Origin of the sequence: Paenibacillus sp. F4, assembly GCF_002894905.1 — a bacterium.
Lineage (GTDB): Bacteria > Bacillota > Bacilli > Paenibacillales > Paenibacillaceae > Paenibacillus > Paenibacillus polymyxa_B.
In genome coordinates this window covers 1-115,343 of record NZ_POVS01000010.1, presented here as the reverse complement: position 1 = coordinate 115,343, position 115,343 = coordinate 1, and the positions used below count along the sequence as shown (strand labels likewise).

97 protein-coding genes and 2 pseudogenes (1 of these 99 running past the window's edge) are annotated in these 115,343 nt (G+C 45.8%); 72 read left to right on the top strand and 27 right to left on the bottom strand.

Annotated elements, in window-relative coordinates; genetic code table 11:
- From C1T21_RS11390 to C1T21_RS11370, 5 genes are all read left to right on the top strand, one after another.
- Window positions 1-436: the 3' portion of a response regulator gene (locus C1T21_RS11390; RefSeq protein WP_025723800.1), read on the top strand. The gene continues 215 nt to the left of window position 1, outside the view; 436 of the gene's 651 nt are visible here — the last part of the coding sequence; the start codon falls outside the window, past its left edge; the stop codon is at window positions 434-436.
- 201 nt (window positions 437-637) lie between these two features.
- The gene (locus C1T21_RS11385) at window positions 638-2,029 is read left to right on the top strand and encodes an efflux RND transporter periplasmic adaptor subunit (protein WP_103048355.1); all 1,392 of its coding nucleotides are present in this window, start codon (window positions 638-640) and stop codon (window positions 2,027-2,029) included.
- On the top strand, window positions 2,026-5,136 hold the full coding sequence (locus C1T21_RS11380; RefSeq protein WP_103048336.1) for an efflux RND transporter permease subunit: 3,111 nt from the start codon (window positions 2,026-2,028) through the stop codon (window positions 5,134-5,136). The genes C1T21_RS11385 and C1T21_RS11380 overlap by 4 nt, the downstream gene beginning before the upstream one ends.
- Window positions 5,137-5,308: 172 nt before the next feature.
- Window positions 5,309-5,770 carry a MarR family winged helix-turn-helix transcriptional regulator gene (locus C1T21_RS11375; protein WP_103048335.1) on the top strand — a complete coding sequence of 154 codons (462 nt, stop codon included), beginning with the start codon at window positions 5,309-5,311 and terminating at the stop codon, window positions 5,768-5,770.
- Window positions 5,757-6,794 (top strand): threonine aldolase family protein, encoded by a 1,038-nt coding sequence (locus tag C1T21_RS11370; protein WP_103048334.1) that lies wholly within the window; start codon window positions 5,757-5,759, stop codon window positions 6,792-6,794. The genes C1T21_RS11375 and C1T21_RS11370 overlap by 14 nt, the downstream gene beginning before the upstream one ends.
- A gap of 222 nt (window positions 6,795-7,016) precedes the next feature.
- Here the strand turns inward: C1T21_RS11370 and C1T21_RS11365 are convergent, their stop codons facing one another.
- Complete coding sequence (locus C1T21_RS11365) at window positions 7,017-7,856, bottom strand: helix-turn-helix transcriptional regulator (protein ID WP_103048333.1); 840 nt, start codon at window positions 7,854-7,856, stop codon at window positions 7,017-7,019.
- 188 nt (window positions 7,857-8,044) lie between these two features.
- On the opposite strand from C1T21_RS11365, the gene C1T21_RS11360 reads away from it, so the two are divergent.
- Both C1T21_RS11360 and C1T21_RS11355 read left to right on the top strand, forming a co-directional pair.
- Window positions 8,045-11,353, top strand: coding sequence for a pectinesterase family protein (locus tag C1T21_RS11360; protein ID WP_103048332.1), 3,309 nt, complete (start codon window positions 8,045-8,047; stop codon window positions 11,351-11,353).
- A gap of 189 nt (window positions 11,354-11,542) precedes the next feature.
- On the top strand, window positions 11,543-12,760 hold the full coding sequence (locus C1T21_RS11355) for a macrolide family glycosyltransferase (RefSeq protein WP_103048331.1): 1,218 nt from the start codon (window positions 11,543-11,545) through the stop codon (window positions 12,758-12,760).
- Window positions 12,761-12,768: 8 nt separating this feature from the next.
- Here the strand turns inward: C1T21_RS11355 and C1T21_RS11350 are convergent, their stop codons facing one another.
- The 4 genes from C1T21_RS11350 to C1T21_RS11335 form a co-directional block, all read right to left on the bottom strand.
- Window positions 12,769-13,995, bottom strand: coding sequence for a sugar efflux transporter (locus C1T21_RS11350; protein WP_103048330.1), 1,227 nt, complete (start codon window positions 13,993-13,995; stop codon window positions 12,769-12,771).
- Window positions 13,996-14,567: 572 nt separating this feature from the next.
- The gene (locus C1T21_RS11345) at window positions 14,568-16,073 is read right to left on the bottom strand and encodes an alpha/beta hydrolase family protein (RefSeq protein ID WP_103048329.1); all 1,506 of its coding nucleotides are present in this window, start codon (window positions 16,071-16,073) and stop codon (window positions 14,568-14,570) included.
- A 297-nt stretch (window positions 16,074-16,370) separates the two neighbouring features.
- Complete coding sequence (locus C1T21_RS11340; RefSeq protein ID WP_103048328.1) at window positions 16,371-17,144, bottom strand: alpha/beta fold hydrolase; 774 nt, start codon at window positions 17,142-17,144, stop codon at window positions 16,371-16,373.
- The gene (locus C1T21_RS11335) at window positions 17,101-17,748 is read right to left on the bottom strand and encodes a class I SAM-dependent methyltransferase (protein ID WP_146032487.1); all 648 of its coding nucleotides are present in this window, start codon (window positions 17,746-17,748) and stop codon (window positions 17,101-17,103) included. Before C1T21_RS11335 ends, C1T21_RS11340 begins: the two co-directional genes overlap by 44 nt.
- Window positions 17,749-17,901: 153 nt before the next feature.
- Between C1T21_RS11335 and C1T21_RS11330 the strand changes: the two genes are divergently transcribed.
- Window positions 17,902-19,491 carry an alkaline phosphatase family protein gene (locus C1T21_RS11330; protein ID WP_103048326.1) on the top strand — a complete coding sequence of 530 codons (1,590 nt, stop codon included), beginning with the start codon at window positions 17,902-17,904 and terminating at the stop codon, window positions 19,489-19,491.
- Window positions 19,492-19,572: 81 nt separating this feature from the next.
- On the opposite strand, the gene C1T21_RS11325 is transcribed toward C1T21_RS11330, so the two are convergent.
- Together C1T21_RS11325 and C1T21_RS11320 are read right to left on the bottom strand one after the other, a co-directional pair.
- On the bottom strand, window positions 19,573-20,382 hold the full coding sequence (locus C1T21_RS11325) for an arsenite methyltransferase (protein WP_103048325.1): 810 nt from the start codon (window positions 20,380-20,382) through the stop codon (window positions 19,573-19,575).
- A 300-nt stretch (window positions 20,383-20,682) separates the two neighbouring features.
- Complete coding sequence (locus C1T21_RS11320; RefSeq protein ID WP_103048324.1) at window positions 20,683-21,132, bottom strand: MarR family winged helix-turn-helix transcriptional regulator; 450 nt, start codon at window positions 21,130-21,132, stop codon at window positions 20,683-20,685.
- Window positions 21,133-21,263: 131 nt separating this feature from the next.
- Here C1T21_RS11320 and C1T21_RS11315 point away from each other — a divergent pair, with 131 nt between their 5' ends.
- From C1T21_RS11315 to arsC, 3 genes are all read left to right on the top strand, one after another.
- Entirely contained in the window at window positions 21,264-21,617 is a 354-nt protein-coding gene (locus C1T21_RS11315; protein ID WP_103048323.1) for an ArsR/SmtB family transcription factor, read from the top strand.
- An 88-nt stretch (window positions 21,618-21,705) separates the two neighbouring features.
- Window positions 21,706-22,995, top strand: a complete 1,290-nt coding sequence (locus C1T21_RS11310; RefSeq protein ID WP_103048322.1) for an arsenic transporter — start codon at window positions 21,706-21,708, stop codon at window positions 22,993-22,995.
- Between the two features lie 25 nt (window positions 22,996-23,020).
- On the top strand, window positions 23,021-23,440 hold the full coding sequence (arsC, locus tag C1T21_RS11305) for an arsenate reductase (thioredoxin) (protein WP_061828947.1): 420 nt from the start codon (window positions 23,021-23,023) through the stop codon (window positions 23,438-23,440).
- A 41-nt stretch (window positions 23,441-23,481) separates the two neighbouring features.
- On the opposite strand, the gene C1T21_RS11300 is transcribed toward arsC, so the two are convergent.
- Complete coding sequence (locus C1T21_RS11300) at window positions 23,482-23,877, bottom strand: winged helix-turn-helix transcriptional regulator (RefSeq protein WP_103048321.1); 396 nt, start codon at window positions 23,875-23,877, stop codon at window positions 23,482-23,484.
- A gap of 161 nt (window positions 23,878-24,038) precedes the next feature.
- On the opposite strand from C1T21_RS11300, the gene C1T21_RS11295 reads away from it, so the two are divergent.
- Window positions 24,039-24,599, top strand: a complete 561-nt coding sequence (locus C1T21_RS11295; protein WP_103048320.1) for an NAD(P)H oxidoreductase — start codon at window positions 24,039-24,041, stop codon at window positions 24,597-24,599.
- A gap of 123 nt (window positions 24,600-24,722) precedes the next feature.
- Here C1T21_RS11295 and C1T21_RS11290 read toward each other — a convergent pair whose 3' ends face one another.
- The 3 genes from C1T21_RS11290 to C1T21_RS11280 form a co-directional block, all read right to left on the bottom strand.
- On the bottom strand, window positions 24,723-25,973 hold the full coding sequence (locus C1T21_RS11290; RefSeq protein ID WP_103048319.1) for an ABC transporter permease: 1,251 nt from the start codon (window positions 25,971-25,973) through the stop codon (window positions 24,723-24,725).
- On the bottom strand, window positions 25,957-27,276 hold the full coding sequence (locus C1T21_RS11285) for an HlyD family secretion protein (protein WP_103048318.1): 1,320 nt from the start codon (window positions 27,274-27,276) through the stop codon (window positions 25,957-25,959). Before C1T21_RS11285 ends, C1T21_RS11290 begins: the two co-directional genes overlap by 17 nt.
- Window positions 27,277-27,410: 134 nt before the next feature.
- On the bottom strand, window positions 27,411-27,944 hold the full coding sequence (locus C1T21_RS11280; protein WP_103048317.1) for a MarR family winged helix-turn-helix transcriptional regulator: 534 nt from the start codon (window positions 27,942-27,944) through the stop codon (window positions 27,411-27,413).
- Window positions 27,945-28,181: 237 nt separating this feature from the next.
- Between C1T21_RS11280 and C1T21_RS11275 the strand changes: the two genes are divergently transcribed.
- The gene (locus C1T21_RS11275) at window positions 28,182-29,357 is read left to right on the top strand and encodes an alanyl-tRNA editing protein (RefSeq protein WP_103048316.1); all 1,176 of its coding nucleotides are present in this window, start codon (window positions 28,182-28,184) and stop codon (window positions 29,355-29,357) included.
- A gap of 12 nt (window positions 29,358-29,369) precedes the next feature.
- Here C1T21_RS11275 and C1T21_RS11270 read toward each other — a convergent pair whose 3' ends face one another.
- Together C1T21_RS11270 and C1T21_RS11265 are read right to left on the bottom strand one after the other, a co-directional pair.
- Window positions 29,370-30,071 (bottom strand): YoaK family protein, encoded by a 702-nt coding sequence (locus C1T21_RS11270; protein WP_039273899.1) that lies wholly within the window; start codon window positions 30,069-30,071, stop codon window positions 29,370-29,372.
- Between the two features lie 196 nt (window positions 30,072-30,267).
- The gene (locus C1T21_RS11265) at window positions 30,268-30,786 is read right to left on the bottom strand and encodes a DJ-1/PfpI family protein (protein ID WP_103048315.1); all 519 of its coding nucleotides are present in this window, start codon (window positions 30,784-30,786) and stop codon (window positions 30,268-30,270) included.
- Window positions 30,787-30,935: 149 nt separating this feature from the next.
- Here C1T21_RS11265 and C1T21_RS11260 point away from each other — a divergent pair, with 149 nt between their 5' ends.
- Window positions 30,936-31,328 (top strand): winged helix-turn-helix transcriptional regulator, encoded by a 393-nt coding sequence (locus C1T21_RS11260; protein ID WP_103048314.1) that lies wholly within the window; start codon window positions 30,936-30,938, stop codon window positions 31,326-31,328.
- Between the two features lie 138 nt (window positions 31,329-31,466).
- Here the strand turns inward: C1T21_RS11260 and C1T21_RS11255 are convergent, their stop codons facing one another.
- The gene (locus C1T21_RS11255; RefSeq protein WP_023990392.1) at window positions 31,467-31,802 is read right to left on the bottom strand and encodes a winged helix-turn-helix transcriptional regulator; all 336 of its coding nucleotides are present in this window, start codon (window positions 31,800-31,802) and stop codon (window positions 31,467-31,469) included.
- A gap of 256 nt (window positions 31,803-32,058) precedes the next feature.
- Between C1T21_RS11255 and C1T21_RS11250 the strand changes: the two genes are divergently transcribed.
- The 7 genes from C1T21_RS11250 to C1T21_RS11220 all read left to right on the top strand — a co-directional run bounded on the left by C1T21_RS11250 (window position 32,059) and on the right by C1T21_RS11220 (window position 40,554).
- The gene (locus tag C1T21_RS11250) at window positions 32,059-33,156 is read left to right on the top strand and encodes an FAD-dependent monooxygenase (RefSeq protein ID WP_103048313.1); all 1,098 of its coding nucleotides are present in this window, start codon (window positions 32,059-32,061) and stop codon (window positions 33,154-33,156) included.
- Between the two features lie 82 nt (window positions 33,157-33,238).
- Window positions 33,239-34,003, top strand: coding sequence for a GTP cyclohydrolase II (locus tag C1T21_RS11245; protein WP_103048312.1), 765 nt, complete (start codon window positions 33,239-33,241; stop codon window positions 34,001-34,003).
- Entirely contained in the window at window positions 34,000-35,100 is a 1,101-nt protein-coding gene (ribD, locus tag C1T21_RS11240) for a bifunctional diaminohydroxyphosphoribosylaminopyrimidine deaminase/5-amino-6-(5-phosphoribosylamino)uracil reductase RibD (protein ID WP_103048311.1), read from the top strand. The genes C1T21_RS11245 and ribD overlap by 4 nt, the downstream gene beginning before the upstream one ends.
- Window positions 35,084-35,374: a hypothetical protein gene (locus C1T21_RS11235; RefSeq protein ID WP_103048310.1), complete on the top strand. Its 291-nt coding sequence runs from the start codon at window positions 35,084-35,086 to the stop codon at window positions 35,372-35,374. Before ribD ends, C1T21_RS11235 begins: the two co-directional genes overlap by 17 nt.
- A 315-nt stretch (window positions 35,375-35,689) precedes the next feature.
- Window positions 35,690-38,608, top strand: coding sequence for a glycosyl hydrolase (locus tag C1T21_RS11230; protein ID WP_103048309.1), 2,919 nt, complete (start codon window positions 35,690-35,692; stop codon window positions 38,606-38,608).
- 344 nt (window positions 38,609-38,952) lie between these two features.
- Window positions 38,953-39,090 (top strand): hypothetical protein, encoded by a 138-nt coding sequence (locus C1T21_RS27315; RefSeq protein ID WP_180984580.1) that lies wholly within the window; start codon window positions 38,953-38,955, stop codon window positions 39,088-39,090.
- 345 nt (window positions 39,091-39,435) lie between these two features.
- Window positions 39,436-40,554 (top strand): slipin family protein, encoded by a 1,119-nt coding sequence (locus C1T21_RS11220; RefSeq protein ID WP_103048308.1) that lies wholly within the window; start codon window positions 39,436-39,438, stop codon window positions 40,552-40,554.
- Window positions 40,555-40,614: 60 nt separating this feature from the next.
- Here the strand turns inward: C1T21_RS11220 and C1T21_RS11215 are convergent, their stop codons facing one another.
- On the bottom strand, window positions 40,615-41,028 hold the full coding sequence (locus C1T21_RS11215) for a chemotaxis protein CheW (RefSeq protein ID WP_039273916.1): 414 nt from the start codon (window positions 41,026-41,028) through the stop codon (window positions 40,615-40,617).
- Window positions 41,029-41,303: 275 nt separating this feature from the next.
- On the opposite strand from C1T21_RS11215, the gene C1T21_RS11210 reads away from it, so the two are divergent.
- The 14 genes from C1T21_RS11210 to C1T21_RS11145 all read left to right on the top strand — a co-directional run bounded on the left by C1T21_RS11210 (window position 41,304) and on the right by C1T21_RS11145 (window position 55,236).
- Window positions 41,304-42,239: a DNA-binding transcriptional repressor DeoR gene (locus C1T21_RS11210; protein ID WP_023990386.1), complete on the top strand. Its 936-nt coding sequence runs from the start codon at window positions 41,304-41,306 to the stop codon at window positions 42,237-42,239.
- Between the two features lie 209 nt (window positions 42,240-42,448).
- On the top strand, window positions 42,449-43,111 hold the full coding sequence (gene deoC / locus C1T21_RS11205) for a deoxyribose-phosphate aldolase (protein WP_076294330.1): 663 nt from the start codon (window positions 42,449-42,451) through the stop codon (window positions 43,109-43,111).
- Window positions 43,112-43,141: 30 nt separating this feature from the next.
- Window positions 43,142-43,537, top strand: coding sequence for a cytidine deaminase (locus tag C1T21_RS11200; protein WP_103048307.1), 396 nt, complete (start codon window positions 43,142-43,144; stop codon window positions 43,535-43,537).
- Window positions 43,538-43,612: 75 nt separating this feature from the next.
- Window positions 43,613-44,791, top strand: coding sequence for a NupC/NupG family nucleoside CNT transporter (locus C1T21_RS11195; RefSeq protein WP_013312038.1), 1,179 nt, complete (start codon window positions 43,613-43,615; stop codon window positions 44,789-44,791).
- Between the two features lie 32 nt (window positions 44,792-44,823).
- Window positions 44,824-46,005: a phosphopentomutase gene (deoB, locus tag C1T21_RS11190; protein WP_039273990.1), complete on the top strand. Its 1,182-nt coding sequence runs from the start codon at window positions 44,824-44,826 to the stop codon at window positions 46,003-46,005.
- 89 nt (window positions 46,006-46,094) lie between these two features.
- Entirely contained in the window at window positions 46,095-46,802 is a 708-nt protein-coding gene (gene deoD, locus C1T21_RS11185; RefSeq protein WP_013312036.1) for a purine-nucleoside phosphorylase, read from the top strand.
- A gap of 32 nt (window positions 46,803-46,834) precedes the next feature.
- Complete coding sequence (locus tag C1T21_RS11180) at window positions 46,835-48,136, top strand: pyrimidine-nucleoside phosphorylase (RefSeq protein WP_039273927.1); 1,302 nt, start codon at window positions 46,835-46,837, stop codon at window positions 48,134-48,136.
- A gap of 134 nt (window positions 48,137-48,270) precedes the next feature.
- Window positions 48,271-49,320 (top strand): leucine-rich repeat domain-containing protein, encoded by a 1,050-nt coding sequence (locus tag C1T21_RS11175; protein ID WP_103048306.1) that lies wholly within the window; start codon window positions 48,271-48,273, stop codon window positions 49,318-49,320.
- 28 nt (window positions 49,321-49,348) lie between these two features.
- Window positions 49,349-49,843 carry a hypothetical protein gene (locus tag C1T21_RS11170; RefSeq protein ID WP_103048305.1) on the top strand — a complete coding sequence of 165 codons (495 nt, stop codon included), beginning with the start codon at window positions 49,349-49,351 and terminating at the stop codon, window positions 49,841-49,843.
- 116 nt (window positions 49,844-49,959) lie between these two features.
- The gene (locus C1T21_RS11165; protein WP_103048304.1) at window positions 49,960-50,643 is read left to right on the top strand and encodes a hypothetical protein; all 684 of its coding nucleotides are present in this window, start codon (window positions 49,960-49,962) and stop codon (window positions 50,641-50,643) included.
- Window positions 50,644-50,997: 354 nt separating this feature from the next.
- Complete coding sequence (locus tag C1T21_RS11160; RefSeq protein ID WP_103048303.1) at window positions 50,998-52,062, top strand: sulfate ABC transporter substrate-binding protein; 1,065 nt, start codon at window positions 50,998-51,000, stop codon at window positions 52,060-52,062.
- A 79-nt stretch (window positions 52,063-52,141) separates the two neighbouring features.
- Entirely contained in the window at window positions 52,142-52,975 is an 834-nt protein-coding gene (gene cysT / locus C1T21_RS11155) for a sulfate ABC transporter permease subunit CysT (RefSeq protein ID WP_103048302.1), read from the top strand.
- 92 nt (window positions 52,976-53,067) lie between these two features.
- Complete coding sequence (gene cysW / locus C1T21_RS11150) at window positions 53,068-53,943, top strand: sulfate ABC transporter permease subunit CysW (RefSeq protein ID WP_069290433.1); 876 nt, start codon at window positions 53,068-53,070, stop codon at window positions 53,941-53,943.
- 162 nt (window positions 53,944-54,105) lie between these two features.
- Window positions 54,106-55,236 (top strand): aminotransferase class V-fold PLP-dependent enzyme, encoded by a 1,131-nt coding sequence (locus tag C1T21_RS11145; RefSeq protein WP_103048301.1) that lies wholly within the window; start codon window positions 54,106-54,108, stop codon window positions 55,234-55,236.
- An 89-nt stretch (window positions 55,237-55,325) separates the two neighbouring features.
- Here C1T21_RS11145 and phnE (C1T21_RS11140) read toward each other — a convergent pair whose 3' ends face one another.
- The 4 genes from phnE (C1T21_RS11140) to C1T21_RS11125 form a co-directional block, all read right to left on the bottom strand.
- Window positions 55,326-56,123: a phosphonate ABC transporter, permease protein PhnE gene (gene phnE, locus C1T21_RS11140; protein ID WP_053326128.1), complete on the bottom strand. Its 798-nt coding sequence runs from the start codon at window positions 56,121-56,123 to the stop codon at window positions 55,326-55,328.
- Window positions 56,120-56,974 (bottom strand): phosphonate ABC transporter, permease protein PhnE, encoded by an 855-nt coding sequence (gene phnE, locus C1T21_RS11135; RefSeq protein WP_103048300.1) that lies wholly within the window; start codon window positions 56,972-56,974, stop codon window positions 56,120-56,122. The genes phnE (C1T21_RS11140) and phnE (C1T21_RS11135) overlap by 4 nt, the downstream gene beginning before the upstream one ends.
- A complete protein-coding gene (phnC, locus tag C1T21_RS11130) occupies window positions 56,971-57,741 on the bottom strand; it encodes a phosphonate ABC transporter ATP-binding protein (protein WP_103048299.1) in 771 nt (256 codons plus the stop codon). Before phnC ends, phnE (C1T21_RS11135) begins: the two co-directional genes overlap by 4 nt.
- Before the next feature lie 133 nt (window positions 57,742-57,874).
- Window positions 57,875-58,843, bottom strand: coding sequence for a phosphate/phosphite/phosphonate ABC transporter substrate-binding protein (locus tag C1T21_RS11125; protein WP_025722520.1), 969 nt, complete (start codon window positions 58,841-58,843; stop codon window positions 57,875-57,877).
- A 252-nt stretch (window positions 58,844-59,095) separates the two neighbouring features.
- Between C1T21_RS11125 and C1T21_RS11120 the strand changes: the two genes are divergently transcribed.
- The 4 genes from C1T21_RS11120 to C1T21_RS11105 all read left to right on the top strand — a co-directional run bounded on the left by C1T21_RS11120 (window position 59,096) and on the right by C1T21_RS11105 (window position 65,602).
- Complete coding sequence (locus tag C1T21_RS11120; protein WP_103048298.1) at window positions 59,096-61,006, top strand: bifunctional 2',3'-cyclic-nucleotide 2'-phosphodiesterase/3'-nucleotidase; 1,911 nt, start codon at window positions 59,096-59,098, stop codon at window positions 61,004-61,006.
- 246 nt (window positions 61,007-61,252) lie between these two features.
- Window positions 61,253-62,659: a DNA-binding protein gene (locus C1T21_RS11115; RefSeq protein ID WP_103048297.1), complete on the top strand. Its 1,407-nt coding sequence runs from the start codon at window positions 61,253-61,255 to the stop codon at window positions 62,657-62,659.
- 197 nt (window positions 62,660-62,856) lie between these two features.
- Window positions 62,857-63,666 (top strand): bifunctional hydroxymethylpyrimidine kinase/phosphomethylpyrimidine kinase, encoded by an 810-nt coding sequence (gene thiD / locus C1T21_RS11110; protein WP_013312022.1) that lies wholly within the window; start codon window positions 62,857-62,859, stop codon window positions 63,664-63,666.
- Window positions 63,667-63,904: 238 nt separating this feature from the next.
- On the top strand, window positions 63,905-65,602 hold the full coding sequence (locus C1T21_RS11105) for a M3 family oligoendopeptidase (protein WP_103048296.1): 1,698 nt from the start codon (window positions 63,905-63,907) through the stop codon (window positions 65,600-65,602).
- Between the two features lie 87 nt (window positions 65,603-65,689).
- Here the strand turns inward: C1T21_RS11105 and C1T21_RS11100 are convergent, their stop codons facing one another.
- Window positions 65,690-66,661, bottom strand: coding sequence for a ring-cleaving dioxygenase (locus tag C1T21_RS11100; protein ID WP_103048295.1), 972 nt, complete (start codon window positions 66,659-66,661; stop codon window positions 65,690-65,692).
- 237 nt (window positions 66,662-66,898) lie between these two features.
- On the opposite strand from C1T21_RS11100, the pseudogene C1T21_RS11095 reads away from it, so the two are divergent.
- Window positions 66,899-67,430, top strand: a pseudogene (locus C1T21_RS11095) (GNAT family N-acetyltransferase).
- Between the two features lie 106 nt (window positions 67,431-67,536).
- On the opposite strand, the gene C1T21_RS11090 reads toward C1T21_RS11095, so the two are convergent.
- The 4 genes from C1T21_RS11090 to C1T21_RS11075 form a co-directional block, all read right to left on the bottom strand.
- Window positions 67,537-70,077 (bottom strand): ABC transporter permease, encoded by a 2,541-nt coding sequence (locus tag C1T21_RS11090; RefSeq protein ID WP_103048294.1) that lies wholly within the window; start codon window positions 70,075-70,077, stop codon window positions 67,537-67,539.
- Window positions 70,074-70,751, bottom strand: coding sequence for an ABC transporter ATP-binding protein (locus tag C1T21_RS11085; RefSeq protein ID WP_103048293.1), 678 nt, complete (start codon window positions 70,749-70,751; stop codon window positions 70,074-70,076). The genes C1T21_RS11090 and C1T21_RS11085 overlap by 4 nt, the downstream gene beginning before the upstream one ends.
- Window positions 70,752-70,859: 108 nt before the next feature.
- Entirely contained in the window at window positions 70,860-71,777 is a 918-nt protein-coding gene (locus C1T21_RS11080) for a sensor histidine kinase (protein WP_103048292.1), read from the bottom strand.
- Window position 71,778: 1 nt separating this feature from the next.
- Window positions 71,779-72,456 (bottom strand): response regulator transcription factor, encoded by a 678-nt coding sequence (locus C1T21_RS11075; RefSeq protein WP_103048291.1) that lies wholly within the window; start codon window positions 72,454-72,456, stop codon window positions 71,779-71,781.
- Between the two features lie 330 nt (window positions 72,457-72,786).
- Here C1T21_RS11075 and C1T21_RS11070 point away from each other — a divergent pair, with 330 nt between their 5' ends.
- From C1T21_RS11070 to C1T21_RS11040, 7 genes are all read left to right on the top strand, one after another.
- The gene (locus C1T21_RS11070) at window positions 72,787-73,740 is read left to right on the top strand and encodes an ABC transporter permease (RefSeq protein WP_103048290.1); all 954 of its coding nucleotides are present in this window, start codon (window positions 72,787-72,789) and stop codon (window positions 73,738-73,740) included.
- A complete protein-coding gene (locus C1T21_RS11065; RefSeq protein ID WP_103048289.1) occupies window positions 73,730-74,680 on the top strand; it encodes an iron chelate uptake ABC transporter family permease subunit in 951 nt (316 codons plus the stop codon). The genes C1T21_RS11070 and C1T21_RS11065 overlap by 11 nt, the downstream gene beginning before the upstream one ends.
- Complete coding sequence (locus C1T21_RS11060) at window positions 74,674-75,432, top strand: iron ABC transporter ATP-binding protein (RefSeq protein ID WP_103048288.1); 759 nt, start codon at window positions 74,674-74,676, stop codon at window positions 75,430-75,432. Before C1T21_RS11065 ends, C1T21_RS11060 begins: the two co-directional genes overlap by 7 nt.
- A gap of 12 nt (window positions 75,433-75,444) precedes the next feature.
- Complete coding sequence (locus tag C1T21_RS11055; RefSeq protein ID WP_103048287.1) at window positions 75,445-76,425, top strand: siderophore ABC transporter substrate-binding protein; 981 nt, start codon at window positions 75,445-75,447, stop codon at window positions 76,423-76,425.
- 33 nt (window positions 76,426-76,458) lie between these two features.
- Window positions 76,459-77,202 carry an alpha/beta hydrolase gene (locus C1T21_RS11050; RefSeq protein ID WP_103048286.1) on the top strand — a complete coding sequence of 248 codons (744 nt, stop codon included), beginning with the start codon at window positions 76,459-76,461 and terminating at the stop codon, window positions 77,200-77,202.
- 157 nt (window positions 77,203-77,359) lie between these two features.
- Window positions 77,360-78,271 carry an aldo/keto reductase gene (locus tag C1T21_RS11045; protein ID WP_103048285.1) on the top strand — a complete coding sequence of 304 codons (912 nt, stop codon included), beginning with the start codon at window positions 77,360-77,362 and terminating at the stop codon, window positions 78,269-78,271.
- A 147-nt stretch (window positions 78,272-78,418) separates the two neighbouring features.
- On the top strand, window positions 78,419-78,745 hold the full coding sequence (locus tag C1T21_RS11040) for a thioredoxin family protein (protein ID WP_025721930.1): 327 nt from the start codon (window positions 78,419-78,421) through the stop codon (window positions 78,743-78,745).
- 134 nt (window positions 78,746-78,879) lie between these two features.
- On the opposite strand, the gene bacA is transcribed toward C1T21_RS11040, so the two are convergent.
- A complete protein-coding gene (bacA, locus tag C1T21_RS11035) occupies window positions 78,880-79,677 on the bottom strand; it encodes an undecaprenyl-diphosphate phosphatase (RefSeq protein WP_103048284.1) in 798 nt (265 codons plus the stop codon).
- A gap of 127 nt (window positions 79,678-79,804) precedes the next feature.
- The gene (locus C1T21_RS11030) at window positions 79,805-81,175 is read right to left on the bottom strand and encodes a hemolysin family protein (RefSeq protein ID WP_039273784.1); all 1,371 of its coding nucleotides are present in this window, start codon (window positions 81,173-81,175) and stop codon (window positions 79,805-79,807) included.
- A gap of 224 nt (window positions 81,176-81,399) precedes the next feature.
- On the opposite strand from C1T21_RS11030, the gene C1T21_RS11025 reads away from it, so the two are divergent.
- The 12 genes from C1T21_RS11025 to cydC all read left to right on the top strand — a co-directional run bounded on the left by C1T21_RS11025 (window position 81,400) and on the right by cydC (window position 97,540).
- Window positions 81,400-82,200, top strand: coding sequence for a DUF1836 domain-containing protein (locus C1T21_RS11025; protein WP_103048283.1), 801 nt, complete (start codon window positions 81,400-81,402; stop codon window positions 82,198-82,200).
- 203 nt (window positions 82,201-82,403) lie between these two features.
- On the top strand, window positions 82,404-83,345 hold the full coding sequence (locus tag C1T21_RS11020; RefSeq protein ID WP_103048282.1) for a glycosyltransferase family 2 protein: 942 nt from the start codon (window positions 82,404-82,406) through the stop codon (window positions 83,343-83,345).
- Window positions 83,346-83,384: 39 nt separating this feature from the next.
- Window positions 83,385-84,335, top strand: a complete 951-nt coding sequence (locus C1T21_RS11015; protein ID WP_103048281.1) for a glycosyltransferase family 2 protein — start codon at window positions 83,385-83,387, stop codon at window positions 84,333-84,335.
- A 72-nt stretch (window positions 84,336-84,407) separates the two neighbouring features.
- The gene (locus tag C1T21_RS11010) at window positions 84,408-85,787 is read left to right on the top strand and encodes a lipopolysaccharide biosynthesis protein (RefSeq protein WP_103048280.1); all 1,380 of its coding nucleotides are present in this window, start codon (window positions 84,408-84,410) and stop codon (window positions 85,785-85,787) included.
- Window positions 85,762-86,736 carry a polysaccharide pyruvyl transferase family protein gene (locus C1T21_RS11005; protein ID WP_103048279.1) on the top strand — a complete coding sequence of 325 codons (975 nt, stop codon included), beginning with the start codon at window positions 85,762-85,764 and terminating at the stop codon, window positions 86,734-86,736. Before C1T21_RS11010 ends, C1T21_RS11005 begins: the two co-directional genes overlap by 26 nt.
- Before the next feature lie 299 nt (window positions 86,737-87,035).
- Window positions 87,036-87,617, top strand: coding sequence for a peptide deformylase (gene def, locus C1T21_RS11000; protein WP_103048278.1), 582 nt, complete (start codon window positions 87,036-87,038; stop codon window positions 87,615-87,617).
- Window positions 87,618-87,779: 162 nt separating this feature from the next.
- A complete protein-coding gene (locus tag C1T21_RS10995; protein WP_103048277.1) occupies window positions 87,780-89,570 on the top strand; it encodes a cache domain-containing sensor histidine kinase in 1,791 nt (596 codons plus the stop codon).
- Window positions 89,563-91,221 (top strand): response regulator transcription factor, encoded by a 1,659-nt coding sequence (locus C1T21_RS10990; protein ID WP_103048276.1) that lies wholly within the window; start codon window positions 89,563-89,565, stop codon window positions 91,219-91,221. The genes C1T21_RS10995 and C1T21_RS10990 overlap by 8 nt, the downstream gene beginning before the upstream one ends.
- A 405-nt stretch (window positions 91,222-91,626) precedes the next feature.
- On the top strand, window positions 91,627-93,033 hold the full coding sequence (locus C1T21_RS10985) for a cytochrome ubiquinol oxidase subunit I (protein WP_103048275.1): 1,407 nt from the start codon (window positions 91,627-91,629) through the stop codon (window positions 93,031-93,033).
- Complete coding sequence (cydB, locus tag C1T21_RS10980; RefSeq protein WP_103048274.1) at window positions 93,020-94,033, top strand: cytochrome d ubiquinol oxidase subunit II; 1,014 nt, start codon at window positions 93,020-93,022, stop codon at window positions 94,031-94,033. Before C1T21_RS10985 ends, cydB begins: the two co-directional genes overlap by 14 nt.
- A complete protein-coding gene (gene cydD, locus C1T21_RS10975) occupies window positions 94,033-95,793 on the top strand; it encodes a thiol reductant ABC exporter subunit CydD (RefSeq protein ID WP_103048273.1) in 1,761 nt (586 codons plus the stop codon). The genes cydB and cydD overlap by 1 nt, the downstream gene beginning before the upstream one ends.
- On the top strand, window positions 95,774-97,540 hold the full coding sequence (cydC, locus tag C1T21_RS10970) for a thiol reductant ABC exporter subunit CydC (protein WP_103048272.1): 1,767 nt from the start codon (window positions 95,774-95,776) through the stop codon (window positions 97,538-97,540). The genes cydD and cydC overlap by 20 nt, the downstream gene beginning before the upstream one ends.
- 75 nt (window positions 97,541-97,615) lie before the next feature.
- Here cydC and C1T21_RS10965 read toward each other — a convergent pair whose 3' ends face one another.
- Window positions 97,616-98,092: a GyrI-like domain-containing protein gene (locus tag C1T21_RS10965; protein WP_103048271.1), complete on the bottom strand. Its 477-nt coding sequence runs from the start codon at window positions 98,090-98,092 to the stop codon at window positions 97,616-97,618.
- Window positions 98,093-98,403: 311 nt separating this feature from the next.
- On the opposite strand from C1T21_RS10965, the gene C1T21_RS10960 reads away from it, so the two are divergent.
- The 13 genes and pseudogenes from C1T21_RS10960 to C1T21_RS10900 all read left to right on the top strand — a co-directional run bounded on the left by C1T21_RS10960 (window position 98,404) and on the right by C1T21_RS10900 (window position 115,248).
- The gene (locus C1T21_RS10960) at window positions 98,404-99,417 is read left to right on the top strand and encodes an ABC transporter permease (RefSeq protein ID WP_103048270.1); all 1,014 of its coding nucleotides are present in this window, start codon (window positions 98,404-98,406) and stop codon (window positions 99,415-99,417) included.
- A 15-nt stretch (window positions 99,418-99,432) separates the two neighbouring features.
- A complete protein-coding gene (locus C1T21_RS10955; protein WP_023990333.1) occupies window positions 99,433-100,335 on the top strand; it encodes a carbohydrate ABC transporter permease in 903 nt (300 codons plus the stop codon).
- Window positions 100,336-100,409: 74 nt separating this feature from the next.
- Complete coding sequence (locus C1T21_RS10950) at window positions 100,410-102,104, top strand: ABC transporter substrate-binding protein (protein WP_103048269.1); 1,695 nt, start codon at window positions 100,410-100,412, stop codon at window positions 102,102-102,104.
- Between the two features lie 106 nt (window positions 102,105-102,210).
- Window positions 102,211-104,691 carry a glycoside hydrolase family 95 protein gene (locus tag C1T21_RS10945; protein ID WP_103048268.1) on the top strand — a complete coding sequence of 827 codons (2,481 nt, stop codon included), beginning with the start codon at window positions 102,211-102,213 and terminating at the stop codon, window positions 104,689-104,691.
- Window positions 104,688-106,032 (top strand): annotated as a pseudogene (locus C1T21_RS10940) (GH1 family beta-glucosidase). The gene C1T21_RS10945 and the pseudogene C1T21_RS10940 overlap by 4 nt, the downstream one beginning before the upstream one ends.
- A gap of 216 nt (window positions 106,033-106,248) precedes the next feature.
- Complete coding sequence (locus tag C1T21_RS10935) at window positions 106,249-106,497, top strand: hypothetical protein (protein WP_103048354.1); 249 nt, start codon at window positions 106,249-106,251, stop codon at window positions 106,495-106,497.
- Between the two features lie 346 nt (window positions 106,498-106,843).
- The gene (cyoA, locus tag C1T21_RS10930; RefSeq protein WP_103048267.1) at window positions 106,844-107,827 is read left to right on the top strand and encodes a ubiquinol oxidase subunit II; all 984 of its coding nucleotides are present in this window, start codon (window positions 106,844-106,846) and stop codon (window positions 107,825-107,827) included.
- A gap of 25 nt (window positions 107,828-107,852) precedes the next feature.
- Window positions 107,853-109,829 carry a cbb3-type cytochrome c oxidase subunit I gene (locus C1T21_RS10925; protein WP_025723659.1) on the top strand — a complete coding sequence of 659 codons (1,977 nt, stop codon included), beginning with the start codon at window positions 107,853-107,855 and terminating at the stop codon, window positions 109,827-109,829.
- The gene (cyoC, locus tag C1T21_RS10920) at window positions 109,829-110,437 is read left to right on the top strand and encodes a cytochrome o ubiquinol oxidase subunit III (RefSeq protein WP_013373104.1); all 609 of its coding nucleotides are present in this window, start codon (window positions 109,829-109,831) and stop codon (window positions 110,435-110,437) included. Before C1T21_RS10925 ends, cyoC begins: the two co-directional genes overlap by 1 nt.
- Window positions 110,438-110,773 carry a cytochrome o ubiquinol oxidase subunit IV gene (gene cyoD, locus C1T21_RS10915; protein ID WP_103048266.1) on the top strand — a complete coding sequence of 112 codons (336 nt, stop codon included), beginning with the start codon at window positions 110,438-110,440 and terminating at the stop codon, window positions 110,771-110,773.
- Between the two features lie 204 nt (window positions 110,774-110,977).
- Entirely contained in the window at window positions 110,978-112,102 is a 1,125-nt protein-coding gene (locus C1T21_RS10910) for an NADH:flavin oxidoreductase (protein ID WP_103048265.1), read from the top strand.
- A 148-nt stretch (window positions 112,103-112,250) separates the two neighbouring features.
- Window positions 112,251-112,619 carry an ArsR/SmtB family transcription factor gene (locus C1T21_RS10905; RefSeq protein WP_007432172.1) on the top strand — a complete coding sequence of 123 codons (369 nt, stop codon included), beginning with the start codon at window positions 112,251-112,253 and terminating at the stop codon, window positions 112,617-112,619.
- 187 nt (window positions 112,620-112,806) lie between these two features.
- Window positions 112,807-115,248, top strand: a complete 2,442-nt coding sequence (locus C1T21_RS10900; protein ID WP_103048264.1) for a heavy metal translocating P-type ATPase — start codon at window positions 112,807-112,809, stop codon at window positions 115,246-115,248.
- Window positions 115,249-115,343: the final 95 nt, after the last annotated feature.

Sequence of the window (115,343 nt, the reverse complement as noted above, 5' to 3'; positions counted from 1 at the left end):
AAAACAAAATGAAACACCAGTCATTATCCTGACGACCTATAACGAAGATGATTTAATGATTAAGGGACTCTCTTTGGGAGCAAAAGGATATTTATTAAAAGATACCAGTCGAGAAAACTTATTTCGCACGATTGAGTCTGCGCTAAGGGGTGAAACGCTGCTTCAGCCAGAAATAACAGCAAGGGTATTCGCTGCAACGAATAAGAGAGAAGCTGAGATAGAGTCACACGAAAGAAACTTAGTTCTGACTGATAAGGAAAAGCACATATTAAAGTCTGTTGCACATGGTTATAAAAGTAAGGAAATTGCGTTTGATATGGGAATTTCCGAGCGTACCGTAAAGGCACATTTAACGAATATTTATAACAAGCTTGGTGTTGATTCCAGATCCGAAGCTGTTGCCGTTTCGTTGGAACGTGGTATTTTACAGCTTTAGAAATAATAACTGAAAATATGTTATTTATTTGCCCAGTCGTACATAAGGTGCTTGCCCCTTTGTACGATTTTTTTGTTTGTTCATTGTTATAACATGAAAAAAGGATGAAAAAGTTTACTTGACCCACGGGTTGCTGATAGCACCTTTAGAAGAGAGAATCAGAGAGGATGACATTAGTTGAAGAGAAAAGAAATCAGGATAATGATTGCAGGGGTTGCATTGGCCTTAGTAGCTTCCGGTTGCTCCAGTGCATCGGAGAACTCTGTGACAGAAGCCAGTCACCCGGTAAAAATTGAGAAACTTGCAATGAAACCATTGGCCAATGATTTTAATTTGGCGGGAACCTTACAGGCAAGTAATGAAGCCAATGTTTCCTTTGAAGCGGATGGACGTATATTGAACACCATGGTCGAGGTTGGGGATTCAGTAGAAAAAGGAAGTGTCCTTGCGAAGTTAGATACATCTGCTTACCAGTTACAGCTGGATCGGGCAAAGGCAACCATGGAAAAGGCAAAGGCTGGTGTTAGCCAAGCGGAGGCTACTGTTCAATCGGCCCAGGCGGGCATTCATAGTTCACAATCCCAGGTCAATGCGGCCCAATCCAAATTGCAGGAATTGAACAATGGCGCCAAAAAGCAGGAGATTGCACAGTCTCAAAATGCGGTTACTGTAGCAACTAATAATTATAACAAGAAGAAAGCGGATGCCGCACGGTCCCAAAGTCTATTCCAGGCAGGTGCAGTATCATTAACGGAAAATGAGAATGCGCAGCTGGAATTAGCAAACGCACAAAAAAGCTTAAGTGATGCGCAAGAGAAATTGTCTCTTTTGCTTGCAGGGGCATCCCAGGAACAGCGTGCCCAAGCCTCGGCTGGGGTAGATCAGGCCAGGGCAGGGCTGGAATCGGCTAGGGCTACTATACAACAAGGGCTAGCCAGCAAAGCTCAGGCGCAGGCTACCTATGAGGATGCATTGGCTGCTTATGAACAGTCAGCCTTGTCACTGAAAAAAGCTACTTTAACTTCCCCGATCACGGGTGTTGTGATTGAAAAAAAGATATCTGATGGTCAACTGGGCTCCAGCGGGAGTGAGGCATTTGTTGTCGGAAATATCAAGACTTTAAAAGTACTCCTCCCCGTACCGGACAGTGAAATCTTATCGTGGAAGAAAAACCAAAAAGTAAATATATCTCTCTATGATGAAATTAGAACAGGGACCGTTACTCAGATCTATCCATCGACTAACTCCAAAACGGGAAGCATCAATGTGGAAGTTAGCATTCCCAATCCCGAACTGAATTGGAAACCTGGTCAAGTCATAAGCGCATCTAAAAGCATGAATCAAAACGAAGCGCTTTTAGTGCCCGTAGAGGCCGTAATTAGTACGGGAAATGATCCTTATGTCTTTAAAGCTGTAAACGGAAAAGCCGTCAAAACACCGATTGAACTGGGAAAGGTGACTAATAATCAGCTCGAAGTGGTCTCTGGGCTACAGGCAGGCGAGCAAATCGTTACGCAAGGAGCAGGAACCTTATTTAATGGTGATTTAATTGGGAATGATGTACTTGGGAAATCGGAGGAGTCGTCCGAATGATTAAATATATCGTTAAAAAGCAGAAAATTACACTCATTTTCTTTGGCATGTGCATTGTGCTAGGGCTCTACAATTTTACATCGTTACCTAAACAAGAGCAGCCCGATGTTATTCCTTTGTCAGCCAGTGTTACAACCATCTATCCGGGCGCCTCACCCGAAAGAATCGAGCAAACCATTACTAAGGTCATGGAACAGAAAATTAAAGCCGTACAAGGTGTCAAAACGATTTCTTCCACTTCATCTAAAGGCCAATCCAGTATAACTGTAGAAGCTTTTGAAGATGCAGACCCGACAAAGGTATGGGCTGATCTTCGTACAAAGGTACAGGATGCCCGGTCTGAGCTTCCAGATGATGCGATGCAGCCGGTTATCAATGATAGCATGACAAGCTCTTTCATTGGTTCATATGCGATTACTTCTGATAAAATTGAGAATTTATACTCGTTGAATGAATTGATGAACAAATGGAAAGATCAATTAAAAACGGTTTCGGGTGTTTCACAAGTTAATATTCAAGGAATACCGGACCAAGAAGTACGAATCAGTTTAGACACGCAAAAGATGCAACAATATAACATCTCCTGGGAGCAGGTTGTTCAAGCAATCAAGAATGAGAATGAAAGAGTTCCTACAGGAAGCATGGATTTCAATGAGCGTACTTATCAACTGACGGTAAATGCCTCTACCGATCCATCCATTCTAAATAACGTCCAGATTTCAAGCAATGACGATGGATTCCCGATATCTCTGAAAGATGTAGGGACAGCCTCACTTGTTTTTAAAAAAGCAGCTAGTTATACGTATGTGAATAACAAGCCTGCTATTTCGATCAGTGTGAGTGGAGATACAGGCACAGACGTGCCAACAGTATCTAAAGCGACTACAGCCAAAATCAATGAACTTGTGAGCAGTTTGCCGAAGAATGTACATTTTGAGCTGCTTTTTGCGCAAAATGATCGAGTAGATGAAATGTTTGGAAACCTGACCAAAGAGATGATCATCGCTATTATATCGGTCATTGTGATATGTACATTAGGTTTAAATTTGCTGACTTCTGCATTTGTGGCCTTAGCCATTCCTGTTTCCATCGCCATCGGCTTTATTTTCTTGCCCACAACAGGAATCACGCTGAATCAAATTTCAGTCATCGGATTAATCATCGTGCTAGGGATATTGGTTGATGATGCCGTCGTGGTCAATGACAATATTGAACGCCGGCGCACTGAATTTGGGGAAGATGCTACGGAGGCAGCCATTAAAGGAACGAAAGAGGTTTCCTTATCAATCATTACAGCTACACTAGCTACGGTTGCAGCATTTGCCCCGCTTTTATTCCTGCCGGGCACCATTGGTGACTTTATTAAACCGATACCTACCGTTATTTCGTTAACGATGCTGGCTTCCATGATTATGTCATTAACGATCATTCCTATTTTCCGTCAATGGTATGATCAACGTCGTAAAGGAAAAGAGAATAGTAGGACAGTTAAGCCACCTGGACTTCTGGGGAATCAAATCCAGTCTCTATCCAATGTGTACTCTAAAAACTGGATGCCAAGAATACTGCGACGCCCACTTTTAACAGCGCTTATTGGTCTTATGATGGGTACAGCAGCTTATGGACTACTTGCTGTTGTTCCCATTGAATTATTTCCGGATTCCGATCAAGCGGATGCCACGATCAGTGTAACAATGCCAGAAGGAACATCGTTGCAGGCAACCAATCAGGTTATTAACGAGATTGGCATGTGGGTCAAAAAACAGCCAGAAACAGAGCGGTTGGCGGCAACGGCAGGTGGAGGAGCGCCTCAGCTGTACAGCGATGTTGCAGGTGGTCACGGCTCTGGGGGAGCGGTAAACGGCCAAATTGCTGTCGTTGGAAAAGAAGGGCTATTTGATCTCAAAAAAACAGTGGATAACTGGACCCATACGCTACAAGCTAAATATCCATCTGCATTAATCAGCATTCGTGTTCCCCAATTAGGTATTCCGGTCGGCAGTGCGGTGTCTATCCGTATAAAAGGAGAAGACATGGATAAGCTGCAAAACATGACAACTAAAGTCAAAGAAATTGTTGCGGGAACCCCCGGAGCTGTAGATGTGACCGATAATATGGGGATGCAAAGCTATAATCTGAATTTCCAAATTAATCAGCAAGCCTTGGATAAATATCAGGTTAGCTATTCCGATTTAACGCGTACCTTGCTATTAATGGGTGACGGTGTAAATGTAACGGATTTTGATACGGGTAAGGAATTGCTTGATATAAATGTATATATGAACAAATCAAACCATGATCCTGAGGTATTGTTCCAACAGTTAAGTGTGAACAATGCGGCAAGGGAACAAATCCCCTTATCCCAATTAGCCACGATGAAACCGGACTTTTCCATCCAACAAATCCACCGCTATGATCTGGAACGGACGGTAACGATCTCAGCCAATGGAAATGGGCGTACGGCTACAGAACTCACTAATGACATCCGTAGCAAACTTACAAATACCCAGTTTGAACCAGGCTACACCTGGGAGATGGGGGGGGAAACATCCGCGCAGTCTGATATGTTTAAGGACTTGGGCAAATTAGCTGTGATTGTTATTTTCCTTATTCTCCTCTTGATCACCATGCAATTTTACTCGGTTTCCACACCGCTCATTATTATGACCACTGTTTATCTGGCAGCGGCAGGGGGAATCCTTGGAAGTTTTATTTCAGGGATGCCAATTGGATTCATGAGTATTATGGGTATCATTTCACTTGCTGGTATCGTCGTGCGTAACGGTATCGTGCTGATAGAGTTTATTGAAGATGCGCGGCGTGAAGGCGCTGATTTAACAGACGCCATTCTAATGGCATGCTCTGCCCGTTTCCGTCCGATCTTGCTTACTTCGCTAACTGCGATTGTGGGTATGATCCCTATTGCCACAATAGGCGAGATCTTGTTCAAACCGTTAGCAACGACCATTATTTTCGGACTGATTTTTTCAACTATTTTAACATTGTTTGTAGTTCCGACGCTGTATATGGTCGTAGCTCATCTGAAGCTGAAACGAAAGCATAAGAAGGAAAAGGCTATAAATAGCGATAGCTCAGTGACCTTGTAGGTAAATATAGAAAAGAATATACTTCATTATTTCCTTATTACTATGAAATCGTGCATTAGACGAGTGTCTTAATGTACGATTTTTTCTTTTGTCGATATTGATTATTTCATTGACATAGTCCACAAAAATCATTACTATAATTGTTGCAAAAGTCCACTAAATTGGGGGAGTTATGATCAATATAGATGCTAATATGATAGCGGATATGAGGCGTTTTAATCGGTTCTATACGAATATACTGGGTGTTTTAGATAGACATGTGCTGGATAGCGGATATTCCTTTACCGAGGCCCGTGTCATTATAGAGATCGGGTTGATCGAGCCATGTATTGCGAATACTCTAGTCGAATCTCTTAAAATTGATCGCAGCTATATGAGTAGGATCATTGCTAAATTTTGCAAAGAGGGCTTTCTTGTTAAGGAAAATTCAACGTTGGATAATAGAACAAATCTGATTCGTTTGACTCCTAAAGGAAAAGCATTCTACAACCAACTGAATGAAAGGTCTGATGAACAAATTCTAAAATTAGTTCAAGGACTTTCAGAAGAAGAGATTAAGGAATTACATGCTTCTATGTTGTTAATTCAGAAGAAATTGGATAATTTGGAGAGGATACAGAATGATACGATTTGAATGCGACTATACCGAAGGTGCTCATGAGCGCATATTAAAGCGACTTTTGGAGACTAATGATGAACAAACCCCAGGTTATGGTGTGGACGATCATTGTGAAAAAGCCAGAGCTTATATTAAAAAGGCATGTGACTCCCCAAATGCAGATGTACACTTTTTGGTTGGAGGTACACAGACCAATACCACCGTCATTTCTTCTATTCTGCGTCCGCATCAAGGCGTCGTTGCGGCAGTTTCTGGACATGTTGCGGTTCATGAAACCGGAGCGATTGAAGCTACTGGACATAAAATACTTACTTTGCCAAGCGGGGATGGGAAGATCCGGGCCGAGCAGGTACAAGATTTGTATGACACTCACTGGAATGATGCCGCTCCTGAGCATAGTGTACAGCCAGGGATGGTTTATATTTCCCAACCTACTGAGAATGGAACGATCTATAGTAAATCAGAGCTGGAAGCATTAAGTAGAGTCTGTCAAGAGTGTGGTTTACCACTGTTTATAGATGGAGCCCGATTAGGCTATGGCTTGGTGGCCGAAGATAGCGATGTATCTTTAGCAGATATAGCGAAGCTATGCGATGTATTTTATATTGGCGGGACCAAAATTGGAGCCTTGATGGGAGAAGCAGTAGTCATTCTAAATGATACATTGAAAAAAGATTTTCGATATATGATCAAGCAAAAAGGAGGACTGCTGGCTAAGGGAAGAATGTTGGGCATTCAATTCGAAACTTTGTTTGAAGACGGTTTATACGTTGAAATTTCCAAACACGCTATAGATATGGCAAAACTGCTTCAAAACGGATTATCTGAGCAAGGTTTTTCTTTTCAATACCGTTCTACAACCAATCAGCAGTTTCCGGTTTTACCAGATCGTATACTAAAGGCATTGAGTGAAAAATATACTTACTCCTTTTGGGAAAAGGTTGATGATGCACATAGTGCTGTTCGATTCTGTACCAGTTGGGCTACAAAGAAAGAAAATGTTAAAATGCTGATTCAGGATATTAAAGCATTGCGATAAAGGTCATAGAAAGAGTAATTTATAATTTTAAAGATGTAGAATGACTATGTAATAGCCATACTTCGTTGCATGCATTGCAGCGAAGTATGGTTTTTTTGTGCATTTTACTTATTCCAAAGCGGCTTGTCTTTAGTTCCATGAAAGAGCAAGTGGATATAAAAATGGAAAAACAAGACAAGAGCGGAGGTATAAAATCGGCGTCTAATTCTTTACACTGAATATCTACCGAACCTGCTTGCGGTACTGAAGAGGGGAAAGCCCAGTTATTTTTTTAAAGATTTTATTAAAGTGGGAAGCATGACCGAACCCGACATCCTCTGCAATATGCTGGATTTTGTCTTTGGTGGTTCGAAGTCTTGTTTGGGCCGCTCTGACCCTCACTACGCGGATGTATTCGCTGAAATGAAAACCAGTCAACTTTAGAAAGATACGGCTTAGGTAAGCTGGACTGATGAAAAAGCACGCGGCCACTTGTTCGAGAGTTAACGGTTCATTGTAATGCTCCTGGATAAAAGAAGAAATTTCCGTGATTTTCTGATGCATGGGATGAGGGGAAACAGGTTCACTACGCTCGATCGCTTCTGATCGGTGCACTAGGATCAGCATTTCCAGCAGTAAATGCTGTACGCAACGGTCATGCAGAGGCTGCTTATTCCTGCATTCGGTATTCATCTGTAGGAATAAGCGTTCAACCTCCACTTGCTCTCTCGCAGGTAAGCGAAGCAACGCGGATTGCTGATACGGAGGCAGGTCAAGAATGTCATGATCCTGCTGTGGGAGAAATGTCGGAGAAAAATGAATCAAAATGCGCTCCGTTTCCTGCAATTGTGTGCTGGCGGTAGAGTGCAAGTCATGAGGAAGGATGAATATTAGATCCCCCTTGCGAGCGGTGTATACCTTGCCATTCATAAAATAGATGCGTTCGCCTCGCAGTAAGAGATACAGCTCATAGTTCTCGTGGACATGAGGCCGGGGCATAACTGTGAAACCGGTACGATAGATGTGATGAATGGAGAATTGTTGTTCTCCAATGACATATTTATCTTCTTTCATTTCATTCATGTGCTTCTTCCTTTGCAAATTAAGATAAGTAAGCGCATTCATATACCAACAGTATATATGACAACCTGCCAATGATAAAAGCAGAAAAGATTGATGAAAGGAGGTGAAGGCGCTTCTGAACGTCTCGGATCGTGTTTTTATAAAAATATGCGCTGATGTGAAAGAAAATCTTAGGGAGGAAACAGAATATGAGCAAGCAGCGTACATGGAAAAAGGTGCTATGTAATGTGGTTGTGGGTTCATTGTTGTTAACCTTGTGCCCACCACTAATCCAAGCGGAGACTGCGGTAGGAACAGAGAACGCAAAAGTGGCAAAAGTGGCGACGGATATTCCGGCGTTTCCGGGGGCTGAGGGTGGCGGTAAATATGTTACCGGAGGACGCGGAGGTGAAGTGTATGAGGTTACCACGCTGGCAGACTACGGCAAAGAGGAACAGATAATACCCGGATCTCTTCGTGCAGCGGTCAGCTCCGATAATCGGACGGTCGTATTCCGGGTGGGTGGAACGATTCATCTCAAGGAGCCACTTAAAATCTTGGGAAACAACCTGACGGTTGCTGGTCAGACAGCTCCTGGCGACGGTATAACTGTAAGCGATTACACCACAGGGATTGATGCAGATAACGTCATTCTCCGTTACCTGCGTTTCCGATTGACCGACCGTTACCCCAGTGAGGATGACGCGTTAGGAGCCAGATACCATAAAAACATAATGATTGATCACTGTTCCTTTAGCTGGTCGGTGGATGAGGTACTGAGCCTGTATGACAACGTCAATACAACGGTACAATGGTCCATTGCGTCCGAAAGTATGCTAATGACCACGCATCAGAAAGGTCGTCACGGCTATGGCGGCATATGGGGCGGACGAAATTCCACCTATCATCATAACTTGTTGGCTCACAATGCAAGCCGTAATCCGCGTTTTCCAACCGATAAAAAACAAATCGACGCTGTGGAAATGACCAATAATGTCATTTATAACTGGGGATTTTTCTCTTCATACGGTGGCGGTGAAGGATCGTATAATGTGCTAAATAACTATTATAAGTATGGCCCCAACACATATGAGGACGTTCGCGGTCAAATTTTTGTAGACGTGGGTAGTAAAAAATATAAAACACGCATCTTTATTGGTGGTAACTACATGTACGGCAATGACTCGGTTACGAAAGACAACTGGCAGCTTGGGACATCCATTGGATCAATTATTGATCCTTCCACCCGTTTGGCAGAGCCGATTGAAGTTAGAGGGGAATACGACAACGGAATTTCACCGGATGCGTATGGTCCATACCAAGCGACAGATGCACAGACCGCATACGCTGAGGTGCTTTCCAGCTCGGGAGCCACGCTGCCAAGAAGAGATGCGGTGGACGCCCGAATTATGAATGATGTGAAGAATGGAACGGGTGCGTTTATTAACTCTCCGCGTGAAGCAGGGTGGATTTACGATGATTATAATGTAACCACGACGGAGCTTTCTGACAGTGATCATGATGGAATGCCGGATGAATGGGAACGTGCCAATGGGCTGGACCCCAATAATGCAGACGACCGTAACAGTCAGGAGCTTGCTGGCACAGGGGCGTATGCTCATTTTACCAAGGGCTATACGAATCTGGAGGTCTATTTAAATGATCTAATCGAGAAGCTGTCGGATGGAAAAGAGGTAGATAATCCGGAGGCCGCCGTTCAGGTGTCTGATGCAAGCGGACGTTCACTGAAGCATAACGATATTTTGGAAGCAGGACATAATGCCAGATTAACAGCAACGGCCAAGGACAAAGATGGTATTGCTCACGTTGAGTTTATTATTGACGGTGAACTTGCTGGTAAAGTAGAGACTGCGCCTTATCATCTCGATTGGAACCATGTAACGGACGGTACCCATTATATTGTTGCACGGGTGACCGATCGCAAAGGGACGGCTACCTTTTCCAATCCTGTTACCATTCACGTCAACACGACCACACCTTCGGGAAGCTGGCTCAGTGAAGAGATTGGCTCTGAGGGCAACGATGGTTATATAAAAGGGCATACTCAGGTCTTAAAAGAAGATGCAAGCGGCAGCAGTATAAGACTGAAGTCAGCGGGAGACGTTGACGGTAAGGCAGATATTTTCCATTATGCTTATCAAAAATGGGAAGGTAACACTGAAATTACAGCCCGTGTGGAACAAATTACTCCGGTGGATGATAATGCCGAAGCGGGTGTAATGATTCGTGAGTCGCTGAAGCCTGGATCAAAAATGGCCTTTATGTCTTTAGCATTTGTTAAATATGGCAAACAGGGTATTCTTATCAGTCGTGATCAAACGGATGGTAAGACGAAACGTGCGTCAATGGAGACGTTTATTGCAACGCCATATTCGGTTCGTCTGGTACGACAAGGACAAAAGGTTACCGGCTGGGTATCCGCAGATGGTGTGACGAACTGGGAGAAGGTTGGTGAAACTGTTATAGATGTGCCGGATAATCAGCCGCTATTGTTCGGGTTGGCCACCGATGCATCCAAACAACAAAACGATGTATGGAATTACAATACGTCGGAATTCAGCAATGTCACCATCCGCAACCTGACAGACTCAGGAGGGACTCATCCCACTAGTGTGGTGGTAGCGACCTATGGCCCTGCTGACTTTACATCTCTCCAGGCAGCGATTGACGCAGTCCCTGACGACAGCAACACAAGGACAGTTATCCATCTCAAAAACGGTACGTATCGTGAAAAAATAAAGGTGAATTCCTCCAAAAAAAATCTGAGCATTATCGGAGAAGATCGCGACAAAACGATCATTGCTTTTGATGATACGGCCAAAACGGTGGTGGACGGAAAAGAATTAGGAACAAGCAACAGCTATACAATGCGTGTGCAAAGTCCCGATTTTGTGTTGGAGAATGTCACGGTTGCCAATACAGAAGGAACCGGGCAGGTGCAGGCTGTAGCGTTATATGCCGAAGGTGATCGTGGTAAGTATCACAATGTCAAAATTACCGGCCTACAGGATACGTTGCTTGTGAACCGTGGCAGACAGTATTTTAAGGACAGCTACATCAGTGGCAGTGTAGATTTTATATTTGGAAATGCACCTGCCGTGTTTGATAATTCGATCATACACAGCCTGCGTGCTGGATATGTGACAGCAGCTTCAACAGAAGAGAACAAGCCGGGCTTTGTATTTATTCAATGTCGTCTGACAACAGAAAGTGGTTTGACAGGCAAGGTGGATCTCGGACGGCCATGGCGCCCTTACGCTCATGTTACTTTTTTGAAGACCTATATGGATGAACATATCAAGCCGGGCGGCTGGAATAATTGGGGCAAGGAATCCAATGAGCAGACCGCAAGATTTGGAGAGTTTGACAACTTTGGGCCAGGTGCAGAAAGTAGCGGGCGTGTACCTTGGGCCAAACAGCTTACCGCCGATGAAGCAAGCCAGTACACCGTTGAAGCTGTTCTGAGCGGGACAGATCATTGGGATTGGCGTCTTTAAATTTGATGTTCAATGGTTAAGCGGGGCAAGCGCTTCTAGCGTTCAGCCTCGCTTATTTCTATAGTTTGAGTAGAGGATACATACTTAATTTTCGGCATTGAAGAAACTTGTTTATATGGTAAATGTTTGCTATGTTAAAAGTGCATTTATTTCAAATTGTAATTTATTATTGATTTGGAGGTGTAAGGTATGGCACGTGTGTTAGTAGTGATCACGCCTGCTGAAGGCCATGTTAATCCGACACTAGGATTAGTGAAAAGGTTGGTAGACAGTGGGGAGGATGTTGACTATGTGTGTACGGAAGAATATCGTACGAGAATTCAACAGACAGGAGCACAGATGATCACCTACCCTTTTGTTGATGATGCTTTTTCTAAAGACTCTGATTTAAAGCCAGCAGAATACAAACATCATTATCAATTTGTGTACATGATGGTAAAAGGTATGATTCTTCCGATTATTCCAGAGGTTTTGAGAGTTATTGAAAACAGAACCTATGATTATTTAATCTATGATTCTTTGATGGGCTGGGGAGGCACGATTATTGCTGAGAAGCTAGGAATCCCTGCTGTGTGCTCTATCGCTTCTTTTGCTTTCGTAGAGCCATTGGGATCGGGGCAAGGCATGAATGACAATGATCCGGAGGTAAAGAAGTTGTACACGGCTACGATGCAAATAACGCATCAACTAGCTAATGAGCTTCAGGTTGAGGCTCCAGCTATAGAAAAGATTGCTCCTCATGGCGGGCGCTTAAGAATCGTTTATACAAGCAGCTATTTTCAACCGCAAGCTGAAAAACTGGATCACAGTTTTATTTTTACAGGTCCTTCTATTGTACCGCGTAAAGATGCTCCATCTTTCCCGTTCGAACAACTTCGTGTTCTGCATCCACAGGCGGTTTACATTTCGATGGGTACTATTTTGAATAAAGACTTGGAATTTTATAAGCTTTGTTTTGCAGCATTTCGCGATTTGCCTGTGCAGTTTGTGCTGTCTTCAGGCAATTATACAGACATGGAGCCATTGGCCCCGTGTATCCCTGACAATTTTATAATCAAGCCTTATATTCCGCAATTGGAAATGCTTCAGCATGTGGATGCTTTTGTTACACATGCGGGGATGAACAGTACAAGTGAAGCCTTATATTACAATGTACCGCAGGTCATGATTCCTTTAACATCGGATCAGCCGATCGTAGCCAGTCGGGTGCAGGAACTGGGAGCGGGTGTTGTTGTGGATAAAAATAAGCTTACACCCGCTAGTTTGAGAGCTGCCTTATTAGAGGTATTGAGTCATCCAACCTATAAAGAAAAGGCTTATGTGATCGGCGAATCATTACGTCAGGCTGGTGGGTATAGACATGCGGCAGATACAATTATGAGTCATTTCTCCACCATAGATAAATAAGGCGCAGTCTATATACTGTGATTCCTTTCTTTTAAAGCAGCAGATTTTTCAAACTCTAATTTCTTTGAAATCGCCAGAAGACCAAGGGAGCAGATGATTAGGGCCAAACATACCCAATAGGTGTTTCGGTAACCAATCCATTGAGCGGTTAATCCGCCCATCAAGCTCCCCACCAGTCTTCCAATGGTTGTCGCATTGGAATATAGCGTCGATGCGTACCCTGGAAGAGAGGGCAACAAATCCTGCATGTAACTAATGCCAATGGCAGAAATCACTGCAACAAAGAAGGCTAGAAGAAGTTGCCCCACGAATAGCTGCCACATCTCCGTAGACATAATAACAAGGATATAATAGACAACTCCTGTTAATGCCCCTAAAAATACAAGCAAACGGTTGGAGTATTTAGCTGCTAGTACGCCTAGCATGAGCATCAATGGGATTTCCAAAATTGCACAAATACTGGATACTAGAGCAACGTCACTCGTGTCACCTTTTAAATTGTGAATGATGAACAAAGAAATATTTAAACTGTTCATCCAGTGAGACGTATAGAGCAGAGTAAGAACTAAAAAGGGGATCAGAATCTCAATATTTTTATGTAATGTAATGGTATGAAGTGAAAGTTGATTCTTATGTTTAAGCTGAGCGGGAGGCTGCTGGATAAAAAAGAATAAAAGAACAGCAATGAGAACAAACATAGAGGTCGTTCCCATAAAGATACCTTTAAAGCCCGTATGTGCAATCAAAAAGGAACCAAAAAGCGGCCCGGTAATAAATCCGAGAGAAAACATAGACCGAAGCGTTGAATTAGCAAAGGCGTGATCCGCAGATTTACTGCGATCTACTGCTTCACGTGCACTGGCAAATAACTGCGGCATCCCAGGAGCACCAATGGCCGTAAAGATCGTCATATAAACAAAAAGTACATAAAAATTTTGGATTACAAGATATCCTGCAAAGGCTATGGCATTAAATAACGTACAAATCACCAAAATTTGTTTACGATCTAATCCGGTATCAGAACGTTTGGCAATCAGAGAGCTTATCCATATGCCACAAATCAAAGTTACCGCTGTAAATACACCAAAGGTTCCCACAGATACGCCAAGTGTACTTGTAAAATATACAGCTAAAAAAGGTGCGCTGATGGATATAGCCATGCCTTGTAATAACATGCAGATCATGAACAATGGGTAGTTAGGGATAACAAAAAGATTCTGAATACGCTTTAGCATTTCATTTTTACACTCCTTCCGAATACATACCTATCCCAACCAAACTATATATGACTTTAGCATAATTTGTATATTTACATGGTGTAAAATATTATATATTATTTTTCACTTTGATGAGCAGGACAATATACAGGCAAAGATACTGTAACAGGCTAAGCGTCAAACTCTCCACACCTTCAACTACTAACCTAGCTATGAGATCATGAGATTAACCTGACTGTTCCGCTGTCTTCCGGTAGTCATGATCGTGGGCAAGACAGTAAAGAACAATGTCTATTCGTTCCTGATGATTAGTAGACCGCCCCTTGCTCATAGCTTTCGCTTCCCCATTCCGTACAACTCATAGCGATGTCGCCATTTCACTAAGGTGGTAACGCTGATGTTATGTTTTTTTTGCTACTTCCACACGGCTGCTCTGTCCTGCTTTTAACTCCTGTATGATGGCTAGTTTCTCAATCGCATTGTATGCGTTCTTCTTAGACAAAGGAAAACTCCCCTTCAAGTAGCGGTTTATTTATTAAACCTGCCTACTTGAAGGGGAGCATATCAAAATCGGTAGCCTGTTCCGTAATTTATAATAGCGAGGTTACGAACTTCACCTCCGGAAAGCGGCTATCCGGTCCTTTCATTAAGATTCCGCCTTGATTTTTCAGATACCTATCGAAGAAATCCAGCATATAGGCATTGATAACGGAGTTCGCTCTTTCGGGCGCAATCTTTCCTGTAATGCCCAGCATTTTGAAAATCGGAGAAATGAACTGTACGTCGGCAAAATTCAAGTGCTCCGTATTTTCGATATAGAGGACTTGTCCCCCTTCGTTGACCGCTTCGCGCATCCGTTCAAGCTCCAACTTTTTATCTTCCGTTACTTGATCCTCCCACTCTCTTGTTGAGCCCATACGGTTAAGCTCTGCATCCGTGTAGACCCGGTTATCCATCACCATTTTTAATTTTTCGAAATAGCTTTCCGAGTTGATGAACAAAAACGGCTTTCGCAGACTCTCTCTGTCACGCAGTCGATAAAGCCCTCCATCAAGGTCTATTCCAACCGCGATTCGCGGATCGTAAGAAGCGTCATAGGCCGTCGCTCCGCCGATGGAATGACCGAACACCCCGACATGACCGAGATCAATCCTCCCTTTTAGATGACTTGTAATCTGCCCCGATTGGATGAGCTCGAATTGGTCCAGCGCAAACGCCACATCGCCGGTTAAAACTTTTCCCAACTTGTCGCGATTTCCTCTACTCGTCTGGTAATCATGGGCGGGCGAGAATAAGTCGTTGGTTGTGCTGGTCGTGATTCGCCCGTCCGGAAACTCGGTTGCAAATGTATTGTAGGTGTGGTCGATCACTGCCACGATATATCCATGACTCGCAAGATTTTCGGCTTGCGACGTGTGGAGGAACCTGGAAGAGCCATTGCCGGGATTCGCAAGGATCAGCGGGTATGAAGTCTGTGCCGAAGAGACTTCGGCCCCCGAATAAGCATGACTGTATACGTACTTCAGGTGTTGAAAAGTAAACCCGGGAAGGCCATAGTCCGCGGCCATATAACGTAAAATCTGGGTATCGGGAATAAAGGGAGCGTACTTGCCGATGCCAGCTTGAGCCGGATACCATACCTGAACCATCAATTCCCTTTTGCCTGTCGCGGTTTTGCCAAATGTCTCCTCCCGGCTTGGATCGATGAAATGAAAGACTTGCGTGCCTACCTTCAACTCGCCGGTTGGCGCCGGAAAGTCGAATACGGGAAACACATAGAGGAAGCACGCCGTTGCGATTAGCCCAATCACGATAAAAAGGCGGCCCAGCACCCTACGGATTCGCGAGGCAGTCCGAACGACTTTCAGCGTTATGAAAACGTCTATAAGCGAGAGCATAAGCATCAGGATCGTAAATCCGTATAAAAATAAAAGCTGAACCCTGTATCCTTCGACAAGCAAATGTATCACTAAAAAAATGGAGCCTGCTCCGCTTGTCAGGAGCAAAGCTGGTCTTCGTATACGTTGATTGATAATGAACAGGAGTGCCAACAAACAAGCACTTGAAAAGAATAGCAGCATTTCAAAAAACCTCACGCCAACTCCCCCTTAAAAATAATCCTATCAATGGATTAGTATAGAGGAGCAGCTAGGTTGATACCATTGATCTAGATGACAATTGCCTAACACTCTTGTAAGGTTGCGCGACGATGGCGCAGAAAACGGCATGTAATGTACTGATTCCTGCCTTTCGGCCGGGGTCCGGAAAGGAATGCCCCATCCGCCGCATGTCATGGCCAACGGATGTTGAACAGGTGGGGGGGGCTATTTGACGCTTAACGTAACAGGAGTGGGATGTAGATATGTATGTGGAATTATCCTGTAGGATTTGCTTTAAAGGCTGAACCGATCTACGAACTGCTTGATCAGTTCATTCAATAATCCGGCGGCTTTCGTAGGAAGGCGATGATCAGCTTTCTTAAGGAAAACCAGTTCACTATTTGGTAGTTGTTGATGCAATATTTTGGCATAGGGATGGAAGTGCTTATCTTCTTCACCATAAACGAGCAGGACAGGAAGATGGATTTCCCCGAGCCGTGAGGTACAGTTATACTTCAAGCTGTAACGGTAATATTGTTCGACGTTCCTCGGATTTCCCTGCTTTGCATCGTTGAATAACTTACAGAACAAAGATAACTGTTTCGTTTGTGACCAAGCATTAGAAAGGGCAATCGTACCGATTGTGCCGATTTTGGAAAGAGCAATGCCCAAAGAAATTTTGTTTCTTAGTCGCCATTCGTTTACTTCTGACATTCCACTGATAACAATGCCTCCCCATGCCCGATCTGGATAAGTCAAGAGGAATTCAAGTACTATCGAGCCTCCGGTAGAATATCCACACAGAAATACTTTATCCAGGCTCATCCGGTCCATCAAATGTTTAATATCCAGGGCGATGAGAGGGTAAGTAACGGTCTGTTTGGAAGGCTGACTCTTACCGTGTCCTCTAATATCAAAAGCAATCGTTCGAAAATGAGGCGATAGCCCTTGGATTTGGTATGTGAAATTTAAGCTTGTGAGTACTGGAGGGTGAATGAATAGGATGGCGAACCCTTTTCCGGAATCAATATAATGCATCGAGTATCCGTTTATGCTTGTGGTAGTCATCGTTATATTCCTCTCCCTTTGAAGAATTTGGTTTTACTGAAAAAAATAACTCGTGATATAAAAAACATTTTCGGAATCGTTTTATGACTCTACAATCATAATTCTGATCTCTAAACAATCGAATATATTCTTTTTCATTACGAATATACTCCCCGTTGTCGTACCATTTCATAAACCAGTTACATAGCGGTTTTTTCTTGGATAAACATGGTTCCATAACGACAATGGTTCCGTTAGGCTTTAGAATTCTTTGAAATTCCTTCATGTAACTTGATATTTCATCCGAAGAAATGTGGTGTAATACAGCGATAATAAGTATGTAGTCGAACGACTCATTATTAAATGGGAGCTTCTTACTATTTAAAACTTGAAATGCATGGTGGCTATATAATCGCTTTGCATAACCAATTCGTTGGGTGTCAGGATCAATCCCAACATAATACAATGGGTGAAACATGGAGCAATTTGCTCCAGTGCCGCAGCCAAAATCCAGTACAGTTTGTCCATCAAAAGAAAAATGGGAATGTACATAATCATGGATATATTTTTTAGTAAACCATTTCGGACGGACAAACCAATGATAAAGTCTAGGTGAGAACGGAATGTTAATGGGAATTCACCATCTTTCTAATTATTCGAGTCACTAGAGATAATTTGGCCTATTAGATCAAAAAAATTCATTTCGGAATAATTTTTTTTAGTGTAAGCAAAAATAAAAAATCAAGGGAAAGTGTTTTTCAAAGAAGGGGATACACAAATGGGAATAAAGTATAAAATCGCGATTGTACTAGTGCTAAGTTTAAGTTTACTACTCGTCGGTTGCAGGGCGGACTCCAGTCAACAGCTAAATCAACAAAGCATCAAGTCCCATATCCCAGTGAATAATAAGGCCAAACCGGTCATATTCATCATGATTGATTCTTTAATGGATAAGCCTTTGCAAGATGCGATTCAAGCAGGCCGTGCTCCGGCAATGCAATATCTCCTTAATCAAGGGCAATATTTCCCGCATGTAGTGAGTTCATTTCCCACGATGTCTGTGACAATCGACAGTACATTATTAACGGGAACGTATGCAGACCAACATCATGTGCCTGGACTCGTTTGGTACAGCGACCAAAAGAAACGCATGATTCTCTACGGCAATGGTGCCAAAGAAGCCTTGAAGATAGATCAAATGCAAGTATTTATGGATGCTATTTATCAGTTAAATCAAGTTCATTTGAACAAAAAAACAAAAACAATTCACGAAGAGCTGGCTGACAAAGGAAAAGAATCGGCATCAATCAACGCTATTGTTTTTAGAGGAAGAACGGAACATGACTTAAAAGTACCTCGCTTTATAACGAGCAGCAATCGTGTGCCAGAACAATTGAGAATAACAGGACCTAAATGGTTTTCTTATGCAACTTTTGCACAACTGGATCCAAAGAATAGCTGGAATACTCCTCCGTGGAAAAAATTCGGGATGAACGACGAGTTTTCCGCAAAAGATACCGCTTTTCTAATCAATCAAAAAAAACTTCCAAGCGTAACTGTCACATATTTTCCAGAAAATGATAGTTCGGTGCATAAAAAAGGCCCGGCTCAGTTGGAAGGAATTGAAAAAGCGGATCAAGCGCTGCAAACCGTGTTGAACGCATACGGTTCGTGGGAACAGGCTGTAAAAAATGCGATATGGATTGTCATGGGTGATAGTGCGCAAAGCGCGGTTTATGATGATCGACAGGTAGCGACTGTTGAGATAAAGCCGCTGTTAAACCATTACCGCATAGCAAAATTAAATCAATCAGTAAAAAAAGAAGATCAAATTGTCATTTCCACGAATGAACGAATGGCTTATGTTTATGCGATTAATGATAACGTCGAGTTATCTGATGTAGTGAAGCGCTTACAAAAAGAGGAAAAGCTCGACATTATCGCTATGAAAGATGGTAAAAACAATATTCATGTTACAAAGGGGAAAAAGGGTAAGCTATTTTCTTATCATCCTGGTGGAAAATACACCGATGAATATGGACAATCATGGACATTGTCGGGCGAAGAAGACCTTGTGGATATTACGATAAATAACAACCGGATCAAATATGGAAAATATCCAGACGTTTTGGCGAGGCTGCACGGGGCAATGTATTCACATGGAGGTAGATATATTGTCGTCACGGTACAACCCGGATATGAACTCGTCGGTGAAAGTTCTCCTACCCACATCGGAGGGGGAGCTCATGGTTCGCTGCATGAAAAAGATTCCCTTGTCCCATTAATTATTTCCGGAACGAATACACGCCCCAAAACACTGCGAATCGTTGATATAAAAGACTGGATTATGCAATTGGTGAATGGATAAGTTTATTTATCTTATTTGGATAGGGGATGATTTTACTGTCATCCCCTACGCAGATGGACAGAAGAATGTATACGGAGTTTTTCAATCTGCCTGTTTAGAGGCTTTCGTAGCTTTTATGACTGCGGAAACAATGTAATCATCCACGTTTGCGCCAGGTACCCAATCTTTGATGAATGATTTGGATTCATCTTTAGGTTCGATACTAATACTCGTAAATCCACTTTGCTGCAGCATGGATTTCACTTCTTCCAATGAAGAGGCGCCGGAAATACAGCCGGAATATAACTCATTTAGGTCATTTTTTATTTCTGAAGGAAGTTTTGCAGTGGTAATGATATCGGAAATTGCTAATCTGCCGCCAGATTGCAGAACACGATAGGCTTCGTTGAAGACCTGCTGTTTATCCGGTGAAAGGTTTATCACGCAGTTGGAAATAATAACGTTTACTGTACCATCCGCTACTGGTAGATGCTCGATTTCACCTAGACGAAAGTTGGTATTTGTGAAATTCCCTTTGACTGCGTTACTGCGGGCGCGGCTGATCATATCCGGAGTCATATCGACCCCGATGACCTTGCCGTTGTCCCCTACTTGGCGAGAAGCCAAAAAGCAATCGAAGCCGCCGCCACTGCCCAGATCGAGGACAACTTCTCCTGCTTTCAGTTCTGCAATAGCTTGCGGGTTACCACAGCCAAGTCCGAGATTTGCTCCTTGAGGGACAGCTGTTAACTCCTCAGTCGAATAACCCATTTGCGATGAGAGGCTATCCGCATCTGACGGAGATCCACAGCAGCTGCCTGCTGGGGGGGGGGGATTGACTTCCTTAACAGCAATCTGTTGGTAATGGTTCCGTACATTTTGGCGAATTTCATCATTCGTAAGTTTATTCATATCAAAACACTCCTTTAATTTGGATGGGGGAGGTGGAATAGAATTTGAATGCTCTTATGTTTTAGTTAGCAGCAAGGCGCGCAGCAGATAGAGGTTTGCACTGGCTTTGGAAGAAAAAAGTCAAAAGACAAACGAACTTTTTTTTGGGGATTTGAATTTGACCATTTCCATACGGACTGAGATCGGTGCTGCTTTTCTAATTCGTGAGCGTTCATCAGGTATTCTGCAACATATATGTTGTCGATCATTTTTACAAACCTCCAGAAGTTAAAATATTGTAAATTGCAAGTATTAAAGGGGTTATCCTCTTACCGGAAAACAACATTTACTGGATTGGGCCATGGCATCGTTAAAGAGTTTCACAGATCGAATCACGGTTTCTTTTTCAAAATCAGATAAAAACGAAAAGACCTCGTTCAAGTACTCGTTCATTTGTGCGTCAATAGTAGTCGCTACATATTTACCTTCCACGGTAAGAGACAGGGTATAGACTCTACGATCGCTAGGGTCCGGCGTTTTCTCAACCAGATTCATCTTGGTCAAGCTCTGAACCTGTCTGCTAAACGTAGTGATATCTGTTCCAAGGGTTTCAGCAATTTGCTGCATGGAAGGTTTATGCTGACGGTCAATTTCATAAAGAATATGACTTTGAACCGGAGAAATGTCATGCCCACCCACGGTACAACAGTTTTTGTTCAGTAAACCTAAACGACGGGTCATGTTTTGAAATAATTCTCGTGTATTTTCCATGTATGTTTCACCTCATGCCTTAGTTATACGTTATTCATTTGCAAATTGCAAGTATTATTCGTTCTTGATATTAAAACCGAACTCCATTAGTATATAAGCATATAGTTATATAAGTGGAAGGGGGTCACATATTGGATCAACTTGGCTACGTAGCCGATCATTTAAAGCTATTGGGCGATAAAACTCGGCTGGCTATGCTTTCCCTGCTAAGAGAGAGAGAATGGTGTGTTTGCGAATTTGTAGATATCTTTGATATGTCGCAGCCAGCAATTAGCCAACATTTGAGAAAATTAAAGTCGCAAGGAATTGTAAAAGAAGAACGACGAAGTCAGTGGGTATACTATTCCTTAAATGTAGACGACAAGCCGCATATTCAAGCCGTTCTTGAGCGTATGCCAGACTCCAAGCAGATTTTAAAATGGCTGAATAAAGAGGAGCCGATAGCATCTTGTGGGCCGGATTCATCAGCTTGCTGCTCATCCTAAAGGCTGCTCCGTTTAACTCCTTGCAGGGATAAAGATGTTTTCAATATAAGTATATGTTTATAAGGTAATGTAATGGAGGTTTAAAACATTGATTTTGTTGGCATGCATTATATTTTTAGCCACTTTAGTGTTGGTGATCTGGCAGCCTAAAAATCTGTCTATCGGCTGGTCTGCCTGCGGCGGTGCCATACTCGCCTTGCTGGTGGGTGTCGTCGATTTGCATGATGTTTGGGAAGTTACTCATATTGTCTGGAATGCGACACTGGCTTTTGTAGCCATTATTCTGATTTCGTTGGTGCTTGATAAAATCGGCTTCTTCGAATGGGCGGCGCTTCACATGGCACGAGCTGCGCGAGGAAGCGGAACCCGGATGTTTGTTTATGTGACCATTCTTGGCGCCGTTGTTGCTGCTTTTTTTGCGAATGACGGTGCGGCCTTAATACTGACACCGATTGTACTGGCGATGGTTCGGGCACTTAAATTGGATGAGAGAATGGTTTTTCCTTTTATCATAGCGAGCGGTTTTATTTCAGACACGACGTCGCTTCCGCTTGTGGTCAGCAACTTAGTCAACATTGTGTCAGCTGATTTCTTTGGGATCACCTTTATGGAATATGCGAGTCGCATGATTGTACCTAATTTATTTTCTTTAGCAGCCAGTATAGGGGTACTGTATCTTTTTTTTCGCAAAAGAATTCCGAAAACGTTTGATGCGGCACAATTAATCACGCCTGCGGAAGCGATTAAAGATCCAAAAATGTTCCGTATGTCCTGGATCGTTCTTGCGGTTTTGTTCGTTGGCTACTTTGCATGCGAATTTTTTAACATTCCCGTTTCGGCGGTGGCTGGTATTATTGCTATCTTTTTCTTATTGATGGCGCGTAGAAGCCCTGCAGTGCCGATGAAAGAAGTCATTAAGGGCGCTCCATGGGCTATCGTATTTTTCTCCATCGGAATGTATGTTGTGGTGTATGGTCTACGTAATGCCGGTTTGACGGATCTGCTGGCCCATGTGATTCAAGCGGCTGCTGATCAAGGTATGTTTGTGGCCACCATGGGCATGGGTTTTATTGCGGCGATTATCTCGTCGGTCATGAATAACATGCCTACGGTCATGATTAATGCGCTTGCCATTGATGCCACCCATGCAACCGGTATGGTCAAAGAGGCGTTGATTTATGCTAACGTGATTGGATCGGATCTGGGGCCGAAAATAACTCCGATCGGTTCATTAGCCACGTTGTTGTGGCTGCATGTGCTCCGTTCGAAAAACGTAAAAATTTCTTGGGGGACTTATTTTAAGACAGGCATTGTCTTAACCATTCCTACACTTTTTATGACCCTATTGGGCTTATACCTGTGGTTAGTCATTTCATAATTGAACATTGAAGGAGACATTAATGATGGAAAAGAAGACAATTTACTTTTTATGCACTGGTAATTCTTGTCGCAGTCAAATGGCAGAAGGCTGGGCCAAAAAATACTTGGGAGACCGTTGGAATGTATACAGTGCGGGCATTGAGGCACACGGCCTTAACCCTAAAGCGGTGCAAGCGATGAATGAAATAGGGATCGATATCTCCGGACAAACTTCAGATATTATAGATCCTGCTTTGCTGAACAGCGCGGATTTGGTTGTGACCTTGTGCGGAGATGCTGCAGATAAATGTCCTATCACACCTCCGCACGTTCGTCGTGAACATTGGGGATTTGATGATCCAGCTAAAGCACAAGGAACAGAAGAAGAGAAATGGAGCGTGTTCCAGCGTGTACGGGATGAAGTCGGGGCTCGTATTCGGAAATTTGCGGAGACTGGTGAATAAACAAGGTACACAGCTATAGTATTTCAAACAAGCACGCCTCCTTAAAGAGGTGGTGCTTGTTTGGCGTTTTTTTCCTTCACAGAATACTCTTCCAGCACCTTTGTTTTATCTCCATAGATCCTATCCAAATGATCTTCTCCCCATAAGCAAAAACGATCAAGCAGATCTTTAAAATCCCATCCATATTCACTAAGCTCGTACTCCACTTTGGGTGGAACCTGGTTATAAATGATGCGGTGGATGATTCCATCCTTTTCAAGCTCTCTAAGCTGTTGGGTAAGCACTTTTTGGGTGATTTTGGGAATGAGTTGACGAAGTTCGTATGTACGTTTTCTGCCGCTGGTTAAATGATGCAGGATGATGCCTTTCCACTTTCCACTGATGACCTCTAAAGTTGCCTCGATCCCGAGCATATAGGTTTTGGCGTTGTCTTCCATAGACTTTCCCCCTCTCCGATCTGTAGTCCTAAAAGCACTAAGGAACCTTAAAGTACCTACAGTACATTAAAGTGCGTACTTCACACTCTAATGTATAACATCCATAATAGCATCTGTAGACAGGGTTCAACAATTATGAGGAGAAAGAAGGTTACGGATACATGAAGGTTCTATTGGTCGTCACGCATCCTAGAGAAGATTCACTTACCCTCGCGGTCATGAATCGTTTTGTAGAGGGATTGAAAGAGAATAAGCACGAGGTAGATATTTTGGACTTGGATCGGGATGGATACAATCCGGTGTACAGCGCTGCAGATGAGCTGGATTGGAATACGACCCATAAACAATATGCTCCTGAAACGCGGAAAGAGATGGATAGAATTGCAGCTGCGGATGCTCTGGTCTTTGTGTTTCCACTATGGTGGTACAGTGTCCCTTCCATGCTAAAAGGGTACCTGGATAAAGTCTGGAACAAAGGTTTACTTCAGGAATTTACGACGAAGCAGGTTTTGTGGATGTGCTTGGCGGGAGGGACGAAAGAACATCTGATCAAGTATGAATATCACGATTTGGTTACTAATTATTTGAATAAAGCCATTGCTGGTTACGCAAGAGTAAGAGAGTCCAAGGTGGAGTTCTTCTATGATACTTTGTCCGAGTCGAAAGAATACATTGAAGGTTTACTGGAGCACGCTTATCAATTAGGTCGGGCATATAAGTGAATTTTATTCTGATAACAATGAGAGTTTAATATTATTGGGGATTTTTGCAAAATCCTGATTATGGAAAAAGGGTTAAGGCTCGTTAGACGGCACTTAACCCTTTTTTATTTTATAGACGAGACTCTATCCTTTTATAGGCTCGTGCATAGGTGTTGATGGTGCCCCTTGCATAGATAACCCGCCGCCAGTTGTGTTTGCTGGAACAACGGGATGTGGTGAGCCCTTTTCAGAAGCAGTGCCCGCAGTCTGCTTGGCTAGCTTCTGTTTCTCCCATAGGGCTCTGGCGATCACCAACATGGAGAGTATACCCACATATAGTAACAGAGAACCGAGTTCGGGAAGCATCTCCTGCAAAGGTGCACCACGCAGACCCATGGTGCGCAGGAATTTGTACATCCATACGAAGGGAAAGAAATCACCGATTTGAATCGCTAAAGGTGGAAACAGTGATCTGGAAAGAACAGCCCCTGATAAAACAAAAGCAGGCATGAGTATCATCACCATTCGGCCAATGGCTATTCCCGGATGTGCAGCGCCCCATGCAACCAGGACATTGATACAAACGGTACCGAATACATACAGGACAACCGGAATCATAAAGAGAATCGGATTGGCCTCGAAACGGCCTCCCCCAAACACTTTGAGCATCCCGAGAGAGAAGATTAGGCCAGCCGTTGAAAACAGCGTATAAGGAAGCATACGCAGCAGGATGTTGAACGGATTTTGCAGCTCAGCAGCCAGCCTCTTGGAAACCCGGAGTCTAGCGACCAGAGGTAAGCTATTTATATTCAGTATCATAAAAGAGAACATACAAGTGAATGCAAGTATCGTCGTATTCTGATAGTCATTGGTTGGATTAAACAGGGAACGCACTTCCAAGGCGATACCATTGAGGGCCCCTTGGGCCTGTTCTGTGTTCATTCCGGTTTTCAACATAGCTGGAACAGACAATTCCATATTCTCAGAAACGCTAATTTCCTGCATAGCTGTACGAATCGAAGTAATAGATTGAACATTGGTATTATCGAGAATGAGACCCACGCGGCTGGAAAGGGAACGATTGTGATTATCCTCTAAACCATGCGGCAAGGAAATAACAGCCAAATATTGCTCGTGATAAAAATACTGTTCTGGGTTGTCCGTATACGAAACAATCTCAGCTACGTTCATATACGGGGAAGCATCTATTTTCTGAATGAACTCACGGCTGTAAGCTGTGTTATCTTGATCCACTACTACCACGTTAGCGTCGTTAATTTGGCTGCTTGGGAGCAACAGTGAATACCCCAGTACGGCAATCAACGGGAAGATAATAGCTATGATCGGATACTTGGAGTGAACCAGATACGACCATTCATCACGAAGAGATTTCATTTGTATTCACCTCAACTGTCATGCCTGGTAGCAAAGCTGCTTCTCTTGTTACATATACACGTACCTGGAATGTAGCGGTATCTGCTTCTCCTTTTTCACGGGACATCTTCACATTAGCGAATTGTGGTGCAGCAGTTACATAGCGTACCGTACCTTTCAGGTCCTTATTGAGACCAGAGATATGAGTTTTAATTTCTTGATTGGCCTTGAATTTCCCCGCTTGTTCTTCATTCACATAGAGATCGTAATATAAATCGTTGGTTTCCAGGGTAATCACAGGAGCCCCTTGCGCCACATTTTCGCCTACTTTGGTACTAATTGAAGTAACCTTGCCATCCTGTGGAGCTTTTAACACCAGGCGTTCTTTTTTGAGCAGCAACGTTTTAAGCTGAACCTCCTGTGCGTCTTTTTGTTGCTTTAAGAGGTCAATAGCCAGCTTCTGATCCGCCAACTGTTGACGACTCTGCTGAATGGTTTCCAGTTGGGTTTTGGAACGATCGACGGACAATTGGGCACCGCGAATTTCTTCCTCGGCTTGTTTTACCGAAACGGCTGCTTGTGTCGTCTGTTCACTGGCCTGCATACGTTCTTCAGAAGTGGCGCCATGAAGTAGCTTTTGAAGAGACTCTTTTTGCTGGCTCAACTGATTTGTCGCTAAAGTCAAAGAGGATTCGGCATCATCCAACGCTGCTTTGGATGCACTTCCTGCATCATAGAGTGCTTTATTACGCTTATAGTTGGTCTGAGCCGTCTGAACGTTTTTGGTGGCTGAGGCTACGGCAATTCGTTGCTGCTGAACATCTTCATCCCGAGCCCCGTTATTGACCTGTTGTTCCGCGGCAGTGGCTTGACGCTCAGCCGCTTGTGCCCGCTGTAATGCCGCCTGACTTTTACGCTCAGTCACTTGAGCTTGCGCGATATCTAGCTGTGCCTGTTTTTCCTGAGTTGCTGCTCGTGTATACCCTAAATTGATGGATTGTTGTTGTTGGCTGATTTGCGTATTGAACTGGGCGATTTGTGTCCGCAGCTGCTCAATTTGCAGATCCACATCTGTGGAATCCAAAGTCATAAGGACAGTTCCTTTTTTCACCTTAGTTTCTTCTGTTACCGGGATGTTCAGGATTTTGCCGCCTACTTGTTCAAACGATACATGAATGCTATCCGCATTTAGTGTTGTGCCTTTAACGGATCGAGAAGCATTGACTTGATCTTGTCCGTTGGTCTGAAGCAGGAACCCCCCGCCGATAAGGCAGGCAATAGAAATGACAGGGATGATGAGGCTGGTGACTTGTGTGCGATTCATGAGTAATACACTCCTTAAATTCCTAAAATGAGTTAAACATAGACTCGAATAAATATCCTGATATGTACATTTTATTTATTCTTTTATTTAATAATTTAAAAGTTAGTTGGCTAACTAAAATACAAAATTAAAACTTATTCTGGTTTTGCTGCTTTATATATCTCTTTTGCTTGAGGGATGCCGCTTTCTATTTTTTGCAGTAATGTCAGGAGCAGCTCTTTTTCATCGGTGGACAGGTGGCTCATCAGTGTGGAAGTGCATGTAAAATGTATAGGCAGCAGTCTTTCCATCATTTCTGTTCCTTGTTCTGTCAGTTTAACAATGCTCATACGGCGGTCGGAAGGATGAACAGATCGAATAATAAGCCCATCGCGTTCCAGACGGTCAACGAGACCGGTAACGGTTGGCTTGCTAACCCCTACTTTTTCCGCAAGCTCTGTAGCCAGCAACCCTGTATGGATGTTGCGATACAGAAGAATTAATATTGAAAATTTCCCATGAGATATACCGAACTTCTCAAAACCCTCAAAACTGACTTTAAAGACGCTGGAAGATACCCGCATAAAAAATAGCATAGCTTCCGTCGCTCTTACATCAATCTCGGGGATACGCATAGAAAATTCTTGCAGAGCCTCACGAGTGGGCAAGTCCCGTAAATCAAAATCCATAAGGTTCTCCTTTCTTCTTACAGTATGTTCCAATCGACAAATTAGTTAGCCGACTAATCTTAATCTATTCAAAAATGAATTTCAAGCTAAATTTTGTTAATCGTCATGCGATTTTTCACCATATGGAGGTTGTTCGTGCAATGGTTCAAGCTTTTCCCTACATTGATATTTACAATGAAGTGCTTGATAATAAGTGGATATCGCACGAGAACAAAAACCTAAAGTGAGGAATCTGGAATGACGACAAAATTATACTACACTGCTCCAAATCTTACGGAGTGGGACACTCATATTACACAGAGCATGGAAAGAGACGGAAAATATTTGGTTATGCTGGAGGAAACGGCATTTTATCCGCATAGTGGAGGCCAGCCTTGTGATACAGGAATAATTCAGGACGTCCGTGTATTAGATGTTGTTCTCGAAGATGGGGACATTTGGCATCAGGTAGATCGTTTGCCGGAGGATCGGAAAGTGACCTGCCGATTGGATTGGGAACGCAGATTTGATCATATGCAGCAGCATAGCGGGCAGCATTTGCTGTCAGCGGTTTGTCTGGAGTTGTTGGGTGCGCGTACTGAAAGCTTTCATCTGGGACAAGAGTATGCCACGATTGATGTGAACTGTTCGGATATAACATCTGCGCAATTATCGGCAATCGAACAGGAAGTAAATCAGCAAATATACAGTAACCGCAGCATAAAAAGTTTTTTTGTAACCAGTGAGCAATTGAAGGATATTCCGCTGGTGAAAACGCCCAAAGTGACGGAAAATATTCGGATTGTCGAGATCGAGGGTATTGAATATAATGCTTGCGGCGGTACACATGTAGCTCAGACCGGGGAAATTGGGATCATTAAATGCTTAAAATGGGAGAAGCAGAAGGGGATGGCAAGAATCCATTTTAAATGTGGCATTCGCGCACTCCAGGACTTTAACGATAGTGTTCAGATATTGGACGTGTTATCTACGAAGTTCAATACCGGGCGAAAAGATATTTTGACCCGATTCGAAAAGTGGGAGCAGGAGCATAAGCAGCTTAAGGCGCAAGTGGAGCTCCTACAAGAGGAAAATGCTTCGTACCAGGCGAAAGAGTTGCTATCTGCTGTGCAGGGGCATGTTCTTGCTCGTGTATTCGAACAAAAATCCCTTCAGGACATGCAGCAATTGGCTACCAAGCTGACAGCTGAGCATGATCTGCTTGTTTTATTTGCCACAACTGCAGAAAACAAAATCATTCTGGCACATAACGGCACCCAGTCTGTTGCCTGCGGAGCATTTTTGAAAGAGAATCTGGGCGCGTTTCACGGTAAGGGGGGCGGTAGCAACCAATCTGCTCAGGCTGCATTCCCGTCCCGCGAAGACCTTTTAAATTTCTTTGAAACGGCCCAGCGGCAGTTCATTCAGGGCTGATGTAATGGAGGATTAGTGACGCAGCGGCAGCTTCCACTTTTCCTTTTCTGTAAATAAAATAAAAGAAAAAATAAGTGCAACAACAGCACCCCAAACGGCTTTATCTCCAATCGTCAAAGTCAGAAATCCCCCCAGCAAAGCCCCTACCAAGAAGGCTGCCAAGATGACACCATAACGCATCGCTCGAATGGCAGCGTTCGTGTCCTTGGTTGTTATGGCGATATACACAGCCTCTATAGCTGATCGGAGGTTGCCGGTGCTGACAGTAGAGGTGTACGGCACATCAATGAGCTTGCGGAAGGAGGTCATTTGTACGGAAGCGACGAACGAGACGATTACCACCACTACCGTATTGGGAACTCCTTGTGGAATCAGTCCCACGATGAAAAAAATTGCAATTTCCAGTAAAATAATTGCGCGGGTCCAGTCCGGAGTTAGACGGTGGGTTGATTTTCGTTTAATCCCTTCAGCAACAAAAACACCCAGTGAAAAGGCGATCAGGGGTGGGATATAGGATAACGCCTGAATCCAGTGCCCCTGAATGACTTTGACAGCCAGCAGCACGATATTGCCTGTCTGTGCGTTGGCGAAAACACCGCCTCTTCCAACAAAGGTATATGTGTCCAAAAAGCCCCCTACTAATGATAGTAAGGCGCCCAGTCGTAACGATTCGGACGTTACCTGATGTAAATGGATTTTGCCTTTCATAATCACGGCATAAGCCTCCTATGCTAAAACGTCGATTCTTTCAAGTTAGCACGTCAATCCAGAACCGCACAATTAAATTAGTCACTTCAGTATGAAAATGGCACAAAGAAGCCGCATCAAGTCCCATGTAAATGAAAAGGACGTGAAGCGGCTTCTTTGGGGATGCTCGTTTTTAGTCCCCACACGGGACTTTAAAGGGTGCTTATCGCAGGGCTTGAACGAGCGCTTCGCCAAATGCCTGTGCGCCATCTGGACCGTCGGCCGTAATAATGTCGCTATGCGCAACGACATGCTGCGCCACATATTCGGCTTGATGCGATTGGAGCTGATCTTTTTGTACATCCACTGGATAGCATGTAGCCGTTCTACCAGAGAGTAGTCCAGTTTGAGCCACGGCTACAGAGCCTGCGCAGATGCCAGCCAATAAAGTCTTTTGCTCATGAGTTTGTTTTAGCAGAGCTTGGAGATCCGCGTTATTCCACAGATGGTCATTCGTACCTGATCCGCCGATCACAGATACTACATCATAATCAGCCAGCACAGCGTCTGTAAAAACAAGATCAGCTATCGCTTTACCGTTGTAGTCACCCGTGATTTCGCCTGTTTTTGTACTAGCTAGCGTCACAGTAACACCTGCTTGCTCCAGTGCTTCCTTTGGTTTAAACAATTCATCCTCATTAAAGCGCTCTGGGGGTATAATAAAAAGAGCTTTTTTACTCATATTGTATTCCTCCTTGAATGTGTAACGTTATCTACTATTGTAGGGTGGACTCGTCAGGCTGTGAAGAATGCACTTTCAAGTACGGAGGTTACCTGCAGGTTACTATTAGAGTGCAAGACCATGATGATTTAAAAGGAGTTAGTTGATATATGACTGATACGCTGAGAGAAGAAATACGGGAGAAAATCGTTAACGGAGACTATAACTGCGAAAAGGAACTAACCTTGTCAGTGTTAAGTGGAAAGTGGAAGGTCGTCATTTTATGGCATCTGGGTGTGGAAGGGGCGCACCGTTTCAGTGACCTGCAAAGGCTGTTTCCGAAGCTGTCGCATAAAGTGCTGACCAATCAGCTGCGGGAGTTGATGGAGGACGGTATTGTGCACAGGGAAGTGTATCCCGAGGTACCTCCAAAGGTGGAGTATTCGATGACCGAGCTGGGAATGACGATTTTACCCATTGTGGAGATGATGTATGACTGGGGGAAAAAACGGGTGCAATCCATTTGTGAGGAAATGCAACGCAGCGGTGAGGGGGACGTTTAAAGTTCCTTCATATGAAAAATAGAACGCCTTGCACTATGAGTACAAATTGCACTTAGAGCAAAGGCGTTCTTTGGCATGTTAGCAGTCTGTGTGTGTTTATCATGTTAGTTTAGGAAAAATAGCTGTAGCCCATATGGATCATTGCTTTTCAAGTGCTGGTAGAACCTCAATCCAACGTGTAGCCCAAGTACCGATATGGTCAAACAAAGGAGCTAAATCGCGTCCCTTATCTGTAAGAGAATATTCAATCCGTACAGGCTTCTCAGGATAAACCATACGTTGTATGATCCCTTCTTCCTCCAGCTCTTTCAAACGGTCGGAAAGGACCTTTCCGCTTAAATTAGGGATTGAATTCTCAATAGCGACGAAACGTTGCGGACCATTGGTTAGTTGAAATACGATCAACACCGTCCAACGCTTACTCAGCAGCTCCATAGCTTTTTCAAACCGTGGGCACATCTGCGGAATGTTCATGTGATCACCTCATGCTCCTATTATTAACGATTCACTGTTAAAAGTAAATGATTTTACTTTACATAAATTTATTACTTGACGAAACGGCATGATATAAATATACTTTGTTACATAAAGTAACTTATTAGCTCTGATACGGATATCCATATATGAATACTTAAAATTTGAACTTATTTTGATATTATTAATAATGTAATTAAATGGACAGGTGCGGACTAATCGTTGAGGTCATGGTTTGGGCGTAGGGGGAAGTCAGATGAAGCTGGAATGTGAAGTGTGCGTAGTTGGAGGAGGACCCGCAGGGACTCTGTTATCCTGCCTACTGGCGGAGCAGGGTGTTTCAACGATATTGGTTGAGCGGCAGAGCGTGCCCGGAAAGGCTTTCCGCGGTGAAATTTTAAATGATGAGGGTCAGGAAGTGATCCAAAAACATAAGCTGCTCGAACAAATTCATGAGGACTATGTTCTCGCCTCCACAAGAATCGAATATTGGGAGCATCAGCAGCAGGTGAAGATGGTCAAGCCAGCATCAGCAGATGGTAATGTGGGGGTTCATATTCCACAGCCTCGATTTTTGGAGGCTTTGCTCAAGCAGGCGTCAACCTACGAGTCCTTCCGTTACCTGGCGTGTACAACGGTGACTGCGTTGGAAGGTAACAGCGAGCAGGGCTACACGGGCTTGATCGCCCGCGATAAGAACGGTCATGAGATCACGATTGACAGTTCGTTGATTGTAGGGGCAGACGGTCGCTATTCGACTGTGCGCAAGCTGGCGCAGATGCCTGTGACGAACATTCGACACGGCTATGATCTGCTATGGGCGAAAATTACGGCACCTGCTGGGTGGGAGCCCGTCACTCGTCTGGCACGGGTCAATGGAGATCAGTTGGCTTTATTCTCTCAGGCTGAGGGCTATATTCAAATTGGCTGGAATGTAGAGGAAGGCAGCTTTCCAACCCTATTTAAGCAATCCTTTGAACCATTTATACAACGGTTTACAGAGGCTTTTCCGGATTTGAAGCATAGTGTGCATGATCATATTCGTTCATGGAAGGACTTCGTACCGTTGGATATTTTCAGCAGCCGCAGTGACACCTGGGCGCAGAACGGACTGGTCCTTATTGGAGATGCGGCGCATACCATGACACCTACCGGAGCTTTTGGCTTGAATGCAGCTTTGAAGGATGCCGATGTGCTAGCCAGTGAGCTTCTTCGTTTACGACAGAAGAGCTATACCGCAGGAGACCTAAAGGCGTTCGAAGACGGACGACGACAAGCTGTCACCGAGCTTCAGGAACGGCAGCTGACGATGGAATCCACGTTTCATGAACATTTCTTACACATAGTTCAATGATTTATACGCTGACAATAACGATTAGCCTTTGAAGAATTAGGCATTTTCTATATAGAGCTCATATAAAGGATGGTGTAGAGTGATGAACCAAAAAGATATAGCTACGCTACTTAACGATAAAATTCAAACCGTTCGCGGAGTGCAATCTTCGACGATTTTGGTAGGACCGATCAAGCTGCCAGTTAATTTGGAAGGAGAAACGGTTGTTTTTCAGTGGTACTGCTGGTTGCCTGTCCGGGATGAGGAAGATCGTCAGGATTTACTGAATGCCACCGCTGAGACGATTGTGAAGCGATTGTCCACACTGGATTTGGCAGAGGGACAACAGTCAAGCGTTTTGGTGTACGGTGATCTTCAACAGTCGGAAAATGCATTAGTTCGCATGCATAGTATTTGCCATACTGGAGATATTTTTGGTAGCAAGCGTTGTGATTGCGGATTTCAACTCCACCAGTCCATGAAAATGATCGTGGAACATGGAACGGGTGCATTGTTCTATCTGGCTAATCATGAAGGCCGCGGAATCGGTTTGTTTAGTAAAGCAATGGCATATATTCTGCAGGAAGAAGGCATGGATACTGTAGAAGCTAATCATCAATTGGGTTTTGAAGATGATACACGCAACTATGCGGATGCCATTAGTGTGCTCCGTCACCTGAGACAAAAACCTGTAACCCTGATTACAAATAATCCTAAAAAAATGGATGCCTTGAAGAAATCGGGTATGAATGTGGCGGGTCGCATGCCGCTCTGGGGTGATGTGTCGCAATATAATGAACGGTATTTGAATACAAAAGTGGAACGATCCGGCCATTTGCGGGATTCCGATCTCAGGGAGGTTCTATGACCACTCACGAAAAATATATGCGCCTGGCACTGGAAAATGCCAGAAGTGCAAAAGGGCAAACAGAACCGAATCCGCTCGTCGGATCAGTCATTGTTAACAACGGTCGTATCGTTGGGATCGGCGCTCATCTGAAGCCCGGCGAGCCACATGCCGAGATTCATGCGTTGCGTATGGCGGGTGAACACGCTCAGGGAGCGACGATTTACGTAACGCTGGAGCCGTGTTCCCATCACGGCCGGACAGGCCCGTGCGCGGAAGCGATTGTGAAGGCTGGCATTCGTCGAGTGGTGATTGCAGCGCTGGACCCGAACCCACTGGTTTCCGGCAGAGGGGTACAGATTTTGAAAGATGCAGGCATTGAGGTCATTGTTGGAGTATGTGAGCAGGAATCCATCCGCATGAATGAAGTGTTCAATCAATATATCGTGAGCAAGCGTCCTTTTATTACGATCAAATCGGCAGTAACGCTGGACGGTAAAATTGCAACCCGGACCTCGGAAAGCAAATGGATTACATCTGAGGCTGCACGGGAGGACGTGCATCGTCTTCGTAACGAGCATGTGGGAATCCTGGTCGGTGTACAGACGGTGATTCACGATAATCCTCAGCTTACGACTCGTCTACCGGAAGGACGGAATCCGATTCGCATCATTCTGGATAGCAAGCTTCGTATTCCATTGGATGCCCGTGTCATTACAGATGGGGAGGCACCTACCTGGATATTCACAGGACGCGTTTATGATGAAGGCAAGCGTAGCCAGTTGGAACAGCTTGGTGTGAGGGTATATCCGACTCAGGATGAAAACAGCGATCGGGTTAACCTGCCGCAAATGCTGGATATTCTAGGTGCAGCGGAGGTGTCATCGGTGTTCGTGGAAGGCGGAGCCGAGGTGAACGCTTCGTTCGTGCAGCAAGGACTGGCAGACAAGCTGGTGCTGTATATTGCGCCTAAGCTGGTTGGAGGACGCGCAGCCCCGGGATTTCTCGGGGGAGAAGGCGTGTCTGCGATGAGCGATGCGGTGGCATTGCATGATTTGAGCGTGACACAGGTTGGTGTAGACTGGAAGATAGAAGGGTATTTTGAGCGGGAAAAATGAGTGCCTATTGTGGGTGGAGAAGGCGCTTCGCGGAGGGGTTGATCTTCTGATCGCTGTTGCAGTGGGATTCTTCGGATTGTATAAGACATTTAAAGGTAAGAATCCCACTGCAAAGGCGAACGCTTACGCTTCTCCAGATTCAACCCCTTCGCTCTGCCACTGCCCGCCGCAAAGTCACTCTTTTTCCGAAAGGGTGTGGAGCATGGGAAGGGCAAAAGGACTTAAATACTCAAAAGCTCCAAAGCTTATATACTTAAAAGAACAGAGAATCTGAAGGGCTAAAAGGCCTGAAGGATTCTTTTTTTATATACTAAACGTTTATTAGGGTGAATGGTTAATGGGATGAATAACTCATAGGGTGAATGTCTAATGGGGTGAATTTGAGATAACATAATTACGCATGCTTGGGTTTTTCGTCCTGGTTTCTTATGTATTTTTAGAGACTTTCGCCTCGTTTAGTTATAATATAGAAATAAAAGGATTGACCTGGAAATTGAGATCGAGCACAATGAAGTTGAATTCAACTTGGAAGAGAAGGGAAAAGCCTTGCAGTGAAAGGGATTATAGAATTCAAAGGAGGATGTAGGTTGTGAAAAAAATGATATTATGCTTGTTAAGTGCCAGTCTGATATTTTTAGCTGCACCGGTTTCTACTAAAGCCTTTTCGGGTGAGGTCACACAAGGCGCTGGCTCATATTCAACCACACTACCTACCGGAGCAGCAACACCGCAAAACGAGATTTACAAAACAGCGAATATAACCAGCCCAATGCCTACCAATGACTGGTGGAGCAGTCTGGCCTGGGTACCGTACTCCGAGGCTCAATATCCGCATCCCCTTGCCTTGAAAAATCAGCAAAACGGTTTACGCATCTTTAACCCGAGTGGGAAAATTACAGTAAATCCTGGATACATCGCAGGCTGGATGGATGATGTGAACGATTTTACCGTCGGTCATTCTGTAAGCGCTTTATTTCCTGATGCCAAGGTGGACGGTTTCAGCGACTGGTTTGTCAAATCATTATTTCAAAGCGGTAGCAATAAAATGAGTGCTACCTATGGACACGGCTCCCCCTATGTTTTTTTTGAGTTTGGCGGTGGCAATCCCAAGCTTTCATTTAATGGGGTGCCAGAGGTATGGTCTGGGTCAGCTAGTTCTCCTGTGCTTGGCATTACGGTTAATGGCTCACACTATGGTCTGTTTGCTCCTTCAGGCAGCACCTGGTCTGGCCTCGGAACGAGTACTCTGATCAATCAATTGAACGGGAAAAACTATTTTACAGTGGCGGCTTTGCCTGACAAAACAAAAGCGACATTGGACAAGTTTCAGCAATACGCTTATTCTTTCGTTACAAACTCCAAAGCGCAGTACAGCTATAACGAAGCCTCTTCCGAGGTAACGACCACCTTTACCGTTGCAACCACAGCGAAGGAAGGCACACAAAGCGGTACTATTTTTGCCTTATACCCACATCAGTGGAAAAATTCCTCACAGCCCCTGCTAGGCTATACGTACAATTCTATACGGGGTCTGATGAAAACAGCAGAGGGTGCTTCTTTTCAAACGAAAATGAAGTTTACAGGGGTTCTGCCTTCTTTGCCCGACTTGGGGTCCTACGATAAAAATACGCTCAACAATTATATAAACGAAGCGAAAGCAGAAGTCTACTCCGGCGATAGAGACACATACTGGACTGGAAAACGTCTGGGCAAGCTGGCAGCACTGGCGCCGATTGCCGACCAGGCTGGCAATACCGCAGCAGCGACTCAGTTCCGCAATGAGATCAAAAGCCGGCTGCAGGACTGGTTTAAGGCCAGTGACAGCTCGGGTAATCTAAAAAGCTCCAGTCTATTTGTGTATAACAACAATTGGGGGACATTGATCGGTTATCCCGACAGCTTTGGCAGTGCGGTAGAGTTAAATGACCATCATTTCCATTATGGATACTTTATCAAGGCCGCAGCCGAAATTGCACGTGTGGACAAGAGTTGGGCATCCGATTCCCAATGGGGACAAATGGTGCAGTTGCTCATTCGCGATATCGCCAATACCGACAGGTCTGATTCAAAGTTTCCATATTTGCGTAATTTTGATCCCTATGCCGGGCATACCTGGGCTTCCGGCCATGCCAAATTTGGTGACGGCAACAACAATGAATCCTCCTCGGAGGCGATGAATGCTTGGGCCGGTCTTATTTTATGGGGCGAGGCGACGGGAAATACTCAAACTCGCGATCTCGGCATCTATCTATACACAACGGAAATGAACGCCATTAACGAATACTGGTTTGATGTGCATGGCACAAACACCCCTACAGGGATGCAAAGCGCGACGGCAAGCATGATCTGGGGCGGTAAAACGGTAGGGAATGCAACATGGTGGACCAATAATGCCGCAGAGGTGCATGGTATCAACTGGCTGCCAATTACCTCGGCCTCCTTGTATCTGACGCAATATTCGGAGTATGCGGCTAAGAACTATAACGATCTGCTGCGAAAAAGCGGTGGGAACTTCAGTCCATGGGAAGATATTGTGTATATGTACAGAGCGATCTCGAACCCGTCCGATGCCAAGGCGAAATTCAGTGCACGTGTAGCGGCCATGACACCGGAAGCGGGGAATTCCAAGGCGAATGCCTACCACTGGATCTACAATTTGGATGCTTTAGGCAACATCGACCGCAGCATCACCGCTAATTCACCTATTTATGCCGTATTTCATAAAAACGGTGTAAAAACTTATGTGGCCTACAATTTTACAAACCAGATCAAAAAGGTAACCTTCTCAGATGGGCACAGTATTACCGTGCAGCCGAATAGCTTTAATACCGGAAATGGAAGCGGCGGTGGCAATCCGCAACCTGATACGGAGGCTCCGTCCATCCCGGCGAATGTTCGAGCTACGACCAAAACGGCTTCGGTAGTCACTCTGGAGTGGGATGCAGCTACAGACAATGTTGGCGTTACGGGTTATATCGTTTATAAGGACGGGGCTCAGGCAGCAGAGATAAGCGGTACTTCCGCTTCAATTACAGGGCTGAGTGCAGCTTCCACTTACAGCTTTACCGTTAAGGCTCGCGATGCAGCTGGTAACCTATCTGCAGCAAGCAATTCCGTAGAGGTAACGACAGAGCCAGCATCTGGTGGTAATGAGGGTGGCGGAGAAACGGAGGATTATAAAGTAGGAGCTCGCTTTGTCAGCGATCGTGAAGCATTGCTTCAATTTACACCCAAAACAGCCGCAGCCTATGTTGACGTGCATTATACTTTAACGGGTGGACAACAGCTTAATTACCGAATGACAAACAACGGCGGTGTCTGGGAGCAACGGGTTACAGACCTCGATATAGGGAAGGCTGTCAGCTATTGGTTTACCTATGAAAAGGCGGGATTGCAATACGAGACCCCTTCATTCAGCTATACACACCAGCAGACTGCTTCTACAACGACAGATGTTCCAGAATTTCCACTACCGAGCGTTGATCCCGTTTTCGAAAAAACATCCTAGTGGATCAGGCCCAAGATACGAACGCGACAGTTAACTATAGAAAGAAAGACACAAGGGAAGCACATACGCTTCTCCTGTGTCTTTTTTTTATAGGGTCGTAATACTTTCGCCATGTTCGTGAGTTCCAGGTTGCGTGATAATGATAAAGGCTGATACAGGAAGATATTACCGAGGCGTGGATTTCCAAAGGTCCCGCAGTGCCTGCCTGATTAGGTTAGGTATCCTGTAAATCTGATGTATCCACCAACATTAGGGTTCAATTCCCAATCGCCTTCCACGCGACTTCTGGTAGAGTATTCGAATGATCGAATAAAAACAATGAAAGACCCGGATGAGAGCATCCCATGTCTGGTCTCGATGACAGATACCGGGGCGATGGCTATGCGGCCAACGGATACCGGAGAGAGCAAGCACCGACAGGGTTCGAGGCTTCGGGGATACAGATTCACAGTCGATGTTGGGCTGATGAATCCCATCCCTAGAACACGGAAACAGGCGGTATCTTCCTTTTTCCTCAAGCTTGACCCCGCCGTCCACACCGGAGGGATGCTCTGCAAGGGTCCTACCCCTACTACAACGAATAAAAATAAAAAATCCTCATTTTAAAAGTGTGTTGATTTTAAGGCGAATAGCAGCGGAGCGGCCCATTTGAATCTGAAGAAGCGAAGCGTTCGCCTTTGCCACTGAATTTTAACCCTTTAACGGGTTCTTCCATTCTAAAAATTCAGTGGCAACAGCGATCGGAAGATCAAATGGACCGCGGAGCCGCCACACATAGAAAGAAGCATACTTTTAAGTGGAGGATTTTAAATACTAGGAGTGATACGATGTTTAAGAAGATAACGATTAAATCTGATGAGCGCGGGCTGCTGTTCAAAAAAGGAAGCTACCACAAGTTGTTGCACCCAGGAACTTACCTATTGAAGACATTTCAGCAGGAAGCAGTTGAAATTTTGAATGTAGCCGAACCATTTTTTGTACCGGATCATGATATTCGTTTGTTTTTGACAGATCCCCTATTGCTTGAACAATTGAATGTCATCGATGTAGAGGACCATGAATATGTATTGCATTATGAGGATAATCGGTTTGTGGAGCTGCTGACGGCTGGGAAATATGCTTTTTGGAACATGCTTAAGGAGCATCGTTTTGTTCGTGCAGATACTCGGCAGCCTGCAATTGATAAAGCATTGGGGCAAGCATTCTTGTCCAAGACACCGGGCTTCTGGAAGGCACTTCAGGTGGCCAGCTATGAAATGGGCTTTTTGTATTACGATAATGTGTTGCAGGGTGAGCTGAAACCGGGCAAATATTATTTCTGGATGTCCACGGTGAATACAGAGATCAAAACGATAGATATGCGACAGCAGCAGTTGGACCTGGTGGGACAGGAAATCATGACAGAGGACAAAATCACGCTGCGCCTCAACTTTGTCTGTCAGTACCGTATCATCGACCCGTTGCGGGCGTTGGAATTCCGAGCATACGAGGAACAAATGTACATTATGCTTCAACTGCTGCTGCGCGAGTACGTTGGCACGATGAAGCTGGATGATTTGCTGAAAATGAAGCAGGAGATTGCGGAATATGTTTTGACTCGACTAAATGAGCAGAGCGGCGAATATGGAGTGACTTTTACGTCAGCAGGGGTGAAGGATATTATTTTGCCAGGGGATATCAAGGATATTCTGAATACCGTGCTGTTGGCAGAGAAGAAGGCACAGGCCAACCTCATCACACGACGTGAAGAGACGGCATCCACTCGTAGTCTGCTCAATACGGCCAAGCTGATGGACGAGAATGCGACCCTCTATCGTCTTAAAGAACTGGAATTCATGGAAAAAATCTGCGAGAAGATTGGTACGATTTCGCTGACTGGCGGGAATACGTTGTTGGAGCAGTTGAACACGCTGGTTCACATGAAAGAGGGGCAGGGACTCCAATAACTGAAAATACTCCCGAACGATGAGTGCAAGCTGCCTCAAGGTTCGGGAGTATTTTGCGTTTTAGTTCGTCTTGGTGGATGCAAGAAAAGCGTCCATATCGATCACCGGAATGAGGGTACCCTGATGCTCCATCACAGTAGGGAACAACTCGCGCTGCCACTCTTCCTCATTGCTTTGTAGCTGACTGTCCTCGGCAGAAGCCGTGTCCTCCACCTGATCGACAAGCAGAGCAATCTTCGCACGGCTGAGCAAAATCATTTTGTCCTCGGAGGAATCGCTTGATGCAGGAAGAAGCAGCTTTTTGCGTAAATTAAGGATTGTAAAGACACCACCGCGAATAGTCACCATTCCTTCATGCCACGCTTCGGAAAAGGGAAGTGGCGTCCCCTTTTTGGCATTCATGACTTCTTCTACTTCCAGAAAGTTTAAAGCGAACTTTTTGTCCGCCAGACTGCACACAATAAATTCAGACATAGCAATTCTCCTTACATATTCAGATAAGCCATCACAGGTTGTGAATGAGCGGTAAAATGGGTTAACTATTGCGTTTTGACAGATGGAACGATAAAGTTGAGGATGCGGTAAAGTAGTTGTAGTTAATCACAGAATATCACAAACGAGCAGTTAAATCTTCCAAAATAACAACCATACGGCCAAGGCGTGGCTTCAAGTTTCCCTTCATATATAATGTTTGGGACTAAAGCAGTGTCCGATGGAACTACATTTTAAGATAAGCGGGTTGAGGTAGAATGGATCATGAAAAGCAGCGATTAAGTATCGAGGCAGCCAGATTATACTATCTAAACGACTACAGTCAGCAAGATATCGCGGTCAGACTCGGGGTTTCGCGTCCTACGGTATCGCGGTTACTTCAGGCTGCCAAGGAACAGGGATACGTGCGGATCAGTATTGTGGACCCGATGGAGGATATGGACGCGCTCGGAGAGCAGGTGAAGAAGAAATACGGACTGGATACCGTGTTAGTCTGTTATTCGCCGTTAAATGAATATCAGGAGATTAAGAAGCATATTAGCAAAAAAGCAGCCGATTATTTGCATGAAACGGTACAGGATGCTGATATTATTGGAGTGACATGGGGAACAACAATGCATGCCGTGGCGCTTCATCTCCAACAAAAGCAGGTCAAGGGTGTCGAAGTGGTTCAGCTCAAAGGAGGCGTGAGCCATTCACATGTCAACACATATGCCGTGGAAACCGTGAATTTGTTCGCAGAAGCCTTTCATACCATAGCACGGTATTTGCCGCTGCCTGTGATTTTCGACAGTCACGCCGTTAAGAAAATGGTCGAGGAGGATCGGCATATCCAGCGTATTATTGAACTTGGCAAGCAGGCGAACATCGCTGTGTTTACAGTGGGTACGGTCAAGGAGGATGCGTTGCTGTTCCGATTGGGTTATTTTAACGGGGAAGAGCAGAAGCTACTGCAAAGAATTGGCAAGGGCGATATTTGCTCGCGCTTTTTTGACGCTGAGGGCAATATATGCAGTCAGGAAATTAACAGCCGTACCGTTGGGATTGATTTGCCTGATTTGCGAAAGAAGGAGAAGTCCATTCTCGTCGCTGGAGGCCAGCGCAAAGTGGAGGCCATTCGGGCATCGTTGCGTGGCAAGTATGCGAATATCTTGGTGACGGATCAGTTTACGGCACAAGCACTTTTACAATAGAGCAAGTCGTTCTCAATCCAGCAAAATACACGGTTATGGCGTTTCCCTACAGGGTAATATGAAATGTAGGTGACGCCTTGCGCATAAGCTTGAACATAATTTCAAAATGTATTTTACATATGTTCAAAGGCGTGTTATGATGGTCTCATCACAGAGAAATAAAGGACTTTTGTCTTTACACTATTTATCTAATGAAGGAGCTTTTAGATATGAACATTGCAGCATTAATCGACCATACATTGTTGCGTGCAGATGCGACGAAGGATGAATTTACGAAATTGACTGCCGAGGCAAAAAAATATCAGTTTGCTTCTGTATGTGTGAACCCGGCGTGGGTAGCTTATGCAGCAGAACAGCTCGCAGGCACAGGCGTAGCCATCTGTACAGTTATCGGTTTCCCGCTGGGAGCGAGCACGTCCGCAACGAAAGCATTTGAAACGAAAGATGCTATTGCTAACGGAGCGACTGAAATTGATATGGTTATTAACATAGGCGCTTTGAAGGAACGTAATGTACAGCTCGTCGAGCAGGACATCCGTGCGGTCGTGGAGGCAGCTGCCGGTACACTGGTAAAAGTGATTATCGAAACATGCCTGCTGACAGACGAAGAGAAGGTACTGGCATGTGAGCTGTCCGTCAAAGCGGGAGCGAATTTTGTGAAAACCTCGACAGGCTTCTCAACAGGTGGAGCTACTGCGGAAGATGTGGCTTTGATGCGCAAAACGGTAGGACCTGAGATTGGTGTCAAGGCTTCAGGCGGTGTACGCAGTCTGGAAGACGTGCAAAAATTAGTAGAAGCTGGCGCAAGTCGGATCGGTGCAAGTTCCGGTGTGAAAATCATCGAGGGCGAGCAGTCTACATCTTCCTACTAAGTTCATTTTAAAGTCATGGAGGGATTCGCAATGAAGGATCAATTGATTCAGAAAGCGCTTGAGGCGCGTAACCAGGCATATGTTCCGTATTCGAATTTTCAAGTGGGTGCTGCGGTTCTCGGAAGCGATGGCACGATTTATCACGGATGTAATGTGGAAAATGCCTCCTACGGCTTATGCAATTGTGCAGAGCGGACAGCGATTTTCAAAATGGTATCCGAAGGCTGCCGGAAAATTGATTCAATTGCGGTTGTAGCTGATACGGAAGGGCCTGTGTCTCCATGTGGGGCCTGTCGTCAGGTCATTTCCGAATTTGCTCATCAAGATACCAAAATTTATCTGACAAACCTTCATGGCAACACGGAAGAGTGGACGGTGGATCAATTACTGCCGGGTGCCTTTCGACCTGCGGATCTGGGGAAATAAAAAAAAGAATGCCTCTTTGGGGCGCGTTCTTTTTATGGGGAATGTAAGCGCTTAATGTAATGAGGGGGAAATTAAATGAAATATGTAATCGCTCTGGTGGGACTGCTCGTTGTTTTTGCACTTACTTACGTTGCCAGCAGTGACAAACGTAAAATCAGGTATCGTCCGCTGGTGGTTATGGTTGTCTTGCAGGCGGCGCTAGCTTTTGTATTGCTCCACACAGGTATTGGCGAATTTTTGGTCAAAGGCTTTGCAGAAGGTTTTAATAGTCTTTTGGCATATGCAACAGAAGGGATTAACTTTGTATTTGGCGGAATTGCGAATGAAGGAGCAGCACCGTTCTTTATCGGTGTACTGCTGCCAATTGTGTTCATATCCGCGCTGATTGGTATTTTGCAATATGTAAAAGTGTTACCTTTTATTATTAAATATATCGGGCTTGTCTTGAGCAAAGTAAACGGAATGGGTAAACTGGAATCCTACAACGCTGTAGCTTCGGCTATCTTGGGTCAATCCGAGGTGTTTATTTCCGTTAAGAAGCAAATTGGTCTGCTGCCAAAACATCGGTTGTATACGCTGTGTGCGTCTGCGATGTCTACGGTGTCCATGTCGATTGTGGGAGCTTACATGCAAATGTTAAACCCCAAATATGTGGTCACAGCTTTGGTATTGAACCTGTTCGGCGGCTTTATTATCGCTTCCATTATTAATCCGTACAAGATTGAGAAGGAAGACGATTTACTGGAGGTTCAGGAGGAAGAGAAGCAGTCCTTCTTCGAAATGCTCGGGGAGTATATTATGGACGGCTTCAAGGTCGCTATTACGGTAGCTGCGATGCTGATCGGTTTTGTAGCGCTGATTGCCATGGTTAACGGGATTTTCTCCTGGTTGTTTGGAATCAGCTTTCAGGCGCTGCTTGGATATGTGTTTGCGCCTTTCGCTTTTGTCATGGGTATTCCGTGGAACGAAGCTGTTCAGGCGGGCAGCATTATGGCTACCAAACTCGTATCCAACGAATTCGTGGCTATGCTGGATCTGACCAAGCAAACAGGCTTGTCGGAGCGCACGGTCGGGATCGTATCGGTATTCCTTGTATCCTTTGCTAACTTCTCATCCATCGGTATCATTTCCGGGGCGGTGAAGGGGTTGCATGAAAAACAGGGAAATGTGGTGGCCCGCTTTGGTCTGAAGCTGTTGTACGGGGCAACGCTGGTTAGCGTGCTGTCGGCAACGATTGCAGGGTTGTTTTTGTAAAAAAAACAGCGAGTCAGGAAAGGATTTTTATAATGTCTAAATTCAAACGGATTCACTTGGTGGTTATGGACTCGGTTGGTATCGGCGAAGCGCCGGATGCTGCCCAGTTTGATGATTACGATGTAGATACGCTCGGTCATATTGCCCGCGAACGCGGTGGTCTGAAGATGCCGAATATGGGTAAGCTCGGTCTGTCCAATATTCGTTCCATAGAAGGAGTGGCAGCGGCCGACAAGCCGCTCGCGTATTACACTAAGATGCAGGAAGCGTCCAATGGTAAGGATACGATGACGGGTCATTGGGAAATCATGGGTTTGAATATTGCAGTTCCTTTCCGTGTATTTCCTGATGGGTTCCCGGATGAGCTGATTCAACGCATTGAGGAGCACACAGGTCGCAAAGTGATTGGCAATAAGCCTGCTAGCGGAACGGAAATCATTGATGAGCTGGGCGAAGAACACGTGAAAACTGGAGCGCTCATCATCTATACCTCGGCGGACTCTGTGCTGCAAATTGCGGCGCATGAGGAAGTTGTACCTTTGAAGGAGCTCTATGAGATTTGCGAGTTCTGCCGTAAAATCACGCTGGAAGATCCGTACATGCTGGGTCGCATTATTGCACGTCCGTTCGTAGGCGAGGCAGGGAACTTCTCCCGTACCTCCAATCGACATGATTATGCGCTCAAGCCGTTTGGTCGCACCACCATGAACGAGCTGAAGGATGCAGGTCTGGATGTGATCGCCTTGGGTAAAATCTCCGACATTTATGACGGTGAGGGTGTGACGAAGGCGGTGCGTACAGTGTCCAATATGGACGGCATGGATAAGCTGGTGGCTACGCTCGATGAGAATTTCACCGGATTAAGCTTTCTGAATTTGGTGGACTTTGACGCTGTATACGGTCACCGTCGTGATCCGCAGGGATATGGTCAAGCTTTGGACGATTACGATGCGCGTTTGCCAGAGGTTTTTGCCAAAATGACCGATGACGATCTGCTGATCATCACTGCAGATCATGGGAATGACCCGACGTATCGGGGAACAGATCACACCCGCGAATATGTACCTTTGCTGGCATATTCCCCGCGTTTTACAGCTGGGGGCAAGGAGCTTGCGGTTCGTAAAACCTTTGCTGATATTGGAGCGACTGTAGCGGATAACTTTGGTGTAAAACTCCCTGAACACGGAACGAGCTTTTTGGCAGAGCTTCAGTAATCAAAGACTAGCAAGAGTACAAGCAAGATTACTAGTAACGATACAAATAACGATACAAGCATGACAAATGGGACGGAGGAATAAAAAACATGAGTGTACACATTGGAGCCAAACCCGGAGAAATTGCAGAAACGATTTTGCTGCCAGGAGACCCGCTACGGGCAAAATTTATTGCTGAAACGTATCTGGAGGACGTGACCTGTTACAACGAGGTTCGCGGAATGCTCGGATTCACGGGTACGTACCAAGGCAAACGCTTATCTGTGCAGGGAACCGGGATGGGGCTGCCCTCCATCAGTATTTATGTCAACGAGCTAATTAGCGAATACGGTGTGAAAAACCTGTTCCGCGTGGGTACATGCGGCGGAATGAAGGAGCATGTGCACGTTCGTGACGTCATTTTAGCACAAGCATCCTGTACGGATTCTGGCATGAACCGCCATATCTTTGGCGGCTACGATTACTCGCCGATTGCCAGCTTCGATCTATTGAAGGGTGCTTATGATCGCGGTGTTGCCAAAGGCTTGAACATGCATGTCGGCAACGTATTCAGCTCAGACAGCTTCTACCGTGATGACAAATCAGTGGTACAAAAGCTGATGGAATACGGCGTGCTGGGTGTAGAGATGGAAACTTCGGCTTTATACACGCTGGCAGCCAAGTTTGGCGTAAACGCACTGACGATTCTGACGGTAAGCGATCATTTGCTGACGGGGGAAGAAACGACCGCAGAAGAACGGCAAACGACCTTTAAAGAAATGATGGAAGTTGCACTGGATACAGCAGTATCTCTGTAAATGATTATACGCACAGTGAGGAGAAATGACATATGAGAATGGTAGACTTGATTGAGAAAAAACGTGACGGAAAAGAACTGAGTACAGAGGAAATTAATTTTATTATCCAAGGCTACACTCAGGGTGAAATTCCTGATTATCAAGTCAGTGCATTGGCGATGTCCATTTTCTTCAAAGATATGACCGAACGGGAACGTGCTGATTTGACAATGGCAATGGTTCATTCAGGGGATACGATTGATCTGTCCGCGATTGAAGGTGTAAAGGTCGATAAGCATTCCACTGGCGGTGTGGGTGATACGACAACGCTGGTACTGGCTCCGCTCGTAGCGGCCTTGGACATTCCGGTAGCCAAAATGTCAGGCCGTGGTCTCGGACATACCGGTGGAACGATCGACAAGCTGGAGGCTATTGCAGGCTTCCACGTCGAGATCAGCAAGGACGAATTCGTGGATTTGGTGAATCGCAGCAAAATTGCGGTCATCGGACAAAGCGGTAACCTGACACCTGCGGACAAAAAGCTATATGCCTTGCGTGACGTTACGGCGACGGTCAACTCGATTCCGCTGATTGCCAGCTCGATTATGAGTAAGAAAATCGCTGCCGGCTCCGATGCCATCGTGCTCGATGTAAAAACAGGTGCAGGCGCATTTATGAAAACCGTAGATGATGCCAAAGCACTGGCACATGCCATGGTGAGCATCGGTAACAATGTAGGTCGCAAAACGATGGCAGTCATTTCCGATATGAGTCAACCGCTGGGTCTGGCCATCGGTAACTCGCTGGAAGTGAAAGAAGCGATTGATACGCTGCGTGGCGAAGGACCGAAAGATCTGGAAGAGCTGTGTATGGCTTTGGGCAGTCAGATGGTATTTTTAGCAGGGAAAGCAGAATCCCTTGAAAACGCCGAAGAGAAGCTCAGAGAAGTCATTCGCAATGGCAAAGCACTGGAGAAATTTAAAGAGTTTATTGCGAATCAGGGCGGTGACGCTTCTGTGGTGGATCATCCTGAACGTTTGCCACAAGCACAGTATCTTATTGAGGTGCCTGCGAAGCAGGATGGTGTGGTGGCTGAAATCGTGGCTGACGAAATCGGTACCGCAGCGATGCTGCTTGGAGCAGGACGTGCGACCAAAGAATCCGAGATTGATCTGGCTGTCGGCTTGATGCTGAACAAAAAGGTCGGGGATGCTGTTCAAAAAGGCGATTCACTGGTTACCATCCATGCGAACCGTGAAGATGTAGCCCAAGTGCTGGAGAAAATCTACGCGAACATCCGTATTGCGGATCACGCGGAAGCGCCAGTACTAATCTATGGAACAGTGACAGAGTAAGCGGTAAGTCCTATTCAAAAAGCCGTATTGGGTGTCTTTGATTAAGTTTGAAAAATATGACAGCTGGACTCATAATAGATATGAGTTCGGCTTTTTTTATTGTAAGGCCGAGGGCAGCACAGAGGGGGAGAGACATGTTCAGATTATACAGCGATGTCCGGGGAGCAGCCTATGAAAGACTGATTGATTATGCTATGGAACGGGCAGACACGTTTATGCTGGGCATACATAAATGGGTGACAGAGGATGAGAATGGAGTGATCGACCAGGATGTCCTGTTCAAGGAATTGTTACAGCAATTGAATCCTTTTTTGCTGTCCACACACTCTTATGAGGAAATTAGGGGCATCCATTCCATTGCCTATACACAAGGAACATTTTACCGATACCAGTGTGCACCCGAGGCGGGGGGACTATTAAAGCAAGCAGCGCCCAGTCTGTTTTCCTGGGTACATCCCCAATTGCCTGAAGATTTGTGCTTCCAGAATGCGGATGGAGAGGATTGGATCATTAACATAGCTCACGAACGAATAGGTAGACTAAACATAGCTACAGAAGAAGCGGATGAATTGGAGAAGCTTATCCCCGGTGTGTTTATTCACAAACCTGAATATCATCAGAATATAGATGTTTTTCTGAACGATGCTATTCGGCATCAACCGGATCGAGTGGAGCTTATGTGGTTTGGCTTGAGGGAGATACCGGAACGGATTAGAGAATTGTATTCCCTGAAGCATCTGACCATTTTCGAGCAGGATATACGAACACTACCGCACGCTTTGTTCGAATTGGAATCGTTGGAGTCACTGACGATACAAGTAGCGGATTTGGAAGAGCTACCGGCTGACATTGCCAAGCTGACCCGGCTCAAAAGCCTGAGGATCAGCTGTGGATGCTATGATCGCCCGGCACCAGATGTCAAAGTGATTCCCAAGGGGGAGCTGGCATTTCGGCATTTGCCTCCTGAAATCGGAGAGCTGCAACAACTGGAGTATCTGGATATCCAGTATAGCGGAATCCGTACGTTGCCTCCTGAAATACAAAACCTGAAAAATCTACGCTCTTTGGACATTGTGAACGGATTCATCGAATCGGCACCCGATTTTATATATAAAATGACTTGGCTTGATCGCTTCCTTATAGAAGATAAGCCGTTCCATCTGTGCAATCACAGTGACGACTGAAGGATAGATAAGAACAGGAGGAAATCAAATGGTGGAGAAATGGGTTTGGATGGGGGTTGCAGGGGCAATTGTGGGTTATGCCACTTTTGCTAATATGAGCGTTCCTACATCAACTATTACAGAAGTAAATCAGAGTCATTCGACTGTTCCGCTTAGTACGCAGAGTAAGCAAGGAAGTGCAGCGAAACGCATTGTACATGACCAGGAGATGCAATTTGGAGGACAAGGACAAACGAGCTTTAGATTTGAAGAGGGGCACAAGTTGTACATCAGTATCAAGAATACAGGCAAGCAACCCGTACAATACAAGCTCAATAGTGCGAATGGATTAGACTTGCAAGGTACAACGAGCGGATTTTCCAGTCGAACGTTGCAGCCAGGAGAACGCCATGATCTGCTGTTTGTAAAGCCAGAAGGGCAGGATGAAGCAGTAAATGACTCCTTGAAAGAGCTGATTTTGAAAGTAAGTACGGACGATGGATCGCAAGGAATCGTTAAAACCTTCGCATATATTACACTGTAAGCTCCTTCCAGAAGGGGTACGACATGCGGTCATTAGTCTACTTATGTTACAATAGAACGGTTGAAGACTTAAAGAACAGAATAGGTCAGAGCAGAAAGCAGAAAGGATGACCCGTTGTGCCCAAAAACCATGAATTCGGTAATCAAAAGATGTCACGGAGGCTGTCACTCACAGCCATTTTACTTACACTTACTTTTGTAGCACTTACTGGCTGTGGTCAGGATAAGAATGCTGAAACCATCGATACTGGAAGCAGTACAAGCGTGATCGAGAACGGAGCCGGTGGTAATCGTAGCGGTTCAGCCCAAAGTGACAAAGCTGCGAAAGAGAGCGAGAGTGCAGAAAACAGCGATACTGATGCACAAAAGTCAACTCCTTCGGCTCCAGCTGCTTCATCGGATACTTCTTCTTCTCCGGCAGCCTCCAATCCATCGCAAAATCCATTTGAGGTAGCAGGTATTCAAGATCCTAAAGCGTTTTTGAACACGTTCAAAGCGCTGCAGAAGGCAGTTGCCGACAATGACAAGGAGAAAGTGGCCAATTATATTTTGTACCCTCTGCGTGTTAATGATAGTGAAAAGTCGCTAACGATTCCGAATAAGAAAGATTTTATGGCCAAGTATGATCAGATTTTTACGGACGCAATTCGCGAGGCGCTGGTGAATCAAAAGACAGATGATTTGTTTGTTAATTATCAGGGAGTCATGGTGGGTTCGGGTGAACTGTGGTTGAGAAGAGCTACGGACAATCCGAAGCTTTTTGGAGTCTTTTCGATTAATCTTGAAACGGTTGCCAACTAAGTTGTACTCCTTGTGTAAATGACCTCTAAACGGTCGGAAACATATATCATGTTTCTGACTGCCCCCCTTTAAAGAAAGAAAAGTACAGACGATACATACCAAAAAAAGGTTTGACATCACTCCTAAACTCTCGTATTATATCCATATAACTCATTAAACAGGTAGGAATTAAAGAATTAAAGTATGATCTCGCCATTTTGGCGGAGAACCTCTAGGAACAGCAGGCAGACACTGTCCACGCGACAGGTTTGACCTAACAGGGCTGCATCAGGGAATTCTCCGCTCTTTTTTTGATTATGTCTGTAAATAACAGGCGTAAATGAATACAAATTACATAGAATTCGGGGTGTCTTGATGAAAAGGCAATGGAAAAGTGGACTTATTCTCGGACTATCTTTGGTTTTAACGATGATGCTAAGCGCTTGCGGGGCAAGCAAGGGAGGGACGCAGGCGGATGGTAGCTCTGCTGCCGGTTCCAAGGACGTGGAATTACTCAATGTTTCTTATGATCCAACCCGTGAGCTGTATGAGGCATATAATAAAGCGTTTGCCGCCCATTGGGAGAAGGAGAAAGGGCAGAAGGTTACGATCAAGCAATCTCACGGAGGATCTGGCAAGCAAAGTCGTTCTGTGCAGGACGGACTGGACGCGGACGTGGTAACTCTGGCCCTGGGCTATGATATTGATGCGCTACAGGAAAAAGGACTCGTTAAAGAGGGGTGGCAAAGTAAATATGAGCATAACAGCGCCCCGTACACTTCAACCATCGTGTTACTGGTACGCAAAGGAAACCCGAAAGGGATTAAGGACTGGGACGATTTAATCCGTGGCGATGTGCAAGTTATTACACCGAATCCTAAAACTTCGGGCGGAGCACGTTGGAACTATCTTGCAGCCTGGGCCTATGCACTCAAGAAGAACAATAACGATGAAGCTAAAGCCCAGCAGTTTGTACAGGACCTGTATAAGCATGTGCCGGTACTGGATAGCGGAGCACGTGGAGCGACAACGACTTTCGTAGAGCGTGGAATTGGCGATGTGCTGATTGCATGGGAAAATGAAGCATTGCTCTCCGTGAAGGAGCTGGGTGCGGATAAATTCGATATCGTATATCCATCGATCAGTATATTGGCTGAACCTCCGGTAGCAGTAGTCGATAAGGTGGTAGATAAAAAAGGTACACGCGAGGTGGCGGACGCGTACCTGAAATATTTGTACAGTGAAGAAGGGCAGACCATTGCTGCCGAAAATTATTATCGCCCAACACTGGAGAGTGTGACGGCAAAGTTCAAGGATCAATTTCCTAACTTGGAGCTCGTAACCTTGAAGGATGTATTCGGGACTTGGAAGGAGACGCAGCAGAAGCATTTCAGCGACAAAGGCATTTTTGACCAGATTTATGTACCCGGCAGTTCATAAAATAGGTGGACTGTGTAGACGATTGGATCGGTAGCCGCGAGTGTCATAGTGAATGGATTCAGAGAGGGATGAACAGAACATGAGTCAAGTGCAAGCCACCCGAAAACGCGTACTTCCCGGGTTCGGGTTAACAATGGGTTATAGTGTGCTGTATCTCAGTCTGGTGGTGCTGGTGCCTTTATCGGCACTGCTTCTGAATTCAACTGGACTGACGTGGGAAAAATTTTGGGACGTGGCGACTGATGTCAGGGTGCTGGCTTCCTACAAGGTAAGCTTTTTGTGTGCCGCGGCTGCGGCGCTGATCGATCTGTTTCTCGGTTTATTGATAGCCTGGGTACTGGTGCGTTATGAGTTTCCGGGGAAACGAATTTTTGATGCGGTGATTGATCTGCCCTTTGCTTTGCCTACTGCCGTAGCGGGGGTTGCTTTGACTGCTCTGTATGCGCAGAACGGCTGGATCGGTTCGTTGTTCGAACCGCTTGGATGGAGGATGGCGTACTCACAGACGGGGATTACGCTAGCATTGATGTTTATTGGTATTCCGTTCGTCGTACGGACAGTGCAGCCGGTGCTGGAGGAGCTGGACAAAGACGAGGAGGAGGTTGCTGCTACGCTGGGAGCTGGCAGATGGCGTATCTTCTGCAGCGTTATTGTGCCGGAGCTGGTACCACCGCTGCTGACGGGTTTTGCGCTCGCCTTTGCCCGTGGCATTGGCGAGTACGGCTCTGTCGTCTTCATTTCTGGCAATATGCCGATGAAGACGGAAATTGCTCCACTGCTCATCATGTCCAAGCTGGAGCAAAATGACTATGCAGGAGCTACGGCGGTAGCATTGATGCTGTTGGTGATTTCATTCGTGCTGCTATTCGTGATTAACAGCATTCAGCGCTGGTCACGGCGCCGTGCAGTTTAACGTAACTGCCTAAACGCAACTGTCTAATGTAATTATCTAACGTTAACATGCAGGGCTGCGCATAATACCCGCGTTTTAAGGAGGGATACACCATGTCACAAGCGATAACTGGGCAGGAGCTTGCTTCTGCACCAGTGCCTTCATCCGCACCGCCCAACAGGGTCACGACCGAGGCCACTTGGGTGAAGTGGACGCTGATTGGTGCTGCTTTTTTAGCTTTGCTCTGGGTACTGGTATTGCCGCTAATCGTCGTGCTTACCGAAGCGCTCAAGCAAGGATGGGGCGTCTACGTCGAAGCGTTACGGGACCCAGATGCCATGTCTGCATTGCGGTTGACGCTGCTGGTGGCAGCAATAACGGTACCGCTGAATACGGTATTTGGTGTAGCTGCCGCTTGGCTGATCACGAAATTTCAATTTCGCGGCAAAGGCTTGCTGGTCACCTTGATTGATTTGCCCTTTGCCATCTCTCCTGTCGTCGGAGGGCTGATGTATGTATTAGTGTTCGGCGCACAAGGCTGGCTTGGACCGTGGTTGGACGAGCATGATATTAAAATTATATTTGCTTTGCCTGGTATTATTTTAGCGACGCTGTTCATCACCTTTCCATTTGTGGCGCGAGAACTCATTCCAATGATGGAAGATCAGGGACAGCAGGAGGAAGAAGCGGCGGTCACGCTAGGCGCGCGCGGCTGGCGCATTTTCTGGAAAGTGACGCTGCCGAACATCAAGTGGGGTCTGCTATATGGCATCATTTTGTGTAATGCGCGAGCCATGGGTGAGTTCGGTGCAGTGTCCGTCGTCTCTGGACATATCCGGGGAGAGACGAATACACTGCCGCTGCATGTAGAAATTTTGTATAACGAATATCAGTTCTCGGCATCTTTTGCGGTGGCCTCGTTGTTATTGTTACTTGCTCTGGCAACCTTGGTGCTTAAAAGCTGGTTTGGACGCAAACGCGTGCATTAATTTATGATTTTGTATATGATCCCTCAGGGCCTCTCTTTGCGTCTATCGTCTGTTAACGGCGAGAAGATGGGAAGAGAGGCCCTTGTTCTAAGGTGGCTTATATGGATAATAAAATGATCATATCAAGGCACGTTGGTGTGCCCAGGAGGAGCGAAGGGAAAAATGAAACATCCGTTTCAGTCCTACCGTCAGCTGTTTCCAGTGCTATCCTCACATATCCATGTAGGGAGCTGTTCCCAGGGGGCCGTATCGAGGCCGGTTTCTGCTGCCATTGAGGAATATCATCGAAGTTTGCTGCAACACGGTCATAACGGCGATCTGTCTATGGCACGTTTGGAGGAGGCCAGAGGGCATTTTGCCAAGCTCATTGGGGCGGAGCCTGACGAAATTGCGGTCCTGTCCTCAGCCTCTGAGGCGATTGCCGGGGTGGCCACAGCCCTTCCTTATGTACCGGGAAAAGAAGGCATTGTGTATGCGGACACCGACTTTCCGACGGTGGGACACATCTGGCAGGCACAGGAGATGTTCCGCGATCACATCTGCTGTATCCCCTCCATCGAAGGAGAAGTAATGATAGAGCAGTATGAGGAGCATATTACGGAGAAAACTGCGCTCGTTATGGTGTCACAAGTGAACTATACCAACGGATTTCAGCAGGATGTAAAATCCATTGCCGATATAGCTCACCGAAAACAGGCGTTGCTGTTTGTGGATGCTTATCAGTCTGTAGGGATCATTCCAGTGGATGTAAAGGCAATGGGCGTAGATATTTTGGTCGCGGGAGCACGCAAATATATGCTGGGAATTCCGGGCGTGGCTTTTCTTTATGTAAGCAAGGATCGAATAGACCGCTTCAAGCCCCGTCTTACTGGCTGGCTTGGGCAAGAGCCCGCTTCTCGGTTTGATATTGCTCACCCGGTTCCAGCGGCGGGAGCCCGACGCTTTGAGACGGGATTGCCTTCTTTCATTAGCATTTTTGCCGCCAATGCGGCCTTAAAGCTGCTGCTGGAGATTGGAGTCACGAATATTCAGGCCTATATGAGTGAGTTGTTGGATTTTTCCGTTGAATATGGACGGCGCAAAGGGTTACACATACGTGTACCTTACAGTGGAGGCGCATTACCAAGCCTGCTCGCTGTTGAAGTAGCCGACGTGTCGGCTGTGGAGAGGAATTTGAGAAGCCAAAATATGATCGTTTCAGCACGAAAGGATGTTATCCGTGTGGCTCCTCATTTTTACAATACGGCTGAGGAAGTCCGACGGGTAATAGATGAATTGGCAGGGAGATGTTGAACGAACGGAAAAAGCCTCTTCCAAGTGAATGGGAGCATGACATGTCCCTTTTTACACAGGAGAGGCTTTTTGGGCGTTTAGAGTTCTAATTATACGATCCGTTTGCGCAGCCAGCCGGAAATCAGATCCGTCAAAATGATCAGGACCACAATGCCGAGCAAAATAACGCCTACACGGTTCCAGTTGCGCATTTGGAGTGCAAATAGTAGCGGAGTACCGATACCACCTGCACCGACCAGACCGAGCGTGGTAGCAGAACGGATATTAATTTCAAAACGGTAAAGCGAATACGAAAGAAATTGTGGAATCACCTGCGGTAGCACGGCGAAGAAAATCACCTGCCAACGATTGGCACCGCACGCGATCAAAGCTTCCTGTGGCCCGTGATCGACACTTTCGATCGTTTCCGAGAAAAGCTTCGCCAGCATGCCGATGGAGTGAATGCCGAGGGCAAGCACACCCGCAAACGAGCCGGGGCCAACGGCTTTGATAAATAGGATGGCGACGATCATTTCGGGAAATACCCGGATGACACTAAGTACAAATTTCCCGCTACCCGATAAGGGACGCAGACGGGTCATATTGCTGGACGCCCAAAAGGCGAACGGAAGGCAGACAAATGCGGACACGAAGGTTCCGAGCACTGAAATGACCAGCGTATCCAGCAACCCGCGCAGCAAATCCTCTCCCTCAGGGATGTAGACGAACGACCAGTCGGGATGAAGGAAGCCATCCAATATAGCGACAGAGACACTTTTGGCCGTTCCCTGTAATCCTTCAAACTGCATCCCGCGAAAAGCCCAAATATAGATGATGATTAGCAGAATAGCCAACGCCCATAAGCGCAGGCGGGAGCCAATAGGTCTGCGAAGCGTAGGATCATTCATAATAATTTCCTCCGTAGCAGGTTACTGCCGTAATCAATCGCAAGGACGATGACGAGGGTCAGTAGAATAATGATGCTTGCCCGATCATATCGGAATAGCCCAAGGGAACGGTCAAGCAACAGACCGATACCGCCAGCGCCGACCAGACCCAGAACGGAAGCCGCCCGCACATTAACCTCAAAGGTATACAGCAAGTACGACACAAAATAAGGAAGAGCCTGCGGAACCACACCAAAGGCGATGACTTGAATGCGGCTCGCGCCAACAGCGGTCATGGCTTCCAGCGGCCCGGGATCAATGGCTTCAATCGCCTCAAAGGTCAGCTTGGCTATGATGCCAAAGGAGAAGAAGAGCAGGGCGAGCATCCCCGCAAACGGCCCGATGCCGAACACCGCCACAAAGATCGAGGCAAACAGCAAATCGGGAATCGTCCGTACTAGATTCAGGATCGTGCGCATCGGCAGCGAAATCAGTTTGCGCGGCATCACATTATAGGCACACAGCAACGCGACAGGGATCGCCAATATGGCTCCCAGTGTCGTGCCAACAATGGCGATCTGGATCGTTTCCAGCATCGGTTTCCAGATGGTAGGCAGATAGCTCCAGTCGGGTGGAAACATTTCCCCCAACAATTTGCCCATCTCCGGCAAGCCGACGATCAACTGGTAAGGTGTGGCATCCGTATGAATGGAGCAGGCTACCAGCACCACGATAAAAATCATCCAGGTGGCATAACGTTTGTAACGTCCTGGCAACGGTGGCCCTGCGGGCGGCTTACTTGGCTGAGGCGGTCCAGCATGCGGTGACGGTTGCATCGAAGAGAGCGGCTGGGCAGTGGAGTCGGGCTTCATGATCCCACTCCCAGCAGCTCATCATGCTTGATGGCCCGGCCGTAGATCTCCGCAAAGGCCTCATCCGTAGCCTCCTCCGGTGTGCCGTCAAAAACCACTTCCCCGGCGCGCAACCCGATGATCCGCGTTGCATATTCGCGCGCGAGATCAATGAAATGCAGATTGACGATGGTCGTAATCTGCATTTCACGGTTGATGCGCTGGAGGTCATCCATGACCTGGCGGGTGGTCAGCGGATCCAGCGATGCGACAGGCTCGTCCGCCAGAATGATTTTAGCCTCCTGCGCCAGAGCGCGGGCGATGGATACGCGCTGCTGTTGGCCACCAGACAGCTCATCTGCCCGGCTGTAGGCTTTTTCGCGGATGTTCACGCGCTCCAGCGCTGTTAGTGCCAGTTCGAAATCTTCCTTCGGAAAGAGGCCGAGAATGGTTCGCAGCGTTGAATGATAGCCGACGCGGCCGGAAAGTACGTTGCGGAGCACCGTCGAACGCTTAACCAGATTGAAGCTTTGAAAGATCATGCCGATATCACGGCGAATGCGCCGCAGCTCGCTGCTTCCAGCAGACGTGACGGACCTGCCACCCACGACAATGTCGCCAGACGTAATGTCATGCAGTCGGTTAATGGAACGCAGCAGGGTAGACTTACCTGCACCGGATAAGCCGACGATGACGACCATTTCTCCCTCCTGAATCGTCAAATTAATATTGTTCAACCCTTTGGTGCCGTTCGGGTATGTTTTCGATACGTTACGGAATTCGATCATATGCTCCCAACTTTCTCCCCTGATGGGGTGGAATGAAAACAACACCGCCATGAATACATGGACGGTGCTGCCCTGTCATTCGTAAAGCCTGTTTCGTAGCTGTTACTTCATTAAAGTACCTTGTTTGCTCCGATTACTTAACCGCTTGGCCAACGGCTTCGGCGTATTCACGCACGGAGTCGAAGTTTTTATCGTCGCCCTTTTCATAACCTACATGGGTGTAAATCTCTTTAATGATCTCGCCGCCTGCAGGATCTTTGGCGATGTCAATAAAGGCTTGGCTGATCTTGTCTCTCCACGCTTGATCCATATCAGAACGTACGCTGACGGTGTCATTTGGAATTTTAGCTGTGTAATGAATGACGCGAGTTTTTTCAAATACATCCGGGATTTCCTTCTTCACCGTGTTACGTGCATCCTGGAAAACAGCTACCGCATCAACTTGACCGTTCAGCAACGCCAGAATAGCAGCATCGTGGCCTTTGATTGTCACACCCTGCACATCCGTGTCCGGGTCCACGCCAGCTTTTTTTAGCTCTGCTGCAGGGTACACGTAGCCTGCGGAGGAGGTTACATTTTGCCAGCCAACCTTCTTGCCTTTCAGATCAGCTAGACTTTGAATCGGAGAATCCTTTTTCACCACGATCATTGCTTTATAAAAGTTTACTTTTTCAGTTGTGTCCTTGCCTGTAGCATCTTCAATTCCGTAGCGTTGAGCTTGCAACAGCAAGTCGGCTGCTTTACGGTTATCGTGGGCCAGTACATAAGCATTCGGCGGAAGGAATCCTACATCTACCTGTTTGGAAGACATGGCTTCCACAATCGTATTGTAGTCAGGAGATACCGTTACTTTCACCGGGATTCCAAGCTTGTCACCGAGTAGATTTTCGAGCGGTTTGGCTTTGGCTTCGAGCGTATCTGCATTTTGAGAAGGAACGAACTGTACCTTTAACTCCTTAGGAACATAGGCTGTGCTTTCGTTTTTAGAGCCATCTGTACCCGGAGTGGACGCGCTGTTGTTATTGCTTGCATTGGAGCCACAAGCGGCTAGACCCGCTGCCAGTGTGAAGGTCATGCACAAGGTCAGTGCTTTTTTGAACAAAATAATTTCCCCCTAAACATAGTAATAACGATAATAAAAAACCTGTAAATGCTGTGACAAACCAAATCTTAACAGCTAGTCCCGTAGCTAGGGTAAAAACCACTCCTGACTTTGGTAAAAATGATGTAAAATTTATCGTATGATTAAAACCATTTTCTGGATTTATGCAAAATGCTTATTTTAACATTCTCTTAACAGTGCTCTGTTAGACTTGTTCAAGCTCTATGACCGAAGCTGAGGGAGAGAATAAGATTGGATATTTTGGATATTAACGAAAAGGCAGACCAGGACAATGTAAGCCTTGTGAGAGTGAAGTTCCGCATTATGGTTACAACCGATTTGCATGTCAGTTTGTGGAATTACGATTATTATACGGATCAGGAAACGCTGCATTACGGTCTGGCGCAAACAGCCAGCTTGATTCAAATAGCCCGGGCGGAGGTACCCAATCACCTGCTGCTGGATAACGGAGATGTGATTCAGGGGAATCCAATGGGAGATTATGCTGTACAGCGAATCCAACAGGACCCAAGCGCAGTGCATCCCGCCTATAAAGCCATGAATCTGCTTGGATATGAGGCAGGCAATATCGGGAATCATGAATTTAACTACGGACTGGAATACTTGCAGACTTGCCTTCGAGGAGCGCAATTTCCTTATGTGAATGCCAACATTTATATAGCGGGAGAACAAGAGCAAAATTACTTTACACCTTATCTATTGCTGGATAAGACGGTAGAGGATGAAGCAGGTGGTAAGCATCTGTTGAAGGTGGGGGTCATCGGCTTTGTCCCTCCGCAAATTATGCAATGGGACAAGGCGTGGCTGGAGGGAAAAATCATTGTCAAAGATATGCTGGAAACGGCAAGACGGTTTATTCCAGAAATGAAGGCAGCGGGAGCCGATCTCATCATTGCTATGCCCCATGCAGGCTTTGAGGATATTCCCGAAACGCTTGATATGGAAAATGCAGTGCTGCATCTGAGCAGGGTGGAAGGGATCGATGCCATTGTGTTTGGTCATGCACATAAAGTATTTCCCGGACCTTCGTTTAAGGGGAAAACAGGTGTTGATATAGAGCGAGGTACCATCCACGATATTCCAGCAGTGGAGCCGGGCTTTTGGGGGGATCATCTGGGGATCATTGATCTGGAGCTGACCTTTAGTGGAGGGAAGTGGCAAGTGGCTACATCTGCTGCCGAGGTACGCCCGGTGTATGATCCGATACGCAAGGAGGCGCTGGTACAACCGGATACTGCCATTCAGCTGGCGGTAGCAGAAGAGCACGCCGGAACATTAGAGTATATTCGTGCACCTGTAGGTCAGACGACGATGGCGGTGAACAGCTTTTTTGCTCAGGTGATGGATGATGCTTCGGTTCAGCTCGTGAATGATGCGCAAATGTGGTATGTGAAGCAGCAGATGCAAGGGAGCGAGTACGAAGGATTGCCCGTTCTGTCGGCAGCAGCTCCTTTTAAAACAGGCGGCAGATATGGCCCGTCGTACTATACCCATATTCCGGCGGGGACGTTGGCGATCAAGCATATCGCCGATCTGTACAATTTTCCGAATACGCTGCATGTCGTTCGACTGACCGGAACGGAAATTCGGGAATGGCTAGAGTGGTCTGCTGGACAATTCCGGCAAATTGATCCTTCAGCAGAACAAGAGCAAGAGCTAATTAATTCTGATTTTCCAAGCTTTAATTTTGATATCATCGACGGCATCAGGTATCAGATTGATGTAACACAGCCAGCCAGATATGATGCTGACGGAGGCCTAAAGGACCCAGATGCACACAGAATCATTCAGATGTCTTTTGATGGCGAACCGATGGATATGCAGCGAAATTATCTGGTTGTTACGAATAACTATCGCGCGTTTTCCTCTGCGCTGGTCAATCCGGGTGGAGAGCGAATTATACTTGCTTCACCGGATGAGAACCGTCATGTGCTGACCGAATACGTGCGGCATATGAAGACGTTGACGCCAAAAGCTGACGGCCATTGGTCCCTCGCCCCATGGTCGGGGCGTCCGCATGTGACGTTCCTGACCTCGCCGCAAGCAAAGGATGCCGCTAATGCCTATTCGGAGTTGCTTTATGAAGGGTTAACGGTAGAGGGATACGCTAAGTTTGCCATCGATTTCGGACGTTCACGGTAGAACTGCTAACTTGTTTTTGTCCTATAAGTCCACAGCATCAAAATAATAGAAATAGACTGTCCCGCAGAGGACGGTCTTTTTTCATAAAACAGTTTTAAAATCGTACAAAATCCGTGATTTTATATGTCCTGAGTCGTGTTTAAAGTTATTGACCTCTCGTATAAATAGACATATACTTTGATTAAACAAATTTTGGTTTAAAAGGTAATGAAAAAGTCACCATCATTCGTTTGAGGGGGTGTCCCTTTGGAAAAAAACACCACGATCCGCGCAGAAATAGAAAAGTATATTCAAAGTGAAGGCATTTCAATGCAATGTTTTGCAGATGCTTCCAAGGTAAATCCGGGTACACTTAGCGGTATACTTAATCGGAACCCACCACGGCCTATCTCAGTCAATCAGCTTGATCTGATTACCGAGGCCATGGGATTGGAAGAAGGATCTTTGTTCGAGATGTATGTGGATGAATGTTTTATTCACTCCTTACCACACTGGAGGAGGTTGCGTCCGTTTCTCCTACGTTGCTCAGAGTTGAACAAGCTGGAGTGTATACGCAGTGTACTTGGCTATTTGATGGACGATTTATCGAACGTTCCTGCTATTTTTGAGACCGCAGAAGCGATGTTTGAGGATGGCAGACATGAAGCCGCCATGCTTCTGTATGATTGTGTCATCGAGAGTGAGAAGTATACCCACTCTGAACGGTTGGCGATCAGCTATTTCCGCATATTCCAGATTCAGATTAAGGATAACCAACGGAACTTGAAGGCTGCTGTACAATTCCATTTGTACCGTAGTCGTCTACCGGAAATTTACGCACTGGAAGGCTTACATATGCTATCTCAAGTGTTTGCTTTAAAAATGCAATGGTCCGAGATGGAAATGTATGCGGACGAGCTAAGAGAGCTGGCGCAGGCATTGTATCGCAATCGGAACCGTTTTGGAGATGAGCACCTGGAGCTGCTTAAGCCGCTCGTTTATTACTATGCTCAGGGGCATCTGCTCAAGGCCAGCTGCTATGAGTTTCAGGGCAGATATGAGGAATCCAAGCAATGGATTGAGGGTTATGCAGATTTGAGCTGGTTTGAGGGTTTAGACGAAGAAGGCTGGAAAGTGGTCAACCTACATCGTGTATATGCACAGGGCAACCGACTTTGTATTGAAATTAAAATGGGCAACACTTCTGCAATCTATGAATATATTACTTACCTGCGTGAGCATCCAGATGAGACACTGGAAGGCTTGAACACCTTGCTCGAATCGGCGAACCGGTTCGGTTATTTCGTGGATGCCGAACTGGGACTGTTTAGTCAGCAACTCAAGGGCTTCTGGGAGCTTGCACCGGAACGATGGGACACTCATTATCGCAAGCACTTTAATGCATTTCGCTTCGCATCCTTTTGTAAGGTGTATGCGGAATATTATTTCCGAAAAGGCGATTACCCCGAGGGAGTGGGACAAACCCTGCATTGCTTGCAACTGTCTGTCGATAATAGCTATACCGAACATATCATTGGTTGTATGGCGTTATTTGAGCAGCACCGGAATTTTGCTACACCGGAACAGCAGCAGTTGTATCAGAGTCTGTGCCTGGGCGTACGTGCAAATGAAAAGAATCATGCCTATGATCACAGTACCGGTGGGTATTTATAATTCCAAATTTCATTCGAATTCTTCATATAACACGTTATTGCGAGGATGTTCCCGTTTCAAAAGGGGATGTTCTCGTTTTTTAGCTGCTGCTGTCGCTTGTGACTTTTAGCATAGAGAGGACCGTTTTGCGCGTTGACAAGTTTCGCAAGCGGGATTAGGATAAATGCAGCACAGAAAGTGAAGGAGAGCATGTACAAATGACGATTCCCAAAACATTAACGATAGCCGGCTCCGACACAAGCGGTGGAGCGGGTATTCAGGCAGACCTGAAAACCTTTCAGGAGCTTGGCGTATATGGCATGACCGTATTGACAACCGTAGTAGCGATGGGTCCTAAAACCTGGGATCATCTTGTATATCCAGTTGCGTTGGATGTGGTAGAAGCGCAGCTGCGTACTGTATTGGAAGGTATCGGTTTTGATGCGATGAAAACCGGTATGCTTGGTTCGGTTGAAATTATCGAGCTGGTAGCCAGCCATTTGAAAAAGCATGATCTGAAACGGATCGTAATTGACCCGGTTATGGTCTGCAAAGGTACGGATGAAGTGCTTCAGCCGGAAAATACAGAGGCGATGCTGGAATTGTTGATTCCTGGCGCTGACCTGGTAACACCGAACTTGTTCGAGGCTTCGCAACTGGCGAAGAATGGACCGATCACGACACTGGAGCAGATGCAGGAAGCGGCTGCGATTATCCATGAGCGTGGAGCTAAGCATGTACTGATCAAGGACCGTGGCAAAATTCGCGCAGGTAAAGCGATGGATCTGCTGTATGACGGAATCACTTTTGACTGGTTTGAAGCCGATGTTGTAAAAACAAACTTTACCCACGGTGCAGGCTGCACCACTTCGGCAGCGGTAACGGCTGGTTTGGCACAAGGGCTGACTGTACGTGAAGCAGTGGATCAGGCCAAGAGATTTATTACACAGGCCATTGAGGGTAGCTTCAAGCTGAATGAATTCGTCGGTCCGACCCTGCATGCGGCACATCGTTTGCAAAATCAATAAAACATAAAGGTCTGCGATCTTAGAAAAACTTATAAATCTCCATCAGGCTGAATATATATTAGATTGTTTTAGATCATGACTTTTTTTGATATATAGAGTTAGATGAGGCTTAAAAGCCGCAATACATAGTATTGCGGCTTTTAAGGTTGTATTTTTTTGGAATTTCAGCTTCCAGTTTGGTCTAATCGTACTGTATAATAGGCATCAGATTTATTACATTTAAGGAGGAACCGAAGCAATGACATTATTCAGCCAAATGGCTTACAGTCGACCAGAGCAACCTGAAATTGAACAGCGGTTTAAAACGCTGTTGCAGCAGTTTCGTGAAGCAGACAGCGTAGAACGTCAAAATGAAGTGATTCATGCGATTAACAAGCTGCGCAGTAATGTGGAAACACAATTGCAATTGGTGGAAGTTCGGCACTCCATTGATACGGAGGATGCCTTTTACAAAGCGGAGCAAGAGTACGCTGATGATTTCATGCCGGTTATCCAGGAGTATGTAACCGATTACTACCGGGCATTGGTGGATTCTCCATTCCGAACCGAGTTGGAGAGTCAATGGGGCAGCCAGCTTTTCAGTATTGCCGAGGTAGCACTCAAATCGTTCCATCCGGATATTATTGAGGATTTACAGCAGGAAAATAAGCTGACCTCGGAATATGCTCAATTGATTGCTTCAGCGAAGATCCCGTTTGAGGGAGAAGAACGCACATTGTCGCAGCTCCTGCCTTTTGAAATGGCTACCAACCGGGAGACGCGCAAACAGGCCTCCGAGGCTAAATATCAATTTATGAGTGAGCATGAGGACGAGCTGGACCGGATTTATGATGAACTGGTGAAGGTACGTACGCGCATGGCACACAAGTTGGGCTATGACAACTTCGTAGAATTGGGCTATGCCCGCTTGGGACGTACAGATTACAATGCCGAAATGGTAGCCAATTTCCGCGAGCAGGTGCTGAAGCATATCGTTCCTCTGGCAACCAAGTTGAAGGAGCGCCAGCGCGAACGGATCGGAGTAGATCAGCTTCGCTATTATGACGAGGGCTTCAACTTCCTGTCAGGCAATCCAACGCCTAAAGGTGACCCGGAGTGGATCATTCGTAATGGAGCACGTATGTATGAGGAACTTTCAGCGGAAACACATGAATTTTTCAGCTTTATGATCGAACGTGGACTGATGGATTTGATCAGCAAAAAGGGCAAGCAAAGCGGAGGCTATTGTACATTTTTGAGTGAATATGGCACACCGTTTATTTTCTCCAATTTCAATGGTACATCCGGTGATATCGACGTATTGACGCATGAAGCAGGTCATGCCTTCCAGGTCTATGAAAGCCGGCATTTTGAAATTCCTGAGTACCATTGGCCAACTATGGAGGCGGCTGAGATCCACTCTATGAGCATGGAGTTTTTCGCATGGCCTTGGATGAATCTGTTCTTCGAGGAAGATACGGACAAATATCACTTTGAACATCTATCCTCATCGTTGCTGTTCGTGCCTTACGGCGTAGCCGTGGACGAATTCCAGCATGCCGTATATGAACATCCAGACTGGACCCCCGCCGAACGTAAAAGCGCATGGCGCTCCATTGAACGTAAGTATAAACCGCATCTGGATTATGAAGGCAACGAGTATCTGGAGCAGGGCGGGTTTTGGCACAAACAGGGTCATATTTTTCAATCCCCGTTCTACTATATTGACTATACACTCGCGCAACTGTGCGCGTTCCAATTTTGGAAACGCATGAGTATCGACCGGACAGCTGCGTGGGAAGATTATTTGAAGCTATGCCGTGCCGGGGGAAGTCGATCTTTTACCGGATTGGTTGAGTTGGCTGGACTAATCTCGCCGTTCCAAGATGGCTGTATCGCCTCTGTAATCGGAGAAATCGAAGCATGGCTGAACAGTGTGGATGATAAAAAGCTGTAAGCATAACTAAAAAGGGCATTTCGCTTACCTGTCAAAGCTAAAAGCTTGCAGATAGCGGAATGCCCTTTTGTGTAAAGGAAACTTCAATTAATGTTTGGTATTAAGCGGTTTGAGATTGGCTTCAATAGAGGCACGGCGTGATTCCAGAAATGGCGGTAACGCCAGCGATTCACCCAGAAACTCCAGTTCTTCATCCGTATCAAAGCCGGGCCCATCGGTGGCCAATTCAAACAGAATGCCGTTCGGCTCGCGGAAATACAATGAACGGAAGTAAAAGCGATCTACAAAGCCTGAGTTGGAAATTTGCAGCTGCCCAATACGGTCTACCCACTGTTTGAGCTCTTCCTCAGTTTCAACACGGAAGGCTACGTGATGCACACTGCCGCGTCCTGGTCGCTCTTGTGGCAGATCGTTGCGCTCTTCCAGATGAACTTCGGTTCCTGTACCGCCTTCACCCGTTTCATAGATAACCACATTCGGTTGTCCAGCAACAGGAGAAGGATAGGAGCCCTTTTTGCGGAAGCCCATAACCTGTTCTAGAATAAGAATGGTATTCTCCGCTTTGGGAATAGTCAGATGAACCGGCCCAAGTCCTACAATGCCGTATTCGGCAGGGACAGGGCTTTTCTCCCAAGGCGTGCCGCCGCGCATTCCGTGATCATGCTCATCTGAAACGAGGAAGAAGCGTTGTCCTTCAAAATCCTCGAACGAAAGTGCCAGGCGTCCCGCTTGATCCGTAATTTCGCCATGTTTTACATCCAGCTGCTCGAAGCGGTTTTTCCAGTAATCCAGTGCCTTGTCATTCGGTACCCGTAGGGAGAGAGCTGAAATGCTGTTATTTCCTGTACGAGTTTGTCCCGCATGTGGAATTTCAAAGAAAGTGACTTCTGTACCCGCAGTTCCACGCTCATCTCCGTAAAAAAGGTGATACACACTAACATCATCTTGGTTTACCGTTTTCTTGATCAGTCGAAGTCCCATTACCTGAGTATAAAAATCAACATTTTTAGCCGCTGCCGCTGTAATCGCCGAAACGTGATGCAATCCTAATAGTTTCATGTCATTATCCTCCTTGGTTTTTATATGATTAGGTTTTTCGAAGCAAAATAAACAGTCGCAAATTTTTCTTTATATTTATTATCTTGATTTTAAGATATATGTTTTTTGATTGTTTGTCAACTCTAATTTGAACTGGCTCCAAAGACGGACAAAATAGAAATTCGAAATAATGCAAAAGCAGATACAATAAAGCCCAATATAGATAGAACGAATTTTATTATAAAAGGAGTGTACTCAATGTATACGGATAAGGATTTAACGATTAGGCCTGTTACAGAAGAAGACCTGCCGGCTCTTTGGACGTTAACTTTTAAGGAAGAAGCACCGGAATGGAAGCAGTGGGATGCACCCTACTATGAACATAAGCCACTTTCTTTTGATGATTATTTAAAAGAGAAGGAAAAGCGAATCGGACAAGATTACTTTTAGATCATTGAAGTGGAAGGGCAAGGTCATTGGATCAGTGAGCTATTATTGGGAGCATCAGCCTTCCCAATGGCTTGAAATGGGGATAGGTATTTATGATTCGCAGTATTGGAGCGGCGGGTATGGTACGAGGGCACTTCGACTATGGATCGACCATTTGTTTAATACATTGCCTTTAGTAAGAGTAGGCTTTACAACCTGGTCAGGAAACCATCGGATGATGAAGGTTGGGGAGAAGCTGGGCATGACCCTAGAAGCCAGGCTTCGAAAGTGTAGATATTATAATGGAGAGTATTATGACTCGATCCGAATGGGGCTTTTACGGGAAGAGTGGGAACTGTAGGCGTTCAGACAAAGATACCTTTCTGAGCATAAAAAGATGACTTCTGAATTGAGCAGAAGTCATCTTTTTATTATTCCCACTGGTATTTTGGACTTTCTCGGTAAATCTATTCTGATTCCCGAAGTCGTTCTACAATACTTTGTTTGTCGTTCATAGAATAGACTGCTACTGGAATAAGTATCCCCAGCAATAACAGTAAAGGCAATGAGGCTAGAAGTGGCCAGATTATAAAGTGATAGCTCAAAAACCACATCATACTGCTTAGGGGTTTCACAATTGAAATAGAAAATATGATCCCTAATAAAATGGAGAATAGGGCGGTCCCGAATACATAATATAGCCCTTCATAGATCAGCATACCCCGCAATTGCTTTTTGGTCATGCCGATACTTTGCAGCATGGCAAACTCCTGACGCCGTGTCAATATACTCGTCAGAATTGCGTTTACAAAGTTGAGGATACCAATTAGGCCGATAATCAGACTGAGCGTGCCACCGATCATCATGATGGTGTTTTGCATACCGGAAAACTCATTCATTGAAGTAAATTTGGATGTGTAGTTCATTACTGGCTCTGTAGTTTCGGTGTAACTTTTTAAAAAGCTCTCCATGGCCTCTTCCTGATCAGGGGATACATTAAAGGCGTAGCTCATCACAGCAGGCTGCTCCGCAAGCGGCTTGTAAATATTCGCCGGAAGATAGAAGTTATACGTACTTGAACGGCGATCAGAATTGGTACTATATTTAATTGCAACATGACCAAGCACTGTGAATGCATGCGTAGTATACTCTCTATCCAGCGGAGCTTCTGCTGCTCCCATATAACTGTGAAGCGTGACCTTTTCACCCACCTTATATAGAGCTTCTTCCATATAGGGGATGTCATGGTCATCTAAATCTACCCCTTCCAATATATACTTACCGGAAGCCAGCTTTTCAAAATCAAGCTCACCGTCTAGTAATCGCAACCGGTGCAGTGGTAAATCTTCCAGCCCATATACTGCCGCAATGAAGTTGCCGCGAGAATCAGTCTCATCGTCCTCATTGGTGTATTTTCCATTCTCGACAGTAAGCACTAATCTGCCGCCGTACAAGCGACCGCCCTCTTCAAAGCCGGGCTGTGTCTGTACAGCCTGAATAAAACTCTCGGAGGTCTCATTTTTAGGGCCGCTAAAATAGGGACGATGAAAATATTCAGCATGAGCAATGAGAAAGTCAGTGTCATTGGATTTGGATACAAACTTATCCATATCAATGCTCTGAGACAGGGTGAACGCCGTGTTAAGAAGTACAAGGCTTAACGAAAGACTGATGACTACCAACACGGTACGCTTTGTATTGCGCCCCAAGTTGGAGCGAGCCATGTGGATCATTTTAGCGCCTTTAGTGGATTTTTTCAGCTTACGGCCACCCTTGGTATTTCCGTCTGTGTATCTTACTGCCTCAACTGGCGAAACAGCTGCCGCAATTCTGCCTGGCTTGAAAGTGCTGATCATTACGGTAATGAGCGCGAACAAAGCCGATCCTATAAAAATCCATGGGTTGGGAGATACCGATACCTCGGTATCGTTATACACAGTCATATTCATAATAAAAGGAACAAACGATTTACCGACAAAAAAACCTGCTATTAATCCAAATGGGATTCCTATCACTGAAAGAACTAACGCCTGTCTGCGAATGATCCGGCGGATCTGCTTGCCGCTTGTGCCGATTGTCTTTAAAAGACCATAAAAACGAATATCTCGCATCACCGATATTTGGAAAATGTTATAGATGATCAAATAGCCGGTAAATACGATCAGTATCAGGGCGGAAGTAAGTGCCATGATTGTTCCCGCATCCATACTAAAATTGGTCGAGATATATGACCAATTTACATTATTCACGATATAGTTTGGTGCATCTTCGTCAAGCGAGTACCCGCTTTCGGTAATCACTTTACTGAGCTTTCCCCGCAAATCAAAGCTATTGTCGAACATCATATATGCACTAATGGTGCCAGCATAGAAGTGATCCTTTTTATAGTTGCTTTGTAATTCCTTGGCATGAGCATCCACATAGGATCTGGAGGCCAATATTTGTCCTGCATTAAACACAGGATCGCTTTTCCACCAGCCGGATAGGATAAAATCACGCTGTACTTCTTTACCCCGTATGTCAAGCTTTAGCCTCAAAGGTGCTCCAACCTCCAGTGGAACACCCAATAGCTGCAACGTCTTGGAGTCTGCAATTACTTCATTTTCCGCTGCAGGCTTACGCCCCTCTTTAAGGTTAATAAAACCAAGCTTCATCCCTACATCGTCGTAATACCAGAACTCCGTATGGCGTTTTAGAAATTTATCGTTCATAACTCGATCGCTTAATATACGGTTATAAGCTATTTCCTTGATCAACGGATGATCCTTGACATGATTAAATTCGTCATCTGTTATATATTTAAGTATGGCATGACCATCTCCACCGGCCTGTCGCATGGTCGCCCGTTGTAAGCTTTCCACAGCGCCAAGCCCCATAGTGAACAGTGTTGTAAATAGCAATGAGGTTAGTGCTATGGCAACAATAGCAATGAGGTTACGGGCTTTGTTTACTTTGAAGCTCTTATCTGCCAGCTTGCGGATTACTTTTTTGTTCTTTACCTTGATCATTTGCCTTCACCGCCAACTATTTTACCGTCCTCAATGCGGATGATACGGTCTGCCATCTGCGCGATTTCTTCATTATGAGTAATCATCACTATCGTTTGGCGGAACTGCTGGCTGGAAACTTTGATCAATCCCATCACATCCAGACTGGTTTTACTGTCCAGGTTTCCAGTGGGTTCATCTGCCAAGATAATGGCGGGCTTGGCTGCCAGTGCTCTGGCAATAGCTACACGTTGCTGTTGTCCACCGGAAAGATTGTTTGGCAGATTATTCATTTTGTGGTGAAGGCCCAAGGTATGTACAATTTTATCTACGTGGGCTTTGTCCGGTTCTTTACCGTCCAGTTCAATAGGAAGCACAATATTTTCGTAGACATTTAAGACAGGCACCAGGTTGTAATTTTGAAACACGAAGCCAATCTTTCGTCTGCGAAAAATAGTCAATTCTTCGTCCTTCAATGTAAAAATATCTTTGCCGTCAATCGTAACGTCTCCACTTGTTGGACGATCAAGTCCACCCAGCATATGCAGAAGGGTAGATTTGCCGCTCCCGGATGTACCGACAATAGCGACAAATTCTCCACTTTCCACCTTCAGATTTACGCCGTCTAAGGCATGAACAGCAGTATCTCCATTACCGTAATGCTTCTTTAATGCCTGAGTTTTCAATAGAGCCATATACGTTCTCCTCCACAAAAAAATGTCTGGATCGTAGTCATCTACAGTACAGACATTAACACACTAATCTTTCCACAATCTTTCTGAAATCTAACAGTGTTGAAAGAATTAAGTATCCATAGAAAGGAAAATAGAGAAGGTAGAGCCACTGCCGTAGCGTGACCGTACTTTGATGTAACCACCCTCCGCAGCGATGATTTCTCTAGCTAAAAACAGTCCAATACCTACACCCTCTTGCGAGTTAACAGTGGGGGAGCGATAGAAGCGGGTAAAGATTTTACCTTGTTCTTCTTCTGCAATACCTATGCCGTTGTCGATAATATCAATTCGGCAAAACAAATCGTATGCCATTACTTTTATATTCATGTTTCCGCCTGTCTCTGTATATTTTATGGCGTTATCCATAATGTTATAGACAGCTTCACTCGTCCACTTTAGGTCAAAATAAGCATGGATAACTGTGTCCTCCATAACAACTGAAATCCCTTTGGTCTCTGCTTTTGGTATAATTTGCTCCAGTGCAGCATCAAGGAGCTTTTGAACAGATTCCCGCCTTGGCGATACCGTGATAATCCCCGTTTCAAGCCTCGAAGTTTTCACTAATGCATGGATCAGGAAGTTAAGCTTTTCGGCCTGTGCAGAGAGAGCTTTCACACAAGTGAATGCATCCTGCGATAATTCGTATTCACTAAGCAGTTGGGAATACAGCAAGATATTAGCAACAGGCGTTTTCGTTTGATGCGAAATATCAGAAATAAGCTCATTTATTTTATTTTTTTCCGCAAGTAAATTTTTGGAGGAAACAGTACAAATGGAAAGAAACCGTGCCAGCTTTGTCTCTACTGCAGATAAAACGGACTCGTCGAAAACATGCTCTGAAAAGTTTCCATTTATTGCAGTATCAATCATTTCCTGAATGGTTTTCATGGTTTTATGTACGTTTTTGCGATATAGAAGAATAGCAGTCCCGAAAGCGAATAAAGCAATAATGGTAATTCCCATACATATGTAATTAAGTGCTGCCAAATTATCTCACCGCCCATGTGTAGCCAATACCATAAACCGTCTTAATGTATCGAGGAGAAGAGGGGAAATCCTCCAATTTATCCCGCAGCCTTTTTACTGTAACCGACAAGGCATTTTCACCTACATATTCAGCTCCATCAGTCCAGATGCTATCTATCAAATGATCGCGCGAAACGGTATTGCCTCGATTATCGACTAGGATACGCAACAGTTTTTGCTCCGTTTTACTTAATTCAATGAGTGTATCATTCTTAAAAAATTCCATTTTGTTAAAAGAAAAAGAAAAGCCATCAAGCTGAAAGGAATCGGCAAGTGGATACCTAGCTCTTTTTAGCTGAACACCAACTCTTGCTCTCAGTACCATAAGACTGAAAGGTTTGGTGATATAGTCGTCAGCACCCAGCTCAAAACCAGTGACGACATCTGTTTCCATATCATTCGCAGTCAGAACAATGACTGGTAAAGCTTTTGTTTTACGTATATGGGTTAAAAGGTCGAGTCCACTTCCATCCGGCAAATTTACATCAAGAATCACTAGGTCAAAGGCAGTAACATTCAATTGTTCTTTTGCAGTAGCTATGTCATGCGTTTGCGTAAATACGTTGTTAGGTTCTTTAAGGGCAAGAACAATACCGTTACTCAAGGCGATATCGTCCTCGATGATTAATATGTGATTCATCATTCTCCTCCTATTTTTTTACTAACCAAAGTCATTGAACTCGATTTCCAGAACTACTCATCATAAACATACAAAAAGGGCTCCCAAACTCTCCATTTCCAGTTTACCGGATTTTACTCTTATTTGCTCCTTGGATTGCCTAGGCGGGATGTCGAGAAAGTTCTCAGCAGCTTTTTTGTCCTACTTTAAAACCTCCTCACATTGACAGATACGAGTTGACTGATATAATTTATGCTAGTTGATTTTTGATAATGATTATCATTCTTAGAGGGGAGGACAGGGCCGAAGCTTGGTACAGGTTGTTGGAGAACAGGCTCCCTTGGTTAGAACATGAAATTGCGTTATTTAATAGTGGCTTTTCTGGTACTGGCCTTCGCCTCGGTTTTTATTGGTGTTCATGATGTAACTCCACTTGATTTGTTCCACTTAACCAACGATCAGGCGCAGGTGCTCCTGATTAGCAGATTCCCACGATTGATCAGTATCATTATCGCAGGGGCGAGTATGAGTATCTGTGGGCTCATTATGCAGCAGCTTACCCGGAACCGATTTGTATCGCCCACCACTGCAGGGACGATGGATGCGGCACGATTGGGTGTGCTGATGGCTATTATGGTGTTTGGAGCAGCAGGATTTTGGACGAAGATGCTGACGGCTTTTGGATTTGCTCTAGGGGGAACACTGATTTTCATGAAAATACTGGATAAAATCCGTTTCAAGGACCCGGTATTTATCCCGCTTGTCGGTTTGATGTTTGGAGGCATTTTAAATTCGGTAACGACCTTTTTTGCTTACAAATACAATCTGATCCAGGGCATTTCTTCGTGGATGCAGGGGGATTTTTCTCTAATCATGAGTGGTCGCTACGAGATGCTATATCTTAGTGTTCCTTTGGTTGCATTGGCGTACATATATGCGAATCGTTTCACAATTGCAGGCATGGGTGAGGATTTTGCGGCCAACTTGGGTGTACATTACAAGCGCACCGTCAATGTCGGTTTGGTGATCGTGGCTTTGGTATCCTCTGTTGTCATCTTAACCGTTGGGACGATTCCCTTTTTAGGGCTGGTTGTACCCAATCTAGTCAGCATGTATATGGGGGATAATCTGAAAAAAAGCCTGGCCCATACAGCGATCTTGGGCGCCGTCTTTGTGCTGTTTTGCGACATTTTGGGACGGGTGATCATTTATCCGTATGAAATTTCTGTAGGGCTTACGGTTGGTGTGATCGGGAGCGCGTTGTTCTTGTATTTGCTGCTGAGGAGAAGGGCTTATGAATCCTAAATTAAAAATCGGAATATTAGCCGCTGTCGCGCTTGTGTTGATTGTTGCTTTCGTGTTTATAGATCTTCCGCATACCTGGCATTACGCGCTGCCACGACGATTAAAAAAGATCGCAGCCTTCATTCTGACAGGTGGCTCCATTGCTTTTGCAACCGTTATTTTCCAGACGGTTACGAATAATAAGATTTTGACTCCGGGTATTATCGGACTGGATTCACTGTACATGCTGATTCAGACGACGATTATTTTTGCATTTGGTTCCGTACCCTTCATTTCGACCAGCAAAGAATTGAACTTTTTGCTGTCAGTGGGGCTGATGGTGCTGTTCGCAGGACTGCTATACAAATTAATTTTCCGCAAAGATGGACGCGGGATTTATGTACTTTTGCTGATTGGTCTGGTATTCGGCACACTATTCAACAGTCTGTCTACCTTTATGGAGGTACTGATTGATCCGAACGAATTTGCGAAAATCCAGGACAAGAGCTTTGCCAGCTTCAGTAATGTAAACACCGAGCTACTGTGGCTTTCTATATTCATTCTTGTGCTCGTATTTGCTTATGCGTGGAGATTCATTAAGTATCTGGACGTGCTGTCGCTCGGACGAGAGCATGCGATTAATTTAGGGCTCCCTTATAGTTTTATCATTAAAAGACTGCTGGTTATCGTAGCCATACTCATTTCCATTTCTACAGCGCTTGTCGGGCCGATTACGTTTCTAGGGTTAATTGTGGCCAATGTGGCTTATCAGGTGATGAAAACCTATCAGCATCGTTATATTATTCCGGCCTCTATCTGCGTCAGTGTCATTGCGTTGGCAGGATGCCAACTGCTGGCAGAAAGAGTATTCGACTTATCGACAACGGTCAGCGTCATTATTAACTTTATCGGGGGGGTGTACTTCCTGTACCTTTTGCTGCGGGAGAATAAATCATGGTAGAAATCAAAAACGTATCCAAACGCTACGGGAATAAAAATGTGGTGGATCAGGTATCCGTCACTGTACCTAAAGGTACGATTACCTCCTTTATTGGACCTAATGGCGCTGGAAAAAGCACCTTGTTGTCGATGATCAGTCGCCTGACTGACAGTGATGAGGGAGAAATCCTCATTGACGGGCAGGCCGTGAGTCTGACGAAAAGTGAGGAGCTAGCCCGGAAGATATCTATTTTAAAACAGACGAACGATGTCAATATCCGCTTAACCGTGAAGGATCTGGTTAGCTTCGGCCGTTTTCCGTATTCCAAGGGCAGATTGAACAGCGAGGATCGCAAAATGGTGGAGCAGTCTATGGCTTACATGGGACTGGAGGATATGAAAGACAAGCATATTGATTTGCTCAGTGGGGGACAGCGACAGCGGGCTTTTATTGCCATGATTTTGGCTCAGGACACAGAATACATCCTGCTGGATGAGCCGCTGAACAATCTGGATATGAAGCATTCGGTTCAGATTATGAAGATGTTGCGCGGTTTGGTGGATGATCTGGGCAAAACGATTCTGGTTGTGCTTCACGATATTAATTTTGCATCCTGTTATTCAGACTATATTGTGGGGATGAAGGATGGCAGGTTGCTAAAACAAGGAACGGCTGACGAGATGATTGATAGTCAGGTATTAAAGGATTTGTACGATATGGATATTCCGATTCAACAGATCGGTGACCATAAAATTTGCGTTTATTTCACTTAGGGGGAATGTTAAATGAAGAAAAATATGATGTTTTTAACGCTAATGCTTGCATTGGTACTGATCGTGTCAGCCTGTGGCAAAGCAGCTCCGGCAACACCGGAAGCGACTGGAAACGGCTCCTCTGCTGCAACAACGGAATCCAAAACTATCTCGGTCAAACACGCACTGGATGAAAACCCGGTCCAAGTCAAAGTTAATCCAAAAAATGTCGTTGTCTTTGATTTTGGTTCATTGGATACGCTGGATAAGCTGGGTGTTGACGTTGCGGCAGTAGCGCAGCAGGATCTTCCTACGTATTTGAGCAAATATAAAGATTCCAAATATGCAAGCGCGGGCACGCTGTTTGAACCGGATTACGAGAAAATCAGTGATTTGTCTCCTGAACTCATCATCATCGGCGGCAGACAAGCTGATGCATATAAAGAGTTGAGCAAAATTGCACCGACCATTTCGATGGCTGTAGACACCAAGGATTATATCAATTCCTTTAAGAAAAACGTTGAAACACTAGGTCAAATCTTCAACAAAGAAGATGCTGCCAAGCAGGAACTGGCTGCGATTGATAGCTCCATCAAGGCCGTACATGACAAGGCTGTAGCGAGCAAAGCTAAAGGACTGATCGTGCTGACGAATGAAGGAAGCCTGAGCGCATATGGCTCACAATCCCGCTTCGGTATCATTCATGATGCTTTTGGCGTAACCCCTGTAGATCCTGGCATTAAAGTATCCACGCATGGACAAAAGGTTTCTTTTGAATATGTACAGCAAAAAAATCCGGATTATATTTTTGTCGTTGACCGTGGAGCTGTGGTGGTCGAAGAAGGCAAGGAACAGGTTACAGGCAAACAAACCATGGAGAATGAACTGGTGAAGAAAACCAAAGCATTTAAAAACGGTCATATTGTATACCTTGATCCTAACTACTGGTACCTGTCAGGTAATGGCCTGGAATCTGTATCTGAAATGATCAAGGAAATGGATGCTGCATTGTAATGAATATATTCACATCATGGAGGACTGTGTAGGATGAAAGGTCATATAGATGAAATTCCATTAGATGGGTACCTTGTACACGTCTATACACCTCCCGTCTCCGTGAATCATAATGAGCTGTATCCTGTGCTGTATGTGCAGGATGGCAGCTCTTTATTTCTAAGCGGGTTGGATGAGCTGGAAAGAGGTTTTTCTACGGGAGAGCTGCCCCGTGTGGTGCTGGTAGGTATTCAGCCCGTAAATCGACTGGATGATTATACGCCTTGGAAGGCAGCTGCTTTAGTAGAAGGAAGACCTGCTTTTGGCGGTGGCGGAGATGCCTATCTGGCGTTTGTGGTTACAAAAGTAATGCCGTACGTCGAGGCAAGATATCCAGTGCATACTGGAACGGAGCATACGGGCATCATCGGCGCCTCATTGGGCGGCTTAATTTCCATGTATGCCGTCTTCAAGTATAAGGATGTCTTCGGACGCATCGGTTCCATCTCAGGCTCGTATTGGTATCCGGGCATGATTGATTATATGCAATCTGCATCTTGTGCAACTGTGAGGGATGGGACACAGCGCTTTTATATATCTGTCGGGACCCGTGAAGGTGAAGGGAAGACGAATGTACAAAAAGATATGGTTCCGCTGACCCTCCAGGCACACGAGGTGCTGCGGACACAGGGACTGGATGCAAAAGATGTGCTTCTTGAGTTGGATCAGGATGCGGCGCATCGTGTGGATTGTTTTCAGCGTCAATTTCCTAAGGCCGTCCAATGGCTGTTCGGATAGCATGAATGGAATACGAATCTCATACAACAACCTCAAGGGATTGGAGAGCGTGGAGTCTCTATGTCTTTGGGGTTGTTTTTTTTGTATATTTTTTTCGTATAATAGAGGAATATTAAAAATTTAAAGTTATACGTTGTTGGAAGTGAGGGAAGCATAAATGAAAAAAAACCGCCTGGGATCATCGGATTTGCTGGTAGGTGAGATTGGTTTGGGATGTATGTCGGTCGGTACGGAGGAGCAGCAAGGTGTTTACTTGATTCATGAAGCGCTAGATAGGGGCGTAAACCTGTTGGATACGGCGGATTTGTACCAGCACGGACGCAATGAAGAAATTGTGGGTGCAGCGATCCGTGGACGGCGGCAGGAGGTCATCCTGGCGACCAAGGTCGGCAATCGGCGTCTACCGGGGCAGGAGGGCTGGGAATGGGACCCATCCAAGAAATATATTCTGTCTGCCGTCAAAGAGAGCCTGCGGCGCCTTGGAACGGACTACATCGACCTGTATCAGCTGCACGGAGGGACAATTGACGATCCGATGGACGAAACTATAGAGGCTTTTGAGCAATTACAGCGGGAGGGCGTCATCCGTTATTATGGTATTTCCTCAATTCGCCCTCATGTCATCCGTGAATATGTCAAACGCTCGAATATCGTTAGTGTTATGAATCAGTATAGTTTACTGGATCGGCGTGCAGAAGAAGAGGTACTGTCTTTGCTTCAGGAGCGGGGAATTAGCGTGATTGCACGTGGGCCTGTGGCCAGTGGTGTATTGACTGACGAAGGGGAAGGAAAGATAGCCAAGGGATATCTGGACTACAATGAAGCAGAACTACTGGACGTACGTAAGCAATTAAAGGCATTTGCAGGGGCGGACCGTCGTATGGGTCAGACAGCTATTCGTTATAGCTTGTCACATCCGACTGTTGCTGCTGTGATCCCGGGTGCAAGCTCTTTGGGACAATTGGAGCATAATATTTCTGCGGCGGATATTGCACCGCTAACCAGGCAAGAGCGGCAGACACTACAGCAAATCAGCCGAGCCAATCGTTATGATGCGCAATACCGCTAATCCGAGCAATAATAGGACAAGTGTCAAACATGTACCCATCCCAGTTGCAATTTATAAAAGAATCATTACAATATAAGAATAAGCTTCGGTTTATAATTCATATGTGAATATGGAGACGTTATAAATACACTCTAGGAGGGATCACGAATGGAACGCATCGAATCTCAGCAGCAATATCAGGATTTAATTAACGGTGACGGTCTGACTGTCGTGAAATTTGATACAACCTGGTGTCCGGATTGCAAGACACTGGATAAATTTATGGACGGCATTATTGAGGAAAACGCGGATAAGCGTTTCTTTGCGCTTGATGCAGAGAAATTCCAGCCGATTGCCGACGAAAATCAAGTGCGCGGCATTCCGAGTCTGCTCGTGTTCCGTAATGGCGAAAAAATTGCTCATTTGCACAGCAAATACGCTAAAACGCCAGCTCAAATTTCGGAATATTTGACTACGCTGGAATCCAAACAATAATCAGAACGCATGATAGGGATCGTTCAGTACGATCTATCCTTTCTGCAAAATAGTAAAAGGGATATCCAAGGCTGATCATTCAGATCCTATGGATATCCCTTTTTAGTTATTGGTTATGGGTACCAAACAATGGCTTATAAAATAATGAAAAAGAACACAGCCGCCAGCACGAAGCGGTAAATGGCGAACGTAGTCAGGCTCAAGCGTTTGAGCAGACCGAGGAATGTTTTGATCGCCAGCATTCCGACGATAAAGGCAGTAATAAAGCCGGCTGCGAACACTGGAAAATCACTCATAGACAGATGATCCATACTTTTGATCATATCAATACCCGATGCACCCAGCATGATCGGAACAGATACGAGGAATGTAAATTCCGCGGCTGCCGTATGGCTTACACGTGCGAATAGGCCCCCAGACATGGTTGAGCCTGAACGGGAGAAGCCTGGCCATAGAGCTAGGACTTGGAACATACCGATGGTAAATGCTTGTTTGTACGTGATCTCATCCAGCGTATGTGATCTAATAGGCGGATGAAATTTCTCAGCCGCGATCATGAGCAGGCCCCCGATCACCAAACTGTACAAAACCGTTTCAGGACCAAACAGGTATTGCTTAATTACATCACGGAACAGTACGCCAATCAGGCCCGCAGGGATCATGGCTAAAATAATATGTAACAGGTTTAGACGTGGCTGGCTCGAGATTTTGCGTCTGAAATCAAACAGGCTCAGGAATCTGCGCCAGTATAATACGACGACTGCCAGCACAGCACCTAATTGCACGATAACCTCAAACGTTTTGACCGTATCATTCTCTGTGTTTAATCCTAGAAGATTAGCCGTGAGGATCATGTGACCCGTCGAAGAGACCGGCAAAAACTCTGTCAGTCCTTCAATAATTCCCATAATAATAGAAGATAAAATATCCACTTTACTAGCTCCTCCTTACACGCGTGCAGGGCAAACGGCCTAAGTCGTTTGCCCTGGAAATATGTCATTTCAGTAGGAGTGAACGCAAGTGTCACAAGTGCAAAGATAAACGCTCAGGTCACACGGTTCACTCCCGGGAAGAAGTGTCCGATTCTGCTTCCAATTCAGATGCGGGGGATGTGTGGTGTAAAATAATCTCCACCCGACGAATACGATTTTTACCCATTTCACGAATGATAAATTTCACATCTTCTTCTATGAATTCCTTGCCCTGTCTAGGTTCCGGAACCCGGCTATACACCCACCCTCCGACAGTATCCACGTCTTCATCGTCCAATGTCAAGCCAGTCAGATCACTCAGATCGGAAAGCATCACTTTACCATCCATCAAATAACTGTTCTCCGTCAGTTTCTCGATTTCCTTCCGTTCATCCTTATCAAATTCGTCCCGAATTTCGCCAACAATCTCCTCCAAAATGTCCTCGATGGTAATGAGGCCGGAGGTTCCACCGTATTCATCGACCAGGAGAGCGATATGAACCTGCTCCTTCTGCATACGTTTTAGCAGCGTGTTGACGGGGATAACTTCTGGAACGGTCAAGATCGGTTGAATCAGGCTGTCGAAAACAAGCTCGGGATTGCGATCATACTCTAGGAAGAGCTGTTTGGTATTAATCATACCAATGATCTGATCCTTGCTATCTGTCGCCACCGGAAAACGGGTATACTGCTCTTCGTGAATAGTCAGCATGTTTTCTTGTAGCGAGCGATTCGTAAACAAGCATACCATATCTGTACGTGGCACCATAATTTCCTTGGCAACGGTCTCGTCAAAAGCAAAGATACGATTTACGTAGCCATATTCGGTGTTATTGATCTTACCACTTTCCACGCTTTCGGACAAAATGATCTGAATTTCTTCCTGAGAGTGCGCTTCTTCATGCTCACTAGCCGGTTGAAGACCAAACAGACGAACCAGACGATTGGCCGAGCCGTTAAGGAGCCAAATAAACGGATACATAATCCGGTTAAACCACACGATGACTGGAGAGGTTAACAGACTGACAGCTTCCGCTTTGCGGATCGCCAATGTTTTGGGAGCCAGTTCACCGATCACCACGTGCAGGTAAGTTACAATGACGAATGAAATAATAAAGGCCAGGATATGTGAAAAATCCCCATTGATGTTGAGCTGTTGAAAGAGAGGCTCCAGCAATTTGACTACGGTCGGTTCACCGAGCCAGCCGAGTCCCAACGCTGTAATCGTAATACCAAGCTGACAGGCGGACAGGTAGCCGTCCAGATTATTGACGACTTTTTGTAGCGCCAGTGCGTTTTTACGGTTCTCCACGACCAGCTGATCGACCCGGCTGGAACGGATTTTAATAATCGCAAACTCGGTAGCCACGAAGAAAGCACTAAATAAAATCAACACCGCAAACAAAAATAGACTGACACCTATACCCATATAATTTTCACTCATCCCTTTTTCGTTCAATTTTTTAAGGAACTCCATTTTAAGTTCACTTGAACTTATTTTAAGAACTTAAAAGGAAATATACAAGGTTCATATGGAATCGTAGCAGGTCACCTACCTCCAATTTACACGGAAAATAAGGCATAATAGAACCCGCACGGCTCATTGCTTCACTTTACAAGCCTAGTTTAAGGGCGTATGATGAGTTCAAATGAACTTGAAATGTAATAAAGGGAGGAAAGCAGATGGAGTCTTTTACCCTTACTCGTCGTGATATGGCCCATTTGCTGCTGGCCATGGAAGGTCGCCGCGAATTGCAGCCTTTGGCCGTTCTGCAGGATGCCTGGAGGCGCACTCATAGCCATCTCGCCCGCTCCGGGAGCACGATGCCGACATTTTTATACACCGACGTGACACCTGTGCTAGATAAAATCATCAAGGGTAAGCACAGCGCAGCCTTTTCGCTGCAGGAGATCGTTTCCCTGGGTCAACTGGTCGAATACAGCCATGTCTCACTGGCATCAATGCAAAATTGGGTTAAACGCGACTTCAAGGAATTTCTTGGCGCTCCGAAGATCGGCAAAAAATACTCGGTCAACCAGGCAGCTATATTGCTCATTGTAGAAGATTTAAAATCATGTCTTGATTTTGAATCCATTCGTCAGCTATTTCATATCCTGTTCCAACAACCCGAAGATGATACGGACGATCTGATTCAGCCGGTCGATTTGTACGCCGCCTATTCAACTTTGTTTGAGGAGCTGGATGCGAATGGAGACCAAATGCTCGATGTTGCTGGAGCAGGCTATGCAAAGGACAACGGAAATTCCATTACAGGACAGCAGCGTCAAGAAGGTGCGACAGAGGAGCTGCTGGTGCAGGCGGCTGATCAATACACCAGTCGTTTACAGCATTTGACCCCTAACCAGTGTGAAGCAGTGCGTAATACTTTGCTGGTGGCAGCAGTTGCGGTGCAAAATAGTTATTTTTTGTCCATGGCACGTCGGTATGTGAATGCGACGTTGTTTCTGGACTTCCAAGGGTAAATCAGGATTGGCACAGAAGCCAATCCTATTTTTTTGCTCTTTTTAGAGGATTGTCTACCCTTTTGGAGACTGAAAAAGTATACAAAAGAGGTATATACACTAAAACGCTGTCAAAGATACAATAAACATATATAATCCAGCAATTGGAAAAACTTTGAATATCTCTTCCAAAGCATCTGGATACACACACAGGAGGTAATGGCATGTCCGATGTCTCCATCATCATTTGTACCCGCAACCGGATCGAAGACCTGACACGCTGTATACAATCTATTGCAGTACAGCAGCAATTGGAGCATACGGCTGTAGAACTGCTGATTGTTGATGACGGCGATATTTCTGACCAACAGATCGAGCAGTACCGTCACATGGTATCCGGATTGCCTCAAAGCGTTTTGAAATATTATAAAAAAAGTCGTCCCGGCGTTTGGTTATCCCGCTATGAGGCCTTGTCCCTTGTGCGGTATGATATTGTGCTGTATTTTGACGATGATGCAGAACTGGACGATAAACTCTATATCCGGCGCTTGCTCGATACCTATGATCAGAATGAAACGATTGTGGGTGTTGGAGGGATTGCAAAGGGATTACATTCGAGCCGGGCAGGAAAGCTGCTGGGCGTTTTGACATTTCAGATGTCTTCATCCCTCGGCAAGCTCTCGCCTAGTAGTCTGGCAGGTTCTTTGCTGCGTTGGGGCGAAGCAACTGAGGTTTTCGATACAGAATTTTTCCATGGCTGCAATATGTCATTTCGGAGGGATGCGCTTCGGGACATGAAGCCGTATCCGTGGATGACCAGTTATGCCGTGGCTGACGATTTGTACATGTGCCAGCTGGCGAGCCGTTACGGCAAATTGGTTATCAATCCTGACTTAACCATCATTCATCATGAATCTCCAAGCTCGCGCGATAAGGCGGGCAAAGTAGCCAAGGCAACAGCGATTAACCACTATTATTTTCTTGCCTTGAAAAAGGCTGGAGTGATTCAGTATGGAGCCCTTTTATGGACCTTATCCTACTTGATGCTCAAAGAAACGCTGCGTCGCAATTTTAATGCCGCAGATGGATACAAGCAGGGGGTGTTGTTCATTCTGAACCCGCGTAAGCAAAAATATAACGAATATTTAGGCCCGGCGGTTCAGTAATCCGTTTTATACACATTGACAGGATAAAGGGGGAGTATGATGTTAAGCTTGTCCATTGCTCTGTGCACCCGAAATCGGGTTGATGATCTGACCCGATGCATCAATTCAATTGCCATTGGGGGAGCACCGGAGGCATGTGAAACCGAGCTATGGATTATTGACGACGGAGAACTGCCGAAGCATGTGCTGGAACGTTATGAGCGTCAGTTGGGCAGAGCGGGAATTACCTACCGATATCATCGTAAGGAGCAGCCGGGATTATGGTTATCTCGTGTAAAGACAGCTGAACTTGCGCAGGGTGACATCATTTTGTTCCTTGACGATGACGTTGAGCTGCCGAGCAACTACTTGAATGAGTTGATGCGTACCTATGAGGCTTACCCGCAGGCCGCTGGTGTCGGCGGTATTGCACAGGGAATGAGTAACAGCTTCATGGGAACGATTCGATGCTTGCTGTCATTTCAGCAGTCTTTGTCCAAAGGGAGGTTGTCCCTCAGCGGTCAGTCCGGCTCGATGTATAACTGGCATAAGGCCAAGAAGACGTTTAGAACCCAGTTTTTCCATGGCTGCAATATGTCATTTCGCCGTGAGGCGATTCGCAGTCTGGAGCCGGTACCTTGGTTGCAAAGCTATAGCGTAGGTGAGGATTTATTACTTTCGCGCATCGCAATGAAAAGCGGTCCGTTATACATTAACCCGGCGCTTACGCTGCTTCATCACGAATCGCCGTCCTCGCGCGACAATATGGAGCAGGTTACTTATATGCGGGTGATGAATCATATTCATTTGCTGCGTGACGAGGGATCTGGGCCTATTGGTTATGCAGCACTATACTGGACGACGTTGTATCAGATTTTGAGAGAAAAGCCCAAGAAAAATCATACTGCCATTCAAGGCTATAGAAGAGCGTTGAAAGCGATCTTTTCAAGTTCAAAGGAGCCTGTTGGCGGGCAGTTGCCTGAACGCAATTCCAAAAAAACGGTAGGCTGATGGAGGTGCGTCATAAGACGCGATTGAGCATAGAGACGAGAGGCTTAATAAGGAACAGGAGTTGGACGTAACATGAGCACATGGACAGCAGCAAGGAAAGTATTCACGGGTGACAGTCTCGCCAAAACGATCATGCGCACGAGCTTTAACAATTTTTTTGTGCTAATCGTCACGACCCTGACTTCCATCCTGACCGCACGTATGCTCGGAGTAGAGGGGAAAGGAGAACTGGCGGCAGTTCTGTTCTGGCCTACGCTGATCGGCAGTGTGTTGAGCTTCGGATTACCAACGTCGTTAATTTATAACATTAAGAAGAAAACAGGCACGACGGAAGAACTGCTGGCGTTGTCGCTCTGGATTCAGTTGCCTGCCAGCTTGTTGGCGGGAGCAGTGGCCTGGATATGCATGCCGCTGTGGCTGAATGGTTATGGTGCGGATATCATCCAGCTGTCCCAGCTTTATTGTGCGGCAGCCGTACCGCTGGCAGTGCTTACAGCGCTGACGACAGCATTGTCGCAAGGGCTGGACCGGTTTAGCGTATATAACGGTCTGTTGTTTTACTACCCGTTACTGAATTTCATCGGTCTGGTGACACTGTGGCTGATGGGCTTACTCAATGTGCAGCTGGCTGGAGCAGTGAATTTTGCCGCAAGTTTCCTTGCACTAGTGTGGGCGTTCCTCCGTTTGCGCAAGTATATGAATTTGCGTACTTTCCGCCCATTTACCAGCCGCCAAGTGCTTCGTCCTTATTATAGCTATGGAGCGAGGGTTTACGGGATGGAGCTGATGGGGACGCTGTCCACACAAACGGACAAAATCGTTATTGTGGCGCTGCTATCACCTAAAGCGTTCGGTCTGTACTCTGTCGTCTACGCCTTGTCTCGTGTGTTCAATGTGGTGCAAAATGCTGTCACTAACGTTACCTTTCCAAAGGTGACGGGGATGGAGCACAGCAAGATTGTCGAAACGGTAGGTCGTGCTTTTCGCATCTCTATGGCTGCGATGCTAATCGTCATTGTGCCTGCTCTCTTCATTGGACGATACATGCTGGGTTTGCTGTACGGCCCCGCTTTCCTGGAAGCATCGCTAACGTTCTACCTGCTGTCACTGGAATGTATCATTGGTGGCGGCTCATGGATTCTGGCTTCGGCCTTTAACGCGCTGGGACGTCCGGGACTGGTATTGTTCCGGCAAATTGTAGCCTATGCGATCACCGTCGGTCTGTTTTTTATTTGTACACCGATCTTCGGTCTGGATGGCATTGCGATTGCTTTGCTTGTAGGCGCTTGTGTTCGGTTGGCGTTCTCACTGTTCTCGTTCCCCATGTTTTTCAATGTTCCGCTATCACGGATCATTTTTGATAAAAGTGATATTACATTCGTCATTCAGACAATACAAAAGAAGCGCAGGAAGGGAGAACTGAAAGATGCCGAATTTGCATCCCATGGCTAAACTGAAAAATAAGCTGAGCGTCATTCTCGACGTAGTCCCCCAAGGTTCGAATATCATTTATGTCGACTATCCCGTCTATAATAACGGTGGGGATGTACTCATCATGAAAGGCACCGAGGCGTTCTTCAAGGATAATGGTATCCGTGTCCGTGCCCGTTATAGCGCTATGGATATTCCCGATCAGCTTCAAATTCCAGGTGACTGGATTATCGTGTGCCACGGCGGCGGCAACTTCGGCGATCTCTATTCAAATCACCAAAATTTGCGAGAACGCATCGTTCGCGATTTCCCTAGCCACCGAATTGTGATTATGCCGCAGACGATCCACTTTCAATCTGAACAGAAGGCTAATGAAGTCGCTGCCTTGTTCAATGCTCATCCGGATCTACATATGTTTGTGCGGGATACACGCTCTTATCAGTGGGCTAAGGACAAGCTGAACCAGTGCAGTATCACACTATGTCCTGATATGGCACACCAGCTCTGGCCATTGAAGCCGACTACGGAAACCGTGAAGGATGTATTGTATTTCCTGCGGACTGATATTGAAACGGTGGGTGGACAAAAGAAGTTCGATGACGAGGCAGATGCTGCTCACCGGCTGGACTGGGATACTTTGTTCACTCCGCTGGAAGTGAAGGGAATTGTCTATTTCCAGAAGTTTTATCGACTGGATAAGAAAATCGGTGGCCCTTTGCCTACGCGTACATTCTGGTACAAGTATACAGACCATCTCATGAACAAAGCGGTTACGCTGTTCAGCTCTTACCGAGAGGTTCGCACTTCACGGCTGCACGGTCACATTCTGGCCTGTCTGCTTGATATGCCGCACGTTGTCATTGACAATTCCTACGGCAAGAACTCGCAATATTATAATACCTGGACACAGCCGAATCCAAAGGCGCAGCTGTTTAGTGAAGCTCCAAGTGCGTTGGAGCAGCCATCTTAATAGTAAGAAAAGATACGTAGATTAATTTCAAAGGTATGATAACGGCAAAAAATCTCCTGACCACTTCATTGGTTAAGGGGGTTTTTCGTTTAAGGATATATAGAGCATCAGTATAATTGTTAATTAGATAAACCATTAAGGCAATGAATATTTAATGGCTTAAATACCGCTTCATTTTGACAATTCATTTCATGAATAGATATAATTTATGGGATAAAACTTGTAGGAATATTGGGAACCCCCTAACTTTTGCAGAATAACATGAAAGTATATTTATTTAAATGAATCGAGGCTGACGAATGAGTAATCAATCGATGGACATGCTTCTCACGAAGGATATCGTGCGTGAAGGTGAGTCTATTTTGCGTACGAAGGTTGAGCCGGTATGCTTGCCACTGTCTGAAGAGGATCTTCAACAGATGCAATGGATGCTGGATTATCTGAAAAATAGCCAAAATGAAGAGCTGGCTACCCGCTATGAACTGCGCCCGGGTGTGGGGTTATCTGCAAACCAGGTAGGTTTGAACAAAAGAATGTGTGCTATTTATTATGAAGATGGGGACAAAACGGTAGAGTATGCATTGTTTAATCCGAAGCTGGTCAGCCACTCCACGTCCATGATTTATTTGGAACAGGGTGAGGGGTGCTTGTCTGTAGATCGGTACGTAGCCGGATATGTACCGCGTTACGAAAAAATTCGTATTAAGGCCACTTTACCAGACGGAACACAGGAGCTATTGACTTTCAAAGGTTATGCAGCGATTGTCGTGCAGCATGAAATGGACCATTTGGATGGCATTATGTTCTATGACCGTATCAACCCGGAAGATCCGCATAAGCTGCCGCAGGGAGTGCATATCGAACCTTTTGTACGTAAATAGTTTAGGAATCGTAAAGTGTGGTGACTCCGTTCGCCACATTTTTAAATTTTGCAAAAATATAGATATAGAGGTTACGAAGCTTTAAACTGGAAACGTGTAGATTGTGATAGAGAATGTGAAAATACATAAAAATGTAAGCGCTTATCTTATGGGAGGGATGGTATGGATCGTGGAGTACGGCTTCTGATGAATAATATGCGTATGCGGAATAAGCTGCTGTTCTCCTACGTACTGATTGTCATGATCCCGGTGCTGGTGGTGGGCGGTTGCGTTACTTTTTATTTGCGAGAGCAGGCATTGAATAGTGCAATTGCCCAGACGGTAAACAATGTGGAAAAGATCAAGAGCCAGACAGCAAATTTACTACGTGTGCCAACGGATATTTCGAATGGGCTCATGTTCGATAAAAGGCTGAGGGAGATGGCGAACCGACGGTATCCGGGTATGGTAGAGCTGATGAATGCGTATCATCAATACAAGGATTTTAATGAGTATACTCAGCAATATAGAGAAGTTGCTACCATCCGGTTCTATTCGTACAATCCGACGCTTGTCAATAATCTGGAGTTTATTCCAGTGGACTCTAACATTGAGCGGCAGCAGTGGTTCCAGACGGCTTTGAAGGGGACGGCGATTAACTGGTTTTACATTCAGGATAAGGAAGATAACCCGGTTAATCGCCTGAGCCTGGTACGGCAAATTCCATTTCCCGAATACAATACCAAGGGAGTTCTGATGATATCGCTGAGCCAGACCGAGTTGAATCATATGCTGAGTAAGGAGCCTTTTGAAACATTGATTGCAGATCGTAACGGGATTGTGGTCGCAGCTACCCGTCCGCAGTCGGTGGGCCAGACGTTGAGCGATTTACATTTGGGCTTTGACGTCCAGCGTGCGGGTAAGGGAATATATGAAGCGAAAATCAACGGAATGCCCTCCAACATCATCGTGGATGAGCTGTTGCCCGCCTCCAGTGTGAGCGGATTTACGATTATTTCAGTGTTTTCGACGGAGCATATTGTACAGGGAGCCAACCGAATCAGCCTGATTGGTGCTTTATGTGTTCTTGCAGTGCTGGTTATGGCACTGATTCTGATCACCATCATTTCCTGGCTGATTACCAAACGACTACAGCGGTTGAGCTATGAGCTGGGTAAGGTAGCCGCGGGCGATTTTCATGTGGTATCGAGTGTGGAGGGAAGGGACGAGATCGGGGATTTATCCCGCCGTTTCAACTATATGGTGAGTAGTATTCGCCAACTCATGGCGCAGGTCTATGAGACGAGTGAGCACAACAACAGGCTGGAATTGGCACAAAAGGATATCAAGCTAAAAATGATGGCCAGCCAAATTAATCCGCACTTTCTGTTTAATGCGTTAGAGTCCATTCGAATGAAAGCACATCTGAATGGGGAAGCGGAAATTGCAACGACGGTGCGTTTGCTTGGCAGGCTGATGCGCCGGAATCTGGAGATTGGCAGTGGTAAAACGACGGTACTACAGGAGCTGGATATGGTGCGATCCTATTTGCAAATTCAGCAGTTCAGATTTGGAAATCGTTTGATCTATGAAGTGAATTTGGAAGAAAGCGCGACGGACATGTCGATTCCTCCCTTAATCATACAACCGCTGGTGGAAAATGCAGTCATTCATGGCCTGGAAAATAAGGAAGAGCCAGTTACCGTGAAGGTAGATATTACAATAGAACAAAGAGAGTTGAAAATTAAAGTAGAAGATGACGGGATCGGCATGGAAGCTGGGCAACTGACCCGTCTGCTAGATCGGATCAGGGGGGCGGATGAGCCGGAAGGGAGCAGTATTGGCTTGCGTAATGTACATCAACGTCTAACATTGATGTACGGCGAACATTATGGACTGCATATTGAAAGCGCATTACAAGTAGGAACAACCGTATACTTTTCCATACCAAGGGAGGAAGAGTCGAATGTATAAAGCAATGATTGTAGATGATGAACCTGCGATTCGTGAAGGATTGTCCTCCATTATTGACTGGGGGAATTGTGGCTTCCGTATTGTCGATACGGCAGGGAACGGGCGCGAGGCTCTGGATAAGTTCGGAGAGCATCGACCGGAGCTGGTCATTGTAGATATTCGTATGCCCGGGATGAGTGGACTGGAGGTCATACGAAGCATACGTGAAAAGAACGGAGAGCCGTTTCATTTTCTCATATTAAGCGGATATGCAGACTTTGATTATGCACGGCAAGCCATGGGCTTCGGGGTGGATGGCTATCTACTGAAGCCAGTTGATGAGGAAGAAATGACGACAGAGTTGAAACGGGTATGGCAAAACATTGAGGACGAGAAAGAAGACGGCAAATGGGGAAGTCCGCCTTCCCATGAGCGTAATTGGATCGAAGCACTATTGTTTCCGGATCATCGAGAGCATGCTCGTAATGCTGTGGAAAGCAGTGATTCTCTTCACAGAGCATCCAAGCAAGCTGAACATCAAAGCGGTAACGGAAAACATGGACAACAGCCCGCGTTACCAGCCTTGGACTGGAGTAGCTATCAGGTTATTCTGCTGGATTTACGTATTCCTGACTGGGATCGGCAAGCTCGGCTGGCGGCAGCAAAGCAGCGGCTAACAGAATTGTGCCATGAGCCGGGCAGAGGTATCGTGTTTGAGGCTGGAATATATATGGGTCTTTTGCTTCCCGCCACGTTAAAAACGGAGAAAGATGCTGTTCAGTTACTGGCTGCTTGGCGACAGGAGCTAAAGCCGTGGGCAAAGGAAATTTATGTGGCTGCCGGTGATCCTGTAGCCATTCTTAACGACATTCCCAGATCTTTTGAGCAGGCACTACGATTGTTAGAACGTACGTTTTTGTTCCGGGCAGAAAGAGCCATGCTTTCCGGAGACCTACACGAATTGGAGACAGTCGAGACTGAAAGGAGTGGAGCGTCTGATAGTGCCACAGATGATCCCCTACGTTATGCAGAAAAGCTGTACTATGCGCTAGATATGGCTAATAGTGAAGCTGCAACCCGTGTCATTAAGGAAATGGAAGGCCAATTTCCACGGATTTATCGCACAGAATCTGCAATCAAGGCGGCGTTCGCCCAAACATTCACACTGGCGTTGAACAAGTATGCAGCCGCACAGGATCACAGCCGAACCGTGCTGGAGGAGCACTCCAGCTTTATAACCGATGTATATGCTTATTCCACATTGGCCGAGCTGGTGGATCACTCGCTGGAGCATGTGTTGCAATGGATTGGCCAGACTGAATCTGGTGGCAAGGGCATCATCATGAAACAAATGATTGACTTTATACATAGTCATTATGATGAAAATTTGCGACTGGAGTTACTGGCAGATATGTTCAATTACAATAGTGGCTATTTGGGCAAACTGTTCAAAAGTCATACGGGCGAGGCCTTTAATGCCTACCTGGATAAGGTGAGGATTGAGCGAGCAAGAGAATTGCTTGCTCAAGGAATTAAGGTGCACCAGGTGGCGGAACGCGTAGGATATGCGAATGCAGATTATTTTCATAGTAAATTTAAAAAGTATGCTGGAATGTCACCTTCCTCCTACCGTAATCGGGTTCAAAAGAACGGAGGAATAGATGGCTGTTGATAGAATCCCTAGGTTTAACGCTATGAAGTCTCTCTTACAGATGTCGGAGGTACGACCTCCGAACGAAGAGAGGCTCTTTTTTATGGTGAAAAAATAGATAGATCAATCGAAAATGTCACATTTATTATGTAGTTTAGGTCGTTTTCATCAAATCGCCACCATTATGACACAGCTTTGACACGATGTTCACATTTTCGATTCTATTTCATTTAATTTTATTCTATATAATGGGGATAATCTGAAGCCGGATCATGACAACCATGGTGAAGGTAGTTGAGTGAGTCATTTTTCTAAAAAATGACCGCTGCATATGTAAGAATGTGAATACTATCACAAGTATAGAGGACTTCAGATTACAGACACTATAAATCATTGTTAAGAGAAGTGAGGGGGAGGAGCAACATCATGGACGTATTGGATTTGGCACGGTTGCAGTTTGCAACCACAACGATTCTTCACTTTGTTTATGTGCCGATCTCCATTGGATTGTCGTTATTGGTGGCAATTATGGAGACTATGTATGTTGTCAAGAAAAATGACTTGTACAAAAAAATGGCTCAATTCTGGGGAACGTTTCTGCTGATTAATTTTGCATTGGGCGTAGTCACCGGGATTTTGCAAGAATTCCAGTTCGGGATGAACTGGTCGGACTTTTCCCGTTTTGTCGGTGATGTATTCGGTACTCCGCTGGCGATTGAAGCGTTGCTTGCATTTTTCCTGGAATCGACCTTTATCGGATTATGGGTATTTGGTTGGGAAAGATTGTCCAAAACGGTCCATTTAATCTGTATGTGGTTGGTATCTATTGGTACGATGTTATCGGCATTGTGGATTCTAGCTGCTAATTCATTCATGCAGCGTCCAGTAGGATATGAGATTCAAAATGGACGTGCAGAAATGAAAGATTTTGCTGCTCTGTTAACGAACGAACAACTGTTATGGGAATTCCCACATACATTGTTTGCTGCTTTTGCAACGGGGGCATTTCTTATCGCGGGTATCAGTGCATGGAAGCTGATGCACAAAAAGAATATGGACTTTTTTAAACCTTCTTTCAAATTGAGCATTATTGTTGCCTTAATCAGTGCCATTGCTATTCCTTTGTTTGGTCATGGTCAGGCTCAATATTTAGTGAAAACACAACCGATGAAGATGGCTGCCAGTGAGGGCTTATGGGAGAACAGCGGTGACCCCGCTCCTTGGACAGTTATCGCATGGATTGATCCTGGGAAAAAGGAAAATACCTTTGAGATTAAAGTTCCTTTTGCTTTGAGTTTCCTATCCTATAGTAAATTTACCGGCTCTGTGCCTGGTATGAATGAGCTGCAAGCCCAATATGAAAAAACCTATGGTCCGGGTGATTATATCCCGCCAGTACGTACCACGTTCTGGAGCTTCCGCATTATGATTGCGGCGGGATGTGGCATGATTGCACTCGCTTTATATGGAGCTTACCTGACGTTCCGTAAAAAGCTGGAAGGTTCACATCGCTGGTTCTTCCGTCTTATGATATGGGGGATATCCCTTCCATTCATTGGGAATACTGCTGGTTGGATCATGACCGAAATAGGTCGCCAACCGTGGACTGTATTTGGTTTGCTTCAAACAAAAGATTCTGTTTCGCCTACGGTTGTGGCAGGAGAAGTGCTGTTCTCGTTCATCTCATTTACCACATTGTATTTAATTTTAACAGGTGTGCTGGCATTTCTGTTTTACCGTACAGCTCGCAAAGGTCCAGATATCGAGCCACATCAGCAAACGGTAATTCATGATCCATTTGCCCAAGGGGGTGACAATAATGACGCTAAATGATTTATGGTTCTTATTGATCGCAGTGTTGTTTACTGGTTTCTTTTTTCTGGAGGGCTTTGATTTTGGCGTGGGGATGGCCACAGGATTGGTACCGCGCAATGACCAACAAAAACGTTTGATGATCAATACGATTGGTCCATTCTGGGATGCCAACGAAGTGTGGCTGATTACAGCAGCAGGTGCGATGTTTGCCGCTTTCCCGCATTTTTATGCAACTATGTTCAGCGGATATTATCTGGTATTTGTCTTTATTTTGCTAGGTTTGATCTTGCGTGGAGTTTCTTTTGAGTTCCGCGGCAAGGCTGAAGGGAAATGGTGGACAGGAACGTGGGATGCCTGCATTCTGATTGGCAGCTTTCTACCGCCGATGCTGTTCGGTATGGCTTTTGCGGCTTTGGTGAAAGGTGTACCTATTCAGCAAAACATGGATTTGAAAGCTGGGTTCTCCGATGTATTCAATGGATACACCGTATGGATTGGACTGACAGTGGTCGGAATGTGTCTAATGCACGGGCTGACGTTTATTTCCCTGCGGACGATTGGAGAAGTACGGGATCGCGCTCGTGTGATCGCGTCCAAGTTTCTTCCGGTATTGGGTATTTTACTCGCGGGCATGGTGGTATGGACTTATTTTGCAACGGATTTATTTGCACGTCGCGGTCCCTTTATGTATGCTGCGGTTGCGGTGGGAATTGTCGCCTATGTGCTGACATGGTACTTCCTGAAACAGCGCCGCGAAGGATGGGCCTTCGGGATGACAGGTGCAGTGATTTTGCTGACCTTCGTTTCGTTATTCGTCGGTTTGTTCCCAAGATTTATGGTGAGCTCGATTAACAGTGCTTTTGATTTAACGATTTATAATGCAAGCTCCAGTCATTACACACTGAAAGCCATGACGATTGTTGCAGCAACGCTTTTACCCTTTGTGTTGGCTTATCAGGCATGGAGCTATTTTGTTTTCCATAAGCGTCTCAGTGAGAAGGATCATTTGGAATACTAATGGATAAGGCATGGTTTGAATTAAAGGGCATTCGGCCAGTGATGCTGCTACTGGCTGCCCTTTCCCTGCTCCAGGGGGCCGCTGTGATTGCGCAAGCAATCTTCTTAGCAAAGGCTGTTACGATTTTATTTGATAAAAATCCGCTGGTGATGGCTTGGCCGTCGCTGGCGTTGTTTTTCGCAGCTTTTGCAATGAGGCATACGGTGATCTGGCTACAACGCCGGACAGCCGGCCGTTTTGCCGAAGCTTCAGGCGCTTCCTTACGGGAGCGTCTGCTTGCACGTTTGTTCGAACGGGGGCCGGGTTTTGCAGCGCAGGAAGGCAGCGGCAAGTTGGTGACGCTAGCGCTGGACGGTATGGATCGTTTTCGCACGTATTTGGAACTGTCTATTCCTCGTATGATTGACATGATGGCTGTAACTATACTTGTGCTTGTGTATGTTTTCACATTGGATGTCATTTCAGGTGTGATTTTGACGACTACGATGCCAATCTTGGTAGGCTTCTTTATTTTGCTCGGCTTGGCGGCGCGGAAGCAGGCAGACAAGCAGTGGCGTTCCTATCGTCTGTTATCTCATCATTTCACGGATTCGCTGCGTGGACTTCAGACACTAAGGTTTTTGGGTCGTAGCCAAGAGCATGGGGAAACGGTTGGGAAGGTCAGCGACCAATACCGCACGGCAACGATGCGCACGCTGCGAGTAGCGTTTCTTTCCTCATTTGCCCTCGATTTTTTTAGTATGCTATCGGTCGCTTTTGTCGCGGTAGGCTTGGGTCTGCGCCTGATTAGTGGCTCGGTGGGTTTGGAGGCAGCACTGGCGGTGCTTATTCTGGCACCAGAATATTTTATGCCTATACGCCAGTTAGGGTTAGACTATCATGCTTCACTGGATGGTAAGGAGGCTTGGGGAGCAATCCGCTCCATTCTCAGTACAGAAGATGATGCGATCGAGCCGAATATACAGGCAGCTAACGATAAAGGATTGGACATCACGGGACAGGATATTCTCGAGCTGTCTGATGTATGCCTCCTTAATGAAGACGGTTCCGCCCGGCTTGAACATGTGTCTGCACATGTTGAACCGCACATGAACATGATTGGCATCGTTGGGGCTAGCGGTGCAGGTAAAACGACGCTGCTTAGTCTGCTTGGCGGCTTTGCTGATCCGACTTCGGGCGAGCTGCTCCTGAATGGATGCGGATTGGCTGGGGATGCCAAAGCCGAATGGCAGCGTCATATTGCCTATATTCCACAGCATCCATACCTGTTTAGCACTTCTTTGGCAGATAATATCCGCTTTTATGAACCGGAGGCATCCAACCAGCAGGTAGAGTGGGCGATTGACGCGGTTGGACTGCGGGAACTGGTAGACGGTCTTCCGGGTGGATTGAATGAACCCATTGGTGAAGTAGGCCGGACACTGAGCGGAGGGCAGGCGCAGCGGATTGCATTGGCGCGGGCATTGCTCAGTAATCGTCCGGTCATTTTATTGGATGAGCCTACGGCGCATCTGGATATTGAGACAGAGTGGGAGCTAAAACAGACGATTTTATCGGTTTTGAAACACAAAAGAGTGTTTCTTGCCACTCACCGGCTTCATTGGATGCCAGATATGGACTGTGTCTGGATGATGAATCAAGGCCGTCTGGAAGAAGTAGGCTCCCATCAACAATTGATTGCCCGTAAGGGGGCATATTACCGATTGCTGACGGGGATATCGGAAGGAGGGAACGGACGATATGAGAGTAACGGACAATAGCAGACAAGGCTGGTTTGTGACGTATCTGAGACAATATTTTTGGGCCTTTCTGGTAGCTGCTCTTTTGGGCGCATTGGCCATTGGATGTGCGGGCGCGTTGCTCTTTACGTCCGGTCATCTGATTACTCGTTCGGCCTTAAAACCGGAAAATATATTAATGGTGTACGTTCCAATTGTGCTTGTGCGAACATTTGGCTTTAGTAAAGCGGTTATTCAGTACCTGGAGCGCTTGGTAGGACATGATGCCGCACTGCGCCTTGTGTCCCGTATGCGGGTGCGCTTATATCGGGCAGTGGAACCTCAGGCGCTGATGATTCGCAGCAAATTCCGTACAGGGGATCTATTGGGATTGCTGGCAGAGGATATTGAGCAGCTTCAAAACATCTATCTGAAGCTAGTTCTGCCTGCGCTATCGGCTTTGCTGATTTATGCAGCAGGCATCTCAGCGCTCGGACGGATGGACGGAACCTTTGCCTTGCTCATGGCGCTATATGGCGGATTTTTGCTTTTTATTGCCCCAGCTATCTCACTATGGACCTCACTCGCCAAACGGCGAGTGTTCAAGCAGGAACGGAGTAAAGCCTATCAGGAGCTAACGGATGCTCTGTTCGGCATGAGTGATCTGGTGCTGAGCGGACGGACTGGGCATTTCCTGAGTACCTTTACACAACGGCACAATAGGGCTGCCGTGATGGAAAATTCACTTCGCCGGAGCGAGTGGCGTTCTCATTGGATCGCACAATGCGTTGTAGGTGGCGGGGTTGTGATTATGACTGTGTGGGCCGGGGGACTGGTAGCACAGAATCGTATAGAAGCCACATGGCTGGCATCCTTTGCTCTTGTGGCTTTTCCATTGCTGGATGCCTTCGTTCGCGCTGGAGAAGCGGTGGTTCATGCGCCGGAGTATCAGGATTCACTTCGACGGTTAAAGGATTCGGAGAAAGACACACCTACACCGGGAGCAGGCGGAACAGCAGACATTCTAGAGGAACAGGCTACCGCTATGCGATTGGGCCACGGAGGAGACCTGCTGCTGAACAACGTAAGCTACCGCTATGCGGCAACGCAGGAATGGAACGTGCGTAATATCTCCCTGCACGTACCGCAGGGGGGCAAGGTTGCATTGCTTGGCCGCAGTGGTGCGGGCAAGTCCACGCTGCTGAACCTGATTCAGGGAGCATTGCAGCCTGATGAAGGGAGCGTCACTGTCGCAGCGATTCCCGTATATACAGGTGGAGCATACTCCAGTTTATTTTCGGTGCTAAACCAGCAGCCGTATTTATTCGATACAACGGTAGCTAACAATATTCGGCTGGGACGACCCGATGCTACGCTGGATGAGGTTCGTGCAGTAACAGAGCAGGTAGGGCTTGGAACTCTAATTGATTCTTTGCCGGAGGGCTACGATACCCGAATGCAGGAGACGGGGCTTCGTTTTTCCGGTGGAGAAAAACAGCGAATTGCACTGGCGCGGATTTTGCTACAAAATCACCCGATTGTTTTACTGGATGAGCCGACGGTGGGGCTTGACCCGCTGACAGAGCATGAGCTCATGCAGACGATGTTTCGTGTGCTGAAGGGCAAAACATTGATCTGGATCACGCATCATCTGACGGGAATGGAGCATATGGACGAGGTGATCTTTATGGAACAGGGCACCATTTCCATGCGGGGCAGTCATGAACAGCTGTGGCAGGAGCAGCCCCGATACCGCAACCTGTATGAGCTGGATCATCCGAGTCTGTGAAATAGGAATAGATTGACCTAAGCAAACTTATAGCCCTCAACACATTTTGTGCTGGGGGCTATTGCTGTGTCTTGCTCATTTCAATGCTATAAATAATTCAATCTCATTGTCTGAACTTTCTGGATTATATTTCTCACCCCAAATCTCAAAATCATAATCCTTCGGTTCATTTCCGGTATCTTCAATCCATTGGCCATATATGTAGTCATACGAATTATTAAGCTCCGATTCAAGCCCCTTATGTGTGAAAGTTACATACTTACTTTCATTTACAGTATGACTTATCATATTTAATGGAACCTCACCTAATTTACTTATTTCATAACAGATTATATTTGTAAACTTATCTACCTGAGGATTAAAATCAGGCTTCATGGGATAAATTTGCATTAAAATTACATTCTCATTTTTCCTGTCCCGAATTTCATCTTTTCTTTCAATTAATGAATGATAGATGCTCTTGCCAAGACCAGACTCAAATTCATTAATATTTGCTTCGATTCTGTAACCTGCAACATGAAAAAGAGGTAATGTTATTACTTTAGTTTCCATAAAGTCTCCTCCATCCAATAAGTTTGTCAAGTTTGATTATAACGAAACCCCAAACCATAACCCTGTTTATAACTGGGGTAGACTGCTTAAAGCTTGTGGGACAGTGTGAAGCAACCATAATATCTTTATTTTTAGTCATATTCCAATATAGCATCGATTTTGTTTGAAATCAGCAAAAAAGTTATGCTTTGAAGGCATAGAGACCCCCTATATATCTAATTTTGAACTGATTTTTCCCCTAATTCGTCGGGTACCCGCTTCCGAGCCAGCAAAGTATGATAATAGTATCTAGAGATGAGGAGGAGCTTGTTATGGAATCTTCAACTGAAACCGCTTCCAAAAATGGTGCTGTGATTCCTGAATCCAACCGGGGAAGACCGCGCAAGGCTGGCGGCCCGAAGCCTGAACGTGGTAGAAAAGGCTTGTGGGACAGTGTGAAGCAGCAAAAGTATCTTTATTTTATGTCCATTCCTTTCGTCATATGGGTGTTTGTTTTCAGCTATCTTCCGCTCTGGGGCTGGACGATGGCGTTTCAAAATTATAAGCCAGCCAAATCTTTTTCGGACCAGAAATGGGTAGGGCTGAATAACTTTATTGAGCTATTTCAGGATGAACGATTTTATCTGGTATTACGCAATACGCTAGCGATGAGCCTGATGGGGATTATATTTGGTTTTGTCGTACCGATCTTCTTTGCAATTCTGTTAAATGAGCTACGTGGTATGCTGTTCAAACGGTTTGTGCAGACAATATCCTACCTCCCGCATTTTGTATCCTGGGTAGTTGTAGCCGGTTTGGTCACCAAGATGCTGTCGATTGACGGAGGCATTGTCAACGATATATTGGTAGCGCTTCATATTGTGGATGAACCAATTCAGTTCATGGCAAAGGGGAGCTGGTTCTGGTACATTGTAACCGCTTCCGACATATGGAAAGAGACAGGTTGGAATACGATTATTTATTTAGCTGCAATCACCGGAATTGATCAAGAACAGTATGAAGCATCGCGCGTGGATGGAGCGAGCCGCTGGAGACAGATGTGGCATATTACACTTCCGGGTATCCGCTCGACGATTGCGGTTCTGTTCATTATGGCGATTGGACATCTGGTGAGCAATGGTTTTGAAAAGCAGTTCTTGCTTGGCAATAGTCTCGTGACGGATTATTCCGAGGTGCTGGATCTGTACGCGCTCAATTACGGGATTAATTTGGGTCGCTTCTCTTATGGGACGGCAATTGGTATTTTCAACTCGCTGGTTAGCATTCTGCTGTTGTTTACGGCGAACGGTATATTTAAAAAACTGACCAAAGAAAGCATCATGTAGGGAGGGAGAAGCGAAATGACGAATAAGGCATTTAATGCTACCCGGTCTGAGAAGCTGTTTGATCTGTTCAACTATATCCTCATGGCTCTGATCGTGGTGTTGACGCTGTACCCGTTTCTGAACGTACTTGCGATTTCCCTTAACAATTCAACGGACACGGTTCGCGGTGGTATTTATATATGGCCCCGCCAATTTACGCTCGAAAATTACAAAACGATTTTCCAGTACGATGGTCTTCTTCAGGGACTTCAAATATCTATTCTTCGTACTTTGGTCGGGACGGTACTCGGATTGATCTGCGCGTCTATGCTTGCTTTTACATTGAGTCGGGTCGAGTTTCGCGCTCGTAAGTTTATTTCTACGTTTTTGGCGTTGACGATGTATTTTTCCGGCGGGATGGTGCCCGTGTTTATTTTGATGCGTGATCTGCATCTGCTGGGTTCGTTTTGGGTGTACATTTTTCCAGGCTTAATTAGCGCATTTAACGTGTTTGTTATTCGTTCCTTTATGGACGGTTTGCCGTATGCGCTGCAGGAGTCTGCCAAACTCGATGGGGCGAATGATTTTACGATTTACTGGAGAATTATTTTGCCGCTGTGCAAACCAGTATTGGCAACGATTGCTCTTTTTCTGGCAGTAGGTCAGTGGAATGCTTGGTTTGATACGTATTTGTATAATGGTGGGGCGCCGCAATGGACGACGCTACAGTATGAGCTGATGAAGATACTGCAAAGTACGCAGCAAGGCGGCTCCAGTATGACGAATAGTAACGATATGGCTAAGCAAATGGCTCAAATTTCACCAGAGTCGATTAAAATGGCAATCACGATTACGGTTACGCTCCCCATCCTGATGGTGTATCCGTTCTTGCAAAAATATTTTGTAGGCGGTATGACGCTGGGGGCAGTGAAATCATAAAAGTCGGGATTCTGGCAGTAAAATAGCAGTTATTTGCAGGAGAAGTCATCATAGGAATATAGGAGGATTTATACATGAAAAAACACTGGTCCAGATTTGCACTGATTCCCTTGCTCGCGGTGTCACTTACCGCACTCGCAGGTTGTGGGGGAAGCGATAAAGCAGCGAAGGAAGGCACATCCAGCGGCACAGAACCGATTACGTTTAGCTTCTTCGGAGCAGATACAAGCCCGCAATGGAACGGAATGAAGGATGAAATAGGCAAGGAAATCACCAAGAAAACAGGTGTAACCTTGAATGCGGAATTTGATGTCAGCGGTGGAGGTGGAGATGACCGAATTGCTTTGATGGCAGCAAGTGGAGAATACCCGGACTTGGTTTCCCCTAAAGCGAATATTAACAAGCTTGTGGATGCGGGGGCCATGATTGATCTGACAGATCTGATCAACGATCATGCACCGAATCTCAAAAAACTATATGGACCCTATATGGATCGTTTGAAATACAGTAATAAAGATCAATCCATCTATGTCCTCCCTACGTATGCAGGTGTGGGACAGGAGAGTTTTGACGCGACGGGGGGATTTGAAATTCAGCATAAGGTGCTCAAGGAGTTAGGATATCCAAAGGTAAGAACGCTACAGGATTATGAAAACGTACTCAAAACCTATGCAGCCAAACATCCGACGATCAATGGCAAAAAAACGATCCCACTCACGTTGGATGCAGACGACTGGAGAATTATGATTACCGTAACAAATCCCGCCTTCCAGACGACTGGAGCGCCGGATGATGGTGAATATTTTATTGATCCCAAAACATTTGAAGCGAAGCTTCATTACAAACGTCCGGAAGAAAAGGAATATTTCCGTTGGTTGAACCACATGTACAATGAAGGACTGCTTGATAAAGATTCGTTTGTGCAGAAAAGTGATCAATACAAATCCAAAATTGCCAGCGGTCGTGTTCTTGGTCTGATCGACCAGGAATGGGGTTATCAGGATGCCGAAAATGCGTTAAAAGCGTCAGGTAAATCCGAATCCAGCTACGCGCATTTTCCAGTTACACTTTCGGAGGAATACAAGGATCGTTCCTTTCAGGATACGGGCTTCACGTCCGGTTATGGAGTAGGTATTACAGAAAATTGCAAGGACCCGGTGCGGGCTATTAAATTCCTTGATTATTTAGCTTCCGATGAAGGACAGGTGCTAGTAAACTGGGGGATCGAAGGCAAGCATTATGAAATTAAAGACGGCAAACGCGTCATTCCTGCTGATGTACTGGAGCAAAAAACGAACAATACAACCAACTTCAATAAATCTACGGGTATAGATTTGTACACGCTCATCAGCGGACACTATGGTGACGGCGTGAAGGACCCTACAGGTAACTACTATACTGCCAAATTCCCGGAACAAATTATCGCGGCTTATTCGAAGCCGGAGAAAGAATCACTTAAAGCGTATGGCGTAAAAACGTGGAAAGATCTGTTCCCGGACAAGAAAGAATTTGATGTAAAACCTTGGGGCGCAGCCTATAATCTGACAACAGACAATGAATCCAGCTATAACGTTACATTCAAAAAAACGACAGACATTATCCGCAAGCGTATACCGGAAGCTATTTTAGCACCAGCTTCCAATTTTGATACGGTATACGACAACATGATTAAAGAACTGGATGCCGCCGGAGCTGTCCAAATGGAACAGCAATACACGCAACTGGTGAAGGACAGAGTGGAGTTATGGAGTGGCAAGGCTTCTAAATAGCTGACTGCTTTTAACGAAATTTTGAATGCCGGAATGACAGAGCGCTTGTCCTTGTGGTCCATACGGGATTAGCGCTCTGTTTGATCTTGATAGGGGAGGGTTTGATGTGACGAAAAGCGAAAGACCACAGTCCCTGCGTTTATGGTATCGCCAGCCTGCTGAGGTATGGGAGGAAGCATTACCAGTCGGTAACGGAAGGCTGGGAGCTATGGTATTTGGCGGAATCAGAGAGGAGCATTTGCAATTAAACGAGGATACGCTCTGGTCCGGATTTCCCAGAGACGGCGTTCAGTATGATGCATTGCGATATTTGCAGCCTGTCAGAAAGCTGATTGCAGATGGAAAATACAAGGAAGCGGAACAACTGATTAATGCGAATATGCTAGGTCGCGATACGGAAGCCTATCAGCCTTTGGGAGATTTGTGGATTACGCAGGAGGGCCTAGGGGAAATTGTGCATTATGAACGGGAACTGGATTTGCTGACCGGAACGGCAGCGGTCACTTTTCAGAGTGATGGAGTTTGCTATACCCGTGAAGTTATCGCCAGTGCGCCAGATGGAGTCATGATGGTGTCACTGACTGCGAATAAGCTTGGGAAGATCCATGCATCCGTGCGCATCACTTCCCTCCATCCTTGTGAAGACGAGATTGGAGAGGATATACATTTTGGTGATTCATCCAAATGGGATAGCGATAAAGAGGACGATCCATCCGAGGAGCCGTCCGGGGACTTTATTACGTTAACTGGACGAGCGCCCAGTCATGTGGAATCTAATTATCACGGCGATCATCCACAGTCTGTCGTTTATGAAAATGATTTGGGGATGGCTTTTGCAGTTCAGGCGAGGGTTATTCCCGAGGGAGGAACCTTGACGAAGGGTGCTGATGGAGCACTGATCATCTCGGGCGCGGATAAAATCACGGTGTATTTGGCAGCAGCTACCGGATTTCGGGGATTTCACGCTATGCCGAATAGTAATGCAACGGAATCAGCAGAAGCCTGTCAAGTCATTTTAGACGAAGCAATTTCGCTGGGAAATGAGCAGGTGCGGCAACGCCATGAACAGGATCACCGAAAGCTGTTTGACCGCGTTGTATTAGAACTGAGAGGTGATACTCTAACCGACGACTCCGTTCTACCGACAGATCTGCGATTAGAACGTTATCAGAAAGGTCAGGCCGACCTGGGGCTGGAGGTGCTGTTATTTCAGTATGGCCGCTATTTGCTCATGGGCAGCTCGCGTCCGGGGAGTCAGCCTGCCAATCTTCAGGGCATCTGGAATGACCGGGTGCAGCCGCCGTGGAACAGTAATTATACAACCAATATCAATGCTCAGATGAACTATTGGCCCGCAGAGGTATGCAATCTTGCCGAGTGCCATGAACCATTGCTGCACATAATTGGAGAAGTCGCTCGCACGGGACGGAGGGTAGCCTCCATCCATTATGGTGCTCAAGGGTGGGCAGCTCATCACAATGTAGATGTGTGGAGATACGCTGGACCTTCAGGGGGCCATGCCAGTTGGGCATTTTGGCCGCTTGGGGGTGTATGGCTAACTGCTCATCTATGGGAGCGCTATCTGTTTACCCTGGATACAGCCTATTTGGCAGAACAAGCTTATCCACTCATGAAGGGGGCGGCAGCCTTTTGCATGGACTGGCTCGTGGAAGGCCCGGAAGGTCGGCTTGTGACATCCCCATCCACATCACCTGAAAATAAATTCAAAACGCCGGATGGCGAGGAATGCAGTATATCTATGGGCTCCACCATGGATATGACGCTGATTCGGGAGCTGTTGGGTAACTGCATTCAAGCTGCGGACCTGCTGGAATTAGACGATGAGTTCCGCAACCGCTGCGAGGAGATACGGGACAGGTTAATGCCCTATCAAATTGGCCGTCACGGTCAGTTACAGGAATGGTTTGTCGATTTTGAGGAAACGGAGCCTGGGCATCGACATGTCTCGCATCTATATGGGTTGTACCCCGGTCGACAAATTCACATCCGTGATACCCCGGAGCTGGCTGAGGCGGCCCGCAAATCGCTGCGTCGACGGCTTGATCACGGTGGTGGGCATACCGGATGGAGCTGTGCCTGGTTGATTAACCTGTACGCTCGGCTGGAAGATGGCGACGCCGCACATCGGTATGTTCGCACGTTGCTGTCGCGATCGACCTATCCTAATTTATTTGACGCTCACCCGCCTTTTCAGATCGACGGTAATTTTGGTGCGACGGCGGGGATCGCAGAAATGCTGCTACAAAGCCGTCCGGGAGAGCTGACGTTACTGCCTGCCCTGCCAACGGCATGGGCGGAGGGACGGGTCAGTGGATTGAAGGCACATGGCGGGATGACGGTCGGCATGGAATGGTCCGGTTCCAGGCTTGTCCGTGCTGAACTGGCCACATCCATCTCAGCAGGAAGCTGCACGATTCGCAGTGCACATCCGTTTAGCACAGATGCTCGTCAGGCTCTGCCTGATCCTGAGCATGGAGGATTCATTTTGTCATGGATTTTTACCAAAGAGCAGGAAATAACGAACAGACATACGATTATAATTAGAGGAGAGGAAGAGACAATATGACCATTTTTCAATTTCCGCAGGACTTTATGTGGGGGACCGCAACGGCAGCTTCAAATCGAGGGAGCTTATGAGGAGGATGGGAGAGGTTTGTCGATCTGGGATACCTTTGCCCATACGCCTGGCAAAGTATTTAATGGTGATAACGGCAATGTAGCTTGTGATAGCTATCATCGCTACGAGGAAGATATCCGCCTAATGAAGGAACTGGGCATTCGTACATACCGCTTTTCAGTGTCCTGGCCGCGTATATTTCCCAATGGTGACGGTGAAGTCAATCAAGAAGGATTGGACTATTATCATCGCGTAGTCGATTTGTTGAACGAAAATGGGATTGAACCGTTTTGTACACTGTACCATTGGGATCTGCCTCAAGCGCTTCAGGATGCTGGAGGGTGGGAGAATCGTCGCACGATTCAAGCATTTGTCCAGTTTGCAGAAACGATGTTCCGCGAGTTCCACGGTAAAATACACCATTGGCTAACATTCAATGAACCGTGGTGCATCGCCTTTTTATCCAATATGCTGGGTGTTCATGCCCCGGGTCTGACAAATCTTCAGACAGCCATTGATGTAGGACATCATCTACTAGTTGCGCATGGTCTTTCTGTGCGCCGTTTCCGCGAGCTGGGCACCAGTGGCCAGATCGGTATCGCTCCGAATGTCTCCTGGGCTGTTCCTTACAGCACATCTGAGGAAGATAAAGCCGCTTGTGCGCGCACCATTTCCCTGCACAGTGACTGGTTTCTTCAACCTATTTATCAAGGCTCGTATCCTCAGTTTTTGGTAGACTGGTTTGCGGAGCAGGGAGCCACCGTGCCTATTCAGGATGGGGATATGGATATTATCGGCGAGCCTATTGATATGATCGGTATCAATTACTATGCTATGTCAGTTAATCGTTTTAATCCTGAAGCCGGGTTTCTTCAATCTGAAGAAATAAATATGGGGCTACCTGTAACGGATATCGGTTGGCCAGTGGAGTCGCGTGGGCTGTACGAGGTACTGCATTATTTGCAAAAATACGGTAACCTCGATATTTATATCACAGAGAATGGGGCTTGCATCAACGATGATGTCGTGAATGGCAAGGTTCAGGATGACCGTCGTATTTCGTATATGCAGCAGCATTTGGTGCAGGTACACCGGGCTATTCATGACGGCCTTCATGTCAAAGGATATATGGCATGGTCACTTATGGACAATTTTGAGTGGGCAGAGGGATATAATATGAGATTTGGCATGATTCATGTCGATTTCCGCACACTGGTCCGCACCCCGAAGGAAAGTTACTATTGGTATCGAAATGTAGTAAGTAATAACTGGTTGGAGACCAGACGTTAAACGAAGAGCGATTTAAAAATATAGCAAAGATAGATCTGTCTTCACTCCCTTTTGTTTGAACACTGGGTCTTCCGGGGTAATAATAGTCAAGATATGCGGAGGGTTGTTTCAGGTATGTAGAGACCAAAGGGAATAAAGAAGCAAGATATGTGCATACTGACAAAAATATCGGACGAGGGCGTTGAAAATTATTTTAGACCGAAGGGAGTGGAGGGTATGGCTGCAAATTTAAGAAAATCAGGATCAACTGACGGGCAAATGAGCCGGACGGTATCTGTTATCGCTTGGATCGCTTGTATTGCAGGTATTATCCTTATTTTGCTTGATATAGGTAATTTAACTGATCGGAATATATATTTAATGACAGGTATTGGCTGCGTTGTTGCCGGGATTTTTATTTTTCTAGTTGGGAAATCATTTGTCATTGCCCGCAAGAAGGAAGACCAGGAAAACGGTCGCAGTTAATACAATTTAAAAATGATTTAAAGCAAATATATACTGAAAACAACAATGTGGGGCTTCGAGCAGTGTAGGATGATAACTGTAAGGAGTCCCGCTTTTTTCTTTAATATAACTTCTTTAAGATACACAAATAACGTTTTTATTATGTCATCTTTGTATTAATAAGAAATTTTGAATTTGCAAGAGAAATTTTATTTTTAGAGATGTTTTTCACAAAAAACGGACAAATAATCGACAATTCTGTTAACAATAAAAAAAGTGGCCACTTTTCTGCTATCTTATATAGGGGCAACATTACAGGAGTTCGTAAAGTTTTGAGTAATTTATTATTTAAGGAGAGGGGAACAACATGAACAAAAAACCAAAAGCGATTATTGCGTTGGTTTTGACCGTGCTCACGGTAGCATTGCTCATTTGGACGTGTTTTTATGCTGGCGGAAAATACGTTGTTTTCGATCCGAAAGGACCCGTTGGGCAAGCACAAAAAGAGCTGATCATTCTTACAACGGCATTGTCTGCGCTAATAATTGTACCGGTCATGATTTTGACTTTCTTCATCATTTGGCGGTATCGTGATACACCGGCAAACAAGGTGAAGTATCAACCCCACTGGGATGACAGCAAAAAGCTGGAGACCACATGGTGGGCTATTCCAATTATCGTTATCTGTATTATTGCGGTCATTACTGCAAGATATACCTACTTGCTGGAGCCTTCCAAGCCGTTGGCAAGTACGCAAAAGCCAGTAACCATTCAAGTGACTTCACTGGACTGGAAATGGCTCTTTATGTACCCAGAGGAAGGTATAGCTACAGTTAACCAAGTTCACATTCCTAAAGGTGTTCCAGTCCGTTTTGAACTGACTGCTGACGCCCCGATGAACTCGTTCTGGATTCCGCAATTGGGCGGACAAATCTACACCATGTCAGGCATGGCTATGAAACTGCATTTGCAGGCCGATCACGAAGGAACTTACTTTGGTTCGGGTGCAAACTTTAGCGGTGAGCATTTTGGACAAATGCGTTTTGATGTAGAGGTCCAGTCGGATGAAGAGTATAAAAACTGGGTCGCTGACATCAAGAAGCAGTCTAAGCCGCTGACGAAGGACGGCTATTTGGCGCTTGCAAAACCAGGTTTGTCCCAGCCTGATGAGTATTCTTCGATTCCAGATGGCTTGTTCAAAGACATTGTTAACAAGTATGTAGTGGAGGGTGCTTCTAACCCACATGCTGGACATGGTGAAGCTACATCCACAGAAGGTTCTTCTCAGTCCGGCACAGAAGATCATGCGGCAATGGACATGAGTCATATGAATATGAGCGGACACAATTAAATGATTATAGGGAAGGAGGCCCCCAATGCTTGACAAAATAAAAGAGTTTGCATCCACTTTCTTCGTTACTGGAGACCCAATGATCTATGGAGCGGACGTCTCCATCGCATTAGCGACGATCGGGATCGTGTTTGTGCTCACTTATTTCAAAAAATGGGGCTGGCTTTGGAAAAACTGGTTGACTACTGTTGACCATAAAAAAGTCGGTATTATGTATATTCTTGCGGCCATCTTGATGTTATTCCGCGGAGGCGTGGATGCATTATTGATGCGTGTTCAACTGGCTACACCGGATGTTACACTTCTGCATCCTGAGCATTACAACCAGATTTTCACAACTCATGGCACGATCATGATCCTGTTTATGGCGATGCCGTTGATGTTTGGTTTGTTTAATATCGCTGTACCCCTTCAAATTGGTGCGCGTGACGTTGCGTTTCCTTTCCTGAACGCATTGAGCTTTTGGCTTTTCTTTATGGGAGCGATGTTGTTCAACCTGTCCTTCGTTATCGGCGGTTCGCCAGATGCAGGTTGGTTGAGTTATCCACCGCTTTCAGAACTGCAATTTAGTCCAGGCGTCGGTCAGAACTTCTATATCTGGGGTATTCAGATTTCGGGTATAGGTTCATTGGCTACGGGGATCAACTTTATTGTGACCATTATTAAAATGCGTGCACCTGGTATGACTTGGATGAAAATGCCTGTCTTTACGTGGTCCGTATTTTCGTCATGTGTTATTATCATTTTCGCATTCCCGATTCTGACGGTTACTTTGGCATTGCTGTTCCTTGACCGCTTCGGAGGAGGACACTTCTTTACGCTTGATTTCGGCGGTAACCCAATGATGTATATCAACTTGATCTGGATGTGGGGTCACCCTGAAGTATACATTGTAGTTTTGCCGGCCTTCGGTATTTATTCCGAGGTCATCAGCGTATTCTCCAAAAAGAAATTGTTTGGATACAAGTCCATGGTTTACGCCATGTTCATGATTGCGATCCTGTCCTTCTTCACCTGGGCGCATCACTTCTTCACGATGGGATCAGGCGCAGATGTTAATGCATTCTTTGCGATTTCGACGATGGTTATCGCTATACCGACAGGGGTTAAAGTATTTAACTGGCTGTTCACGATGTATCGGGGTAAGATTACATTCAAGACCCCTATGATGTGGTCAATTGCTTTTATTCCGAACTTCTTGATTGCTGGTTTGACGGGCGTCATGTTGTCTGTAGCGCCTGCTGACTTCCAGTTCCATAACAGTTACTTCTTGATCGCTCACTTTCACTCCGCTCTGATTGGTGGTGTAGTGTTCGGTTACTTGGCAGGTCTGTACTATTGGTGGCCTAAAATGTTCGGTTTCACATTGCCTGAAACGCCTGGTAAATGGGCTTTCTGGTTCTGGAACATCGGTTTCTATGTATGTTTTATTCCACAATATTCTCTCGGTCTGATGGGTATGACGCGTCGTCTAAGCACTTATGGCTGGGATACCGGCTGGCAGCCCCTTAACCTCGTTTCGACCGTTGGGGCATTCCTGATGGGGATTGGGTTCTTGTTCCAGGTTCTTCAAATTCTTCTGGGCATCAAGAATTACCGCAAGCTGAAGGATACAACAGGCGACCCTTGGGGTGGCCATACGTTGGAATGGTCGATTCCTTCACCTGCACCGGAATACAATTTTGCTACCATTCCACAAGTAGAAGAACGTGATGACTGGTGGGCAGAAAAAGATAAACGTGCAAAAGGTATTTTCAGAAAGCAACCGCCAATTGAAGCGATTCATATGCCGAAAAACTCGGCGATTCCATTCATTATGTCGGTATTCTTTTTCATTGCAGGTTTCGGGTTCGTATTCGGCTGGTCGTTCTTCTATATTCCAGGGCTGATCGGTGTGGCAATTTGTATGATTTGCCGTTCGTTCTTCTCCTATGATGGCGACTACTATATCCCTGCGGATGAAGTAAAACGCACGGAAGCGGCAATAAGGGGGTCTGTATAATGGCACAAGCTGCAGCACATCACAGCCATGATCATGACCACGGGCATCACGATCCGCAAGAGCTGAAGATGCTTGGTTTTTGGATCTTCCTCGTAACGGACGTAATCCTGTTCAGTACCTTGTTCGCAACCTTCGTCGTCCTTCGGAATAACACAGCCGGAGGACCGGGTGGCGCAGAGCTGTTTAACATGACGGGCGTTATTATTGAAACGTTCCTCTTGCTCACGAGCAGCTTCACAAGTGGTCTGGCTGTGTTGGCTATGAACAAAGGAAGCATGAAGGGATTAATCAGCTGGTTAATCGTAACAGCGATCCTGGGTCTTGGTTTTATCGGTTTTGAAGTTTACGAGTTTGTTGAAATGGTACACGAAGGAGCCAATTTTGGAACCAGTGCGTTCTTGTCGGCATTCTTCACTCTAGTCGGAACGCACGGACTTCACGTTTCGTTAGGTCTGGTTTGGATGATTGGACTCATGTTTCAGTTGAAAAAACGCGGGCTTACACCAGAGACGAAGGGGAAAGTTTCGGCATTGAGCTTGTACTGGCACTTTTTGGACGCTGTCTGGATCTTCTTGCTGACAGTCGTCTATTTGATGGGGGTGATGTAGATGGCACAGCATCAATCAGGAGCGGGTTCGCATGGTCATGATGATTCTCACGGTTCAGTGAAATCCTATGTTATCGGGTTTATTCTGTCCATCGTACTGACCATCATTCCTCTCGGTGTGGTGATGAATCATATGTTGAGCCGCACTTCGACCATGGTTGTTATTTTAGCCGCGGCAGTGCTGCAATTTCTGGTTCAGCTTTTCTTCTTCATGCACATCCGTGAAAGCAATGGACCACGTTGGAATGTTATGACCTTGATTCTTGGTGTAGTGATCCTGTTGACCGTCGTTGGTGGTTCAGTATGGATTATGGAATACAACATGGTAGCACACTAATAAGTCAGGATTTTTGCAAAATCACTCATGTACAAACTAATTAGGAAAGAGGAAGCGGACTTAGAGCCGCTTCTTCTTTTTTTTGTGTAGCTTATTAAATTTAAAACTGTGGCTTCTTGAACTCAAGTTTACATATGTGTAAAATGGAATTGTATAACAGTAGAGTGAAAACGATAATACTAGTGGAGAGCGGAGGAAAAAGTAATGAACACAGAATTACTGTTTAAACCTTTTAAGGTAGGTAATTTATCTCTTCCCAATCGGATTGTTATGGCGCCAATGACACGGAATTTTTCCCCTCAAGGTATTCCAGGGCCTGACGTGGCCGCGTATTATCGTCGCCGTGCGGAAAATGCAGTTGGATTGATTATTACAGAGGGCACTGCTATTAATCATCCCGCAGCTGTGGAGCACACAAGCATTCCTAATTTTTATGGTGAGGGATTAAAGGGATGGGCCAAGGTAGTTGAGGAGGTTCATGCGGTAGGTGGCAAGATTATACCACAGCTCTGGCATGTGGGTACGGCCCGTAAAATAGGTGCAGATAATCAACCGAATCCAGAGGCATTGCCTGTCGGTCCGTCCGGAATCTCTCCCGCCGGCGAAAAGGTGGTTGAGCCATTGACAGAGGCTGAGATTGCGGATATTATCTCCGCTTATGCTCAGGCCGCTGCTGATGCCCAGCGAGTGGGCTTTGACGGCATTGAGCTTCATGGAGCACATGGCTATTTAATCGATCAATTTTTCTGGGACAAAACCAATAAGCGTACCGATCAATACGGAGGCAATTTGGTCCAGCGTACTCGGTTTGCGGTGGAGGTCATTGAGGCTTGTCGTCGTGCAGTAGGGCCGAATTTCCCAATTGTACTGCGATTCTCCCAGTGGAAGATGTACCACTATGAAGAAAAGCTGGCACAGACACCACAGGAACTTGAACAGTTTCTCACTCCATTAGTGAAGGCCGGGGTGGATATATTCCATTGCTCAAGCCGCCGTTTTTGGGAACCGGAATTTGAAGGATCTGATCTAAATTTGGCAGCTTGGACGAAAAAGATAACAGGCAAGCCAGTTATTACTGTAGGCTCGATTGGTTTGGAGAAGGCCTTTTTGAGTGATTTGGAAAAAAATAATAATCGTCAAACCGATGAATCCAGTAGTGTAGAGGCAAGATTAGAACAACTCGTGGGGCAAGTAGAACGAGAGGAAGCTGATCTGGTTGCGGTTGGGCGTGCTTTGCTGGTTGATCCAGCGTTTGCGGTGAAGTTACGTGATCAACAAATAGAAGAAATTATTCCTTACAGTGATGAAGTATTAAAAACGTTGAATTAAGCTTTATGTCGTGTAAAGCTATAGTGTTAGGCAAGCATTGAGACTTGGAAATTTTCTGTTACAGGGCAAGCTGTAATATAAGCTATTCGTAAATTCTACGAATTTGCTATAATAGGAGCATCAAGTCGAAATACACGGGGTGAAAAGGATGAATTCTGAAACGGAAGCTTTGGATTGCGAGCCGGCTTGTCACGGTTCAGATCAGGAAATCGAGCGCATAAAATCTTCCCTAGTTGAGGATTCCATCGCATACAAAATGTCGGAGCTGTTTAAAGCACTGGGTGACCCGACACGAATTAAGCTGATTTATGCCCTGGCACAAAAAGAACTGTGTGTCCATGATCTGACCCAGGTGTTGAACATGGGACAATCTGCGGTATCCCACCAGCTTCGTTATTTGCGCAACCTGCGTATTGTCAAACGACGCAAGGAAGGCAAAACGGTGTTTTATTCACTGGATGACAATCATGTGGAGCAGATCTTTTTGCAAACCCATCAGCACATATCACATCAATAATTATTTGGGATAAAACAACAGAGGGCGCCAAGCGATTGGCGCTCTTTTGGCGTCTGTCTGTTGAAGTCGATTTTTTTGTTAAAAAGGGCTATAGTCATTGACTTTTGACCCTGATCCTGAATATAATGGCCTTAACAAATAATATATGAACAGTTGCTCATATATAGTTAATTGGAGGCCAATGACTATGGATGCTCTAAAAAGAACGGAACGGCATGAATGGATTTTGGAAGGTTTGGATTGCGCCAACTGTGCTCTCAAGATTGAAAATGGAGTCAGTAAAATAGAAGGGGTCCTGGATTGCTCGGTCAATTTTGTTACGAAAACGTTGACGATGACCACAAGTTCGGATCAAAAAGAAGAGGTTTTTCGCCAGACTGAACGGAAGGTTCACAGACTCGAGCCGCATGTTCGAATGGTTGTAAAAAATGCTCGTGGCCGCCTGCATGAAGACAGCCGAAGCAATGCTGGTGCAGCACAGTCAGACTGCAGAGATGATTGTGCATGCGGTCATAAACATAATAGTGAAGGTGAAGGGCATACACAGGAGATCGGGCAACATGCGGCTCACAGCCATGCTGGTCATCATCATGGAGCACATGGCAAGCAAGCCCATACGCACGATGGACACAACCACGGCGATCATGGACACGAGCATCACAACCACCATGCAGAGCACGAACATGGTGAAGCCACCCACGCTCATTCACATTCGCATGGAGATGATGGCCACGCTGGGCATACGCATGATCACGGTACGGACGGTATGCGCCGCATGATTGCGCGTTTGGCTATTGGTGCGGTCTTTGCGGCTATTGCCTGGTGGTTACCTGTCGAAGGTGTAGGCAAGCTGGCCCTATTTTTACTGGCATATATCATCGTTGGCGGTGATGTTGTCTTGCAGGCTGCGCGCAGCCTGGTGCGTGGAATGGCCTTTGACGAATACTTCCTGATGACGCTGGCTACTGTGGGTGCATTTGCGATTGGGGAATACCCGGAAGGCGTAGCTGTCATGTTCTTTTATCAAATCGGAGAGCTGTTTCAAGGCATTGCAGTTAACCGTTCACGTAAGTCCATCAGTGATCTGATGGATATTAGACCGGACTATGCCAACCTGAAGACGGCTAAGTCCGTACGGAGAGTGTCCCCAGAAGACGTTCGCATTGGGGATTTGATTGTAATTAAGCCGGGCGAGAAGATCCCGCTGGACGGTAAGGTTATAGATGGTAAATCGCATGTGGATACCTCTGCGTTGACTGGTGAATCGGTGCCTCGTACTGTAGAGCCAGGAAGCAGTGTGTTGAGTGGATTTATCAATACGAACGGACTTCTAACGGTAGAGGTTAGCAAAGAATTTAGTGAATCCGCGGTCTCTAAAATTTTGGAATTAGTGCAAAATGCGAGTGCTAAAAAAGCGCCGACTGAAAAGTTTATCACGAAATTTTCCAGATACTATACTCCAGTAGTGGTTATTGTAGCGCTGTTGTTGGCGGTTGTTCCACCGCTTGTTGTGCCAGGTGCACAATTTGCAGATTGGATATACCGTGCGCTTGTTTTCCTCGTTATTTCTTGTCCTTGTGCGCTGGTAGTATCCATTCCACTAGGCTTCTTTGGGGGAATTGGGGCAGCCTCCCGTTCAGGTGTTCTGATCAAGGGCGGGAACTATCTTGAAGCTCTGAATCATGTGAAATACGCTGTTTTTGATAAAACAGGTACACTCACCAAAGGTGTTTTCCGTGTAACAGGAATTTATCCTGCCGGAGATTTTACAAACGAAACCCTGCTCGAAACCGCCGCTTTGGCGGAGCTGCATTCTACACATCCTATTGCTGCGTCTCTGCGTGAATCCTACGGTAAAGAACTCAGAGCAGAACGGGTTCAGCAATATAGTGAAATATCCGGTCACGGGATTCAGGCACAAATAGATGGTCGTCTGGTACTGGCTGGGAACGCCAAGCTGATGGAACGGGAGCATGTTGCTTTTAACGCGGCGCAGCAAACAGGGACGCTGGATGAAGGAACGGTCGTACATGTGGCTGTAGACGGAACGTATGCCGGGTGCATTCTGATTTCAGATGAGGTTAAGGAAGACGCAGCCCAAACGGTTGCTTCGCTGAAAAAGTTGGGTGTGGTGAAAACCATCATGCTGACGGGTGACAATCGGACAGTTGCCGAGGCTGTAGGACGACAGCTGGGTTTGGATGAAGTACGGGCAGAGCTGTTACCTCAGCACAAAGCTGAAGCCATCGAGCAGTTGTCTGCAAGTAAAAAAACGAGCGACAAAATTTTGTTCGTAGGCGATGGGATTAATGATACACCCGTACTGGCGCTGGCAGATGTCGGTGTAGCGATGGGCGGTTTGGGATCGGATGCTGCGATTGAGGCCGCAGATATCGTAATCATGAACGACGAGCCTTCAAGGCTGGTTACAGCGATCCATATCGCCAAGCGCACACGTCGTATCGTATGGCAAAATATTATATTTGCGCTAGGCGTCAAAGCTGTGTTTCTTACGCTGGGAGCATTCGGTATTGCTACGATGTGGGAGGCTGTATTTTCCGATGTAGGTGTAACATTGCTAGCCGTATTGAATGTGATGCGTGTATTGAAGGTTCGTTCTTACGAGTAAATAATAAACACCCCCGGGTTAACATCGGATGTATGGTCAAGACCCCATTTTATAGACACTAAAAAAAGACCCTAGGCTATAAGCTGCTTCCGATA

Coding starts and splice junctions, on each gene's coding strand:
- C1T21_RS11375 (WP_103048335.1), top strand. CDS start 5,309: ATGATCAATATAGATGCTAATATGATAGCGGATATGAGGCGTTTTAAT.
- C1T21_RS11220 (WP_103048308.1), top strand. CDS start 39,436: ATGTTTAAGAAGATAACGATTAAATCTGATGAGCGCGGGCTGCTGTTC.
- C1T21_RS11265 (WP_103048315.1), bottom strand. CDS start 30,786: ATGAGTAAAAAAGCTCTTTTTATTATACCCCCAGAGCGCTTTAATGAG.
- C1T21_RS11175 (WP_103048306.1), top strand. CDS start 48,271: ATGTTCAGATTATACAGCGATGTCCGGGGAGCAGCCTATGAAAGACTG.
- C1T21_RS11250 (WP_103048313.1), top strand. CDS start 32,059: ATGAAGCTGGAATGTGAAGTGTGCGTAGTTGGAGGAGGACCCGCAGGG.
- C1T21_RS11105 (WP_103048296.1), top strand. CDS start 63,905: ATGACATTATTCAGCCAAATGGCTTACAGTCGACCAGAGCAACCTGAA.
- phnE (WP_053326128.1), bottom strand. CDS start 56,123: ATGAATGATCCTACGCTTCGCAGACCTATTGGCTCCCGCCTGCGCTTA.
- C1T21_RS11275 (WP_103048316.1), top strand. CDS start 28,182: ATGACGACAAAATTATACTACACTGCTCCAAATCTTACGGAGTGGGAC.
- C1T21_RS11330 (WP_103048326.1), top strand. CDS start 17,902: ATGGGAATAAAGTATAAAATCGCGATTGTACTAGTGCTAAGTTTAAGT.
- C1T21_RS11055 (WP_103048287.1), top strand. CDS start 75,445: ATGAAGAAAAATATGATGTTTTTAACGCTAATGCTTGCATTGGTACTG.
- C1T21_RS11200 (WP_103048307.1), top strand. CDS start 43,142: ATGAAGGATCAATTGATTCAGAAAGCGCTTGAGGCGCGTAACCAGGCA.
- C1T21_RS11385 (WP_103048355.1), top strand. CDS start 638: ATGATTGCAGGGGTTGCATTGGCCTTAGTAGCTTCCGGTTGCTCCAGT.
- C1T21_RS10905 (WP_007432172.1), top strand. CDS start 112,251: ATGAATTCTGAAACGGAAGCTTTGGATTGCGAGCCGGCTTGTCACGGT.
- C1T21_RS10955 (WP_023990333.1), top strand. CDS start 99,433: ATGACGAATAAGGCATTTAATGCTACCCGGTCTGAGAAGCTGTTTGAT.
- arsC (WP_061828947.1), top strand. CDS start 23,021: ATGGAAAAGAAGACAATTTACTTTTTATGCACTGGTAATTCTTGTCGC.
- C1T21_RS11180 (WP_039273927.1), top strand. CDS start 46,835: ATGAGAATGGTAGACTTGATTGAGAAAAAACGTGACGGAAAAGAACTG.
- C1T21_RS11045 (WP_103048285.1), top strand. CDS start 77,360: ATGAAAAAAAACCGCCTGGGATCATCGGATTTGCTGGTAGGTGAGATT.
- C1T21_RS10995 (WP_103048277.1), top strand. CDS start 87,780: ATGGATCGTGGAGTACGGCTTCTGATGAATAATATGCGTATGCGGAAT.
- def (WP_103048278.1), top strand. CDS start 87,036: ATGAGTAATCAATCGATGGACATGCTTCTCACGAAGGATATCGTGCGT.
- C1T21_RS10925 (WP_025723659.1), top strand. CDS start 107,853: ATGCTTGACAAAATAAAAGAGTTTGCATCCACTTTCTTCGTTACTGGA.
- cyoD (WP_103048266.1), top strand. CDS start 110,438: ATGGCACAGCATCAATCAGGAGCGGGTTCGCATGGTCATGATGATTCT.
- C1T21_RS11210 (WP_023990386.1), top strand. CDS start 41,304: ATGGATCATGAAAAGCAGCGATTAAGTATCGAGGCAGCCAGATTATAC.
- C1T21_RS11380 (WP_103048336.1), top strand. CDS start 2,026: ATGATTAAATATATCGTTAAAAAGCAGAAAATTACACTCATTTTCTTT.
- C1T21_RS11075 (WP_103048291.1), bottom strand. CDS start 72,456: ATGAATCACATATTAATCATCGAGGACGATATCGCCTTGAGTAACGGT.
- C1T21_RS10985 (WP_103048275.1), top strand. CDS start 91,627: ATGGACGTATTGGATTTGGCACGGTTGCAGTTTGCAACCACAACGATT.
- cysW (WP_069290433.1), top strand. CDS start 53,068: ATGTCACAAGCGATAACTGGGCAGGAGCTTGCTTCTGCACCAGTGCCT.
- C1T21_RS11300 (WP_103048321.1), bottom strand. CDS start 23,877: ATGGAAGACAACGCCAAAACCTATATGCTCGGGATCGAGGCAACTTTA.
- C1T21_RS11245 (WP_103048312.1), top strand. CDS start 33,239: ATGAACCAAAAAGATATAGCTACGCTACTTAACGATAAAATTCAAACC.
- C1T21_RS10950 (WP_103048269.1), top strand. CDS start 100,410: ATGAAAAAACACTGGTCCAGATTTGCACTGATTCCCTTGCTCGCGGTG.
- C1T21_RS11145 (WP_103048301.1), top strand. CDS start 54,106: ATGAAACATCCGTTTCAGTCCTACCGTCAGCTGTTTCCAGTGCTATCC.
- C1T21_RS10910 (WP_103048265.1), top strand. CDS start 110,978: ATGAACACAGAATTACTGTTTAAACCTTTTAAGGTAGGTAATTTATCT.
- C1T21_RS10965 (WP_103048271.1), bottom strand. CDS start 98,092: ATGGAAACTAAAGTAATAACATTACCTCTTTTTCATGTTGCAGGTTAC.
- deoC (WP_076294330.1), top strand. CDS start 42,449: ATGAACATTGCAGCATTAATCGACCATACATTGTTGCGTGCAGATGCG.
- cydB (WP_103048274.1), top strand. CDS start 93,020: ATGACGCTAAATGATTTATGGTTCTTATTGATCGCAGTGTTGTTTACT.
- C1T21_RS11370 (WP_103048334.1), top strand. CDS start 5,757: ATGATACGATTTGAATGCGACTATACCGAAGGTGCTCATGAGCGCATA.
- C1T21_RS11070 (WP_103048290.1), top strand. CDS start 72,787: ATGAAATTGCGTTATTTAATAGTGGCTTTTCTGGTACTGGCCTTCGCC.
- C1T21_RS11340 (WP_103048328.1), bottom strand. CDS start 17,144: ATGACTACCACAAGCATAAACGGATACTCGATGCATTATATTGATTCC.
- C1T21_RS10900 (WP_103048264.1), top strand. CDS start 112,807: ATGGATGCTCTAAAAAGAACGGAACGGCATGAATGGATTTTGGAAGGT.
- C1T21_RS11280 (WP_103048317.1), bottom strand. CDS start 27,944: ATGGATTTTGATTTACGGGACTTGCCCACTCGTGAGGCTCTGCAAGAA.
- cydD (WP_103048273.1), top strand. CDS start 94,033: ATGGATAAGGCATGGTTTGAATTAAAGGGCATTCGGCCAGTGATGCTG.
- C1T21_RS11285 (WP_103048318.1), bottom strand. CDS start 27,276: ATGAATCGCACACAAGTCACCAGCCTCATCATCCCTGTCATTTCTATT.
- C1T21_RS11215 (WP_039273916.1), bottom strand. CDS start 41,028: ATGTCTGAATTTATTGTGTGCAGTCTGGCGGACAAAAAGTTCGCTTTA.
- C1T21_RS11160 (WP_103048303.1), top strand. CDS start 50,998: ATGAAAAGGCAATGGAAAAGTGGACTTATTCTCGGACTATCTTTGGTT.
- cyoC (WP_013373104.1), top strand. CDS start 109,829: ATGGCACAAGCTGCAGCACATCACAGCCATGATCATGACCACGGGCAT.
- C1T21_RS11170 (WP_103048305.1), top strand. CDS start 49,349: ATGGTGGAGAAATGGGTTTGGATGGGGGTTGCAGGGGCAATTGTGGGT.
- C1T21_RS11020 (WP_103048282.1), top strand. CDS start 82,404: ATGTCCGATGTCTCCATCATCATTTGTACCCGCAACCGGATCGAAGAC.
- C1T21_RS11195 (WP_013312038.1), top strand. CDS start 43,613: ATGAAATATGTAATCGCTCTGGTGGGACTGCTCGTTGTTTTTGCACTT.
- C1T21_RS11090 (WP_103048294.1), bottom strand. CDS start 70,077: ATGATCAAGGTAAAGAACAAAAAAGTAATCCGCAAGCTGGCAGATAAG.
- C1T21_RS11295 (WP_103048320.1), top strand. CDS start 24,039: ATGAAGGTTCTATTGGTCGTCACGCATCCTAGAGAAGATTCACTTACC.
- C1T21_RS11015 (WP_103048281.1), top strand. CDS start 83,385: ATGTTAAGCTTGTCCATTGCTCTGTGCACCCGAAATCGGGTTGATGAT.
- phnC (WP_103048299.1), bottom strand. CDS start 57,741: ATGATCGAATTCCGTAACGTATCGAAAACATACCCGAACGGCACCAAA.
- deoB (WP_039273990.1), top strand. CDS start 44,824: ATGTCTAAATTCAAACGGATTCACTTGGTGGTTATGGACTCGGTTGGT.
- C1T21_RS11325 (WP_103048325.1), bottom strand. CDS start 20,382: ATGAATAAACTTACGAATGATGAAATTCGCCAAAATGTACGGAACCAT.
- C1T21_RS11025 (WP_103048283.1), top strand. CDS start 81,400: ATGGAGTCTTTTACCCTTACTCGTCGTGATATGGCCCATTTGCTGCTG.
- thiD (WP_013312022.1), top strand. CDS start 62,857: ATGACGATTCCCAAAACATTAACGATAGCCGGCTCCGACACAAGCGGT.
- ribD (WP_103048311.1), top strand. CDS start 34,000: ATGACCACTCACGAAAAATATATGCGCCTGGCACTGGAAAATGCCAGA.
- deoD (WP_013312036.1), top strand. CDS start 46,095: ATGAGTGTACACATTGGAGCCAAACCCGGAGAAATTGCAGAAACGATT.
- C1T21_RS27315 (WP_180984580.1), top strand. CDS start 38,953: ATGTCTGGTCTCGATGACAGATACCGGGGCGATGGCTATGCGGCCAAC.
- C1T21_RS11060 (WP_103048288.1), top strand. CDS start 74,674: ATGGTAGAAATCAAAAACGTATCCAAACGCTACGGGAATAAAAATGTG.
- cyoA (WP_103048267.1), top strand. CDS start 106,844: ATGAACAAAAAACCAAAAGCGATTATTGCGTTGGTTTTGACCGTGCTC.
- C1T21_RS11065 (WP_103048289.1), top strand. CDS start 73,730: ATGAATCCTAAATTAAAAATCGGAATATTAGCCGCTGTCGCGCTTGTG.
- C1T21_RS11365 (WP_103048333.1), bottom strand. CDS start 7,856: ATGAATGAAATGAAAGAAGATAAATATGTCATTGGAGAACAACAATTC.
- cysT (WP_103048302.1), top strand. CDS start 52,142: ATGAGTCAAGTGCAAGCCACCCGAAAACGCGTACTTCCCGGGTTCGGG.
- C1T21_RS11320 (WP_103048324.1), bottom strand. CDS start 21,132: ATGGAAAATACACGAGAATTATTTCAAAACATGACCCGTCGTTTAGGT.
- C1T21_RS11040 (WP_025721930.1), top strand. CDS start 78,419: ATGGAACGCATCGAATCTCAGCAGCAATATCAGGATTTAATTAACGGT.
- cydC (WP_103048272.1), top strand. CDS start 95,774: ATGAGAGTAACGGACAATAGCAGACAAGGCTGGTTTGTGACGTATCTG.
- C1T21_RS11255 (WP_023990392.1), bottom strand. CDS start 31,802: ATGAACATTCCGCAGATGTGCCCACGGTTTGAAAAAGCTATGGAGCTG.
- C1T21_RS11260 (WP_103048314.1), top strand. CDS start 30,936: ATGACTGATACGCTGAGAGAAGAAATACGGGAGAAAATCGTTAACGGA.
- C1T21_RS11050 (WP_103048286.1), top strand. CDS start 76,459: ATGAAAGGTCATATAGATGAAATTCCATTAGATGGGTACCTTGTACAC.
- C1T21_RS10990 (WP_103048276.1), top strand. CDS start 89,563: ATGTATAAAGCAATGATTGTAGATGATGAACCTGCGATTCGTGAAGGA.
- C1T21_RS11085 (WP_103048293.1), bottom strand. CDS start 70,751: ATGGCTCTATTGAAAACTCAGGCATTAAAGAAGCATTACGGTAATGGA.
- C1T21_RS11010 (WP_103048280.1), top strand. CDS start 84,408: ATGAGCACATGGACAGCAGCAAGGAAAGTATTCACGGGTGACAGTCTC.
- C1T21_RS11100 (WP_103048295.1), bottom strand. CDS start 66,661: ATGAAACTATTAGGATTGCATCACGTTTCGGCGATTACAGCGGCAGCG.
- C1T21_RS10960 (WP_103048270.1), top strand. CDS start 98,404: ATGGAATCTTCAACTGAAACCGCTTCCAAAAATGGTGCTGTGATTCCT.
- phnE (WP_103048300.1), bottom strand. CDS start 56,974: ATGAAGCCCGACTCCACTGCCCAGCCGCTCTCTTCGATGCAACCGTCA.
- C1T21_RS11355 (WP_103048331.1), top strand. CDS start 11,543: ATGGCACGTGTGTTAGTAGTGATCACGCCTGCTGAAGGCCATGTTAAT.
- C1T21_RS11005 (WP_103048279.1), top strand. CDS start 85,762: ATGCCGAATTTGCATCCCATGGCTAAACTGAAAAATAAGCTGAGCGTC.
- C1T21_RS10935 (WP_103048354.1), top strand. CDS start 106,249: ATGGCTGCAAATTTAAGAAAATCAGGATCAACTGACGGGCAAATGAGC.
- C1T21_RS11290 (WP_103048319.1), bottom strand. CDS start 25,973: ATGAAATCTCTTCGTGATGAATGGTCGTATCTGGTTCACTCCAAGTAT.
- C1T21_RS11360 (WP_103048332.1), top strand. CDS start 8,045: ATGAGCAAGCAGCGTACATGGAAAAAGGTGCTATGTAATGTGGTTGTG.
- C1T21_RS11350 (WP_103048330.1), bottom strand. CDS start 13,995: ATGCTAAAGCGTATTCAGAATCTTTTTGTTATCCCTAACTACCCATTG.